Origin of the sequence: Pseudarthrobacter sp. H2 (assembly GCF_050157045.1) — a bacterium.
GTDB lineage: Bacteria > Actinomycetota > Actinomycetes > Actinomycetales > Micrococcaceae > Arthrobacter.
Genome location: NZ_CP189594.1, coordinates 3236283 through 3350589, shown reverse-complemented (window position 1 = coordinate 3350589; position 114307 = coordinate 3236283). Strand labels below are relative to the sequence as shown.

Sequence of the window (114307 nt, the reverse complement as noted above, 5' to 3'; positions counted from 1 at the left end):
TCGGAACTCGAATCTACCCGGCGGGCCTTCAAGACCTACACCGACCACAAGAACCGCCAGCGCAAGCTGCTGGGCTGAATCCCTTCAGAAGCTGAACCCCTTCAGTAACAGACCAAGGAAGTCCATTATTATGTCGACGACGACCACCACCAAGACCATCCACCACTTCATCAACGGCGCCGAGACCGCCGGCGAGGGCACCCGCACCCAGCCCGTGTACAACCCCGCCACCGGCGCCGTCTCCGCAGAGCTGCGGCTGGCCAACCGCGCGGACCTGGACGCCACCGTGGCCGCCGCCCGCGCCGCCGCCGACAGCTGGGGCGACATCTCCCTCGCCAAGCGCACCGCCGTGCTGTTCAAGTTCCGCGAACTCGTGGCCGCCCACGTGGACGAGCTTGCCGAGCTGATCACCGCCGAGCACGGCAAGGTCCTCTCCGACGCGAAGGGCGAGATCGGCCGCGGCCTTGAGGTCATCGAGTTCGCCTGCGGCATCCCGACACTGCTCAAGGGCGACTACTCCGACCAGGTCTCCACCGGGATCGACGTCTTCTCCTTCCGCGAGCCCCTCGGCGTCGTTGCCGGCATCACCCCGTTCAACTTCCCGGTCATGGTGCCGCTGTGGATGGCGCCGATGGCCATCGCCACGGGCAACGCCTTCATCCTCAAGCCCTCCGAGCGCGATCCGTCCGCCTCCATGCTGCTGGCCAGGCTGTGGAAGCAGGCCGGCCTGCCCGACGGCGTGTTCCAGGTCCTGCATGGCGACAAGGAAACCGTGGAGGGCCTCCTGACCCACCCGGACGTCGACGGCATCTCCTTCGTCGGCTCCACCCCGATCGCCAAGTACGTGCACGAGACAGCCACGGCGCACGGCAAGCGTGTCCAGGCACTGGGCGGGGCGAAGAACCACGCGATCATCATGCCCGACGCCGACCTCGACAGCGCCGCGGACCACCTGGCCGCCGCCGCCTTCGGTTCTGCCGGTGAACGCTGCATGGCCATTTCCGTTGCTGTCGCCGTCGGCGACGCCGCCGAACTGCTGGTCAAGAAGGTCGAGGAGCGTGCCCTGGCCGTCAAGGTCGGCAACGGTACCGAGCCCGACGCCGAAATGGGTCCGGTCATCACGCCGGCCTCCAAGGAGCGGATCATCCGGATCGTCACCGAAGCCGAGCAGGCCGGTGCCGCCATGGTGGTGGACGGCCGCGACCTGGTGGTCCCGGGCCATGAGGACGGCTTCTGGGTGGGCCCCACCGTCCTGGACCACGTCAAGGCGGAGATGACCGCCTACACCGAGGAAATCTTCGGGCCCGTCCTGGTGGTGGTCCGTGTGGAGGACCTGGACGCCGGCATCGCGCTGATCAACTCCAACCCCTACGGCAACGGCACCGCCATCTTCACCTCCTCCGGCGCCAACGCCCGCAAGTTCCAGCGCTCCGTCACGGTGGGCATGATCGGCATCAACGTGCCGCTGCCCGTCCCCGTGGCCTACCACTCCTTCGGCGGCTGGAAGGCATCAATGTTCGGCGACAAGCACATGTACGGCCCGGAAGGCGTCTCCTTCTACACCCGCGGCAAGGTGGTCACGTCCCGCTGGCCCGAACCCACCCACGCCTCGGGTGCCTCCTACAACTTCCCGTCGCACGCCGACGACAGCCACGCCGTGCGCCACGACGGGATCGCCGAGGGTCTCCCCGACGAGCTGGCTGGTGGAGAGGATGCGGTTCCCGGACGCGCCGATGACGACACTGAAGGACGCGGGCGGCGGGACTGAACGACCCGTACGGACCGGAAGGCGTCTCCTTCTACACCCATGGCAAGGTCGTCACCTCACGCTGCCGAACCCACCCACGCCTCCGGCGCCTCGTACAACTTCCCCTCCAACTGACCACTCGCCCCGCGAGGAACGACTCGAGAAAGACAACGCTGACATGACTGAAGTAGAGAACAAGCTGATCATCGGCACCGCGCCGGACTCCTGGGGCGTCTGGTTCGCGGATGACCCCAAGCAGACCCCGTGGGAGCGGTTCCTCGACGAGGTGGCCGAATCCGGCTACAAGTGGATCGAGCTCGGCCCCTATGGTTACCTCCCCACGGACCCTGCCCGCTTGGCCGAGGAACTGAAGCAGCGCGATCTGAGGATCACCGCCGGCACCGTGTTCACCGCGTTCCACCGTGGCGTGGACGAGTGGGAATCGGCCTGGGAGCCGGCCCGCAAGGTTGCAGAACTCACCGCGGCCATGGGCGGGGAACACATCGTGGTCATCCCGGCCATGTGGCGCGATGACGTCACCGGCGAAGCCGTCGAGAGCGGCGAACTCTCCGAGAAGGCGTGGACCGACCTGTTCGCGGGCCACAACCGCCTGGGCCAGACGCTGCTGGAGGACTTCGGCCTGAAGCAGCAGTTCCACTCCCACGCCGATTCCCATGTCGGCGCACAGGAGGACATCGAAACCCTGCTCGCGGCCACCGACCCCAAGCACCTCAACCTGTGCCTGGACACCGGCCACGCCGAGTACTGCGGGGCCTCCAGCCTTGAGCTGATCAAGAAATACCCGGACCGGATCGGCTACCTGCACCTGAAGCAGATCAACCCGGACATCCTCAGGCAAGTCAACGAGGAAAACATGACCTGGGCCGCCGCCAACCTGGCCGGCGTCATGACCGAACCGCCCAACGGCCTGCCGGACCTTCGCGCGGTCATCGAAGCCGTGGAGGCCCTGAACCGGCCCATCTTCGGCATCGTGGAGCAGGACATGTACCCCGTAGCCTTCGACGTCCCCATGCCGATCGCCAAGCGCACCCGCAACTACCTGCTCTCCTGCGGCTCCCGCACCGCCGTCAACTAGACGCAGCCAACTAACCCTCCTGAACCCAAAGGAAAGAACAATGACTGAAACCCTTCGCGTAGCTGTCATCGGCGCCGGCCGTATGGGCGCAGACCACATCCAGCGGCTCAACACCCGCATTCACGGCGCGGAAGTCGCCGCCGTCGTCGACGTCGACCTCGCCCGTGCCCAGGCAGCCATCGAAGGCATCCCGGGCGCAGTCGCCCTGGCCGATGCCGAAGAAGCCCTCAACAACGGCGACGTCAACGCCGTCCTGATCGCCACCCCCGGCTTCCTGCACGAGGACATCCTGCTCACGGCGATCGCCAAGGACATCCCGATCCTTTGTGAGAAGCCGCTGACCCCGGATGCGGAGTCCGCCTGGAAGATCGTCCAGGCAGAGGAACAGCTGGGCCACAAGCGCATCCAGGTGGGCTTCATGCGCCGCTTCGACGCCGAATACGCCGCCCTGGGAAAAATCATCCGCGACTCCGAACTCGGCGAGCTGCTCATGCTGCACCACCAGCACCGCAACCCCAGCACCCCGGCCGGCTTCACCAACGAGATGCTGATCAACGATTCCGTGGTGCATGAATTCGACGCGATCCGCTTCTTCACGGGCGAGGAAATCACCAGCGTCCAGGTCCGTCTGGGCAAGGCCACCCGGAACGCCCCGGCCGGCCAGCACGACCCGCAGCACGTCCTGATCGAGACCGAGTCCGGCGTCCTGGCCGATGTCGAGATCTACGTCAACGCCAAGTTCGGCTACGAAGTCGGCACCCAAGCCTCCTTCGAAGACGGCATCGTCAGCATCGGCGGGGACAAGGGACCCTACACCCGCAGCGCCGGCCGCTGGGGCGGCACCGTCACCCCCGGCTTCGAGGAGCGCTTCGGCGCCGCGTACGACGTCGAAATCCAGTCCTGGGTGGACGCTGCACGCCGCGGCGAAATCGGCGGCCCCACCGCCTGGGACGGCTACGCCACCGCCGCCTGCTGCGAAGCCGGCGTGGAAGCGCAGAAGAACGGCGAAAAGGTCGCCGTGAAGCTGAACGCCAAGCCCGCCCTGTACAGCTGAGGAACGACGGGAGGGGTGGACTTGGCCGCCCCTCCCGTTTGTCCGCCTGACCCACAATGGAGTGAAACACGTGAAAATTGCCCTCGATCCCACACCGTTCCACCACACCCACGGCCTGCTGGAATTCCCCAGGGTGGTGGCGGACCTTGGCTACAAGTACATGCAGCTGACCCCTCATGCGGACTTCATCCCGTTCTACAATCACCCTAAAGCCGACGATGAACTGGTGGGCCAGCTGAAGAAGGCCAGCAAAGACGCCGGGATCGAGATCGCCTCCGTGCTGCCGGTACTGCGCTGGTCGGGCCCGGACGAGGACGCCCGGGAGGCCGCCGTCCGCTACTGGAAGCGTGCCATCCAGATCACGGTGGACCTGGGCGTCGGGCAGATTAATACCGAGTTCAGCGGCCGTCCCGAGCGGGCGGAGGAATCCGAGCGGGCCTTCTACCGCTCCCTGGAGGAGCTGCTTCCGATCATCGAACGCGAGGGTCTGCATGTGGCCATAGACCCGCATCCGGACGACTTCGTCGAGCAGGGCCTGGCGGCCCTGCGCGTGATCCGTGGCGTCAATTCGCCGAACATCGGAATGGTCTACGTGGCCTCACACACCTTCCACATGCAGGACGACCCGTCGGCCATCATGCAGGCGGCGGGAGACCGGCTTCGTGTGGTCCACGTGTCAGACACGATGAACCACCACGCCTCCCACGGCCTCCGCTACATCACCAATCCGCCCGGCAATGCCGCGCGCGTCCACCAGCATTTGAAGCTCGGGGACGGTGACGTGAACTGGGACGAGTTCTTCGGCGGCCTGTCCGAAAACGGGTTCCTTGGCCGGGACGACTCGGTGATGGTCTCCAGCGTTTTTGCCGAGGACGACACCGCCCGGGAGGTATCCCGATACCAGCTGAACACCATCAAGGAATACGTCTCAAGCGTCCAATAGCGGCTGAGCTCTTCAACCACCTAAGGAACCATGACGAATTTACCCCTCCTGGAGACCGCGGCTCCAGCCCCAAAAACCGCGGCGAACCCCAAGAATTTCATGCGCCGCGTGGCGCTCTTCTCCACCTTCGGTGGCCTTCTGTTCGGCTATGACACCGGTGTCATCAATGGCGCCCTGCCGTTCATGCAACGGGATCTCGGCCTGACACCGCTCACCGAAGGCCTGGTCACCTCAACGCTCCTGTTCGGGGCAGCGTTCGGCGCCATCAGTGCCGGCAGGCTGTCCGACCGGTTCGGACGCCGCAAGACCATCATGGGCCTGGCCGTGATCTTTGCCTTTGCCACCATCGCCTGTTCATTCGCACCCAGCACGGAGTTGCTCATCGCGGCGCGTACGGTGCTGGGCCTTGCGGTGGGCGGTGCGTCCGTGATTGTCCCCGTCTACCTTGCCGAAATGTCACCGGCTGCCCAGCGCGGGCGGATCGTCACGCAGAACGAGCTCATGATTGTCGCCGGCCAGTTCCTGGCCTTTACGTTCAACGCCGTGCTGGGAAATGTCTTCCCGGAGTCGATGCACGTGTGGCGCTGGATGCTGGTCATTGCCACGCTTCCGGCCGTTATTCTCTGGTTCGGCATGCTGGTGCTGCCCGAGAGCCCGCGCTGGCTGGCCTCGGCCGGCCGGTTCGGCGAAGTCCTGGCCGTGCTAGGCAGTACCCGCGCAGCCGGCGAGGTCTCAGCCGAGTTCGACGAAGTGCGGCAGGCTGCCCGTGAGGACTACCAATCGAAACTGGGAACCTTCAAGGACCTGACCGTCCCGTGGATCCGGCGCATTTTTGTGGTTGGGCTGGGTATGGCGGTGATCAACCAGATCAGCGGCGTCAACGCCATCATGTACTACGGCACCACCATTCTGTCCTCATCCGGTTTCGGCGATCAGGGGGCGCTGCTGGCGAATGTGCTTAATGGCATCACCTCTGTGGTGGCCGTGATCGCGGGCATGTACCTGATGACCAGGGTTCCGCGTAAATCCATGCTGATCTTCGGCCTGAGCGGCACCGCGACGTCACTGCTCGCCATTGCCATCATTTCCCTTGCCGTCCCGGAAGGGCTCCTTCGCGCCTACCTGGTGCTGCTCTTTATGGTGACCTTCCTGGCTTCCATGCAGGCGTGCATCGGCACGGTGACGTGGCTGACCATGTCCGAGATCTTCCCGCTCCACGTGCGCGGCGTGGCCATGGGGATCTGCGTGTTTGTGCTGTGGATGATCAATTTCCTGATCGGGTTCTTCTTCCCTCAGATGGTTTCGTGGATCGGAATCTCCGCAACGTTCACGATCTTTGTTGTTCTCCAGGCCTGTGCCATCGTCTGGGTCAAGCGGGTGGTCCCCGAAACCAAGGGCAAGAGCCTTGAAGAGTTGGAACACCATTTCAAGGCAGCGGCCGGAGTCAAGGCCGCAGTTTAGGCGGACTCCGCCGGCACGGTAAGTGCGGGAAAGGCTCCCGGTCAGTGAACCGGGAGCCTTTTTTGATGTCCTTCGGGAATGCGCTGCTGCACTAGACGCCGGCGTGCAGCCGGGGGAGCGCGTCGACCAGCGGCGCCAGTTCCGGCACCTCCCGGGCTTCGGCCAGGGCGCGTTCCAGCGTGGCGTCGTGGATGGGGCGGACCTCTTCCAACAGCTTGATTCCGCTGGGGGTGAGCTCGGTGTAGATCCCGCGGCGGTCGTCAGCGCACAGGATCCGGGTCAGGAGGCCGCGGTCCTCGAGCCGGTTGACCAGCCGCGTGGTGGCGCTGGCGCTCAGCGCCGTGGCGCGGGCCAGCTGCTGCATCCGCATGTGCCAGCCGTCCTGGCGGCTCAGCGCATCCAGCACGGTGTACTCCACCACGGACAGCTGAGCCTCCGCCTGCAACGAGCGCTCCAGCTCCGACTCGATCAGCCCGTGCAAGGCCGCCAGCGTCCGCCAGCCTTGCGCCCGGACTTCGACGGCGTCGTCCTTGATGCCCATCAGTTCTTCCCTTCATCAGCCTGCTCCGCCGCAAAAAGCGGACACTCCACATAATAGTTGCTTGCGCGCTGTACCTGCTTGTGCAACAATAAATAACGCGTCTGCAACTAATAGCTTACGCCTCGCAGTACTTTCCGTACAGTTTTGAAGGAGCTCTTCCATGCCTATTGGCCTGATAGCACTCGCCCTCGGCGGGTTCGGGATCGGACTCACCGAGTTCGTCATCATGGGCCTGCTGCCCGAGGTGGCCTCCGACTTCCAGGTCAGCGAGGCCACGGCCGGCTGGCTGATCTCCGGCTACGCCCTCGCCGTCGTCGTGGGGGCGCTGCTCCTCACCGCGGCCGTGACGCGCTTCGAGCGCAAGCCGGTGCTGGCCGTGCTGATGGTGCTGTTCATCGCCGGCAACCTCGTCTCGGCGCTCGCGCCGGACTACTGGACGATGATGGCCGGCCGGATCATCGCGGCGCTGGCGCACGGCGCGTTCTTCGGCATCGGCGCGGTGGTGGCGGCCAGCATGGTGGCTCCCAGCAAAAAGGCCGGCGCCATCGCCATCATGTTCACGGGGCTGACGGCAGCCAACGTGCTGGGTGTCCCGTTCGGCACCATGCTGGGCCAGGCCGCGGGCTGGCGTTCGACGTTCTGGGCGATCACCGCTATCGGCGTCCTGGCATTGGCCGGCATCCTCGCCCTGGTGCCCACAACGGGCTCGGGCGACACGGGCTCCGGTGCCTCTGCCGGTGCCTCTGCCTCTGGCAGACTCCGCGGTGAGCTCCGCGCCTTCCGGTCCGGCCAGGTCTGGCTGTCCATCCTGGTCACCATTCTCGGCTATGGCGGCATGTTCGGCGCCTTCACCTACATCGCGTTCACGCTCACCGAGGTCACCGGATTCGCCGCGTCCACCGTGCCGTGGCTGCTGATCCTCTTCGGCGTCGGACTCTTCATCGGCAACACCGTCGGCGGCAAGGCCGCGGACAAGAACGTGGACCGCACCCTGCTCGTGGTTCTCGCCGCCCTCGTGGTGGTGCTCGTGGTCTTCGCGCTGACCTCCAGCAACCAGCCGATGACCGTCGCCTCCTTGGTGCTGCTGGGCGGGTCCGGGTTCGGCACCGTTCCCGGGCTGCAGATGCGCGTCATGAAGTACGCCAACAGCGCGCCCACCCTGGCCTCCGGCGCCAATATCGGTGCCTTCAATGCGGGCAACGCCCTCGGCGCCTGGATGGGCGGCGTGACCATCACCGCCGGACTCGGTTACACCTCGCCGATCTGGGCCGGTGCAGGCATCACCCTGCTGGGCCTTGGCGTGATGGCGTTCGCAGCCGCTCACGCCAAGCGGAACGACGCCGGACGCACCGAAGGTCCCCGACCCACCGACGCCGGCACGGCTGACAGCCAGCAGGACAGCACCGAACTGCAGCCGGCCTGACTGATGCGGTCGGACCGCCTCGGGACTAGGACCCCTGGCTGCCGAACGGCAGCCGGGGGTCCACGTCCTGTCCCGCCCAGCTCTGCCGGACCCAGCCGTGGTGCGGGTCATCGCTGATTAGCCAGTCGCGGACACGGCCGGGCCCGGCCATGACGTTGAGGTAGTACATGTCGTAGCCGGGTGCCGCCATCGCCGGTCCGTGCCAGCCATAGGGGACCAGGACAACGTCACCGGTGCGTACCTCGGCCGAGACATCGATGGGGCGCTCGTCGGAGGCATAGACCCGCTGGTACCCGATGGCATCCGGGTCCGGCCCGGGGCCCGCAGCCGTGTCTGCCATGGTGGTCACCCGGGTTTCGAAGTAGTAGATCTCCTCCAGGCGGGTCTCGCCGTCTTTTTCTTCGTCGTGCTTGTGCGGCGGATAGGAGGACCAGTTTCCGGCAGGAGTGAGCACTTCGCACACGATGAACCGGTCGGCCTCGAGGGCAGCCGGTGTTCCGAAGTTGTGGACCTGGCGGGAGCAGTTCCCGGCGCCGCGCAATTCAACGGGGGTCTCCGCGGCGGTGACCAGCCGCGTGGGGTACGAAACCTTGGCCGGAGCGGTGGCAATTGCCACCCTCCCGCCGTCGGACGAGCTGACGGTGACGGCCTTGCCCGTGCCGGAGTAGAGCACATCAGTGGGGCCGCTGAACACGCTGGTCCGGCCTGCGAGCGGGAACTCCTGGCCATCAACTGTCGCCGTGAAGGCTCCGCTGAGCGGGATCACTATCCGTTCCTCGCCGGTTGCGGGGAGTTCGACGGCGGCTCCGGGAGCCAGTGTCGCCACCTTCAGCCCAGTGTGTGCCCACCCTTTCACCTCGAGTATGGAGTCTGCCGTCCCTAGCGAAACGTCCCAGCAGCCTTCGGCTGCAGTTCCCAGCGGATATACCCAGTCGGCCATGGATTTACTCTCTTTCGGTCGGTATGTGCAGCGCTTTGCCGTGGCGATTAGCGCTGGACCAATGTCATTTCAAAACTGTAGGAGTCCGCGCGGTAGACGTGATGCCCGGTCTCCACCATGCGTCCTGTGTCATCCACTGCGGTGCGCTCCATGGTCACCAGCGCTGAGCCCGGCTTTGTTTCGAGCAAGGGTGCCTGGTAGTCGTTGGCCACCATGGCGCCAATGCGCTGGGAGGCCAGCCGGAAGTTGACCCCGCCGTTGCGCAGGATTCCGTAGAGGCCCTGGGATCCCAGCAGGGCTTCGTCAATGGTGGTGATGTCATCACGGACCCAGTTCTCCATCAGGGCCAACGGTTTGCCTCCCACCTTCCGTAGCCTGGTGAAGTGGTAGACCCTGGCCCCCGCCGGCAGATGCAGGGCTTCCCGGGTGGGGGCATCAGCCTCAATATGGGAAAAGCTCAGCACCTCGGTGGTGGGGTTGCTGCCATTGTTGCTGAGGTCGTCAAAAAGGCTGGAGAGTTCCAGGGGGCGGCGGACCTGGCTGGAAACCACCTGGGTGCCCACCCCGCGTTTGCGGACCAGCAGTCCCGAGCGGACCAGTTCGTCCATGGCTTTGCGCATGGTGGGCCGGGAAAGGTTGAGCTGGGCGGCAAGGTCGATTTCGTTCTCCAGCCGACTGCCGGGTGCCAGGATCCCGGCGTGGATGGCAGCTTCAATGCCCTGCACCACCTGGTGATAGAGGGGCACGGGCGAAGAGCGATCAATACTGAGATTAAGTTGATTCGCCATTGAGCTCTCCCTTGGTGCAGCGGGGCTCCTGCGTCCAGGGTGCCCGAGTAAGGCAGATGCATGTTCGCTTGATAGGACATACTGCCGTTTTACAGATAATAGCAGGGCCAGACAGTGCATCAAAGGCCCTGCCTCCGTACCTCCGGCCTCGGTCTTGAGATTTCCTCCAGCCGAATCAAGTAAAAACATCCTCATGTCAGGACAAACTATTGACAACTGTGAGCAGAGTCACGAAGATCGGTGTAGACGGAATACGGACTGATGCAATGTGGCACCAGGCGTAGGTCGGAATCAAAGGAGATTTATCGTGACCAAGTTCTCATGGCGGAAGGCGGCCCTCGTAGCCGCCGTTGTGCCCATGGTGGCCCTGAGCGCGTGTTCCAGCACCGGCGGCAAGCCCGCCGACTCAGGCAACGCAGCAGGTGGCGGCCAGGCAGTCAGCACCCCGCGGCTCAAAGTCGCACTCATCACCCACGCAGCACCGGGCGACACGTTCTGGGACATCGTCCGAAAGGGCGCCCAGGAGGCGGCCGCGAAGGACAATGTTGAGCTGCTCTACACCTCGGATCCCGAAGGCGGGCGCCAGGCGCAGCTGATCCAGCAGGCGGTGGACCAGAAGGTCGACGGCATCGCAGTCACGCTGGCGAAGCCGGACGCGCTGAAGGACGCCCTGAAGAAGGCAACCGACGCCGGAATCCCGGTTGTCAGCCTCAACGCCGGCGAGTCCGTGTCCGCACAGCTGGGCGCGTTCACGCACTTCGGATCCAATGAAAAACTGGCAGGTGCTGCTGTGGGAGAGAAGCTCGCCTCACTGGGCCTCAAGCATCCCATCTGCGTTATCCAGGAACAGGGCCACGTGGGCTTGGAAGCGCGGTGCGCCGGCGTCAAGGATAAAGTGCCTGCCACCGAAATCCTGTACGTCACCGGCACTGATATGACCCAGGTTTCGTCCACCGTGACAGCCAAACTGCAGGCAACAGCCGACGCTGATGCCATCATCGGTCTGGGCGCCCCCTACACACTGACCATCCTCAAGGCCGTCGCATCGGCCAACAGCAAGGTCAAGGTGGCCTCCTTCGATATGAACGCCGAACTGGCGCAGAAAATCGTGGACGGCGACGTCATCTTCACCGTGGACCAGCAGCCGTGGCTCCAGGGCTACAGCGCCGTTGATGCCATCTGGCAGACCAAGCGCGGCGGGTTCAAAATCGGCGGCGGGCAGCCCGTGCTGACCGGACCCACCATTGTTGACAAGGCAGCGGCAACAGATGCTCTCAAGTTCGCCCAGCAGGGCGTCCGCTAAGCAGTTTTTTCAGCCTGGCCCGGGCATGTCCCGGGCCAGGCGCTAAGGAGAATGACCATGACCCAAACACTCACCAAGCCCCTGGCCGGCGATGAACGCGTGGGAACGCGCAACCCGCTCCAGAAACTGCTGGGCCGCCCCGAAGTCGGCGCGCTCGTTGGCGCGATCGTGCTGTTCGTCTTTTTCGCCATTGTTTCGCAGACCTTCATCCAGCCGAACGCCTTCGCCACCGTGCTCTACGGCAGTTCCACCATCGGCATCATGGCGGTGGGTGTTTCGCTGCTGATGATCGGCGGCGAGTTCGACCTCTCCACCGGTGTGGCAGTGATCAGCTCGGCCCTGACAGCCTCCCTTTTCAGCTGGTACTTCACCACCAACGTCTGGGTGGGGGTGCTGCTGGCACTGGCGGTCTCGCTGACGATCGGCTTCATCAACGGCTGGATCCTGATCAAGACCAAACTGCCCAGCTTCATCGTGACGCTGGCAAGTTTCCTGATGCTGACGGGCCTGAACCTTGGCCTGACCCGCCTGATCGGCGGCTCGGTCTCCTCGCCGTCGATTTCCACCATGGACGGCTTCAAATCGGCGCAGGCCGTTTTCGCCTCCTCGGTCAACATCGGCGGCGTTGAAGTCAAAAACACCGTGTTCACCTGGATCATCCTGGTGGCCATGGCCTCGTGGGTCCTGCTCCGGACCAAGGTGGGGAACTGGATCTTCGCGGCGGGCGGCGACGCCAACGCTGCCCGGGCCGTGGGCGTTCCGGTGACCAAGACCAAGATCGGGCTGTTCATGGCCGTCGGTTTCTGCGGCTGGATCCTGGGCATGCACAACCTGTTCGCGTTCGATGCCGTGCAGTCCGGTGAAGGCGTGGGCAACGAATTCCTCTACATCATCGCCGCCGTTATCGGTGGCTGCCTGCTCACCGGCGGCTACGGCTCGGCGGTGGGAGGGGCGATCGGCGCCTTCATCTTCGGCATGGCCAACAAGGGCATCGTCTACGCCCAGTGGAACCCGGACTGGTTCAAGTTCTTCCTGGGCCTGATGCTGCTGCTGGCCACCATCGTGAACCTGATCGTCAAGCGCCGCGCAGAACTCAAGTAAGGGGCTGAACACCATGAACTCCAAACACATAGACCAGCAAACGCTGCTCAAGGATGAAAAAGACCCGCTGACCCACACACCCGTCCACCTGCTCTCCCTGGACCAGGTGGGCAAGCACTACGGCAACATCATCGCGCTGAGCGATGTGACCCTGGCGGTGGACAACGGCCGGGTGACCTGCGTCCTGGGCGACAACGGTGCCGGCAAGTCCACGCTGATCAAGATCATCGCCGGCCTGCACCAGCATGATGCAGGCGTCTTCAAGATCCTGGGCGAGGAGCGGAAACTCAACAGCCCCCGCGAGGCGCTGGATTCCGGCATTGCCACGGTTTATCAGGACCTTGCCGTCGTCCCCCTGATGCCGATCTGGCGCAATTTCTTCCTTGGCTCGGAAATCACTGTTGGCTGGGGCCCGTTCAAGCGCATGGATGTCCAGGCGATGAAGGACATCACCAAAAAGGAACTGGCCGACATGGGCATTGACCTGCGCGATGTTGAACAGCCGATCGGCCAGCTGTCCGGCGGCGAGCGCCAGTGTGTGGCCATCGCCCGTGCCGTGCACTTCGGCGCCAAGGTCCTGATTCTGGACGAACCCACCGCCGCTCTCGGAGTGAAGCAGTCCGGCGTGGTGCTCCGTTATATCCTGCAGGCCCGCGACCGCGGGCTCGGCGTCGTCTTCATCACGCACAACCCGCACCACGCCTTCCCCGTCGGTGACCGGTTCCTGCTGCTCAAGCGCGGCAAATCGATCGGCTACTACGAGAAAAAGGACATCACCATCGAAGAACTGACGGCGCAGATGGCCGGCGGCGCCGAACTGGCAGAACTCGCCCACGAGCTCGAAGAGCTCGGCGGCCATACCGACGTGGTCGAAGCAGTAAAGGCGGAAGTGGCCGGCACAAGCGGCCACCTCCCCGGTTAGTGCATGTCCCGGAAACCCCCGGCTGATGGCCAACGCCACCGGCCGGGATTTTCCATTGCGCCGGCGATTCACCGAATCCCTCCAGGCACACACCTGCCAGGTGATTGCCGCCGTCGCGTCTCGCTCGCTGAAGCGTTCGCGGGCCTTGCCGACACCGCCCCAACCCTGACGCGGGGCCGGATCTTCAACATGCCCGGCGGATTCAGCGTCCGCTTTGCGGACGGCAGGGAGATTCGCTACGACGAGCCGGCAGGGGCCGCGGTGGTGCCGCCGATTTCCAGGAACGGAGGCACCAGCACGTGTTCGGCCGCGCCGCCGTCCAGCCGGGCGGCGGCCGCGCGGACGGCAGCCGCCGCCAGCTCCGGACCATTTTGGCCGATCGAGGTCAGGTTGATGTGCTCAAGCCGTGCCAGCCGGGAGTTGTCGTAACCCACCACGGAGATGTCCCTCGGGACGCTTACCCCGGCCTTGCCGAGCACATCCAGCACGCCCAGCGCGCAGCGATCGTTGAAGACGACGACGGCGCTGGGCCGTGCGGCGCCGCCGGGCCGTCCGGCCGCGTCCAGCAGCTCGCGGGCGGCCCGGGAGCCGTCGGCCTCGGTGGTGCCGCCCGTGAAGACCGAGGCGCCCGCAGCGAGTCCGGTATCCGCCATGTGGCTGAGGTAGGACTGGCGGCGTGCGGCGGACCCGACGGCGGGACCGCCGTCGATATGGGCTATCCGGGAGTGCCCCAGCCCGCGAAGGTGGTCCATCGCGAGCCTGATTCCCGCGTCCTCGTCGCTGGAGACACTGCCGGCCGCGTCGCCGCGAACCGGGCGGAGCATGGAAATCACCGGAAGTGGCAGTTGCGCAAGCCCTTCCGCCGGCGTCGAGGGGGCGATCAGGACCAGGGCCTCGGCGCCAAGGTCCAGCAGGGATTCAACGGCCCGCTGCTCGCTGCGCCGCGGACCCGCCGCGCTCAGGGTCACGCCGTAGCCGGCCGCCTCACCGGCCTCGTAGAGTAACTCAACGAGCTCGGCATGGTAGGGCTCGGTCACGTTGAAAACCACGCCAAGCAGGCGGGAACGGGTGCTGCGCAGCAGCCTGGCCCGCGTATCCGGACGGTAGCCGAGTTCCCGGGCGGTATTGAGGACCCTCTCTCGTGTGGCCAGGCTGGCGCCGGCCGCCCCACGGATCACGATCGAAACCAGCGCCTTTGAGACCCCAGCGGCCGCCGCGACGTCCGCCATGGTGGGTCGGGGGCTCGCTGTCATGGGGTCTCCTGAGTCGTGCGGAAAGTACTTGCCCCAGTCTACTAGATCGATCTAGATTTTCCGCCGATGCTGTGCAAAACTGATGAGCAGCACATCTTCTAGATCGATCTAGATGATTTCAGCACGAGGAAAGGACGGGCCCATGGCCTACATCGAAAACCAGGCAGGGACACCCGCACGAGGCATCCGGCTGGGACTCATCGGCGCCGGCTGGATGGGGGCATTCCACGGGGAAAGCATTGTCCGGCGCATTCCCGGAGCCGTCCTTGAGGCCATCGCCGACCCAGCGCTGGACGCGGCCGTGGAGCTGGGCGGCCGGCTGGGCGTCGCGAAGGTCACGGCCGATGCGGCGGATCTGCTGGCCGACCCGGAGATCGACGGGGTCATCATCGCCAGCCCGGCCCGGTTCCACTCCGCACTGATCACCCAGGCGGCGCGCGCCGGAAAGCATGTCTTCTGTGAAAAGCCGGCCGGACTGACTCTCGCCGAACTGGACGCTGCCCTGCTCGAGGTGGACCGTGCCGGGGTGCACTTCCAGATCGGCTTCAACCGCCGTTACGCCCCTGATTTTGCTGCCGCGAAGCGTGACCTTGCCGCCGGCGTGGCCGGGCAGCCACAGCTCCTGCGCTCGCTGACCAGGGACCCTGGCACCGGCAGTATCGGCCACGCTGCCCGGATACCTGCGTGGACCATCTTCCTCGAAACGCTGATCCATGACTTCGACACCCTGAACTGGTTCAACGAGGGCGCCGAGCCGGTGGAAGTCTACGCCGTGGCCGATGCCCTGGTGGAGCCAGATTTCAAGGAACACGGATTACTGGACACCGCCGTTGTGACCATCCGCTACAGCAACGGTGCGCTGGCAGTCGCGGAGGCGAACTTCAGTGCGCTCTACGGCTACGACGTCCGAGGCGAGGTGTTCGGGTCCAAGGGCATGGTCCAGGCGGGGCAGAGCACCGCGACCTCGGCCCGCCGGTACACCGCGGACGGAGTTTCCGCCGACACGCCGCGGCTGAATGTTGAACTTTTCCGCCAGGCCTACACTGATGAACTGGCCGACTTTGCTGACAATGTCCGGGCACGGCGCGACGGCGGGACGGCGCCGCAGGCCGGGTTCACGCTGACCCCAGGTGCCGCCGACGCCCGCCGGGCCTTGGCGATGGCGCTGGCCTGCATCGAGTCGGTCAAACTTGGTGCGCCTGTGGCTCTACCCGGAGCTCTTCTGACGGCAGCGACGAAGGCCGGCAACTGATGCGGCTCGCGGTCTGCGCCGAAATGGTGTTCACGGAGCTGCCGTTCATCGAACGGGTCCGGCGCATCCACAACGCCGGATTCGACGTCGAACTCTGGGACTCGCGCACCAAGGACATCCCGTCGCTTAAGGCCACCGGTGCGGTGTTCTCCTCGATGACGGGGTACAGCGCCGGCAGCGTGGTGGACCCGGCGACGGCCGATGACGTGGTCAGGACAGCCGCACTGCTCATACCCACGGCTGTGGAACTGGGCATCAGCCGGATGGTGGTGCATTCGGCGGAACTGGTCGATGGCGCAGCCGCCCGCCCTGTCTTCCGCTCAACGGGCAGGATGTGGACCACCGGTGTGCGCACCCTGCAACGACTGGGGGACCTTGGCGAGAAGCATGGGGTGACATTCTGCCTCGAGAATCTCAACACCATTCTTGATCATCCCGGGATTCCGCTGGCGCGGGCCAAGGACACCCTTGCCCTCGTGGAGGCAGCCGGGCACCCGAACGTCAAGCTGATGCTCGACCTTTACCATGCCCAGCTGGGTGAAGGAAACCTGATCGGGCTGGTCCAGGCGGCCCTGCCACACATCGGTGAAATCCAGGTGGCAGATGTGCCGGGCCGCTGCGAACCCGGCACGGGGGAGATCAACTACAGAGCCATTGCCGGCGCACTTGCCGATGCGGGCTATGAGGGGACCGTAGGCATGGAAGCGTGGGCAAGCAACGACAGCGACGACGCCCTGGCCGCCTTCCGCGATGCGTTCACCCTTCAGCGCTGAACCTGGCGGATCACCCACCCGGGGCGGCTGGCGGATCACCCACCCGGGGCGGCTGTGCTGCCCCGGGCCTGCAGCGTAGGTGGCAGTAGTTCGTCGTGAGGAAGGGCGGAGTCCGGTTCCAGTCTTGCCATCAGCAGTTCCGCCGCACGCTGGCCGGCTGCGAAGCTGGCCGTGTCCACCGAAGTGAGACTGATCCTGCGAAGCCTGGCCAGCGGGGTGTTGTCGTAACCGGCAACGGAGAGATCCGCAGGCACCGAGAGCCCGCGTTCCTCCGCCGCCGACATGACTCCCAGGGCAGCCATGTCGTTGACGGCGAAGACGGCGGTTGGCCTGTCCGCTCCGCTCAACAATTCAAGCCCGGCGCTGTGGCCGGCTTCTTCGGTGAGATCGCCGGGGATCGTCCGGATGAATTCCGCCAGGCCGGCGGCCGTCATCTCGGCTGCGTAACCCCGCTGCCGGGCGGCCCCGACAGCGGTGTCGGGCGCTCCCACATGCGCGATGTTCCGGTGGCCCAGCAACGCCAGATGCGCCACCACGAGGCGGGCTCCGGCGTCGTCGTCGTTGGTCACGACGGTCACGTTTGCGGCGGGACCCGACGGCGCGCCCAGCACCACGGTTGGTACCTGTGCGGCCGCAACGGCAAGGCCCGGGCTGTCCGGCATGGTCCCCACCAGGACCAGTCCTTCGATGTTCATTTCGAGCAGTTTCTTGAGCAGCGACTCGCCGCTGCGGCTGTCCAGCCGGAAGTCTCCCATAACCATCTGCAGGCCGTGTTCGTTGAGCCGGCCGTTGAGTCCCTCCACCGCGCTGACAAACCAGGGATTCCGCATGTCATTAAGGACTACTCCTACGGTCCGGCTCCGGGATTCGCTGAGCGCCCGGGCGGCGGCGTTCGGTCGGTAGCGGAGCTCAACCACGGCCCGTGCCACCGCTGTCCTCTTGGCTTCGCTGACATACCCGGTGCCGCGCAGCACCAGGGAGACGACCGACTTTGACACTCCGGCTGCGGAGGCCACGTCGAGTATGGTGGCGGCGCGCTTTCGCACGGGATCTGACACGGCATCCTCCAGCTAGTGGTGCAGTTTGTTAATACAAAGTCTTGACTCGAAACGGTGACCTCCCATACTCTAGCAAGCAGATGTTGGAGCGTTCCAATATTGCCAGCTTTCCAGTTCATTGCCCGGGGTCCGGGCCCGGCATTTTTGCAAAGGAACACCATGAAGGATGTAACTCTCGGTCTGGTCGGGGTGGGGCGCATTGGCGTCATGCACGCCAACAACATCTTGGCTCTGAACGATGTGCTGAACCCGCAGGGGATCAATGTCCGGCTCAAGCTGACCGACGTTGCCGCCGATCATGCCCGGAGCGTGGCGGCCACGATCGGCGCCGAGTTCCTGGCATCGGTGGAGGAGCTGATTGCGTCCGGCGTGGACGGGCTGGTCATAGCCACCGGCACGGGCACGCATCCGGATCTGATCAGGACGGGCGTGGACGCCGGCATTCCGGTCTTCTGCGAAAAGCCTGTGGCCATGAATGTTGCGGACTCCACGCCGGTGCTGGACTATATCCGGGACCACGGCGGAACCGTGCAGATCGGCCACCAGCGCCGCTTCGACGCCGGGTACATCGAGGCTAAACGCTCCTTTGAAGCCGGGGAACTGGGCTGGATCCATTCACTGCGCGCCATCACCTGCGACATGACACCCCCGCCCGTGGAGTTCCTGGCGGGCTCCGGCGGGCTGTTCCGGGACTGCTCGGTGCACGATTTCGACATCCTGCGCTGGCTGACCGGCCGCGAAATCGTGGAGGTCTATGCCAGGGGCTCCAACAACGGCGATCCCGCCATCGGGGAAGTGGGGGACGTGGACACGGCGCTGGCCCTGGTGACGTTCGACGACGGCACGCTGGGCACCGTCAGCGCCTCGCGCTACAACGGGGCCGGTCACGACGTCCGCCTGGAGATCCAGGGTTCGGCCGGCTCGCTCCTCGTGGGGCTCGATGAGAAGTCCGCCCTTGCATCGGCCGAAGCCGGCGTTATATTCCCGTCCGGGGAGTCCCACAAGACCTTCGCGGAGCGCTTCGACCAGGCCTACCGCTCCGAGCTGGCGGCCTTCGTGGAGCTGATCCTGGGCGAGCGGGACAACCCGTGCACACCGGAGGACGCGGTGGCAGCCTCCCGGATTGCCGACGCAGCCCAGGAATCACTGGAAACCGGGCTGCCGGTCAGGGTTGCCCTGGCAGCCCGGAACCAGGGGAGCCGCAGCTAGCCCTGCTTCCTGACCCGGCACACTTCGACAAAGGCCCGGAAGGGCGCCAGCCGCTCCTCGGCGGGCAGTTCCAGAGCCTCGGGATGCCATTGGACGGACGCCACCCAGCGCTCCGGATCCTCCAGCGCCTCGATGGTGCCGTCCTCCGCCACGGCCGTGACCAACAGGTCCTCGGCCACCCGGGCCACGGCCTGGTGGTGGCCGGATGCGATCTTCACGGTGACGCCGTCGCTGTTCCCGTAGAGGGCCGCCACCTTGGTGCCGGGCTGCACCCGGACTTCATGCCATGCCCACGGGCCCGCGCCGTGGACCGGGGACGGCTCGTTGTGCACCACCGATCCAGCCGCCATGTCCTGGGTCAGGGTGCCGCCGTACAGCACATTCAGCAGCTGGTGCCCCCGGCAGATGCCGAGCACCGGCAGGCCGGCGTCGACCGAACCCCGCGCGACGGCCAGGTCCAGGACATCCTGCGCGGGGTTCACGTCGTAGCACACCGCGCTTTGTTCCTCGCCGTAAAGGCGGGGGTCCAGGTCGCCGCCGCCCGGAAGGACGACGCCGTCGAGCGCCTTGAGCTCCGCGTCCGCCGGTTCTCCGGCAGTCGGGGCCGCGGTGAGCAGCACCGGTTCGCCGCCGGCCTCGCGCACCAGTTCCACGATGTAGTCGAAGAGGTCATTGGCCTCGGCCACCCTGGGATCGGGGTCGGAGGAGCTGCTGAGGCGGACGGGAATGCCGATGCGGGGCCGGCTGCCGAGGGGATGGCGGGAAGTCTGCATGACTTATTCTGCAACAGAATCCGAGGGCTAGGATGGCCGGATGGACAACAGATATCCCGTGTCCCGCGGACGCTGTGTCCCATCCGGCTACAGATCCTTCCGGCACGCGGCCCGGCCCAGCGCCTGCAGGCCGTTCAGGTCCCCGGCAGCCAGGCCGTCCGGGGCGCCGATCTCCGGGTACATGAGCTGGCTCGGGTCGTCGACATGCTCGAGCCCCATCACGTGGCCCAGTTCGTGCAGGATCACGGCCGTGGCGTAGGCGGCCCCGTCCGGCCGGCGGAGCTCCTCGGTGATCTGCGGGGAATCGAGTTCCAGGCTGCCGGTGACGAAGCTCTTGGGGCCGTCACCGAAGCTGAAGTGGGTGCTGCCGCCGGTGCCGATCACCGGGCCTTTGAGCTGCGGAGCCTGCTCCGGGGTCGTCCACGCGATCAGCAAGGGTGCCCAGCGGTCGCCGTAGGCATCCTTCTGGTACGGGGACCGGGACTGGGCCGGCGCCTCGGCGGTGGCGCCGTCGTCGATGAACGTGATGCCGGTGGCCCGGGATACCGTCGTGATCGCGTTTTCCACGAGCCGTCCGGCGCCCGCGGGCGCCAGCCCGGCATTGACCACGTAGTGCAGCGGCCGGCAGGGGGAGTAGCCCACCGGCGAGCCGTCCTCGTTCGTCGCGAGGAACTTGTAGGAGTTGCTGACGGCGGCGGGTTTCCGCGGCGTCCCCAGCGGCTCGTCCTGTTCTTCGAGCCCGGGCGGGGGAGCATCCGTGCGGGATCCCGCCGCGGTGCCGCCGGGCACACGGCCGCCCTGCCCGGCAGATGCCTGTCCCGCCTGGCCCGACGCCGTCGGCCGGCCGTCGGGCCCGGTCCCGCGGTGGACCTCGAAGAGCCCCCCGAAACGGGGGTCCCCGTAGACGACGCCGGCCGCGAGGAAGGCGGCGCCGGCGATCAGGACCGCCGCCACCAGATTGCGGACAATGCGCAGAGCGGTGCGTGAGCGGCTGTGCCGTGGCCTCCGGTCCCGGAAGCCAGGACCTTCCACTAGCCGGCCACCGCACCAAACGCCAGGCCCAGCAGGTACGTCGCGCCGGCTGCGCCCATGCCGATCGCGAGCTGGCGGAGGCCGCGGGTGGTGGGGGATGTGCCGGAGAGGAGACCGACGACGCCGCCGGTGAACAGCAGTGCCAGGCCCACCAGCAGGGCGGAGACCGCGAGCGCCGCGACCCCGGTCATGCCGAGCAGGAACGGGATGATCGGCACGACCGCGCCGGAGGCGAAGAAACAGAAGCTGGACGCCGCCGCGCTCCAGGCGTTGCCGACGGCCTCGTGCTGGTCGGGCACCTCGGGGCGTTCCGGCCACAGCGACAGGCTTGGATCGCAGTCGCAGTCCAGCTGGCCCATCCGCTCGGCGACACGGTGTTCGGCCGCCTCCCGGGACATTCCCCGGGCCAGGTACACGAGCAGCAGCTCATTGTGTTCGATGTCCAGCGCGGGCGCCGCGGCAAGCGTGATTTGGGTAGGACGGGTCGCGGCCAGGAGTTCCCGCTGCGACCGCACCGAAATGAACTCACCGGCACCCATCGACAGCGCCCCGGCCAGCAGGCCGGCCACGCCGCTGAGGAGGACCACGTGGCTTCCCACCCCGGAGGCGGCCATGCCCATGACGAGGGAGAGGTTGCTGACCAGCCCGTCGTTCGCACCGAAGACGGCGGCCCGGAAGGTGCCGGCCAGCCGGTTGCGGCCCCGGGTGGCGAGCCCGCGGACGACTTCTTCGTGGATCTGCTCGTCGGCGGCCATGGCGGGGGTGGCGGAGGGGTCGCGGGAGTAGGGCGAGCGGCTCTCGGCACGCTGGGCCAGGGCCAGGACGAACACGGAACCGAAGTGGCGCGCCAGGAAACCCACAAACCGGCTGCGGAGCGACGCGTGGCGCGGCCGGCCGGCGTCCTCGCCGAGCAGCTGGAGCCAGTGCGCCTCGTGGCGGCCCTCGGCCTCGGCCAGCGCGAGCAGGATGTCACGCTCTTCGCCGTGCCGGTTCTGGGCCAGGTCACGGTAGACGGCGGCTTCGGCCCGTTCGTCGGCGAGGTACTGGCGCCAGCGCTTGATGTCCGCGGCGCTGGCTGCCGGAGCATGGTGATGGGGGGCGGTTTCGCGGTTCCCGGCGGTGCCGGCGCGGTCCTGGTCGGCGCGGTTCTGGTCAGATTCGGCGTGCTGAAACACGAAAGCTCCTGGGCTTGAAAGGGCATGGTGCGGCCCCATTGCGTTTCAAGACTACCCGGTAATCCGGCCGATTTCCGGCTGGTGATCCTTAGCCAAAAGTTTAGGCAGACCTGAAAGATCCTGCCGCTGCGGGGCATCCAGCCGGTGGCCCGCAGGACCCCTTGACCCTCAAGGTTCGCGGTGTTCGAATGAAATCCACGGCGGGTTCTCCGGCAGGCCCGCCGCCGAGCGTCGGGGTCCCGGCCCTGGTGAGCGGACCGCCCGGAACACTGCCGCCAGCCCGAGCGCACGGAGGTTGCACCATGGACAACACCGAGTCACAGCCAGCAGCACATCCGGTCCTGCCAGTGCGGGATACCGTCGAGTCCGATCCCGCCTACGACTTCGCCGAGGACACGCCCGTGGATGACGAGGAATGGGACGAGGTGGGCGAGCCGGACGGGCTGGTCGACGAAGACGAGCGCGTCGTGCCGCTCGCTGACGCGGACGAGTTCCGCGAGCCGGAGGACGAGGGGTAGCCGGGGCGTTGAACGGTTAACCGCCGACGGCGGTGCCTCCCCGGGAGGGGGAGGCGCCGCCGTCGGGCGTTCTGGCAGTCCGTGCCCGGCCCGTCCTAGTGCGCCAGGACGGGAGCCGGCTCGTCCTCGGCGGCCCCGCCGGCTACGCGATGGCGCCAGTTCCGTATGACCGCGGGGTCCGTGGGCGTGGTCAGCAGCGACACCGCGATGTAGACGACGGCGGAGGCAAGGAGGCCGTAGTAGATCGGCTCGTTGGCGTAGATGCCGTCCAGCGGCACCTCGGCGTTGATCTCCAGGACGATCATGGTGCCCAGGGTGATGACCGAACCCACGGCCATGGAGGCCGCGGCGGCCGCCCCGGTGCCGCGCTTCCAGAGGAGGCCGCCGAGGATGGCGACCAGGAGCCCGCCCACCAGGATGTCGTAGGCGATGGTGAGGGCCGCGACGACGTCCTTGGTGATGATGGCGATGACGATCGCCACGATCCCGAGGCCCAGGACCCACCGGCGGTTGGCCTTGACGTCGTGTTCGGGGTTGTCGGTGTCCTCCGTGTTGATGTCCTTGCCGAACCAGCCGGCGACGAACGGCAGGACGTCGGCGCGGGCCACGGTGGCGGCGGCGATCAGGGCCCCGGAGGCGGTGGACATCATGGCCGCGACGGCTGCGGCGAGCACGAGGCCGCCGATGCCGACGGGCAGGAGGTGGGTGGCGACCTCGGCGTAGACGACATCCTTGCCGAGGGCCTTGACATCGATGTTGGGCAGGGCGACACGGGCGCCGAGGCCGATCAGCGCGCCGGCGGCACCGTAGAGGATGCAGTAGATGCCGGCGGTGGCGCCGCCCCAGCGGGCGACGGTGGGGGTCTTGGCGGTGAACACGCGCTGCCAGATGTCCTGGCCGATCAGCAGGCCCAGGGTGTACACCACGAAGTAGGTGATGATGGTCTGGATTCCGATGCCGTCGATCTGGAAGAAGCTGGCCTCCACGCGGCTGCGGATCCCGTCGAGCCCGCCGGCAGCGTTGAGCGTGAGCGGCAGCATCAGCAGGAAGATGCCGACGGTCTTGATGACGAACTGGACCTGGTCGGCCAGGGTGATGGACCACATGCCGCCGATGGTGGAATACACGAGCACGATCGCGCCGCCGATCGCGATCGCGAGGGCCCGGTCCCAGCCGAAGAGGACCACGAAGATGGTGGCGTAGGCGCCGGTGGACGTGGCGCACAGCATCAGCGTGTAGGCGAGCATCACGATGCCCGAGGTCTGCGTGGCACGGCTGCCGTAGCGCAGGGTCAGCATCTGGGAGACGGTGTAGATCTTCAGCTTCTGGATGGTGCCGGCGAAGAGCAGGCTGAGCAGCAGCACGCCCGCGCCGATCGCGACCACGAGCCACATGCCGGAGACCCCGAACTTGTAGCCCAGGCCCACGCCGCCGACGGTCGAGGCGCCGCCCAGTACGACGGCGGCCATGGTGCCCGTGTAGAGGAACGGGCCGAGCCGGCGGCCCGCGACCAGGAAGTCGCTGTTGTTCTTGGTGCGGGACTTGCCCCACCATCCGAACGCCAGCATGGCGACCAGGTACACCACCACGATGGCGATGTTGACGAAACTTGCGTCCATGAAAGGCTCCTTGGAGCTGTCTGGCAGGAGGGGTGAACCGGCCGCGGGCAAACGTGCGCCCGGCGATCCCGCTGCTGCTTGGTGGTTTGTGGGGGAGGATTCCGTGCGCCCCGGCCCGGGAGCCTCCCGCGACCTTTCCCCATCTTCCCGCTGATTGCCTAATAGACAACAGTTGTTGCCAAGAGGTTAGGGTGTGACCCCGGTAACAGTCAAGACGCCTCCCGCGCCGCCGCCGGAACCCTGGCATCCGCCGTCGTGTCCGGCGTCGTAGCCGCAGCCCCTTCCGGCGTCGTATCCGGCGTCGGAGGGCCCGGTCCCGATACTATTGCTGCAATGATGGGGCCGAGCGGCCGGCCGTGAAAGGTTCCTAGATGAAGGCTTTACCAGTTGAACCGAGCAACGCTCCGGTTGCCATCGGTTCCCGGATCCGTGCCGCCCGGCAGTCGCAGCGGCTCACGATCGAGCAGGTGGCCGATGCCACCGGCCTGACCAAGGGCTTCCTCAGCCGGGTCGAGCGGGACCTCACCTCGCCGTCGGTCGCATCCCTCGTGACGCTGTGCCAGGTGCTCTCCATCTCGATCGGCGATCTCTTCGCCGCTTCCGAGACGCACCTCACCAAGAAGGACGAAGGCCCCCGGATCTCGCTCGGCGGGGAAGGGATCGTGGAGCGTCTCCTGACGGCCCGTTCCGAGCGCCGGATCCAGATCATCCAGGCCGTGATCGAGCCGCGCGGCAGGGGCGAATCCGAACTGTATGCCGTGGACTGCGACGTCGACGTGCTGCATGTGGTCAAGGGCAGCATCCGGCTGATCCTCACCAACGAGGAGTTCGAGCTCACCACCGGGGATACCGTGACGTTCCCCGGCCGGGAGCCGCACACCTGGGTCAATCCCACGGACGACGCCGTCGAGGTCCTGTGGGTGCTGGTCCCGGCAGCCAGCCGCTAGCCGCGCCCAGGCGGCCGCCATGCCCGGGCGCCGGCCCCCGGTGAGATGTACGTCACATGCCGTTAACCTCGCCGAAACGGCGATTTAATTCCCAAGCCGCCCCCGTAACGCCCGCGTAAAGGCGGAAGTGCCTTGCTGAAACATGCCCCCGGTAGCGTCAACCGCAGGGGACGTGCACAACAGCCCCGCAGTTGACATGGTCTCGCCGGTCCGGCGCCCTTGGAGCGCCGGCATTCGAGGAAGGCTCCCGCAATGAACCTGGCTGTGCTTGCAGTAGGAATGGACGTAGATCCCCAGGCGCTCGATCCTGGCGCGACAGCGTGGATGCTCGCAGCGTCCGCCCTGGTCCTCCTGATGACCCCCGGTCTCGCGTTCTTCTACGGCGGACTGGTGCGGATGAAATCGGTCCTGAACATCATGATGATGAGCTTCGGCGCCATGGGGGTCGTCGCCGTCGTCTGGGCCCTGTGGGGCTACGGCATGGCGTTCGGGCCCGATTCGCTCAATGGATTCGTCGGTGACCCCTTCGCCAACTTCGGCCTGAGCGGACTGACCGGCAGCATCGGCGGCAAGGCGGCCGGACTGCCGGACATGGTGTTCATCGGTTTCCAGGCCACCTTCGCCATCATCACCGTCGCGCTGATCAGCGGCGCCGTCGCCGAACGCGTCCGGTTCGGACCCTGGCTGCTCTTCGCCGCCCTGTGGGTGACGCTCGTCTATGCTCCCATCGCCCACTGGGTCTGGGGCGGCGGGATCTTCGGCGCCGACGGGATCATCGGCAGCAGGATTTCCGCCCTCGACTTCGCCGGCGGAACCGTCGTGCACATGAACGCCGGCATGGCGGGCCTGATGCTCGCCGTCGTCCTGGGCAAGCGGCTGGGCTTCATGAAGGACCCGAACATCCGCCCGCACAACCTGCCGTTCGTGATGCTCGGGGCCGGCCTGCTGTGGTTCGGCTGGTTCGGGTTCAACGCAGGCTCCGAACTCGCCGCCGACGCCACCGCCGGCCTGGCCTGGACCAACACGCTGCTGGCCACCAGTGCGGCGCTGCTCGGCTGGCTGCTCGTGGAACGGCTCCGCGATGGGCACGCCACCTCCCTGGGTGCGGCCTCGGGCGCGGTGGCCGGCCTCGTGGCCGTCACCCCGGCCTGCGGCTTCGTCGACCCCGTCGGGGCCATCCTGATCGGCGCGGTGGCGGGGGCGGTCTGCGCGCTCGCCGTGGCGCTGAAGTTCAAGATCGGACTCGATGACTCGCTCGACGTCGTGGCCGTGCACTTCGTCGGCGGCCTGTGGGGGACGCTGTCCCTTGGGTTCTTCGCGCTCCCGTCCGCGAAGACGGAGGGGGGACTGTTCTATGGCGGCGGCCTGGCCCAGTTCTGGCCGCAGCTGCTGACGGCGCTCATCGTCACCGTCTGGAGCGCCGTCATGACCACGCTGATCGGCTTCGCGATCCACAAGGCCATGGGCATGAGGGTGTCCGAGGCCGATGAGCTCTCCGGCATCGACGTGACGGAACACGCCGAAACCGCGTACGAACTCCTGATGGTCGGCGGCAGCTTCCATCCCGGAGATCCGCACGCCAAAGCGGCCGCCGCCGTCGCGCCCGCCGGCCTGCTTGAGGGCCAGCCGGAGGCCCCGCCTGAAAGCCAGCCGGAGGGCGAACAGGACAGCCAGCCGGAGAGCCAGCCGGACGGCCGGCCGGTCCGAGGGAAGGTGTCGAGATGAAACTCGTGACCGCCATCGTCCGGCCGGAGCGGATCGACGCCGTGAGCGCGGCCCTGGAGGAGCTGGGCGTCAACGGCCTGACCGTCAGCCAGGCCAGCGGCTACGGCCGGCAGCGCGGCCATGTGGAGGTGTACCGGGGCTCCGAGTACACCTCCGATCTCCTCACCAAGGCCAGGGTGGAGGTGCTGGTCAACGAGGACGCCGTCGACGGCGTCGTGGAGGCCATCGTGGCCGGGGCGCGCACGGGCAACTTCGGCGACGGCAAGATCTGGACCATCGATGTGAGCGACGCCGTCCGCGTCCGGACGGGGGAACGGGGCGCCTCCGCGATCGCCTGAGCAACTTTGGTAAACAACTGATGCGCATTACGAAACTTTGAGGGTATGATGGCTGTCACACCTGTCGGTCAATCCTCGAAGGAGAGGCTTTCTTTTGGAAGAGCTGCGCATCGAGGCCAATGGCAACCTTGGCCCCATCGATTCATCCCGTATTCCGCGCTACGCGGGAGCCGCCACCTATGCCCGCCTGCCGCGGCTGGACCAGGTCGCCAAGGCCGACGTCACCGTGGTGGGCGTGCCGTTCGACTCCGGCGTCTCCTACCGCCCCGGCGCGCGCTTCGGCGCCAACCACGTCCGCGAAGCCAGCCGGCTGCTCCGCCCGTACAACCCGGCGTGGGACGTCAGCCCCTTCGAAAACATCCAGGTGGCCGACGCCGGCGACATGGCTGTCAACCCCTTCAACATCCATGACGCCATCGAGACGATCCAGCAGAACGCCCTGGACCTGACCGCGTCCGGCAGCAGGCTGCTGACCCTCGGCGGGGACCACACCATCGCCCTGCCCCTGCTGCGCGCCGCCGCCGAGCGCGCCGGCGAGCCCGTGGCCATGCTCCACTTCGACGCGCACCTGGACACCTGGGACACCTACTTCGGCGCCGAATACACCCACGGCACACCCTTCCGCCGCGCCGTCGAGGAAGGCATCCTGGACACCGAGGCGATCAGCCACATCGGCACCCGGGGCCCGCTCTACGGTAAGAAGGACCTCGAGGACGACCACCGCTTCGGCTTCGGCATCGTCACCTCCGCGGACGTCTACTACCAGGGCGTGCTCGAGACCGTGGCCAAGGTCCGCGACCGGATCGGCAACCGTCCGCTCTACATCTCGGTGGACATCGACGTCCTGGATCCGGCCCACGCGCCGGGTACCGGCACGCCCGAGGCCGGCGGCATCACGAGCCGCGAGCTGCTGGAAATCATCCGCGGCTTCCGCGGCATGAACCTGGTGGGGGCCGACGTCGTCGAGGTCGCCCCCGCGTATGACCACGCCGACATCACCGGGGTGGCCGCGAGCCACGTCGCCTACGAACTGGTCACCCTGATGGCCGACCGCGCCGTCGAAGGGGACCGGACCGGCGCGCCCAACGGCTACGCCGCCCAGGCCCTCGGCCAGGAATCCCGCCGCCCGGCCGGATTCGCTGCCGGACCCAAGGAGTACTGACAATGATCGATTTCGACCCCGGCACAGCAGCCCCGACAAAGGGCACGGACGTGCGCAACGGCGGGGACCTCGTCGTCGAGACCCTCGAGGCGCTCGGTGCCAGGACCGTGTTCGGCATCCCGGGCCAGCATGCCTTGGGCCTGTTCGATGCGATGGGCCGCGGGAACCTGCACTTCGTCTCCTCGCGGGTGGAGAACAATTCCGCCTTCGCAGCTGACGGCTATGCCCGTGCCACCGGGGAGGTCGGGGTTCTGTTCCTCTCCACCGGCCCCGGCGCGCTGACCTCCCTGGCCGGGCTCCAGGAGGCGTATGCCACGGGTGTTCCCATGGTGGTGATCGCCAGCCAGATCCCGCTCGAAGGGCTCGGCGCGCGCCGGAAGGGCATGCTCCACCAGCTCGATGACCAGAAGGCCTCGGCCGCGAACGTCACCAAGAGCCAGCGGCTGATCCAGCACGCCTCCGGCATCCCCTCGGCCATCCAGGACGCCTGGACCGAGGCCATCTCCTCGCCCCAGGGTCCCGTCTGGCTGGAAATCCCGCAGAACGTGCTGCTGGACCCCATCATGGTGCCCCCGGTGGAGGATGCCCTCGCCGAGGCGGCCGACAATCCGCCCCGCGTGGAGCTGGTCCGTGAAGCCGTGAAATGGCTCTCGACGGCGGAACGTCCCGCCATCATCGCCGGCGGCGGCACCCGACGCGGCCGGGCCGAGAAATCGCTGCTCTCGATCGCGGAAAAACTGCGGGCCCCCGTCATCTGCACCCCGGGCGGCAACGGCGCGTTCCCCTGGAACCACGAGCTCTCGCTCCAGTCCTGGATCGAGGACCGGCACATGACGGAGCTGCTCGAGGACGCCGATGTCCTGATAGTGATCGGCTCCTCGCTCGGCGAGGTCACGTCCAACTACTTCACCTTCGAACCCCGCGGCCGGATCATCCAGATCGACGCCGAGCCCCGTGTGCTCGAGTCCAACCGTCCCGGCCTGGGTATCCGTGCCGACGCCGGCCAGGCGCTCGCCGCCCTCGACGAGGCCCTGAAATCGGTGGTTGGGCCTGTCGAAACCGGGCCTGTCGAAACCGAGCCTGTCGAACCCCGTGCCGACTGGCACGGCACCTCTCCGGAAGCGCTCGTCAAGGAAACCCTGGCCAAGGTCATGGCCCGCCTCGAATCCCAGGACCTCGGCAAGGAACTGAAGTTCATGGCGGACATCCGTGACGCCGTTCCCGGGGGCATGCAGACCTTCTGGGACATGACGATTTCCGCCTACTGGGCCTGGAGCTGCTGGGACGCCCGCGAGGGCCAGTTCCACTCCGCCCAGGGCGCCGGCGGGCTGGGCTTCGGCTTCCCCGCGGCCATCGGCGGCGCCGTCGGCCTCGAGACCATCGGCACCTCCGCCGGTTCGGCCCGGGTGCTGGCCGTCTCCGGCGACGGCTCGGCGATGTACTCCATCTCCGAACTCGCCACCGCCAAGCAGCACAACGTTCCGGTGACGTGGCTGATTGTGGACGACGGCGGCTACGGCATCCTGCGCGAGTACATGGTGGGCGCCTTCGGCAAGGCCACGGCCACCGAACTCGCCCGGCCCGACTTCGTCAAGCTGGCCGAAGCGTTCGGAATCCCCGCCACCCGGGTGGCCCCGGAGGACGTCGGGGACGCGTTGAAGGCGGGCTTCGCCGCCGAGGGCCCGAACGTCGTCGTGGTTGAAACCCTGCTCAGGATGTTCGGTCCGACACACCTGGAGGGTTAACCCCGTGGCTCCAACCCCGCTGCCCGCCCGCCTCCACCCCGCCCGCCCCCACCCCACCCCACCCCCAGCGCGAACGTACACGTCAGGCCCCAGATCCGCCGGATTCGGGGCCTGACGTGTACGTTCGCGCTTCTGTCGTGCGCTGCTGCGGGCGCCTCCGCCGGGCGCGCTTGACCGGGCTCAGCGCACCACCCGGAGCACCACTCCCGGCCGGAGGTTAGTTTCCCAAAGTAACCACTTTTTGATATGGTTGCCTAAGGCAAACAAAAAGAGGGGCGTCCATCATGCCAGTTCCACCGACGAGTGCAGCCAACCTCGTGTACCAGATCTTCGATCTCCAGCGCGCGGTCCGCTGCGCCGCCGCGCTGAACCTGCCCGGCGAGGACACCGGGGTGGCGCTGCAGGGCGTCCTCCGCTTTGTGGGGGAGCGCGAATCCCGCGCCACGCACCTTGCCGAGCGCCTCGGAGTCAGCGCCCCCGTCCTCAGCCGGCATATCGCCGAGCTGGAGGAGCAGGGCTACGTGGTCCGCAGGCCGGATCCGGAGGACGGGCGGGCGCAGCTGGTTGCGCTCTCCCCGCTGGGTGCGGAGAAACTCCGCGCCATCGAGGTCCATCGCACGGCCACGCTCCAGGGCCTGCTGCTGGACTGGAGCGAGGAAGACATCGAACAGACGGCGGTAACCCTCAAGAAACTAGCCGAGTCCCTGAGGACGTCAGTCCGGGCAAAGGCGGCCGGATCCACCACTATGACCACCGCTGCGCAGGAGTAGGAATATGGCAAGCCACGCCGCCGCCACCGGGCCGTCACCGGCCCCGTCGCCGTCCCCCACACAGCCTTCGCACCCCGCTCCCATGCTCGTCATGACCCACCGCCAGATCCTGGAAGCCCTCACGGGGCTGCTCGCCGCGTTTTTCACCGCGATCATCAGCAGCACCATCGTGGCCAACGCGCTGCCGACGATCATGTCCGAGCTCAAGGGCAGCCAGACGGACTTCGCCTGGGTCATCACGGCGGCGCTGCTGGCCAACGCCGCGACCACGCCCATCTGGGGCAAACTGGCGGACCTTTTCAGCAAGAAACTCCTGGTCCAGCTCAGCATCGTGATCTTCGTGGCCGGTTCCGTCATGGCGGGCCTGTCCGACTCGATCCCGTTCCTGTTGACCGCCCGCGTCATCCAGGGCATCGCCATGGGCGGCCTCACAGCCCTGGCCCAGGCCATCATGGGCTCCATCATCTCGCCCCGTGACCGCGGAAAGTACTCCGGCTACATGGGCGCCGTCATGGCCGTCGGCACCGCCGGCGGCCCGCTGCTCGGCGGCTTCATCGTCGACAGCCCGCTGGGCTGGCGCTGGACGTTCTTCGTCTGCGTCCCGCTCGCCGTCGTCGCCCTCATCCTGCTGCAGGTCACGCTGAAGCTGCCGCACGTCAGGCGCCCGGCAAAGATCGACTGGCTGGGATCCGTCCTGCTCACCTCCGGCGTCAGCCTGCTGCTGATCTGGATTTCCTTCGCCGGCAACCCGGCCTACTACGACTGGTGGTCCTGGCAGACGGCCGGGATGGTCGGCGGCGGCATCGTTCTCCTGGCCCTGTTGGTGCTCGTCGAATCACGCGTGGCCGAGCCCATCATCCCGCTGAAGATCATCTCCCAGCGCACCACCGCCCTGTCCATCCTGGCCTCGATGGCCGTCGGCGTCGGCATGTTCGGCTCCTCCGCGTTCCTTGGCCAGTACTTCCAGGTGGCCCGCGGCGCCAGCCCCACGGAGGCAGGACTGCTGACGCTGCCCATGATCGCCGGCAACCTGATCGGTTCGGTCCTCTCCGGCCAGCTGATCACCCGCACCGGCAAGTGGAAGCGCTACCTCGTCGCCGGAGCCATCCTGCTGGTCGGCGGACTGGGACTGGCCGGAACCATCGACCACACCACGGAGCTCTGGCTCACGGGCCTGTACACCTTCATCCTCGGCCTTGGCCTGGGGCTGCTCATGCAGAACCTGGTCCTGGCCGTGCAGAACACCGTCCGGGCGTCCGACATCGGCACCGCAAGTGCCTCCGTGGCCTTCTTCCGCTCGGTCGGCGGCGCCATCGGTGTCTCGGTCCTGGGCGCCGTCCTGGGCACCCGGATCAACCAGCTCGCCACCGAAGGGCTCGCTGCCGCGGGGATCCCGGCCACGGGCGGCTCCTCCGGGGGAACCATGGACCTGAAGGACATGCCGGCGCCCGTCCGCGACATCATGCGGGCAGCCTACGGTGACGCCACGGCCCAGATCTTCCTGATCTCCGCCATCATCGGCATCGTGGCCCTCGTCGCGATCCTCTTCATCAAGGAACAGCCCCTGCGCCGCACCCTGGACATCGAGCCGGCGCCCGCTGCCGGAGCCGGTCCCGCCAACGGAACCGCCGGAACCCCCGGAACCGCTTCGGCTGCCACTCACGACGGCGGCCCGGCAGCGTCCGCCGCCGGCGCGGCCGGGTCCGGACTCGTGGACCTGGACCGGGAATTCATCGAGGTGCTCAGCGGCCAGCGCGTCAATGAGTCGCGCTTCCCGGAGGCCGCCTGCCGGGACGCAGCCCGGCCGCGTGCCCGCACCCTGGTGGCGGACGCGCGCGCCGAAACCGCCGACGTCGTACCCTTGCTGCTGCGGACCCAGCAGTTGCTGGCCGAGCAGCAGGTCCAGCTGGCAGAGGCGCTGCGCGCCGTGCATGAGCAGGCGGCGGAGCAGCGTGCGATCACTTCCGAACAGGCCCGGGTCAGCGAAGAGCTCACCACCCTGCGCCGGCAGCTGGCGAAGGAACGGAAGCAGCAGCGCGCCGCGGCCGACTACATCGCAACCCACGGCCGGCACCGGAACGCGTAAACCGCGGAACGCGTAACACCCCGGCACGGGAGGGCGAGAACGCGAGGGCGGAACTGCGGATCCACATTTGTTTGGGCGGTGTCGGGTGTCCCGTGTTCCACGGGAGCGGGGGATTTCGTACAGTTGGATGGCTAATGCTGTCGGACCCCTCCGGTATTACTGTTCTAAGTAATTCCGGAATTCACCCAGCGCTCTCCCATCGGCTCTCCCATTGGCTTTCCAATGAGTGTCACTACATCAGTTTCTAAGGACTCGTGGGCATGCTTGTCACCCTCATGCGGCGCTACTCCAAGCCGTATCTGCCGTACATCGCGGCCGTCATCATCTTCCAGCTGGCCTCCACCATTGCGGCCCTGTACCTGCCCAGCCTGAACGCCCGGATCATCGACGAGGGCGTCTCCCGCGGCGACACGGACTACATCTGGCGCACCGGCGGGCTCATGCTCGGGGTGGCGCTGGTCCAGGTGGCCACCGCGATCGCCGGGGTGTACTTCGGTTCGAAGGCCGCGATGGCGTTCGGCCGCGACCTGCGCCGGGGCGTTTTCCGCAAGGTCAGCAGCTTCTCGGCCAAGGACGTCAACGTCTTCGGCGCCCCCACGCTCATCACGCGCGGCACCAACGATGTCCAGCAAGTCCAGATGCTCATGCTGATGGCGCTGAACTTCATGGTCGCCACCCCCATCATGTGCATCGGCGGCATCTTCATGGCGCTGCGCGAGGACCTCAATCTTTCCTGGCTGGTGTGGGTTTCCGTGCCCCTGCTGGTGGTGGTGGTCGGCTATCTCGTGGTCCGGCTGATGCCGCTGTTCCGCTCCATGCAGACCAAGATCGACAGGCTCAACGGGGTCCTCCGCGAGCAGATCATCGGCATCCGCGTGGCCCGTGCCTTCGTGCGCGAACCCCATGAGGCGCAGCGGTTCGGTGCGGCCAATAAGGAACTGACGGACGTCTCGCTGAAGATCGGCGCGTTGTTCGTGCTGATGTTCCCCGCCATCGGAATGATCCTGCACGTCTCCACCGCCGCCGTGCTGTGGTTCGGCGGCCAGCGCGTCGGCGCCGGCGAGATGCAGGTCGGTTCGCTGACGGCGTTCCTGCAGTACCTGCTGCAGATCCTGATGGCCGTGATGATGGGCACGTTCATGGCCATGATGATTCCCCGCGCCTCGGTCTGCGCGGACCGCATCGGCGAGGTGCTCGACGTCGAACCCTCCATCCATGAGCCGCTCACCCCGGTGCCGCCGCTTGCAAGGGCCGGCCGCGTGGAGTTCCGGAACGTCTCCTTTGCCTACCCGGGGGCCGAGGCGCCGGTCCTGAGCGACATCAGCTTCACCGCCGAGCCCGGCCAGACCGTGGCGATCATCGGCTCCACCGGTGCCGGGAAGACCAGCCTGCTGGCCCTGCTGCCGCGGCTCTACGACGCCGCCTCGGGCGAGGTGCTGCTCGACGGCGTCCCCGTCACCCACCTGGACCGGGCGGAAATCACGCAGCGCGTGGCCATGGTGCCGCAGCGGCCCTACCTGTTCTCGGGAACCATCGAACACAACCTGCGTTTCGGCAAACCGGAGGCGACGGACGAGGAACTCTGAGACGCCCTGACCGTGGCCCAGGCCGCGGACTTCGTGCGGGAAAAGCAGAACGGCCTCGGCGCCCGGATCGCCCAGGGCGGCACCAACGTCTCCGGCGGCCAGCGGCAGCGGCTGTGCATCGCCCGGGCCCTCGTCACCGAACCCAAGGTCTTCCTGTTCGACGACTCGTTCTCGGCCCTCGACGTCGCCACGGACGCCAGGCTGCGCCGCGCGCTCAAGGCGAAGACCTCCGACGCGACGGTGATCATCGTCGGCCAGCGCGTCTCCACGATCGCCGATGCGGACCAGATCCTCGTCCTGGACAAGGGCCGGATCGTGGACCGGGGCACGCATGGGGAACTGCTGGAAACGTCGCCCACCTATCAGGAAATTGTGGAATCCCAGCTGAGCGCGGAGGCAGTGGCATGAGCACCAACGAGAAGATCTCCGCAGAAAAGGCTGCCGGAGGCAAGATCGACGGCAAGGGACCGGCCGGCGCACCACCGGCGGCCGCACCCGACGACGACTTCTACGAGGAGGAATTCACTCCCGGCGAGGCCGACGGCGGCATGTTCGGCGCCATGCCGGCCAAGAAGGCGCAGCATTTCTGGCCCTCGGCGAAACGCCTCATGGGGCTGCTCAAACCCGAGCGGGCAGGCATCGTCCTGGTGCTGGGGATGGTGGCGGTCGCCGTCGTCCTGAACGTGATCGCCCCCCGGATCCTGGGCCAGGCGATGGACGTGATCTTCGGGGGAGTGGTGGGCAAGCAGCTTCCCGCCGGGGTCAGCAAGGAGCAGTTCGTCGAAGGGCTGAGGTCCAAGGGCGAAAATAACTTCGCGGACATGCTCGCCAAGATGGACCTCATCCCCGGGGTGGGCATCGATTTCCAGAAGCTCGCGTTCCTCATCAGCGTGGTGCTGGTGATGTACTTCGTCGCCAACATCTTCCTCTGGCTGCAGGGCTACGTCCTGAACATCCTCGTCATGCGGGTGGTCCGCCGGCTCCGTGACGACACCGAGAAGAAGCTGAACAAGCTCCCGCTGAACTACTTCGACACCCGCCAGCGCGGCGACATCCTGTCCCGCGTCACCAACGATGTGGACAACATCCAGCAGGCCCTGCAGCAGGCCTTCGCGCAGCTCGTGAACTCGGCCCTGACGGTGCTCGGCATCGTGATCATGATGTTCATCGTGTCCTGGCAGCTGGCCCTGATCGCGCTCGTCGCCCTGCCGCTCTCCGGCGTGGCGGCGGGCATCATCGGATCCCGCAGCCAGAAGCTCTTCGCCTCGCAGTGGAAGAACACCGGCGAGCTCAACGGCCAGATCGAGGAATCGTTTTCCGGACACGACCTCGTCCGGGTCTTCGGCCGCGACGCCGACATGCTGGCCCGCTTCGACGAACGGAACGAGGCCCTCTACAAGGCCAGCTTCGGGGCGCAGTTCGTCTCCGGCATGATCATGCCGGTCATGCAGTTCGTGTCCTACCTCAGCTACGTGGGGATCGCCGTCGTCGGCGGCCTCCGGGTCGCTTCCGGCGGGATGAGCCTGGGCGACGCCACCGCCTTCATCCAGTACTCGCGCGAGTTCACCCAGCCGCTGGGCCAGATGGCAGGCATGGCCAACATGCTGCAGTCCGGTGTGGCCTCCGCGGAGCGGGTCTTCGAGTTCCTCGACGCCGAGGAGCAGGACGCCGAGACCGCCACCGAGCACCTCCCGGCCAAGACGGACGGCCATGTCGACTTCCGGCACGTCACCTTCAGTTACACCCCGGACAAGCCGCTGATCGAGGACCTGTCGTTCACCGCGGAGCCGGGGCACACCGTGGCGATCGTCGGCCCGACGGGCGCTGGCAAGACCACCCTGGTGAACCTCGTGATGCGCTTCTACGAGCTCAACGCCGGCAGCATCACCCTGGACGGGGTCGACATCACCCAGCTGGGCCGTGCGGAACTGCGCGCCAAGGTGGGCATGGTGCTCCAGGACGCCTGGCTGTTCGGCGGGACCATCTACGAGAACATCCGCTACGGCTGTGAGGATGGTTTAACACCGTTCCGGGAGGCGGTCTGACTCGCGCTACGACTGGCTTCGTGCCTTGAGTTTGATCAGTCGACCGGCACCCGGAACGGCCCGTTCGTGCTGTCACTGGCTGTGAGGATGTGTCCCAATAGGGGCTTTCGCACCAGGCACCATCACAGTCTTGACCAGCTCTCAACCAGCGACGGCCATCGTTTCCAAGAGATAGGGCGACCATGTCTACCAGCATCGTTCAACCCGTGGCTTTGCACCCAACTTCACACGCGGCCGAGGACATCCTTATGGGTGTCGACACCCATAAGGACGTTCACGTCGCCGCAGTGATCACCATGATCGGAGGTCTCATCGACACCCGCAGTTTCCCTGCGACGACGGCTGGCTACGGGCTAATGCTGGCCTGGGCACGATCATTCGGGACCCTGCGGAGGGCTGGGGTTGAATGCACAGGATCCTACGGGGCCGGTCTCTCCCGCCACCTCCAGTCTCACGGCGTCGAGGTGGTTGAGGTCAACCAACCGGACAAGGCCTTGCGTCGACGCCACGGCAAAAGCGACATGGTCGACGCCGAAGCTGCAGCCCGGGCCGTGTTGTCGGGGCGGGCGACCTCGGCGGCCAAAACGGGCGACGGGGCGGTGGAGATGCTGCGGTTGTTCAAGATGGCGAAGAACTCAGCGATCAAGTCCCGCTCTCAAGCGATCAATCAGCTCAAAGCCGTCATTGTTACCGCGGACGGAGCCTTGCGCGAGTCGCTGGCCGGGTTGAGTAACGCCCGGCTGATCCGACACTGCGCGCGCCTGACTGAGACCAAGCATCCGGGACCAGCCGGCGCTGCCCGCCACACACTTCGCCTACTCGCCCGTAGAATCCAGAACCTCACCACGGAAATTGACGATCTGAACAAACATATCGCGGCCGCCGTCGAAGAATGTGCACCAGGGATCCTCGACGTTCAGGGAGTCGGCCCGGACAGCGCCGCCGCGCTCCTCATCGCCGGCGGCGACAACCCCGAGCGCCTCGCCAACGAAGCCTCCTACGCCGCACTGTGTGGGACCAGCCCCGTCGAGGCGTCCTCCGGCCAAACCCAGCGACGGCGCCTGAACAGAGGAGGCGACCGACAAGCGAACGCGGCCCTATACCGGATCGTCCTAAGCCGGCTGAGGTGGGACCCGCGGACAAAGGAATACATGCAGACACGTCTCAGCCAGGGGAAGACACGGCGCGAGGCCATCCGGTGCCTCAAACGCTACGTCGCCCGCGAGCTCTTCGACTTCATCCGGGTCACCAGGCCGGCAGCCACGCGCGAGGAGCAGCAAGTCACCCCTTGACATCCATAGGGGCATCAAGCTGGACGCCACCGAAGAGCAGGTCATGGAAGCGGCCAAGGCAACGTTCGTGGACCGCTTCGTCCGGGCCCTCCCGGACGGCTACAACACCATCATCGACGAGGAAGGCAACAACGTCAGCGCCGGTGAAAAGCAGCTGATCACCATTGCCCGGGCCTTCGTCGCCAATCCTTCGCTGCTGATCCTGGACGAGGCCACGAGCTCGGTGGACACCCGCACCGAAGTCCTGGTCCAGAAGGCCATGGCGGCGCTGCGCACGGAGCGGACGAGCTTCGTGATCGCGCACCGGCTCTCCACCATCCGCGACGCCGACACCATCCTCGTGATGGAAGCCGGCCGGATCGTGGAGCAGGGCCGGCACGCGGAACTGCTCGAGCTGAAGGGCGCGTACTACCGGCTGTACATGTCCCAGTTCGCCGGCGAGGACGCCGACGCGTCGTTTTCTGGCGACGGCGCAGTCAACACAGCGGAGGACACGACGGCGGTGCGCAGCTGAGCGCCGCCGTCCCGGCCGCTTCAGGCTCCCGGCGCATTGAGGTGCTCGTGCCCATGCGCTGGGGCGACATGGATGCCTACGGCCACATCAACAACGTCCAGATTGTCCGGATTCTGGAGGAGGCCCGCATCGCGGCGTTCGGGCCTCCCCGCGGGCCGGGGCTGCCCGGGATCGAGCCCCCGGTGCCCCTCTTCAGCGAGGTCCCGGAAGGCACCCTGGCCCTGATCGTGGAGCACCGGATCCGCTACGTGAAAACGCTCGAATACCGCAACGTGCCGGCGGTGGTCCAGCTCTGGATCGGCGCGGTGAAGGGCGCCAGCTTCGACATCCACTACCTCGTGCAGGATCCCGTGACCGGCGAGGACTGCGTCAGGGCCACGAGCCATTTGGCGTTCGTGGATGAGGCCACCGGACGGGTGCTGCGGCTGACGCCCGGGCAAAAGGAAACGCTGGCTCCGTTTACGGTCACCCATCCGGCCACGCGTACGGCCGGCCTTCCGGCCCCTGCTGCGAAGCCGGTCCACCCGGTCCCATAGCCTCTACCTCCGGTGTTGGATCACGCCTAAAATGAACCACCCCAGGGCAAGGGCCCCGGAGTCAAGGCTCCACGACGTAAGGAACAGGGATCATGGCGAACAGAAGCAAGAAGAGCACGCACAAGAAGAAGTCGTGGAAAGAACTCTCGCCGATGGCGCGGTTCGGAACCGTTGCAGCGGCCATCGTCCAGCTGTCACTCCTCATCGCGGCGCAGCGGGACATCTCGCGCCGGCCAGCTGAGCAGATCCGCGGCAGCAAGGCCGTGTGGCGGGCGGTCACGCTCATCAATTTCATCGGGCCGGGAAGCTATTTCGCCTTTGGACGCAAGAACCTTCCCGGTACCCGATAGAGGCCGGTCCGCCGCGCGGCGGCCGCCCCCGCTAAAGCTACTTATCAGTAGGGACGGGCAGGGCTTAATGCGGGCGTTCAGCTTAAGCCTGTAAATTGTAGGTATGACCCCACCCAAAAAGCCCGCCATGCACCGCGCCCTCGGCATCTCCAAGGAGATCGAAGACGCTGCATGGTTTGTGCTGGGCGCGGGGTTGAACGGGAAACCGTCCGCCCTGGACCGCCGCACCAAGACGTGGACCGCGGCGGCCGCCGCGGAATTGCTGGGACGCCTCGAGCGCGGCGTTCCGGACGCCAAGGCCCCCATGATGACGAACCTCCGGCAGAACCTCGAGGGCGCATCGCGCGCCGCCAAGCAGCTGGCCGTCGAGTTGCTGTTCCTGCAGTCCCTGCCGCTGGCTCATGAAGTGAAGTCACTGAAGGTCAAGCGCGCCCGGGTGGCCGAGGCCGCGTCCTGGCTGGAACCCCCGCTGGACCTCCCGGACGAGCTCTTTGCCGGCATGACGGACCACGGGGTCATCCGCGACCGCACCGCAGAATTCAACTGGACCATCTGGGACCACCTGAAATGGCTCTGCCGCTTCGTGCGGCACGTGGCCGGGCAGCCCGCCGCCGTGATCTCGGCAGCGATCACGGACCCGCTGGCCTTCCACCGGCTCGTCGCCGGCACCCCGGACGACCAGCCGGCCATCCGCCGCAGCATCGAATTCCTGGTCTGGCCCAGCTACTTCGAGCCCGTGGTGGCCGACGTCGAACGCCAGGAGATCCGCGACGCGTTCGCCTCCCTGGTGGGAGGGGCGAAGGGGGAAAGCGACGAGGAAGTCTCCGCGGATATCCACCGGATCCGGCGCCATCTCGATGAGCAGGCGGGCCAGCGGATCGACTGGTACTCCCGCCAGCTGGTCAGCCAATGGCGGAAGGTGGCCGATCCCGGCCGCCGCGCGTGGCTGCTGCGCACCCACCACGACAACGCCGATCTCCTCGCCGCCTGGCAGGACCAGGAAACGGTGACGCTCGACGTCGAACACCTCCGCCTGCTGGATCCGGGCGTCACGGCAGGGCTGGTCCAGCACGCCGTGGACGAGGACTACAAACACCTCGGCTACGTCGAGCGCGAGGACACCAAGACCGCCGTCTTCGCCTTCCTGACGGTGATGAAGCCGGGCGATCTGACCCTCTACCAGAGCTCGGGCGCCGTCCGGATGGGCGTGGTGCTCGGTGAACCGGAGCACAACGCGGACAACCGGCGGCTGCGCCGCAAGGTCCGCTGGTTCGACGAGACCCATGACATGACCGAGCTGCCCCGGCACGTGCAGCGCCAACTGGCCACCGCGGGCATCATCGTGGACATCACCCGCGTCATCCAGGCGCTCGAGGCACTCCTGCCGGCCGAAGCGGAACCGGAAGCCGAAGAAGGCGCCGAGCCGGCCGCCGTCGTCGAACCGGTGCCGGACGGATTCCGTGCCCTGACCCCGGAATTCGCCGCGTCCATGCACATGGACCTGGAGCCGCTGCAGGAAATCGCCGAGCTGCTGGAGGAGAACCGGCAGCTGGTGCTCTACGGGCCGCCGGGAACGGGCAAGACGTACCTGGCCAAGCACCTCGCGGCCCAGCTGGCCGGCGACCCCACGGACGAACGCGTCAAGCTCGTGCAGTTCCATCCCTCGTACGCCTATGAGGATTTCTTTGAGGGCTTCCGTCCGGACAAGACGGACGAGGGCCAGGTGTCCTTCAAGCTCGTCGCCGGCCCGCTGCGCCGGATCGCCGAAGAGGCGGCCAAACCCGGCAACGAGAGCAAGCCGTACTTCCTGATCATCGACGAGATGAACCGTGCGAACCTCGCCAAGGTCTTCGGCGAGCTGTACTTCCTGCTCGAATACCGTGACGACCGCATCTACCTGCAGTACAGCCCGAACGAGCCGTTCACCCTGCCGGACAACCTGTACATCATCGGGACCATGAATACGGCGGACCGGTCCATCGCGATGATGGACGCGGCCATCCGCCGCCGCTTCTCCTTCATCGAGCTGCACCCGAAGACGGAGCCGGTGAAGGGATCGCTGCTGCGGTTCCTGCAGGCGCGGGACCTGGATACGACGCCGGCCCTGCTGCTGGACGCGCTGAACGACGCGATCGACGAGTGGGACCGGGACCTCATGATCGGGCCGTCCTACTTCATGAAGAAATCGGCCCAGACTCCCAAGGGCCTGCGCCGGATCTGGAAGTACGAACTGATGCCGCTGCTCGAGGAGCACTATCACGGCCAGCTCAACCGGGCACAGCTGGAGGAGCGGTTCGGGCTGGACCAACTGCTCGCCCGCCTTGCGCGCGTCTAGCCTACAGCGGCCCGGGACGTCCCGGGGGCCCGCGACGGCGGCGGGGCCCGCCAACGGGTCCGCTCGCGGGCCCTCCACCGGGACGTCCCGGGGGCCCGCGACGGCGGTGCGCCGGATCGTGCTGGACGAGCTCTCCGGCGGCGCGGTGGAACGGCTCGACCCGGCCAGCGCCGCCTACGTCAACGCCAGCGGCCTGGCCAAGGCCTCGCCGATGGGCATGGGCCTGTACCGGATTGAGCCGGTCGGCAAGGTGGGCTCCGTGCGCACCCCGGCCGTGCAGCTTGAGGTGCGGCCCAAGGAGCGGCTCGGCCTGGGCCGGCTGTTGTTCCTGCTCGGCTACGCGGGGGACCAGGGCTTCCGGGACGATTCCGTGGCCGCCGTCGAGGAAACGGACCTGTGGAGTGCCTTGGCTGAATCCCTCGCGCACCTTGCTGACCGTGCGCTGAGCCGCGGCGTGCTGCAGGGCTACCTCAACGTCGACGAGTCACTCCGGACGGTCAAGGGCAGGATCCGGATCTCGGACCAGATCTCCCGCCGGCCCGGGATGCTAGTCCCGCTGGAGGTCTCCTACGACGAGTTCACCGAGGACATCGCGGAAAACCGGATCCTTCGTGCCGCACTTGAGCGGATGTCCCAGGTGCCGGGCGTGCGCCCGGCAGTGCTCAGCCGTCTGCGCCAGCTGAAGGGAAAGCTCGACGCCGTGACGCGGCTCCAGTCCGGCGCGCCGCTCCCGCAGTGGCGGGCCAGCCGGATGAACACCCGCTACCACGCGGCCCTCCGGCTCGCCGAGGTGATCCTGCGCAACGCCTCGGCGGAGGCCGGCGACGGCAAGCAGCTGTCGGCGTCGTTCGTGGTGGACATGTCCAAGGTCTTCGAAGACTTCGTCGGGACGGCGCTGCGGGCGGCCATGGCGGCGCACCCGGGAGAGATGCGGCTGCGCTACAACGCGCTGCTCAACGAGGCCGTCCGCGACTCCGACCGGATCGTCGTGCAGCCCGGTGCGGTCCATTTCCTGGGCGGACGGCCGGTCATGGTGTACGAGGCCAAGTACCAGGCGGCCGCCGACGTCGGCGCCTCGCTCTCGGGGGACCACTTCCGGATGCTGGCCTACTGCACGTCCCTGAGGGTGCCGACGGCGTGGCTGGTCTATCCGGGAGCTGGCGAAATCAAGCTGCGACGGATGCTCAATACGGACATCGATGTGGTCGAATTCCCGCTGGATCTGTCGCTGCCGCCGGCGGAAATCCTGGCAGCCGTAGCGGACCTCGCGCAGCAGTCGTGGGGCGAAGTGGTGCGTCAGGCCGCGATCAGCCGCTGAGCGAATGCGTCAGGAGGACACATTCAGCAGATGCTTCAAGAGGGCTTTTTCCGGCCGGCCGGGATGGTCTGCGACATGCCGGCGAAGATTCTCCCGGACCTCCGCCTCGTCGGGCCCGGTCTCAGCGAGAATCGAATCGATAATCTCGGTCACCTGCCCGCGCAGGGGACCGAGATCCTGCCCGGCCTCACGGAACTGGGGGGAGGTTCGGGAGGGGGTGTGTTCCTTGCCCCTGGGACGGCGGAATTCCAGCACCTGGGCGTCGGCTGATGGAATGGGCGGTGGAGTTGAAGAGCTCAGCTCGTTCGACTTCAGCAGGTGCGGCATCGTGCGCTCTTCCGTGTTGCAGTACTCGTGGTACTGACCGAATAGGGTCCAAATCCCCGAAATTGAATATTAGCTTAGGAAGACCACCCTGTCTCGCTTAGACGCTAAGATAACTTTGATGTCACTTTCAACTAATTCCGGGGCCGGAGCGTCCCCTTCGTTGGCGGCGGCCGACGGCGGTCCAGTCGTGTCCGGAGTCCGTGAGCGGATCCTCGCGGTCGCCTACGAATTGTTCTCCCGGCGCGGAGTCCGCGACGTCGGAGTTAACGAGCTGATCACCCGTTCAGGGGTGGCCAAGGCGAGCTTCTACCGGCATTTCGCCTCCAAGGACGAGCTCGTGCTGGCTTTCCTGGAACGCCGGGACCGGCAATGGACGGTGGATGCGATCGTTGGCGAAGCCAGGCGCAGGGCCGACACTCCGGAGCAGCAACTGCTGGCCATTTTTGACGTCTTCGCCGACTGGTTTGCCCGCGACGACTTCGAGGCCTGCTCGTTCATCAACATCCTGCTGGAGATGGGGGCCGGCCATCCCCTCGGGCAGGCCAGCATCGACTATCTGGCCAAGATCCGCGGGCACGTGCAGCAGCTTGCCGAAGAAGCAGGCCTGCGCGACACCGAGGACTTTTCCCGATCATGGCACATCCTCATGAAGGGGTCGATCGTTTCTGCCACCGAGGGGGACCTCGCCGCAGCGGGCCGTGCCCGTCAGCTGGCCGGCTGGCTCATCGACCACCACCGGGTTTAACGAGGTCTCCCGGGCCGTTCCCCGCAGGAAGGCGTCGAGCTGCCGCTCCAACGCCGAAGGGTCCTTGAGTTCGCACTCCCACACGGTGAGGACCACCCAGCCGGCACTTTCGAGCTGGCGGCGCTGCTCGGCGTCGCGGTTCCGGGTCCGGGTGCGCTTGGTTTCCCAGAACTCCGCGTTGGCCTTTGGCGCGTGCCGGCCCACGCGGCAGTCATGGAAGTGCCAGAAGCAGCCGTTGACGAAGATGACTTTGCGGCGGCTGGCGAACACGAGGTCCGGGCTGCCGGGGAGCCGTCCGCCGCGGGCGGTGCCGTGCAGCCGATACCTGTACCCCTTGGCATGGAGGAGCCTGCGAACTATGAGTTCGGGCTTGGTGTTCTTCCCCCGGATGCGGGACATGTTCCAGCTGCGCCGCTCCGGGGTCAGCTTGTCCGCCATGGATTAAGTCTAGGCGGCCTGGATCCGGGGTCAGATCTCCCGTTCGACCTGCTCGCCGAACTGGAAATGGCGGCCGGAGAGCGACGTCGGCTCGATCTCGACGTAAAAGTCCTTCAAGGTGGGAACCCAGGACTTCAGTCCCAGCGCTTCGGCGGCGGCGATCTCCGCCGACTGCTCCAGCACACGCGCGGTGCCCCGCAGCACGACTGACCAGGCTTCGTCGGACAAGATGCCGTCCGTTTCGAAGAGCACCCGGGGGTTGATCGTCAGTTCGGCCAGTTTGTTGCCTGGTGCGGTGCGGATGAACAGGGTCCGGCCGCTCAGCACGTAGTTCACCGGAAAGATGTCCGGCTCACCTGCGACTGTGACAACGAGCCTGCCGTGTGTGGTGCCCTCAATCAGTTTCCAGGACTGTTCATCGTCCAGGTTGAGGATGGGATTGCCGTCAGCATGTTCAAACATCATGGGGTTCATTGTTCTGTGCCGGGTAGGAAAACGCCAGAGGCTAACGGATAAGTCGGTGCCGGGGCACGGTGGGGCCGCGGGTGGCGCGGGGGGAGGGCGTGCAATGGCCGGAGGCACGGGGGAGGGCCGGAGGCACGGAAATTTGCTGTTGCTTTCCCGCCTGTGGATAACCGTGACGCCCAAAATGTGACGTCAGTTACCCTTAAGCATTGTTTGGACTCAGGCGTCTTGATTTCTATCGGGGGAGTAGCTGACCATGACATCTCGATCTTCCGTTTTCGGCCGTCGGCGGGCTGTCGCCGCTGTGGCTGTTGCCGCGTCGCTGTTGTTGACCACCGCCTGCAGCAACGGAGGGTCGTCCCCCGGCGCCCCGCCGGCCACTGAGTCCCCGAGTGCGTTGGTCACGTCCACTCCAACTGTCACGCCGACACCGACCCCGAGCTACAAACCAGCCGACGCCTCAGGCAAGGCTCAAAACGTCCCGGTCCCCGTGCTGCCGGAGGCCGCAAAGGTGGAGACGAAGGACGGCCTGGAAGCGTTCGCCCGTTACTGGTTTTCACAGTTGAATTTCGCCTATGAGACAGGCCGATTAGGCGGACTCAACTCGGTTACCGCCCCGGACTGCGAATTCTGTACGAATGTTACCCGGGCACTGGCCACCAATTATGAGGGCGACCGGTGGCTGGCAGGAGGGCGCATAGAGACTCCTTCAATCAGCACAACCTATACGGCCCAGGCAGACGGCGACTACCAAGTCATTGTCCAAGTACAGCAGGCAAGCATCACCTACTATCGCCCTGGCGGGACTGAGTTCCGGACATCGACGCCGCCATCCGATACAGGAAATGTCATGCTCGCTGCATTCAAGGATGGGCAGTGGCATCTTTCCGGGCTGCATCCGATCCGATGAGTGCATTTGGTTGGCGGGGAACGAGTCTGATCTTAGGATTCTTCATCGCCGCATTTGTATTGGGAGGTTCCCTCTTCTTTCCTAGTGTTGCATTCGGCGACGATGACGGTGTAGATGCTGGATTCGGAAACCAGGGAGTCGATGTCGGCAGTTGGCATCGGGATCCGGACACAGGAATATACGTGGCCCCCGGGCTGAATGACGTGTCCGCTGACCCATTCCAGTACAAGTACGAACTCCAATGTCATCTCGGCGGCGGTGACTTCGATACCCCCTGTCTTGGTCGGCGCCTGGACTGCACTAACGGCCCCGACGGAACAGACGGGTTCCCGGTTATCTGGTGGAAGGCTCCGGCGGGCGTGCAGAACCCAGTCTGGACGATCCATTCCGGACCGACCTGCTTCTACGATCCCAAGCCGGAAGATTTGCTGCCTCGGATCGCCGCCATGATCCAGACAGAGTTTCAGAAACTTCCGATCGCCGCTGGAACGGTCACGGCACAACCCAGCCCGCACACGCTCCGCGGGGCCGAGACCAACTTCTTTGCAGCGGCGGCTGAGCAGCAGTTCGACGTCACGCTCTTGGCACAAAACGTACACGTCGTCGCCAAACCCGTGCAGTACACCTGGAACTATGGCGACGGGACGTCGCGTGGGCCGCAGACTGCTGCCGGGGGCCCGCTCCCCGAGGACCGCTGGGGCGAAAGGACCCTCACGAGCCACGTCTACACCCAGACCGGAGATTTTTCCGTAGCGCTGACCACCCATTTCCAGGGCACCTATTCCGTCAATGGCGGCCCGCCGCTGCCCATCCCGGGGCAAGGCCAGTTCAGTTCGCCGCCCCAGGCGGTCAGCGTCTGGCGGTCCGTCACCCGGAACTACGCGGACGACTGCCTCCGGAACGCACAAGGCCAAGGCTGCCCCGGCGTCGCCGCCCCCGCACCATGAATCCCAGCGGGAGCGGCACGGTGCCCCACGATGGGTCCGTGAGCACCGGCGTCGGGCCCTTGAGACGCCGCCAGTCCTGGCGGGCAGTGTCAGTTTGAACATGTGTCGGCAGATCAAGGAAATTCTGCGCAGGGAGGTCGCCGAGGGAATCGCGGATCCCGAGAAGCCGATGACCGAGGCGCAGCTGCTCAGCCGATTCGACGTCAGCCGGGCGCCCATCCGCCAGGCGCTCCAGGAGCTTGCCAGCGAGGGGTTACGTCTACAGAAAGCAAGGCAAAGGGACGTTCCCGGTCATGGGCACACGGGGTACAACGACCGGCCGACGTGCGCTTGGGGGCTTTGTACCAATACCTCTCCGACAGCGGACTTTCATCCGACAGGGAAGGTCTCCGGCATAGAGCGTGTGGAGCCGCATCACGCTCGTTCGGGCCGAGCATGAAGCTTGGGCGACGGCGGCAACCGCCGACCTTGCGGCGACCTTCGGTGTGAGCAAGGGGAGCCCGTTGCTCGTCATCGAGACAATCTCTTCACGACGGGTGACCGGCCCGCGGGGTGGCGCTCCGCAGTGCACCAAGCGGAGAAGTTCAAATACCGCTTCAGTACAAACCAGTGAAGTCGGCTTAGGACCGAAAGTCCGTTGCCGCCGTCGGCTGCCGTGCAGGAAATCCACCTGCCCCGGTGGGCCGGCCCGGCGCCCACAAGGTCCACCGCGACGACGCCCACCAGTCCCGGCTCGTCCTGCCGTTCACCAGGGCCAGCTGACAGCGGCGGCGGCCCCTCAGCTTTCGTCGCAGAGCAGGTGGTACCAATTATCGGCGAGTACCTCCAGCGCGTGTTCGCGGTTTGGTTCAAACTTGCGTCGAGTCCAGAGCGTAGCCACGTAGTCGAGTGAGGTGAAGGCGAGGGTTCCGCGGATGTGGTGCGTTTCCTCCGAGAAGCGCCCGGCCAGCTGCATGCCGCGGACCAGGTCGGAGATGACCTCCTCATGCCATCCCTCGACCATCGCGCGCACCTCGCGGTCGACGGCGGCGGCCTCGTCGAGCACGTCGAGGTAGGGGCGGAAGACCGGCCATAGCACCGCCCGCGACTCCAGCCACGCCAGGATGCCCGGCAGCTCGCCTGCGCGCACCACGTCAACGAGGTCGGCCGCCGTGGAGCCGCTCTCCGGGCCGTCCGCACGGTCCAGCACGGCGTTGACGCGCGCCATGAAATCCCTCATCAGATCACTGCGTGAGGGGTAGTAGGCGTAGAAGGTAACTCGGGTGGTGCCGGCGGCCGCCGCGATCTCGTCGATGGTGGTCGCGGCGTAGCCCTTCTCGGTGAAGAGCTCAAGTGCGCGCTCCACGATCATGTCGCGGGTGAGCTTCTTCTGGGCTTCTCGGAGTGACGACATCGGTCAATCCTAACGGTGGTGTGCGGATTCAGACCCGGGCGGGCGCCGCCGGACGCAGTGCGGCCGGACCGGCGTCGGCCAGTCGACGCAGTTTCGGGATGGGGATCCGGTAGTTGATCGCCGCGGCGGTCCCGGAGCCGTCCTTGTTCTCCCAGCGCAGGAGCATCGACTCCCGGTCCTCGCCCGGCTCGCAGTAGTCGGGCGCGCCGACCACCGGCGTGAAGCCGACCGACTTGAGCGACAGACCGAAGCCCTCGGTCCAGAAGTACGGCTGGAAGTTGAACTCGGGCGCCGCGTCGCCCTTGAGCAGGCCGACGGCCGCGACCTTGGCCTGTTCGATGGCGCTCGTCCACAGGGGCACCCGTTCTACCCCGCGGAGGGTCGGGAAGAACGCCACGTCGCCGGCGGCAACGATCTCCGGCCGTAGCCGGCCGCGTGTGTCGACGCGCAGCGACCCGTCGACGAGGAGTTTCGAGCCGGACAGCCAGTCGATGTTCGGCTCGTCGCCGATGGCGGTGACGATGAGCTCTGCCTCCAGCTCGGTGCCGTCGGCCAGAGCGACCCGCGTCCCGGCATCGGAGTCGATAAGACGGGCCTTCCCGCCGCCAACGACCCGCAGTCCGCGCCGGGCGGCGGCCGAGGTGAATTTCTCGGACAGATGGTCGCCCAGCTGGCGCGAGAGGGGCTTGACGTCGGAGATGAGCGTGACCTCGCAGCCAAGGTGCAGGCAGCCCGACGCGACCTCCATGCCGAGCGGTCCGCCGCCAACCACAAGGACCGAGGGGCGCGATGCGACGCGTTGTTTAAGCGTGATCGCGTCCTCGATCGTGCGCAGGGTGAGCTCCCGGGCAGAGCCGTCGTGTCGCGGCCCCGTAGCGAGGCGCTTCGCCCGGGAACCGGAGGCGATGACGAGGCCGTCATACGGCAGTTCGCCGCCCCCGTCGAGCCGTACGACCCGGGCGTCGATGTCCAGGCCTGAGGCGCTAACGCCGAGCAGCTCGGTCGCTTCGTGGGTCGGCTCGGGCAGCTCGTGTGCTTGCAGGCCATCGTCGCCGTGCAGCAGCGCCTTCGACAGGGCGGGGCGGCTGTAGGGGTGGTGGTGCTCGGCGCCGACGACCGTCAGCTCGCCGTCGAAGCCGGCCGAGCGCAGCGAGTCGCATGCCGTGAGCCCGGCGATGCCGTTGCCGACGACGACAATCCGGCGCATCGTCATGCCGCCGCCAATCGGAGCGCGGCGACGGGGCAGACCCTTACCGCCGCCTTCGCGGCGTCGAGGTCGGCCCCGTCCACCTCCGGGACATCGATCATGAGTTCGCCGTCATCATCGAGGTGCATGAGCTTGGGCGCGGCTTCTTCGCAGAGGCCGTGTCCCTCGCAGCGCGGCCGGTCGAGTTCGATCCTCATGCGGCCACCACCTTGGCGATCTGGAGCTTCTCGTGGCTCCGGGTGATGTTGCTCGGCACCCGGACCTCGTCCGCGATCGTCAGCGTTTTCACCCGGCGGGCAAGCGCGTCGATGATCGCGTGGGCTTCAAGTTTCGCCAGGCCCTGGCCGGCGCAGCCGTGGGGTCCGTAGCCGAAGGAGAGGTGGTCGACGGGGTTGCGTGTCACGTCGAAGGCGTCGGGATTCTCGTAGTGCCGTGGGTCGCGGTTGCCGGCGCCGAAGAGGATGCCCAGCTGGGCGCCTGCGGGAACCGTCGCTCCGTCGATCTCCACGTCGCGGGTCGCCGTGCGGCCCCAGATGTGCACCGGGGCCCAGTAGCGCAGCACCTCGGCGAAGGCTGCGGGGACGAGCTCCGGGTTCTCGCGGACGAGCTCGAGCTGCTCCGGGTGGCGGCCGAACAGCGCGACGATGTTCCCGATCGAGGCGATCGTCGTGTCGACGCCGGCCCCAAGGTACTGGTGGATGATGTGCCCCGCGGCGCCTTCGGGAATGTCGCCACGCGTCTCGGCGTCGAAGATTCCGCGGCCGATCGAGCCGGGAATGAGGTCGTCGCCGGTGACCGAGGAGCACCAGCCGTAGAGCTCGCCGGCGATCGGGAAGCTCTCCTGGGTGCGGTGGTTCATCGGCCCGATGACCTGCATCGCGGCCTGCCCCCAGCGCAGCATGTTGTCCTTGACGTGTCCGCTGAAGCCGATGAGGTCGGCGACGATCTCGAGCGGGAAGGCGCGCGCCAGGGAGTCGACGGCCTCGAAGCTGCCGTCGGCGACGAGCCCGGCGACGAGCTTGTCCGCCTTCTCGTCGATATTGACCTTCAGGCCGCGCAGGGCGCGGGGCGTGAGGTTCTCTGACAGCGTCGCGCGCAGCTGGGTGTGCACTGGCGGGTCGGAGGCAAGCGAGGTGCCCTGCAGCGCCTCGTTCACCATGGGGTTGAAGCCGATACTGGTGGACGAGAAGGTTTCCGGATCACCGAGTGCGTCCCGGATGACGTCGTAGCGCGTCAGGACATACAGGTCATTCTTGGGCAGGTGGACCACTGCGGCCTGCTCGCGGAGCGAGGCATAGGTGGGGTAGGGGTCGACAAGGATGTCGTCATCCCAGATGTCGATGTCTGATTCTATGGGTGCAGTCACGGTGTTCTCCTTGCGGTGGTAGGGGTTCGGTCGGGGCCGGAGGCCGTCAGTCTTAGACGGCGACCTCGGCGTTGGCTTCGGTGGTCTCCGCGATGGCATCGGGCGTGGGCGCCGAGGAACCTGCGGAGATGAAGAGGGTGAGGATGGCGGAGATCGTCGCCGCGATGCCGGCGACGAGGTAAACCGTTTGGAAGCCCTGGCCTAGGGAGGCACCCGCCGCGCCCTGAATCTGCTGCTGCGCGGCGGTGAGGGCCTGGACCATGCCGTCGACGGCCTGGGCGGGTGCTCCGCCGGCCGCTGCCTGGCCGCTGAACTGCGCGATCACGCCATCCCAGCCGGAGAGGAATCCCAGCGGCGGCACGTGGGAGAGCCCGGCGACGGCGTTGGCGGGCAGCCCAGCACCGCCGAGGATCCCGCCGAGCGGGCCCGCGAAGATCGAGGCGCCGAAGCCGAACGCGATGGCCGAGCCGATGACCGGGCCGAGGGCGAAGCCGAGGTCGCGCAGGAGGTTCGTCGTCGCGGAGGCCATGCCGATGTGCTGGGGTGGGACGGTATTGATCGCCACCGCCGTGACGGAGCCAACGGTGAGCGCGAATCCGATGCCCAGCAGCAGCAGCGGCGGAATGAACGCCGTCCACGGGGTGCCGCCGAAGGCTTCCGGCGTGCCGAGGGAGAATGTCGAAAGCCAAAAGCCGGAGACCGCCATGAGGGCGAAGCCCGAGGTCAGCACCCAGCGCGGCGCTACGTGGTGGATGAGCCACCCCACAACCGGGATGAACGCGAACGCCGGGCCCTGGATGAAGACGAACAGCACGCCGACCTTCCAGGTCTCGGCCAGCGCGAGACCGCCCACGGCGACGCTGGTGCTGAAGCAGATCGCAAGGAAGGCGAACATGCCGGTGACCGCGACGACGCCGGTGATCGAGTAGGCGCTGTTCTTGAACAGGGAGAGGTGGATGAGCGGCTGCTTGGTGCGTATCTCGATGACGACGAAGGCGACCAAGAGGATGCCGCCGCCAATGTAGCCCGAAACGACTTCCCAGGAGCCGAAGCCCGAATCGACAGCCTGGACGGTCGCGAAAAGGATGGCGATGAGGCCGAGCGCGAGGGTGAACTGGCCGGGCAGGTCGAGTTTGCGTCCCCCGGCGGCTGCGGAGTCCTTCGCCCGCAGTGCGACGATGAGAACGACGACGGCGAGAGCGGCCGCAACGAGGTAGGCCACACGCCAGCCGCTGTACACGTTCGGCGCGCCGGGCCCGGCGCCCGGCACCGTGAACAACTGGGCGGTGAGGCCGGCGAGCACGGGTGAGATGACCGCGCCGAGCGACAGGAACCCGGCCCAGGTGGCAATGACCCGGGCCCGCGCCCGATGGTCCGGGGTGATCGCCGCGATCATGGACAGCGAGATGGGGAACAGGATGCCCGCCGCGATACCGCCGACCGCCTGCGCGAAGATCATCATCTCGGTCGTCGGCGCCAGCGCAACCAGGACGGAGCCGACGACGCTCAACGCCGCGCCGGCGTACAGCAGCTTCTTGCGTCCGAACAGGTCGCCCAGAAGCCCCCAGCTGAGCTCGAACACCACGATGCCCATCAAGAACATGCCGGCAATCCAGGTCAGGCCCGCGCCCGAGGTGTGGAATTCCGCGGCAAAGGTGCCGCTGAGGGCGCCCGGCAGGGCGTTGGTGATCTGCGCGAGCGTGACCGCGCTGTAGGCGGCCACGAAAGTGGCCCGTACCGAGCCTGCGCTCGACACCTTAATGGTCTGACTCATCGATGAAACTCCTTTGTTTCCGGTCGATTCTCCGGTGACGCGCCAGGACTGGTGCTCTACCGGGTAAGAGCCGGCATGGGCCGGAGGAAAGATGTGGCGCTCCCCACAGTGTGGTGCAAACCTTTACGCAATGTCAAGAGCATTTACGGAGCGTTGGCTTCGTAAGCGTTGTGGTGGCTGCTAGTTGTACGTTCCGACTATTTGCTTGACACGGTGTAAAGGAATATGTGATGCTGGCTACACCGCAAGGGAGCGACGGTACGGTCAGGCTCCGCGGCGCCCCTGCATTCAGTACCCAATCTCCAAGGGAGAAGCCAAGTGAGTCACACCACACACGTCGATACCGGTGACGCCTTTCATGCCCAGGCCGGGCACACCGTCAACACGGTCCTGGGGCCGGTCCCCGCTTCTGAACTGGGAGTTGTCGCGGTCCATGAGGCCTTGTTGTCAGTGCTGCCGGGCGCCCAGTACGCCCCCGACATCTCCATGGACCGGGCGGAGATCTTCGAGGCCCTGGCCGCGAAGCTCACCGACTTCCGCGAGCACGGCGGGCAGACGATCGTCGACAGCACAGGCATGTTCCACGGCCGCGACCTCAAGCTCTACGAGGCACTGTCCCGCTCCACCGGCGTCCACATCGTCGCCTCCACGGGCCTTGGCCCGGAAGAAGAACTCGGCGGATACTTCCTGACGCCGCAGACCAACCCGCCCATCCCGTGGCCCGCCGAGAAGTTCGGCGATCTCTTCGGCAAGGAGGTCACTGAGGGGATGGTGATTCCCCGGGTCGAGCGCCGCGCCGCCGCTGGCATCGTCGCCACCATCGCCGACCGCGCCGGCATGACCCCCACCGAGGAAAGCCTGTTCCGCGGCTCCGCCCGCGCCGCCAAGACCACCGGCGTCCCGGTCTCCATCCGCTTCGGCGCCGATGCCCTGCACGATCTGGACATCGTCCTGGATGAGCAGATCGGGGCCGACCGCGTGCTCGTCGGCGACCTGGACCGCAAGGACGCCGCCGGCTCCGCCCTCGAGGTGGCCGGCCGCGGAGCCTTCGTCGGCATCGACCACGTGGGCCTGAACGACCACGCGGACTACCTCACCGACCACGATCGCGCCGAACTGGTGCTCGAGCTCGTCAAGGCCGGCCATGCCGACAAGATCATCCTTTCGGGCAACTCGATCGGAGTGGCCAAGGGCCTGCCGGAGTACAACCTGCCCTACAGTCACGTCCTGAACACGTTCGTGCCTTTCCTCAAGGCCCACGGACTGAGCGAAGAAGACGCACGGCGCATCCTCGTGGACAACCCGCGCAACCTGCTGACCGTGCGCTAAGCACGCGTCGGCCCACCACAACAAGCTTTCGAACCCTGAGGTGAACGAATGACCAAGGTCAACACCGTGCTGGGAACCATCCCGGCCGAAGAACTGGAAATCGTGGCGGTCCACGAACACATCGGCTACGGCATGCCCGGATCCGAACTGGACACCAAGTGGTGGAAGACGCCGGAGCAGGCCTACGAGGAAACCGTGCCGAAGCTGCGGAAATTCCGCGAATACGGCGGCGGTACTTTCGTGGACGCCACGGGCATCTGCAACGGCCGCGACGTCGACTACTACAAGTCCCTGTCCCAGAAGACGGGCGTGCACATCGTGGCCTGCACCGGCTTCGTCGGCGGCGACACCGCCCTGCCGCACTTCTCCCGCGCGACCGTGGACTACCTCGCGAAGGTGTTCATCCACGAGATCACCGTCGGCATCGGCAACACGGGCGCCAAGGCCGGCGTCATCAAGGTCGGCGTGAGCCGCGGCGGACGAATGACGGAACTGGACAAGCGCATCTACCGGGCCGCGGCCCGAGCCGCCGTCGTCACCGGCGCGCCGATCCTGACCCACCTGGCCATCGACCCCGAACCGGCAGTGACCATCTTCAACGAAGAGGGCCTCTCGCTGGACCGCGTGCTCTTCGGCCACGCCGACGACGGCCTGAACGCTCCGATCACCCCGCACGATTGGATCTACGAGCAGGGCGGCCGCATCGGCTTCGACACCTTTGGCTACGACCTCGAGCTGCCGGATCCGCCGTTTTGGGGCCGCAAGCGCGCCGAACGCATGGAGCACTTCGTAAACCTCGTGAACAAAGGCTATGCGGACAAGCTCCTCGTCTCGGCCGACGCAAATTGCAGCCCGCTGGGCTGGCCGGGCGTGAAGGGCCACACCATCAACTACATCTTCGAGGACATGATCCCCGACATGCGCGCGGCTGGCATCGACGACGCCACCCTCAAACTCCTGCTCGAGGACAACCCGGCCGACTTCCTGTCGCTTCACGCCTGATCCACCCGACACACCACCACACACCAAGATCTTCCAGGCACGCCCTGGGTCAAGAAAGTGAAAAACAATGAAGGCTTCGGAAATCAAGAACCTCAAAATCGCCATCATCGGTGCCGGGTACGGCGGCGCTGCGGCGGCCAAGGCCCTGAGCCTGCTCGGCGCCGACGTCACGGTGTACGAACAGGCGCCCCAAATGGGGGAGGTCGGCGCCGGCATCGGCTTGCGTCCTGCCACCATTCACCGGTTCCGCCAGTGGGGGATCTTCGACGCGATCGCGCAGGTGAGCTCCCCGAGCGACTACTTCGAGATCCTCACGGCCACCGGTGAGCCGATCATGAAGGACACCTGGCCCGACTTCGGCGAGGAGACCCAGACCTACCTGATCCACCGCGGCGACTTCATCGACGCCCTGCTCGGCGTGCTCCCCGAGGGCATGGTGCGGCTCGGCCACAAGCTGGAGACCCTCGAGGACAAGGGCGAGACCTCCGTCCTGACCTTCGCCAACGGCGAGACCGCCGAGGCCGACCTGGTCATCGGTGCCGACGGCATCAGGTCCGTGGTGCGCGAGCAGCTCTTCAGCGACAAGGGCCCGGTGTTCTCCGGCGAGCACGCCTACCGCGTGGTGATCTCCGCCGCCGACGCCCACGGGATGGTCACCGACGACAACCTCCGGATGTACATGGGCAGGGGCACGAAGGTCTACCTGCTCCCGCTGCGCCACCGCAACCAGATGTCCTTCGACATCACCGCCCTGAGCCCGGACAGCACCTGGGTGCCCAAGATCACCAAGGAAGACCTCGTGGCGACCGTGGACGGCTTCGACGAGCGCATCGTGAACATCGCCCGCGGCCTGGACATGGACACCGTCAACATCCGCGCCGTCTACGACATCGACCCGGTCGACACGTGGCACACGGACTCCGTCGTGCTCATGGGCGACGCGGCCCACTCGATGCTGCACCACCAGGGCCAGGGCGCGAACTCGGCCATCGAGGACGCCGGCGCCCTCGCCGACGCCCTCACGCAGGCCGACTCCGTCAAGGAGGCCCTGGCCCTGTTCCAGGCAACCCGCAAACCGGTCACGGACGAACTGCAGCGCATCTCCCGCCAGGGCTGGACCGAGGACGAGGTCAACGACGTCTTCCCCGGTCAGAAGCCCACGTCCCAGAAGCCCGCCGCCGCGTCGCAGGCCTGACACAATGACTATCCATCCCGAAATCGCCAAGATCCTGGCCACCCTGCCCGCGCCCGACGGTTCACCGCTTAACCCGGAGGCCCTGCGCGCCGGCGAGGCCGCGCAGGTCCCCCCGCTCGAGGACCGCCTGCCGCTCCATTCCGTCGAGGACATGACCGCGCAGACGCCGTCGGGCGAGGTGCCCGTGCGGATCTACACGCCGATCGACGCCGACGCGTACGGACTGCTGGTGTACTTCCACGGCGGTGCGTTCTTCCTGGGCAGCCTGGACACCCACGACCACGTCGCGCGGTCCCTGGCCAAGGAGACCGGCCACAAGGTCATCTCTGTCGGCTATCGCCTGGCCCCCGAGGCCGCCTTCCCTGCCGGCCTCGACGACTGCTACGGGGTTCTCCGTTGGGCCGCCGAGCAGGGTGAAAGCCTGGGCTGGGACGGGAAGAACCTCGCCATCGCGGGCGACAGCTCGGGCGGCAACTTCGTGGCCGCCGTCGCCGCGAAGGCGCACGATGACGGGTTCTTTGGGCTCACGCACCAGGTCCTCTTCTACCCGTCGCTGGACCTGGACTTCGACGTCGACCGCTACGCCTCGCTGCGCGAGAACGCGACGGGGTACGGACTGGAGACGGCGGGACTGTTGCCCTTCAACTCCTTCTACCTCGACAGCGGGGCGGATCCCGCGGATCCCCTGGTCTCGCCCATCAAGCGCGAGGACCTCGCCGGCCTGCCAGCCGCCCTGGTCATCACAGCCGAGCACGACCCCCTGCGCGACGAGGGCGAACTCTACGGCCAGCGCCTGAACGAGGCGGGCGTTCACGCGACGGTCCGCCGCTACGCCGGCGCCGGCCACGGCTTCGTCCAGCACTTCTCCTGGATCCCGGAGTACTACCGGGCCTTCCAGGAGACCGGAGACTTCCTGAACCGCAGCCGGAGGAGAGAACGATGACGCAAGAAGTGAAAGTCCATCCGCTGGTGTCGCCCTGGGGTCGTTTCGGCCTCTACAGCTTCTTCATCGACGCTCCCGAGCCGGCCATTGTCGACACCGGGATCGCCTCGTCGCCCGCCGAGGGCATGGTCCCCGCGCTCGAGAAGCTCGGCCGGCGCATCGAGGACGTGCGCTGGATCCTGCTGACCCACGGCCACATCGACCATCTCGGCGGTGCGCACGCCCTGTGGGAGCTCACGGGCCGGCGCGCCAAAGTCGTGATCCATGAGGCCGACGCGCCCCTGCTGCGTTCCCGGCGCGCCCACGTTGACCAGTACGTGGACGTGCGCCAGCAGTACCTCAATAACCCGGACGGCGTTCAGGAGCAGCTGAAGGCAGCGAACCATGTCATCTCCGGCGAGATGGAGCCGACCATGCTGGTGATGGGCGGCGAGACCCTCTCCCTGGGCGGGGACGTCTCCGTCTCCGTGCACCACATCCCGGGCCACACGGCCGGATCCGTGGCCTACGTCGTGGACGGGCAGCAGTCGGTCTTCGTCGGCGACGCCGTGCAGATCCATGGTGCCGCCAACGGCTTCCCCGGCTACGAGGATCCGGCCGCCTACCGCTCGAGCCTGCAGTACCTGCGCGACGAGGTCCGCCCGCAGCACCTGTACCTGGGCCACCCGTACCGGGGTGCGGACGGCGTGCCGTTCGGCGTCGAGCTGGACCGCGAGGCGGCCCGGAATGCCCTGCAGGGGAGCCTTGACCTCGAGGCAAGGATCGACGACGCCGCCAGCCGGTACCTGCTCGACGGCCTGCAGGAGACGGACTCGCCATACTCGCCCTTCGCCCGCGTTGCCGAGGAACTCGGCTACGCGGGGGACCCCAGCCTGGAGCCTTCCCCGTTCTTCACGACGCTCCACGGCTACCGCACGACCTTTGACCACCTGACCAAGGATGAGGAGCTACGCACCCATGGATGACTTTAAGATGTTGAATGCCGGTGGGGAGAAGATTGCCGTCCGCAAGGACCTCCGGGTCCCGATGCGGGACGGCGTCGAGCTCGCCGCGGACGCCTATCACGGAACCGAGGACAAGCCGCGGCCGGCGCTGGTGGCCCTGAGCCCGTATGGCAAGGAGCTGCAGGCCCTGGCCCTGACCACGCCGCCGCAGCGGCGTCCCAGCCCGATGTGGGACGGCTGCATCGAGGCCGGCGACATCGCCCGGATCGTCAAGGAGGACTACGCACACGTCATCGGCGACCTGCGCGGCTCCGGCCACTCCGGCGGCGAGCACATCGGCAACTACAACGCCGGCGGCGTCTCGCTCGGCCAGGATGCGTACGACTTCATCGAGTGGGTCGCCGAGCAGCCATGGTGCGACGGCAACGTCGGCATGGTCGGCATCTCCTACTTCGGCTCCATGCAGGTGCTGGCAGCGGCCGAGCGCCCGCCGCACCTGAAGGCGATCTTCGTCAGTGGCGGCCACTACGACTTCTACGAGACCACCTACCACGGCGGTGTCATGTGGTTCATGCCGCGTGCCGCGCGCGAGGGCCGCGGCGGCGACTCCGGCTGGGCGTTCACCGACAACGTCAAGTCCCGCATGATCGAGAAGTACTCGCCCGAGGAGCTGAAGAAGCTCGTCGCTGAGCGTCTGCAGGATCCGGACTTCGCCGCGTGGCCTAACCTGGTGCACGTGCTGAACTACCCCAAGAACCACGAGGCCTGGTTCGACATCGTGATGAACGAGCTGGACGGGGACTGGTACGAGGAGCGCAACCCGATCACGCTGGCCCCGAACATCGACATCCCTGTCTACCTGCAGCTCGACCAGGGCCGCGGCTGGACCCTGGACGGCACGATCGAGCTGTTCAATGAGCTCCAGGGCCCCAAGAAGCTGGACATCGGCCCCTACCCGCCGATGCAGTCACGCCCCTTCATCGAGGAGCACGACAAGATGTTCCGGTGGTACGACTACTGGATCAAGGGCATCGAGAACGGCGTGATGGACGAGCCGGCCGTGAGCGTCTTCGTGGAGGGTTCCCGTGAGCACGTGACAGCCGAGCAATGGCCGCCGAAGGACATCGAGTACAAGTCGCTGTACCTGCGCCCGCGCGGCAGGCTGTCCCCGGAGTCCGAGCCGATGGGCGTCGAATTCGCCGCCCCGGACGGCTTCTACCAGGCACCGCTGACGGTGACCGACAAGGTGGAGATCATCAGCTGGTCCACCCCTCCCTTCGAGGAGGACACGGAGCTGATCGGCACCGGTGCTGCGCACATCTTCGCGGAAATCGACCAGGTCGACACCAACTTCATCATGCGCCTCTGGGACACCGCCCCCAACGGCAAGCGCCAGCTCATCACCACCGGCTACCTCAAGGCCTCGCACCGCGAGCTCGACGAGCGCACGAGCGAGGGCAACCCGTACCATCCGCACACCCGTTCCGTGCCGGTGGAGCCGGGGCAGATCGAGGAGTACGTGCTGCGCCTCTACCCGTTCGCGAACACGTTCAAGCCGGGTCACGTCCTGACGGTGGAACTGTCCAACGGCGAGCCATTGGCCGACGAGCACAACGCGCTGCTCCCGCCGGACGCCTTCCACCTACCGGTGGGCCGGCCCGTCACCCATAAGATCTACCGCGACGCCGCCCACCAGTCCCGGCTCGTCCTGCCGTTCACCACGCGCAAGGCGGCGGAAGACCAGGCGGACTGACCCCATCGAGACGCCCGTTTCGCAACTGGCACGTCTCGAAGCTGGGTGACTGTCGAAAACCTCAGGCCGTGACGTTCAGGCTGACACTGGACGTCACGGCCTGAGGTGTTTAAGGCGTCCTGATGGCGTGGGGCACCTAGTGATCCGAGTCTCAGATGGAATAGTTGCAGGCGCCGCGCAGTTGTTGCCAGAGAACCCATTCCCTGGTGAAAGGAACTGCGCATGCTGTTTTCCCCGATGACACTCGGCGAGCTGGAACTGCCCAACCGGCTCGTGATGGCGCCGCTTACCCGAGTCCGCTCCGGCAAGGAAGGGATACCGGGACCGCTGGTTGTCGAGCACTACCGCCAGCGGGCCTCGCTCGGCTTGATTGTCAGTGAAGGCACCTACCCCAGCCATGCAGGCCAGGGTTTCCCGGGCCAGCCGGGCCTGGTGACCGACCAGCAGCTCAAGGGCTGGGCCGACGTCACCTCCGCCGTCCACGCCGAGGGCGGCCGCATTTTCGCCCAGGTCATGCACGCCGGACGCGTCACCCATGAGGCGAGCAACGGTGGCTACGAAGTGGTCGCGCCGAGCGCTATCGCGATCGACGGCGAGACCCGCACCTACGAGGGAAAGAAGCCGTTCCCCGTCCCGCACGCCCTGACCACCGAGGACCTGCCGGGCATCGTCCAGGAGTTCGTCACGGCGTCCCGTAACGCGATCGGTGCAGGGTTCGACGGCGTCGAGCTGCACTCCGCCAACGGCTACCTGCTGCACGAATTCCTTGCTCCGTCCGCCAACCAGCGCGACGACATATACGGTGGCTCGGCGGAGAACCGTGCACGCTTCGTCATTGAAGTGACCCGGGCCGTAGTGGATGCGATTGGCGCAGACCGCGTCGGCATTCGCATCTCGCCGGAGCACAATGTGCAGGGCACAACCGAACTTGACGCGTCGGACGTCCGGGAAACCTACAGCGTCCTGGTGGATGCCCTGGCGCCCCTGAAGCTCGCCTACCTGAGCGTCCTGCACAAGGAACCCACCAGCGAGCTGGTGCAGGATCTGCGCACCCGCTTCGGCGGAACGTTCCTGCTGAACACCGGTTTCGGTGTCGTCACCACCCGCGAGGAAGCCACGGCGCTGGTCGACGACGGCCACGCCGACGCCGTCGTCGTCGGACGCCCAGCCATTGCCAACCCGGACCTGGTCCGCCGCTGGCGCGAAGGGCTGCCGGTCAACGAGCCGGACCAGTCCACGTTCTACAGCGATGGCGCCAAGGGCTACACCGACTACCCGGCGTACCAGAACTAGTACACGCACCAACGTACGCACCGCTGGACATGTCCAGCCGCAGCCACGAACAGTGGGCAGAACACCATTCTGCCCACTGTCCGCATTTAAGAATGGGCATGTCCCACGGTCTCAGCCGGAGGCTGATCAGTCCTATAGGATCTGAACATGCAACTAGCTTCTCCCGGCAGTCGCCCTGAGGGCCGCTCCGCAGGCCGTACCGTCAGCCGCCAGGTCCTCGCTGACCACGTTTATGAAGAACTCCTGGCCTCACTCATGGACGGCCGGCTGGAACCCGGGACCGCGGTCAGCATCGATGGCACCGCCAGGGAGCTCGACGTTTCGCCGACGCCGGTCCGCGAGGCGCTCGCGCGGCTGGAGCACACCGGAATGGTGCGCCGCGTCGCGCTCAAGGGGTACCGGGTTGCGCCGGTCTACACCCGGGAGGACTTTGCCGAGCTCATGGAAGCACGGCTGGCAATCGAGCCCGTCAATGCCCGCCTCGCGTGCGCCCGGCTGACGCCGGAGCACCTTGCCGAACTGGCGAAGGCCGTCGAGGATCTCAAGAAGGCTCCGAGAGGACCCTCGTTTGCCGAATACCGGGACTACCTGGAAGCGGACGAGAGGTTCCACAGGCTGATCGCGGAACGGACCGGGAATCAGTTCATGGTTGCGGCCTATGGCGCCCTCGGCGGGCAAGTCCAGCGCTTCCGCCTCTTCGGGGGAGTGGGCATCACCGATGCAGAGTTTGCGATCGCCGAGCATCAGTCGGTCCTCGACGCCCTCGCGTCGGGGGATCCGGAAAAGTCAGCGCAGGCCATGGCCGAACACGTGCAGCAAGTACGTGGCCGTGCCATCGCGGACGCCCCCGCCGGCTGAATCCAACCCTTCGGCGTCACGCTCTTAACATGAGAGAGCACGCTCTATAGGATCTTTGATTGTTGCCAACAATCCCGGATGTGATCTTGACAACCTTCCATGGATAGTAAATCCTATAGGAAACAGGATTCCACGAAGGAGTGAACCCATGGCTTATACAGCCGAGAACTGGCCCATCACCGCAGCGCTGCTGCAGTTCCCGGGTGTCGACGGCACCGGGCAGCAGATGACCGATGCCCCTGCTCCCGCCTGGGCCGCAGTCCTGCAGGAAGTGAAGGATGCGGGCTTCGCCGATGCGGACCTCACGGACAGCTGGGTCCGTCCCGGCGACCTGAGCTCCGCCCGCCTTGCCGAGTTCAAGCAGACCGCCGAAAACGTGGGCATCGGCATTCCCGTCATCTCAGCCATCCGCCGCAGCGTCATCGAGGCCAGGAACTGGGAAGCGAACCTGGCTTACAGCCACCGCACCCTCGACGCCGCGGCCGAACTTGGCTGCGAGGTCGTCTCCTTCGGACTCCACCAGGCGCTCACGGCCGAGCAGCAGAAGCAGCTGTGGTTCTGGACCGTCGAAGGACACAAGGACCCCGTGGGGGACAAGGAAACCTGGGGCAACGCCGTCAGCCGGCTCCGCGAACTCGGCCGGCACGCCGCGGAGCTGGGCATCCTGCTCTCGCTCGAAATGTACGAGGACACCTACCTCGGCACCGCGGATTCTTCCGTCCGGCTGGTCCAGGACATCGGACTGGATAACGTCGGCCTGAACCCGGACCTCGGCAACCTCATCCGGGTGCACCGCCCGATCGAGGACTGGCGCGAAATGGTCACCAAGACCCTCCCGTACTCCAACTACTGGCACATGAAGAACTACATCCGCGATGAGGACGTGGCCCGTGACAGCTACGTCGCCATGCCCGCACCGATGGAAAGCGGCTTGATCAACTACCGCGAGGCCTTCAGAATTGCCCTTTCGGTCGGTTTCCAGGGCATCCTCTGCACCGAGCACTACGGCGGTGACGGGCTCAGCGTCACGGCCAGCAACCAGGACTACCTTCGCCGCCAGATCCTGCCGAAGGCCGACGGCTACGCCCTCGGCAAGAGCCAGGTGGCGCAAGGGCGGCAGCAGCCGGCAGCCCCGGAACTCGCCAGCGTCTGATTCAGCTGGCGGCTGGACCGGCCCGACGGCTGGTCCAGCCACTTCTCCATCAGGATTCAACTCCAACACGGATTCAATGAGGAACCATGACCCAGATCTTCGACAACCCCGCTGACTTTGCGGATGAGGCGTTGGACGGCTTTGTGGCAGCCAACCGCGGCTACGTCGCACGTGTGGATGGCGGTGTCGTCCGCTCCGCGGAGGTCCCTGCCGGCCAGGTGGCCCTCGTGGTCGGCGGCGGCTCCGGGCACTATCCCGCCTTCGCCGGCCTGGTGGGGCAAGGCCTGGCCGCCGCCTCGGCCTGCGGCAACATGTTCGCTTCCCCCGCGGCGGGGCAGGTCTACCGGGTGGCCAAGGCCGCCAACGCCGGGGGAGGCGTGCTGCTGAGCTACGGCAACTACGCCGGGGACGTCCTGCACTTCGGCCAGGCCCAGCTCCGCCTTAACGCGGAGGGCATCGAAACCCGCACCGTACTCGTCACGGACGACATCGCCAGCGCCCCGCTGGACCAGATCGAGAAGCGCCGCGGGATCGCCGGAGACCTGACGGTCTTCAAGATCGCCGGCGCCGCAGCCGAAGCCGGATTGAGGCTGGACGACGTCGAACGGCTGGCCATCAGGACCAACTACCGCACCCGTTCCCTGGGCGTCGCCTTCGACGGGTGCACCCTCCCTGGCGCCAACGAACCCCTCTTCCATGTCCCTGCCGGGCAGATGTCCCTGGGCCTGGGCATCCACGGTGAACCGGGGATCTCCGAGCACCCGATGCCGACCGCCTCCGAACTCGCCGAACTGCTCGTCTCCAGGCTGCTCGCTGACAGGCCTGACGACGCCGGCAACCGCGTGGTGGCAATCGTCAACGGGCTCGGCACGGTCAAGTACGACGAGCTGTTCCTGCTCTTCGGCAAGATCGAAAAGCTCCTGCTCGCGGCCGGTCTCACCGTGGTGGAACCGGAATGCGGCGAGCTGGTCACGAGCCTGGACATGTCCGGACTCTCCCTGACCCTGCTCTGGCTGGACGATGAACTCGAGAAGTACTGGGCAGCCCCGGCGGACACGCCGGCGTTCCGCAAGGGCAACCTGGCACCCCGCACCCGGCGCGAGCTGGCCGGTCCGGACGCCGAAGCGGCCGTCGACGTCGAACGTCCCACCGCCGCCGCGGCGGGCCTCGGGCGGCAGGCAGTTGAGGTGCTGGCCCGGGTGCGGGACGTCGTCGTCGAGCATGAAGAGGAATTCGGCCGCCTGGACGCCATTGCCGGGGACGGGGACCACGGCATCGGGATGCGCCGCGGCGTGGACGCTGCGGTCGCCGCAGCCCGGCGGGCGGCAGCGAACGACGGCGGTGCCTCGGCGGCGCGGGTCCTGACCGCCGCGGGGGAAGCCTGGAGCGAACGCGCGGGCGGCACTTCCGGGGCGCTCTGGGGTTCCGCGATCATCGCCGCCGGACTGGCCCTGGGAAACCGGGACAGCTACAGCGGCGAGGACGCGGCCGCCGTGGTCACCGCCTTCGTGGACGCCATCACCGAACTCGGCAAGGCAGATCCGGGGGACAAAACCATGGTGGACGCGCTGCTGCCGTTCCGGGACACTTTCCTGACCGCGTTCGACGGCGGCGCCCCGGTGGGTGCCTCGCTCGCCGCAGCCGCGGCGGCCGCCCGGACTGCGGCCGAGGATACCGCGGCCCTCCGGCCGCTCAAGGGCCGTGCCCGTCCGCTGGCAGAAAAGAGCCTCGGGCACCGCGACCCCGGCGCGGTTTCCTTCGCCCTTATCGCTGCACGGATTTCAGCCCACCTCGACACAGCCCACATCGACTTCCCGTCCGCTGACCCCGGACTGGCAAAGCAAGGAGCACAGGCATGAGCACAGCAACAGGCTGGCGCGTCGTCATCGGCAACGACGAGGCCGGCGTCGAATTCAAGAACGCGCTGAAGGCGCTGCTCGAAGCGGATCCCCGGGTGGCTTCCGTGCACGATGTGGGAGTCGGCGCCGACGACTCCACGGCCTACCCGCACGTGGCCGTTGAGGCCGCCCGGAAAGTCGCCGACGGCGAAGCCGACCGGGCCCTGCTGATCTGCGGCACGGGCCTGGGCGTGGCCATCGCGGCCAACAAGGTCCCCGGAATCCGTGCCGTCACCGCCCACGACAGCTACTCCGTGGAACGGTCCGTCCTCAGCAACAACGCACAGGTGCTTGCCCTCGGGCAGCGCGTCATCGGACTGGAACTCGCCAAGAAACTTGTGGGTGAATGGCTGGGCCACCGCTTCGATGAAACCTCCTCCTCCGCCGCCAAGGTGGACGCCATCTGCTCCTACGAGCCCGAATACACGAAGGCAGTCTGACCATGACCGAAAACGTAAGCAGCGCGGCTGCAAGCTCAATCGACGCCGCCGGCGCCATCAACGCCGCCCGCAAGATCGCCGTCGTCGGCTCAGGCTATATGGGCGGCGGGATCGCACAGGTCCTGGCGCTCGGCGGGGCACGGGTGGCACTGGCCGATGTGTCCGCCGAAGTGGCGCAGAAGAACTATGAGCGGCTGCTGGCCGAATCGGACGAATTCGTAGCCGCGGGGCTCTTCCCGGAAGGCTCCACCGCCATCCTGAAGGAGAACCTCTGGGCCGCCAAGGACATCGAGGAGGCCGTGGCAGACGCGGACTTCATCGAGGAAGCCGTCCCCGAAGTCATCGCCATCAAGCACCAGACGCTGGCCCGCATCAGCGCCGCGGCCCGCCCGGACGCCATCATCGGCTCCAACACCTCCACGATCTCCATCGCGGAGCTATCCGAGCCCGTCGCCCACCCGGAGCGGTTCCTGGGCGTGCACTTCTCCAACCCGTCCCCGTTTATCCCCGGCGTCGAAGTCATTCCCCACGCCGGCACCTCGGCGGCCACCGTCGGCGCGGTCCGCGAACTGGTCCACGCCGCCGGCAAGCAGACCGCCGTCGTCAAGGACGTCACCGGCTTTGTGCTCAACCGCCTGCAGTACGCGCTGTTCCACGAGGCCGCCCAGCTGGTGGAGCAGGGGATCGCGACGGCGGAGGATGTCGACACGCTGGTCCGCACCACGTTCGGCTTCCGGCTCCCGTTCTTCGGACCGTTCGCCATCGCCGACATGGCCGGACTGGACGTCTACAACTTCTGCTACAAGTCCCTCCAGACCGAGTTCCCGGAACGGTTCGCCACGCCGAAGATCCTGAGCGACCTGGTCGACGCCGGGAAGTTGGGCACCAAGACCGGAGCCGGTTTCCTCAACGTCCCGGCCGAGCGAACGCCCGAGCTGATCGCCTACCGGAACAAGGCGTACGTGGCCATGCAGAAGCTCATCGAAGACCTCGGCCCCGCACCCATCAACTGAACTCCAACGTTCACTTCCACACTTCAGGAGCACACCCATGAGTAATTTCCCCGCAGAACGCACCGCAATCGTCACCGGAGCCGTCTCCGAGCGCGGCATCGGCCGCGCCACCGCCAGCTACCTGGCGGCACAGGGCTGGAACATCGGCATCATCGATCTCGATGACGCCCGGTGCAAAGCCGCGGCCAAGGAACTCGCCGCCGAGCACGGCGTCAAAGCCTACGGCGCCGGGGCCAACGTCGCCGACGAAGCCTCGGTCCGCGCAGCCATCGACGCCATCGAGGCCGAACTGCCGCAGATCGTCGCCCTCGCCAACGTGGCCGGTGTCAGCTCCCCGGTTCCGTACCTGGAGCTTGACGCCGCCGAATGGGACCGGGTGCTCGGCATCAACCTCAACGGCGTCCACTACGCCACCCGCCGGGTTGCCGAGTCCATGGCCAAGAACCGGATCGGGCGGATCGTGAACATCTCCTCCGTCTCCGCCCAGCGCGGCGGCGGCACGTACTCCAAGACGCCGTACTCCGTGGCCAAGGCGGGCGTGATCGGCCTGACCCGCGCCACCGCCCGCGAACTGGGCGAGTACGACATCACCGTCAACGCCGTCTCCCCGGGCCCGATCGACACCGACATCATGGGCGGCACGCTGAGCCAGGAACGCAAGGACGAACTCACCAAGGACCTCGTCGTGAACCGCGTGGGCTCCACCCGGGACATCGCCGCCGCCATCGCCTTCCTCATCAGCGAGGACGCCGGCTACATCTCCGGCCAGACGCTGAACGTGGATGGCGGACTTTACATGCACTAAGGAAGAAGCATCGTGGCACAAACCAGCAAAACCGCCCCCGCCTCCGGATTCGCGTCCTGGAGCAAAGGCCGGAAGGCCTATCTCGCCGTCGGGATCCTGGCTTGCCTGGCCGGAATCATGATCATCGCATTTTCACGCTAGGGAAATCCAGTTTCCTGTTCTACCCACCTGATCTACTCAACTGATTCACTCAATGAGGAGTTTTGATGTCCGTAGCAACAACGTCCACCAAGGATCTCCTGGATACGCCGGTACTGAAATCGGCCATCTCCAAGGCCTCCCGCCGGCTCATGCCCATGCTGGTCATCCTCTATGTGGTGGCTTTCCTGGACCGCACCAATGTGGGCTTCGCCGAAGCCGCGCTGGGCGTGGACAAGGGCATCACGGCCGGCGCCTATGCACTGGGCGCCGGGATCTTCTTCATCGGCTACGCCCTGTTCGAAATCCCGAGCAACCTGCTGCTGACCAAGTTCGGCGCCAAGGTCTGGCTGGCCCGCATCGCCATCACCTGGGGCATCGTGTCCGCGTGCTTCGCGTTCGTCCAGGGCGAGACGTCCTTCATCATCCTGCGCTTCCTGCTCGGTGTCACCGAGGCAGGCCTGTTCCCGGGCGTCATCATGTTCCTCGCCGCGTGGTTCCCCAACAAGGTCCGCGTCAAGATGTTCGCGATCTTCTACCTGGCGCAGCCGTTCTCGCAGATGATGGGCGCTCCGCTGTCCGGCTGGCTGATCAACATCGGCGACCAGGTTCCCGGTGTCCAGGGCTGGCAGGTCATGTTCTTTGTCGAAGGCATGCTGGCCGTCCTCGCCGGCGTTGCCGCGTTCTTCTTCCTGATCAACAGCCCGCAGGACGCCAAATTCCTGAACAAGGACGAGAAGAGCGCACTCCTGCAGGTCATGGCGTTGGAGGACACCGTCAAGGAAGAGTCCGGCCCGCGCGGCGTGCTCGCCGCCATGAAGAACGGCAAGGTCTGGTACTTCACCGTCATCTACTTCTGCCTCCAGATCGCCGTCTACGGTGTCACGTTCTACCTGCCACAGCAGGTGGCCCAGCTGACCGGCCAGAAGGTGGGCCTCGCCGTCGGCCTGATGGCAGCCATCCCGTGGTTCTTCGGCATCTTCGCCTGCTACTTCATCGGCAGGGCAGCCAACACCGTGGTCCGCCGCCGGGTCTGGGGCACCGGGCTTTTCATCTCCACCGGGCTGTGCATCTTCGGCTCCGCCTGGGCCGGTGCGAACCACATTCCGGCCCTCGGCATCATCTTCATCAGCCTGGCCGTCTGCAGCTTCCTGTCCATCGGCCCCATCGCCTGGTCCTACCCGACGGCGTTCCTCACCGGCACGGCCGCCGCAGCGGGCATTGGCCTGATCAACTCCCTGGGCAACCTGGGCGGTTTCGTCGCTCCCATCATGCGGACCTCCGTCAACCAGATCACGGCGTCCGACACCGGAACCATGGGCGTCTACGCCCTGGGTGTACTCCCGTTCCTGGCCGCGGCGATGATGTTCGCCACGAAGCGGTTCAAGAACAAGGCCGACGAGCTCCTGGAGCAGTAACCGCCCAACAGATCACAGCTCCTCGATCCAGCAGAAAGCACCAGCAATGCAGCACGGTCACACCAGCCAGACCACCGGCGCCCCTATCTGGGTCGGTGTCAGCAGCAAGATGTACCTGGGCTACCAGGACAGCCTGGACTGGCTGGAGCAGCTGCGCCATGAAGTGGACACCCGTCCGGCCCTCGCGGCCGGGCGGGTTGTCCCGTTTGTCATTCCCTCGTTTCCCGTGCTGCCCCGGGCAGCCGGGATTCTGGCAGGCTCGCCGCTGCTGCTTGGTGCACAGGACTGCGGCTGGGCCGACGGCCCGTGGACCGGGGAGGTGGCCCCGTCCATGCTCGCGGAACTCGGGGTGCGCCTCGTGGAAATCGGCCACGCCGAACGCCGGAGGCACTTCGGCGAAGACGATGCCATGGTTGCCCTCAAGGTCCGGGCGGCCGACAACGCCGGGCTGAGGCCCCTGCTCTGCGTGGGGGAGCCCGACGGCGGCCAGGCGGCTGCCGCTGCGGAGTTCGTCTACCGCCAGATCGAGGCGGCCGTCGACGGAGACTGGGATCTGGCCGCCGGGCTGACCGTTGCCTATGAACCCGTCTGGGCCATCGGCGCGGCTGAGCCCGCCGCCGCGGCGTATGTGTCCGACGTCGTCCGGCAGCTTCGGGGGCACCTCGCCGCAGCCGGTCTCCACGAGCTGCCGGTCATCTACGGCGGTTCGGCAAAGCCCGGGCTGCTGCCAGCGCTCGTCGGCGTCTCCGGTTTGTTCCTTGGCCGTTTTGCGCACGACCCGGCGAACTTCGGCAGGGTCCTGGACGAGGCGCTCCTGCTTGCCGGCGGGTCCCCGGCGGAGTATTCCGCGGAGTCCGCGGCAGCCAAGGGTTACGCGGGCTACTCCGCCGAGTAGCACCGGGGCCAGCCGCCAAGGCCGTCATGGCTGGAGCCGTCACCGCTGGACATGTCCAGCCGCAGCCACGAACAGTGGGCAGAACACGATTCTGCCCACTGTCCGCGTTTAAGAATGGGCATGTCCCGCGGCCGGTCCATCAAAGAATGGGCATGTCCCCATGAGGCGGCACAGAAGCCTCAGGAAGCCACGGACCGCTCGCACAGGCCGATGAAGCCGCCGAGCCGCTCCAGGCCTTCCGGATGCGTGGGCAGGTAGTTGGTCAATTCGGGCGCACGGACCACCACCGCCCGCCACTGCCCGCGGGAGACCGCCACGTTGATCCGGTTGCGCGAGAGTAGGAACTCCATGCCCCGCGGGGCCTCGGACACCGCCGAACAGGCCATCGACACGATCACCACGGCCGCTTCCTGGCCCTGGAACTTGTCCACAGTCCCGACCCGGACCCGGGCCAGGCCGGCACCGTCCAGAACCTCGCGGATCAGGTTGACCTGGGCGTTGTAGGCCGCCACCACCAGGATGTCGGCGGCCTCCAGCGGGCGGCTGCCGTCGGCGTCGTGCCACTGGAGCCCCAGATGCCGCCGCACCTGCCGGAGTACTTCGGCTGCCTCCTCCGGGGACGAGGTGATGTTGCCGCTGTGCCCGACCAGAACGGTTTCGATTCCGGCCGGGACGCCGTCCAGGCGTCGGAGATCCGCGGCCGGGGCGGAGTGCAGCCGGCCCTCATAGGAAAACCCGGACACGGCACGGCACAAGGCCGAGGTCATCCGCCACGAGTCCGCCAGGAAGTACCCGAGCTCCGGGGGAAGCGTGGCGTGACCGGCGGAAATCCAGCCCAGCGCGGACTCATCGACAGGCTCGGGATGGGTGCCCTGGCTGACCTGCGGCAGCTGCTGGGGGTCCCCGAGCAGCAGCAGGCGGCTGCTGGCCTGCGCCACGGCCAGGGTGTTGGCCAGGGAGAACTGTCCGGCCTCGTCAATCACCAGCAGGTCCAGCGAGCCGGCGGGCACCGTGGCGCCGGTCATGGTCCAGGCGGTGCCGCCCACCAGGGCGCCGCCCGGCGAGCTGAGCAGCCGCGCGACGTCCCTCGCCGAACGAAGTTTCCAGGGGAGCGCTTCCTGGTGCTTCACCTCCTTGGCCACACGGGCCGGATCGACGCCGGCCTTGCCGATGGCGGTCTTCAGCAGGTTTTCCACCACGGCATGGGACTGCCCGACGACGCCGATCTTCCACCCGCGGGCCACCAGCCGGGCGATGACGTGCGAGCCCACGTACGTCTTGCCCGTCCCCGGGGGACCCTGGACGGCCAGGTAGGAGTGGTCCAGGGCCGCTACGGCCTCGGTGATGGCATCAACGAAACGGTCCGGTCCGTCGCCGGGGGCCGGCAGGGCCCCGCCGGTTGATAGCCGCGGCGGAACGCGCCGCAGCAGGTCCACGGCGGGATGGCGCGGAAACGCGTGCCCGCCGGCGCGCAAGCCTGCGGCGACGTCGTCGGCCAGGACGGCCAGCGCTTCCTCGAGGTTCCTGGTCTGGAGGGGCTGGTCTTCGGTCAGCGCGACCGGCAGCTGGGCATAGGGCTCCGTGTTGCGGCGCAGCTTGTCCCGTATGACGACGGTGTCCTTCCCGTCGTCGTGCCCGAGTTCCAGGATCTCGGTCCCGAACCAGCCGTTGCGGCCGGTGCCGCCGATGCCTGTGCCCTGGAGCCCGGCCGGAAGGGGCGGCTCGTACACGCGGAACCAGGTGCTGCCCTCCCGGAGGTCCGAGCCGGGGGTCACCGTGCCGGTCAGCCTGACCCGGCGTTCGGGAAGCTTGGCGCCGTCCTTCCACCAGTCCTCGAGGACCTCGGCATCCTCGACCAAAAAGACGTTCCGGTCCCGCTGATGCGTGTCGGGGCCGTTTTCGCAGCGGTCAAAGTGGGCCCACCAGAAGGCTTTGCGCTCGCGGCGGTGGTAGCTCACGGCCGCCGCCAGCATTGCGACCGCCTTCCGGTCCTCCTCGGACAGGCCGACGCCGGGTCCGGCCAAGTCTGCCAGTTCCAGTTCCGCAAGGCTCACGGCGGCATCCGCTGCGCCGCCGTCGTCCACTTCGGAAGCCGTGTCCTCGTCCGCGCTGGGAGCTGCGCCCTGGCCCCGGGCGGCGGCGGCCGCGAGGGTGCCGGGCCTGATCCCGCGCTCGCGGGCCAGGCCGATCAGCCAGTTCCGGAGCTCCAGCGTCGAGAGGCAATCGTATTCGTTGTAGTCCGAGATGCCGGCGAGGATTTCTGCGGCCTCCGCATCCCGGCCGGCGTCGCGCGCCTCGCAGAACTGGGCATAGGCAACCACGGAAGCGCCGGCGTCCTTCACGTCCCCGGAGCGCAGCTTCGTCCCCATGTAGAGGGGTTCGAGTTTCTTGAGGCTGTAGGAGTTCTCCGAGATGAGGATGCTGTGCCGGACGGTCTGGTAGAGGTCCACCAGGAGACCGTCGCGCAGCCACTGGTCCACGGTGTCCTCGCCGGCAACGTGCATGGCGGAGAGCTTCCGGAGAGCAGTTTTCTCGTAGGCAGCGTAGTGGTAGACGTGCATGTCCGGATACCTGGCCCGGCGCTTCCCGACATAGTCCAGGAAGGCCAGGAAGGCCTGCTTCTCCGCCTCCCTGCTGTGGGCCCAGAACGGTTTGAACACGCCGTGCCGGCCGGGCCCGGCGGGCGCCTCGACCACGCCGAACAGGTACTCAAGCCCCCAGGCGCCGGTGGCGCTGTCCTGCCACAAGGGGTCGCCCTCGAAGTCGAAGAAAATGTCGCCGTCGCTGGGCGGTGGCAGCTCCGCCAGCGTGTTTTCCGGGAGCACCCGGTAGCGGATGATGTGTTCTTCGCCCTCCGTCCGATGCCGCGCGCCGCCATCGGATCCGCCGAGCCCGCTCTGCATTCTGGCCTGCTCCTGCAGCCGCCGGAGTGACGCGTTCGCGCGGGGAAGGCCGGCTTCGGCCAGGTCCCGGACGGTGAAGACGCCCTCTTCCCGGAGTTTCTTCCGCTGCGCCGAGTTCATCCGGGCCACCAGCAGCAGATCGTCCGTGGCCCGGACCCGCTCCTGGCAGTAGCCGCAGCGGCCGCAGGCGGTGATGCCGGGAGCGCCCCAGGCCACCGTCCCGGGCTGGCCCCGGTGCGCCGCGACCAGTGCCAGGAACCGTTCGCGCCGCTCGCGGAAGACGGGCAGGATCTCGAAAAGTCTGTGGTTGCTGCGGACGTAGTCGAAGCCGCCGCCGGCGAGAGGCACCGTGGTGCCGAGGACCAGGGTCACCGCCGGATCCGGGCGGATCTCCGCCTTCAGCAGCTGGTCCCCGTAGGCCGCCAGCTGGAGGAGGGCGGTCACCTTCGCATGGCGCGCCAGTTTGGTGTCGAACACGGCGTAGCTGCCGTCCGGGCGCCGCACCAGGAAATCGGACCGCCCGTGGAACTGGCCGTCAAAGAAGGCAGCCTGGAACACGACGTCGGCGCCCGAGCGGAGAGCCCCCATCGATTCGTGATGCTTCGCCCGGAGGGTGGCGCGGTCCATGGTTTCGGCGGGAACGACGTCGTACACGCCGCGGCCCGTGGCCGGATCCCACACCCCGAACTCCTCGAGGAAGGTGGCCAGGACCTTGTGTTCGTGGACGTCGCCCAGCGTGGCGGTACGTTCGAGCATGTCGTCGACGCCGGACTCAGGGGCGGGGGAGCGGCCCAGCTTCTCGTCGAGCTTCCGCAGCAGCTGGTATTCGCAGCTGGCCGCCACCACGAGATCGCTCGCCGAAAAGACCAGATCCTGTTCAGCTCCCGGAACTTCCGGTTCAAGAAAAAACACTGTGCCCCCGGTCCGTTGTGGTTGGGCTGTGGTTGGGTTGTGGCTGCGTTGTGGTTGCCGTTGATCTCTTCCTGCCAAGCTATCAAAGCCCCCTGACAAATTGAGCGCGCGCCCGAACGTAGGGGCCCGCCGGCCCATGGCCATGCGCCGCTGCCCGGCGCATGTGGTGGCAAAATGGGCTGGGTGAGCCAACTTCCGCAGCGCCCTTCCCCCTCCGCCCAGACCCCGCCCGCCCAGACCCCGCCCAGCCAGGAGTCCGGCATCGCCGCCCAGATCGCCGACGAGCTCGGCGTCAAGGCCTGGCAGGTGAAGGCGGCCGTTGACCTGCTCGACGCCGGTTCCACCGTGCCCTTCGTCGCCCGGTACCGCAAGGAAGCCACCGGCACGCTGGACGACACGCAGCTGCGCGAGCTGGAGGAAAGGCTGCGCTACCTGCGCGAACTTGAGGACCGCCGTCGTACCATCCTGGAAGCGATTGCCGCGCAAGGTGCGCTGACCCCGGAGCTGCAGGCCGCCGTCGTCGGCGCGGACACCAAGTCGCGGCTGGAGGACATCTACCTGCCGTTCAAGACCAAGCGGCGGACCAAGGCGCAGATCGCACGCGAGGCCGGCCTGGAGCCGCTCGCCGAGGCGCTATTGAAGCGGCCGGACCTGGATCCGGAGCGCGAAGCGGCCAAGTACCTCAACCCGGAGCACTCCATCGGCGACACGGCCGCGGCGCTCGCCGGTGCGCGGGCGATCCTGGTGGAACGGGTGGCCCAGGACGCCGATCTGGCCGAATCGCTGCGCGAGCGGCTGTGGACACAGGGGCGGATGGTGTCCCGCGTGAAGAAGGGCAAGGACGCCGAGGGGCAGAAGTTCAAGGACTATTTCGAGTTCTCCCAGGCGCCGTCCGGGATGCCCTCGCACCGGGTCCTGGCGCTGCTGCGCGGTGAGAAGGACGGAGTGCTGGAGCTGGACCTCACCGAGGCTGAGCCGTCCGACGACGCCGCCCTGGCCGCCGCCCGCGGCCGCTACGAATCCGCTGTGGCCAGGTTCCTCGGGGTCGCCGACCGTGGCCGTCCCGCCGACGCCTGGTTGCTGCAGACAGCCCAGCTCGCGTGGCGCTCGCGGGTGCTGGCCCGGCTGACGGGCGATCTGCGCAGCCGGATGTTCGCCGCCGCCGAGGACGAGGCCGTCCGCGTGTTCGCCGCCAACCTCCGGGACGTGCTGCTGGCCGCGCCCGCCGGTAACCGTGCCACCCTCGGCCTGGATCCGGGTCTGCGCACGGGGGTGAAGGTCGCGGTCGTGGACGGCACCGGCAAGGTCGTGGCCACGGACACGGTCTATCCCCACGCGCCGGCACGGAAATGGGATGAGGCGCTGCGGACGCTCGTGGGGCTGGCGCGGAAGCACGCCGTCGAACTCGTCGCCATTGGCAACGGCACCGCTTCGCGGGAGACGGACAAGCTCGCCGCCGAGCTGATCAAGCAGCTCGGCGCGGACGCTGACAGCAAGCCGCAGAAGCTCGTGGTCTCCGAGGCGGGCGCCTCGGTGTATTCGGCGTCCGCCCTCGCCGCGGCGGAGCTGCCCGGCATGGACGTGTCCCTGCGCGGGGCCGTGTCCATCGCGCGGCGGCTGCAGGACCCGCTCGCGGAGCTGGTGAAGATCGAGCCGAAGTCGATCGGCGTCGGGCAGTACCAGCACGACGTCACCGCCGCGAAGCTGGACCGGAGTCTCGACGCCGTGGTGGAGGACTGCGTCAACGCGGTGGGCGTGGACGTCAACACCGCCTCGCCGGCGCTGCTGAGCCGGGTGGCCGGCGTCGGGCCGCTGCTGAGCGAGAACATCGTGGCGTACCGGAACGAGCACGGCCCGTTCGCCAAGCGCGCCGAGCTGAAGAAGGTGCCGCGGCTCGGCGCCAAGGCGTTCGAACAGTGCGCCGGCTTCCTGCGCATCACCGGGGGACCGGAGCCGCTGGATGCGTCCAGTGTGCACCCCGAGGCCTATCCGGTGGCGCGGAAGATCATGAAGGCAGGCGGAGGCGGAGGCGGAAGCTACGCGACGCTGAACGCGCAGGACTTTGTCGACGGCTCCTTCGGCCTGCCGACGGTGCGGGACATCATCGCGGAGCTGGAGAAACCCGGCAGGGACCCGCGGCCGGCGTTTGCCGCGGCAACGTTCGCGGAGGGGATCGAGAAGATCGCCGACCTCGCGCCCGGGATGGTGCTGGAAGGAACGGTGACCAATGTGGCGGCGTTCGGCGCGTTCGTCGACATCGGCGTGCACCAGGACGGGCTGGTGCACGTCTCGGCGCTGGCCAACCGCTTCGTCTCCGATCCCCGCGAGGTGGTGAAGTCAGGGCAGGTGGTCCGGGTCAAGGTCCTGGAGGCGGATCCGGAGCGGAAACGCATCTCCCTGACCTTGAGGCTCGACGACGAACCGGCGGCTTCCGTCGGACGCAGTGGTTCCCGGCCCGAGCGTGCGCGGCAGGCGCCGTCGAAGCCAACGCCTTCGACGCAGGGTCCAGGCCCGGCGGGGCCAGCGCCGGCCCGGGAGGCTTCGGCTGGTCAGGCCCGTGGCGGGCAGGCAGGCGTTGGTCAGCCATCCACGGCTCAGACACGCGTTGGTCAGGCGGCCTCACGGAAGGCTCCTTCACGGCAAACTTCCGCCGGGCAGCCGCAGGCGCAGGTGCAACGCCAGGCCCCGCCCGCCAATACTGCGATGGCCGAAGCGCTCCGGAAGGCGGGGCTCGGAAAGTGAAGGCCGAGCTGAGCGGCGCCCACGGGAGCGACGCGGGGCGTTAGGCGGCCAACGGGAGAGCCGTGAGGCGTCAGTCGGCCAAGGAGGCTGCGAACCGTCAGGTCATGATCTCGTTGAGCGCGATCACGTTGCCTTCGGTGTCTTTCAGGAACGCTGACTTGACCGGCCCGAAATCCATCACATCGCCGACGGGTTTTCCTTCCACACCGGCAAAACTGGACCCGGCGAGGGCCTGGAAATTGACGCCCCGGACCTTGAGGGCCTCGACGAGGTCCTCGATGCCCGTAACCATGAAGCTCACCACCGGATATGGGGGCGGAATCCGGTCGGGCATTTCGCTCAGGACGATGCTCGAGCCGGAGGCCGCACCGAATGCCATGGGGTCCTCTGTGGGGCCCGACAAAAGGTCGAGGCCGAGGACGTCACGGTAAAAGATCCGTGCGCGGTTTCCGTCCTGCGCGGGCAGAATCGGGTTGACGTAGAAGCGGTTCAGCATGCTGTGCCTCCCTTGGTTCGGGGCGGGTCGGAAGTTCACGGTGGATCGGCGGCTACACCAATCGTTGCAGCAACCGTGGCGATGCGAAGGCGTATTTTGGTACAGCTTTCTCCGGCGTGGTGCAGCGTTCTCCGGCCAGCGCCGGTGGCGCGGGCGAGGGCGGCTTTCATGACCTGAAGTAGCGGTTTCTTCGTGGCATCTGGCGCGGGTCGATGTGCGGCGGGGGGATGAACCAGGGGATGCCGGTGCGGAGCTGGATGGTCCACAGTTCCTTGTGGATCAGGTGGTGGTGGTGGGTGCAGAGCATCGTGCCGTTGTCTGTGCTGGTGGCCCCGCCGCGGGACCAGTAGCTGATGTGGTGGGCTTCGCACCAGGGTGCGGGGATGGTGCAGCCGGGGAAGGCGCAGCCCTGGTCCCGGGCGGTGAGGGCCTTGCGGATGTGGGGCGGGAAGATCCGTGAGGTCCGGCCGATGTCCAGGATCCTGCCCTCGGTCCCGAGCAGTACCGGGATGATGTCCGCGTCGCAGGCGATTTTCCGGACGGTGCCGGCGGTGACGGGGCCGGTGAACAGCAGGGTTCCGGTGTTCCCTGTTCCGGTGTTCGGGGTTCCGGTGTGCGACGCCGTCCGGGCCGCGCCGGTGTCCGCGAGCCTTCCGAGCAGGTCCCGGTAGTCGATGGTGACCATGACCTGGGGGCGGAGTCCTCCCGCGGCGGGCAGCCCGCCCGTAGCCAGCGCGGCCTTGCAGGCGCCGACGAGGCCGTCCAGGAGTTTCTGCGGCCGGGAGCGGAGGTCCAGCCCGGCCGCGCCGGGATCACCGGCCGTCTCACCGGCTGCCTCGCCGGCCGTCTCGTTCCCGCTCCCGGCGGCCGGGCAGGCGGCCGGGCCCCCGCCGGGCTCCCCTGAGGGGTCCGTGGCGCCGGCGGGACGCTCGGGTCCCCCCGTGCCGGTGGTGCGGGGGTTGGTGGCGGTGTTCATGACGGTGAGGAGCTGTTCGAACTGGTCGGCGGTCGCGAAGATTTCCAGGTGGTGCAGGCCGTGGCGGGTGCGGCGGATGAAGGCGCCCTGGAGCTGGCGCAGGAGTTCTTCGGAGGGTTCGGCGCCGTCCTGGTCCAGGGCGTCGGTCCAGCGCCGGGCGATCCGTGCCAGGAAGTCGGGGTCGTTCTCGGCGGCGGTGCGCGTCAGGGCGTGCTCCATCGCCGCCGCGGCCGCGGCGTCGCAGCTGTGCCGGACGCCGTCCAGGGCCAGGGCGATGAGGCTCGCGGACCGGGAGGCGACCTCCCCGGCGGCGAGGGCTTCTGCGAGTTCCGCGCGGAGGGCAGGCAACGGCTGCCGGCCGGCGAGTACCGGGCGGGGCAGGACGCTGTCGGCAAGGGAGAGCCGGCGGCGGGCCTCCGCGGCGCTGATCCGCAGCCGCGCCCGCAGGAACTCCGTGGTGTTCCGGCAACCATCATCCAGCGGCACGGCCCCGGCCCGGGCGGCCACGGAGGCCGTCAGGGAAGCGTCAGCCCCGCCGGCTGCGCCGGCGTGGCTGACGCGGGAGCTGTTACTGGAGCTGTCGCTGGGGCTGTCCCGCCACCCGGTGGCCCACGATGTGGTGCCCGTGAAGGCTGTGGCCGCCGCCAGTTTCCTGCTCCGGTCCACTGCCCCGGCCGCGACGAGCTGCAGATACTCCACGGTCCGGGACAGTTCCTCCACCTCGCCGGCGAAGTCCGCCGCCTCGGCGAATCCGAAGCCCGCGGCATCATCCACGGCTGTTGCGGCCAGCGTCCGGAGCAAGCCCAGGGCACGGCCCAGGACAGCGCGGTCCACACCAGGATCTCCGGCCCGGGGTGTCCCCGCTGCCGTGTCCTGAAAACGAACGAACTCCCTCGTGGCGTCCATGAATCAACTCTAAAGTGCGGGTGCGACAATATTATCGCCAGCCACATCCCCGGTGTCAGGGCTTCCGGTCAGGGATGCTCCAGTACTCGCGGCCTGCCGAACTGCGTGCGCACGCCTGGCGAAAACAGCACGGACTCGGGCGGCCCCAGAACGGTAATCCCCGCCGCGCCCACCAGCTCATCATCGAGCAGGATCAGTTCTGCGCGGTACAGCGGCCAGGTGCCATGCGTGTTGGGGACGTACAGCGTGCGGCCGCGGAAGCGGGTGTGCAGACCGAACCGGGCGGTGAGGTGGACGGACAACGGATCTGTGGCTCCGGCGTCGGGCTCCGGGGACACAGCGAAATCACTCCTTGCACCGCACCGGAACCGGCGCACCGAATACCCGATGGACCGGTCCGCCGGGTCCGCCGGGGCCGGCAAGTCAGGCGGCCGGACGCTCGTGCGGGACCACACATACGGGATCCCGGCGGCCCGCGCGGCCAGAACCGCCGCCAGCCTGGACGCGTCCAGGGTCAAGAAGACAACGCCGCGTGTGCCGTCCGGCTCCCGGGAATAGAGGCGGACATTGATCTCGTTGAAATCGCCGAAATACGGGACGGGCGGGCCGTTGCCCAGCCCGGCGGCCCGCAGCCGGAACCCGATGAGGCCCACCCAGGCGGATCCGTCGAAGAGGTCCGGAATCACGCCCGGGGGCAGGAACGGCGCCGCGACGGCCTCGGGAATGCGCCAGTGCAGGAAGACGGCGTCGAGCCACCGCTGGTGCATGATGACGGGCAGGGGAAGCTCCGGCGGTTCCGGCCAGGGACCTGGGGCATGCGGTGGTTCAGCCATGGGCCGAGCCTAGCTTCGGCGACAGCCAGGCGGAAAGGAGTTCAGCCGGCGGAGGCGGGCGCGGTGGAACCCGCCGGTTGCTTCTGCCACGGCCAACGACCGGTGATTTCCAGCTCCAGCGAGAAGCTCAGGAACGTCCGGATGAGCACAATGATGGCCAGCACGCCCACGCTTTCGAAGGTGGGCGTGACGGCGACGGTCCGGATGATGTCGGCCGCCACCAGCAGCTCCAGACCCAGCAGGATGGAGCGGCCCAGCAGTTGCCGGTAGGAGCGGTAGACTGACAGCGGCTCGGACCCTGCCGGCCGGCGCTGGGGCTGGAATCCGCGCAGGGCCATCGGGATGGAGACGAGGGCGCCGACCACCATGACGGCCACCCCGGCGAAGTCCATAAACCGGCCGACGGTCTCAATAATGTGCTGAAAATCCATGGTTCCCCTCGAGAAAAGGCGGGTCGGCGCTGATATCCGAAGCAGCTGGCATGCGGAGCAGGGGCGCCTCTAAGGGTGCCGCACGCCGGCGCCGGCGAGGATGGCCCGGTAGCCTTCGCGGAAGCTCGGATAGGCGAACTCGAAGCCGGTGCCGCGCAACAGCGCGTTGCTGCAGCGCTTATTGCCGCCCCGCGACGGCTCGCTCCCCCCGGCCCCGGCGGCCGACGGCGGACGGGGGAGTCCCAGCTCGGCGGCCAGGAAGCGCAGCACCTCGCCGAGCTCGGCCGGTTCGTTGTCCACGCCCAGGTACACCGGTCCGGGCGTATCGGACATGCTGCACAGCCGGACGATCGCCGCCGCGGCGTCGTCCCGGTGGATGCGGTTGGTGAAGCGCGACCCGGCAGGCGCCACCGCGGTCCCGCCGCGCACCTGGTCGATCAGCCGGGTCCGGCCCGGCCCGTAGATTCCGCCCAGCCGCAGCACCACGGGCGTGATCCCGGTGCCGCGCAGCCGGCTGTGGAGCAGTTCCTCCGCTTCGCGGAGGATGCGGCCCGAGAATCCGCCGGGCGCCGCCGTCGTGCCTTCATCAATCCAGCCGCCGCCGGCGTCCCCGTAGACCGCGGTCGACGAGACAAACAGCACCCGGAGGGGAATACCACCGCCGACGCCCTTGGCGCCGTCGTCCGGTCCGCGGTCGCTGCCCCGTGAAGCCAGCACGGCGTCCAGCACATTCGCCAGGCCGTCGACATACGCTGCCCGGTAGGCCTCCTCGGTAGGGGCATCGGCCGCCACGGCGACGACGACGGCGGTGGTGTCCGCCGGGAGGGGCGGCAGGCCGCCGGAGCTCAGGTCAGCCGCGACGCCGTCGATGGCAGCCGGAAGTTTCTCCGGCGAACGCCGCCAGCCCACCACCCGGTGGCCGGCCGCTGCGAAGCGCAGCCCTGCCTCGGTGCCCAGATCGCCGCAACCGGCCAGAAGTACAGTCATGCTGGCCAGTCTGCCAGCTTTCACGCGTTAGCCGGCACCAGACGGCTGATATGTGGGAAGGTTTGTCAAGGGGCAGTGGTGAGCGGCTCCCAACTTCTTTGGTGGGGGCCGCTGGTTGGGGTGCCGTCCGGGTGTGGCGGTCGTGCTGGCGAGTCTTGTATTCGACTGCAGTGTCAGGCTGATATGCGCGGGTTGGGTTACCGCATGACGATTGTTCGGCTGGGACGTATCGCTGTCTAAAATCGAGCGTCAACGGCGTGGGCCGTGTGCTCATAGTCGCGTCTCGAGTTGGCCCCAAAGTGCTGCCACGTCACGCCCGCCACGCATCCGGAGGGCACGTTCTTTACGCCGCGTTCATGCGGCCCCCCTGCCCGTGTTCGCCTTGCTGGAGGGGCGCGGCCAGGGACCAGCACCAGCCGGCGAGTTCCCTGGCGATCGCGGTGTTGGCCGTGACGGACCTTTTCTTGCGGGCTTCGAATACTTCCCATTTGTGGTGGAGCCGGTGGTTGCCTTCCAGGGCGCGGATCCGGGTGGCCGGGGCGACGAGGTCCAGCTGGCGCAGCAGCCGTTCCCCGGGCCGGGAGTAGGGGCGCCGGTGCTGCCAGGCTGCCTCGATGAGGAGTTTGCGGGCGTATTTGCTGCCGGCTTTCGTGATCGGTCCCTGGTGCCGGGATTGGCCCGAGGACTGCTGACTGGGCACCAGCCCCAGGTAGGAGCCGATCGACGAGCCGGTGAACCGGGTCCAGTCGCCGATTTCCACGGCGAGTCCGAACCCGGTCGTGACCTGGATGCCGCGCAGGCACATCAACGCGTCGATCACCGGGGTGTACCGGCAGTCCTTGGCGACCGCCGCGACGCGCTGGTCGATGCGTTTCAGGTGCGCTGCCAGCAGTTCGGCCTGCTCCACGTCGGCTTCGTAGGTGAATTGGAGTACCGGGGAGTCGAAGTGCTGCCGGTGTAGCCAGGCCCCGTGCTCCTTCGTCCATTTGGTCTTCTCCGGGTACCTGATTCCGTGGCGGAGCAGGATCGCGTTGACATGCTGGCGGGCATGGGCGAGGTCCTTCGCGGCCGTGGCCCGCAGCCGGGACAAATCCCGCAGGTCCTCCTGCTCCCGCGTCGGGACCTGCACTTGCGTGACTTGGCCCAGGGCGAGCATTTCCGCCAAAAGCCGGGCGTCCCGCTTGTCCGTTTTAATCCTGTCTCCCGGTGCCCGCAGCAGCTTTGAGGACGCCGCCACCACACAGTCAACGCCGGCCTCCCGCAGGAACCGGGCCAGGACATACCCGGTCGGGCCCGACTCGTACACGGCCTTCACCGGCGGCTCGAAGCGGCGGACCCAATCCAAAACGACCGCCGGGTCCGAATCCATCTGCATCCGGACCAGTTCCCCGGTATCCGGGACCAGCGCGCAGCCGACAACAGACGCCGCGTGAACATCCAACCCAATAAACGTATGCTGAAACATAACCGGGACCTCCCAAAACTCACATGTGGCACTACCAATGCAACTCTCCGAGGGCCTCCGGGGCCAGGAGGTTGTTCACTGGCAATCCACGGACGCTGTGAAACAGAAGGTCCCGGCCCCTCGCCAACGGTGACCGCAGCCCCTGCCCGTCCGGATACAAGGCCATCCCCGCCGGGCCATAGGCCCCGCGGCGCCACCTCCGGGACGACGGAAACCCGCCAGCATCAAGCCGGCGCCGCGGGACCGCCCGGCGACAATGGCCGCCCCGGACGGGGCAGGAAACCCAACCACCCCCACCTCATATCGTCTAACGAGCGGGCAGTGTCTGGGACACTGTCGGAGATGGGCGGGGCGTTGACGGGGCTGCAGGCCGATAAGAGGACGCGAAGTTCATCAGCATTGATGCACCGACGATCAGCAGGGTCAACTGCAGCAGCAGTTCCAGCCAACTTGGCCCCCTGGATTTCCCCCGACGTTTTCGCCGTGGCGAACCCGTACTGAGTCCGAGTCGACGTTTGCGCAGCCGCGTATCCTTGCTGGGTCCCGGCTGGGGCTGGCCCAGCGGCGAGCCCATGCTGGGTCCCGGCTGGGGCTGGCCCAGCGGCGTATCCTGGCTGGCTCCCGCCTGGGCCCGGTTCCGCCACTGCTGCAAGGAGGCTGCCGGAGCATCTGCGCTCGCGAACTGCGCTGTGGTGAGCTGCGCCGTGGTGAGGAGCCGAGGACTCGACGGCCCCGCAAGCTGTTCGTTCAGGTAGGCATGGATGACTTGGACCTCGGCTCCGTCCAGAACAGGCGGCAGGCCGGCCACCGCCGGGCAGAGCCTGTCCAATCCCAGTATTCTGACGGCGCTCCCGGCGATCTCATCGACGTTCGGCTGCGCCACCAGGCAGATCCAGCCGCGGACAAAGAGACGGTGGTGCGGCTCCAGGAGCGCCGCCACGGCAGCGCCTTGTTCTGAGGCCGCGAGTACTTCCCTATCTTTCCGGTAGCCGTTCTGGCGCAGCCTTCCGCCGCCAGCCTGTACGTTGCCGCTCCAGTTCTTGGCATCGACGACGACGATTCCGCCGGGTCCGATCAGGATGTGGTCAAGGTTTGCCTTGGGCCTCCCCGGCCAATGGACGTCGTGGAGAGCCGACCAGCCGCTGGCGGCCAACTCACCCGTTTTCGTCGCAACCATCGCCTCGCCGGTCGCGCCCACAGACCAGGACTGTACGTTCCGTTCGGCTTGTTCCAGCTCCCGTCGGAGACGGGCCACGCGTTCCGTGGCGCGCCTTGACTGCTCGGCAGCCCCATCTCCAGCAGCCATGTCGTCCCCCAATATCGATGGCGTGCACGGCTGCCCCGGGTGGATGCAAACGTGTGGCTGCCACCTTATTCCAGACGATGGTGATTTTCCCAATCAAACGCCTGCCTTACAAGGGCAGCACCAAGCTGCCCTTAGGGTGCGGGGACCGGGAAGAACATCCGCGGATCCTGCAGGAGCGCCGGGTAATCGAAGGCCGAGCGGTCCAGGATCTCGTCCACCTTGAAATTGCGGGCGAAGCGGCCGTCCACCGTGATGGGCCGGCCCAGGACCTTGCCCACGGCGAAGGACGCGCCGCCCGCGAACGGGATCGCCACCACGGAGTTGCCGGGCAGCGTGGTGAAGGCTTCTTCCTGCTGCTGGCGTTTCCGGGTGGGCTTCTTGACGAGCTGCTTGGGGGGAAGCTTGCGCTGCTTGGCCGGGCGCCGGGCACCCGAATCGGCGTAGACGAACTGGTACTCATCGTCCGCGGCGGCGGCCTTCGCGCGTCCCGCCGGCGGCAGGCTGATGGTGTCCAGCTGCTCGGGCTCGATGTCCCCGACCGGCAGGCGGAGCACCCACAGGCGGTCCCCGGAAGGATCCTGCGGCAACAGCAGGTGCTTGGGCTCGGGCCAGACGTACTCCAGGTCCGGTTCCGTGCCCGGGAACAGCGGCGAGTAGAACCGCGGATCCTTGGCGATCAGCCTGGAGCGGTGGCTGAGGTGCAGTTCGGGGTTCCCCAGCCACGGGGGCATGGGAATCTTGGCGGCATAGGCAGGGTGTGCCGCCTGGGGCGCGAATTCCATGATCTTGTCACGGGTGCTGTCCTCGCCGCCGCGGGCCGTCCATTCGTCCACCATGGACAGGCCATAGAGGGTCAGTGCAGGCACGTGGCCCATCCACATCTGGACGGCAGGGTGGGACTGCCAGCCATACTCGGGGATCACCAGCGCACGCAGGATCTGCAGCGCTTCAACGCGCTGCTTGCCGAGCCGGACGCGGTCCAGAACCGCGGCGCTCTGCCGGAAATCGGGGAAGGGGAGGAAAGTCTGCATCTCTCCAGTTTGACGCCCCGCGCCTAATGCGCCAATTGCCGACGGATCGGGGTGAGCGCCTTCACATTTCGAAGCACAGGCAGGCGGCGCCTTGCGGTGGCGGGTAGAATAGCAGTAACCACCCCCTGCGCTGCGGAAGACACACCATGACACTTACACGTGAGGCGCCATTTGCGCCCAAGTACGGACAGATGCTCGGCCCGGAAGCAAATGGCATTCTGGTGCTGGAAGAGTTCACCATTGATCCCGCGGCGGCGCGTAAGGAACAGCACGGCTTCCGGGCCGCACTGGCCTCCGTAGCTCTGACCATGCGGCGCCTCCGGGCGTTCCGGATTTTCATCGCCATCGTGGCGATCGCCAATCTCCCCCTGTTCCTGCTCACCAGCGGCTGGCAGATCTACGTTGTGTCGCTGGCCCTCGTGGTGGCAGTCCACGCCGCCGTGTCCTGGCTGAACCACCACGAACCGAGGCTGCGGCAGCGGCAGATGCTGGAACTGCACCTCCACCGGGAGCGCAGCGCCAACTACCGCAAGGTCCGCGACGGCGTGAAGTACGTCATCGACGCCCCCGTCCGGATGAACGAAAAGCTCTACCTCGAACTGCTCGCCGCCAAGCGCGTGGCCCTGAATCTGGCCATGGGCACCGTGGCCCTGCTCGACACGAGCGACGACGCCGCCTGGAAAGTACGGATCGTCCGCGAACTGCCCCGGACCGCCTGAAAATCCAAACCGCCTGAAGTCCGGCTGCCTACCGTCCGGTAGAACGCGCCAAGCAACGACGCAGGAGCCCTCCCCGTGGGGGGCTCCTGCGTCGTTTTTTGTGCGTGGCGCTACGAAGGGAGCTGCAGCACCTGGCCCGGGAACACCAGCTGAGGATTGCTGATGGTCGCGGTGTTGGCGTCGGCGAGAAGTTGCCAGCCTCCGGCGATGTTGAGCTTCTCGGCGATGTTGCCCAAGGTGTCGCCGCTCTGGATCGTGTAGGTTTTGCCACTCAGGGGGACAGCCGCAGCGTGGCGCGGCTCCGGGACGGCGGCCTTGGGGGCGGCGTTCCGGGCGGGTGCCTGGGCAGCCGGGGCAGGAACCGCTGCGGGCGCTGCCCGCACAGGTGCGCTCTGCGGCGTTACGGCGCCGCCGGTCAAGCCAAGCTTCGCGGCGCAGGCCGGCCAGGCACCCCAGCCTTGGCTGGCATGGACCCTCTCGGCCACGGCGATCTGCTGCTCGCGGCTGGCGCTGCCCGCAGACCCGGTCCCGCCATGGGCCGCCCATGTGCTGGGGCTGAACTGCAGCCCGCCCGCGTAGCCGTTACCTGTATTGATGCCCCAATTGCCGCTGCTTTCGCACTGGGCCAGGGAATCCCAGGTGGAAGTAGGTGCGGCGGTTGGGACAGCGGCATTGGCGGCTGGGGCGGAGAGTGCGACGCCGGCGATCGAGACGGCCGCAAGCGTGAGGCCGCGGCGCGCGGCAGTACGGATTGTTGACGTTTTCATGGTGACAGATGCTCCTGAGGGCCACCGGCGCTCGGTCCGTCCCCGGACGTTGACGCGCTACTGCCCGCCCCTGACAATAGAGGTCATTTACGGTGTCTACCGGTCGGGCAGTATCTGGTGGTGGCAGCACCGGGCATGCATGCCCGGTTTCGGGCATGCATCCTAGGTTAAGGCAGGCCCGGACCGTTATCAAGACGTTATTTTTCTCGTCTTTTCGTGGCGGGCACCAGCCTGGAGCGCCGCCGGGAGATACGCGCCGCGAGATACGGCGCCGTCCGGCTCTTCGCGGAACGGGCGACGACGGCGGGCGTCCCGGTGGCCACGATCTTGCCGCCGGCGTCGCCACCGGCAGGCCCCAGATCGATCACCCAGTCGGCGGCGGCCACCACATCCATCTCGTGTTCCACCACAACCACCGTGTTCCCGGCGTCCACGAGCCGGTGCAACTGTGCCATCAGGAGTTCGACGTCGGCCGGGTGCAAGCCGGTGGTGGGCTCGTCCAGCAGATACAGGGTGTGGCCGCGCTGGGCGCGCTGCAGTTCGGTGGCGAGCTTGATGCGCTGGGCCTCGCCACCGGAGAGTTCGGTGGCGGGCTGGCCCAGCCGCAGGTAGCCCAGGCCCACCTCGCGCAGGGTCTCCAGGCTGCGCGCAGCGGCGGGGACGCCGGCGAGGAACCCTGCGGCCGCGTCCACCGTCAGGCCCAGCACCTCGGCGACGTTCCTGCCCCGGTACGTGACCTCCAGCGTTTCGGGGTTGTAGCGCGACCCCTGGCATTCCGGGCAGGGGCCGTAGCTGCCGGGCAGGAACAGCAGTTCGACGGCGACGAAGCCCTCGCCCTGGCACGTCTCGCAGCGGCCGCCGGCCACGTTGAAGGAGAAACGTCCGGCGCCGAAACCGCGGGCGCGGGACTCGTCCGTGGCCGCGAATTCCTTGCGGACTGCGTCGAACAGCCCCGTGTAGGTGGCGAGGTTGGAGCGCGGGGTCCGGCCGATCGGCTTCTGGTCCACCGTCACGAGCCGGTCCAGCTGCTCCAGCCCGGAGACTGGTCCGACGGTCAGCGGCCCTCCCACCTCACCGGTGCCGGCGTCTGGATTATCCAGGGACGTCCGGTCCGCCGTTTGAGCGTCCGGTCCGGCGTCGGGATGCAGTTGTCCGCCGACCACCTCGGCCAGGACGTGGCTGACCAGCGTCGATTTACCGGACCCGGACACACCGGTGACTGCGGTCAGGACCCCCAGCGGGAAGTCGGCGTCGAGCCCGCGCAGGTTGTGCCGGCTGATGTCCCGCAGTTCCAGCCAGCCCGCCGGCTCCCGGCGGACGCCGCCGCCGGTGCGGGAACCAACGCCGGGGCGGGAACGGCCGCCGGCCGGATCGCCGTCGTCGCCAGCTTTCCCCGCAACACCGTCAGGGAACAGGAACGGCCTGGTCACGGACGCATCCACCGCGGCGAGTCCGGCCACGGGGCCGCTGTAGAGCACCTCGCCGCCGCCCTCGCCGGCGCGCGGACCCACATCCACGAGCCAGTCGGCGCGGCGGACCACATCCATGTTGTGCTCCACGACGAACACGGAGTTGCCGGAGGATTTGAGCTGGTCCAGGACGGCGAGCAGGGGCTCGGCGTCGGCGGGGTGCAGTCCGGCCGAGGGCTCGTCGAGCACGTAGATCACGCCGAACAGGCCGGAACGGAGCTGGGTGGCGATCCGGAGGCGCTGCATCTCGCCGGGGGAGAGCGTGGGGGTGGAGCGGCCCAGGGCGAGGTAGCCCAGCCCCAGGTCCAGGAGCACCGTGACCCGTTGCAGCAGGTCCCGGGTGATGGCGACTGCCACCTCGTTGCCTTCGCCGGAGGACTGCTTGCGGGAGGCGGTCCCGGCCGCCGTGAGCTCCGTGGTGGGGCGGATGATCTCCGCGAGTTCGGCCATCGGCACGGCGTTGAGTTCGGCGATGGTCTTCCCGGCGAAGGTCACGGCGAGGGCGGCGGGGGTCAGGCCGCTCCCGCCGCAGCGCGGGCACGGTCCGGTTTCCATGAAGCGCAGCACCTTCTCCCGCATCGTGGCGCTCTTGGAATCGGCGAGGGTGTGCAGGACATAGCTCCGGGCGCTCCAGAACCGGCCCTTATACGGCTTGGCGACCCGGTCGCGCTGGGGCGTCACCTCCACCACGGGCTGCTCGTCGGTGAAGAGGATCCAGTCGCGGTGCTTCCTGGGCAGCTTCCGCCACGGGATGTCGACGTCGTAACCCAGGTGCGTGAGGATGTCGCGCAGGTTCTTGCCCTGCCAGGCGCCGGGCCAGGCCGCGATGGCGCCGTCGCGGATGCTCAGCGAGGGGTCCGGGACCAGGGAGGCTTCGCTGACGGTGTGCGCGACGCCCAGGCCATGGCATTCCGGGCAGGCGCCTGCCGCGGTGTTCGGGGAGAAGGCGTCCGAGTCCAGCTGGCCGGCGCCGTCCGGGTAGCTGCCGGCCCGCGAGAAGAGCATCCGCAGCGAGTTGGACAGCGTGGTCACCGTGCCGACGGTGGACCGCGAACTCGGGGTGCCGCGGCGCTGCTGGAGTGCGACGGCGGGCGGCAGCCCGGTGATCTGCTCCACCTTGGGATTGTGGCCCTGCTGGATGAGCCGGCGGGCGTACGGCGCCACGGATTCGAAGTAGCGGCGCTGGGCCTCGGCATAGATGGTGCCGAAAGCCAGGGACGACTTGCCCGAGCCGGAGACTCCGGTGAACGCCACGATGGCGTCGCGGGGCACGTCCACATCCACATTGCGCAGGTTGTTTTCCCGGGCGCCGCGCACCCGGACAAAACCGTCCGTGGGGTGGCCGGGAGCCAGTGTTGGCAGGGCCATGGCGGCGGAACCGGAAGCATGCTGTTCACTTTGCATTGCTCCGACTCTATCGGCGCCGGCGCTCCCGGGCATTATCCTTGCCGGATGGAACCTTACGACGGCGGCGCTGGCGCCGGCACCAGCGATCCCGGCAGCTCCGGCTCCGAAAGCGCCGGCCCGGGCACCGGCACCGGCTCCGAAAGCGCCGGCCCGGGCACCCCGGACCACGCAATCGAGCTGGAGGCGGACGTCCCGGCAGCCGTCAAGGGCGCGCTGCCGGTGGCCGAGCTGCACCTGCACATCGAGGGAACGCTGGAGCCGGAACTGATCTTTGCGCTCGCGGAACGCAACGGGATCCGGCTGCCGTACGCGGACCTGGACGAGCTCCGCGGCCGGTATGAGTTCACGGACCTGCAGTCCTTCCTGGACCTGTACTACGCCAACATGGCGGTGCTGCGGACCGAGCAGGACTTCGCCGACATGACCCGCGCCTATCTTTCCCGGGCTGCGCTCGCCGGGGTGCGGCATGCCGAGATCATGCTGGACCCGCAGGCGCACCTGTCCCGCGGGGTTTCCCTGGCGACCTGCGTGAACGGGGTGGCGTCGGTTCTGGCGACGTCCCGCGAGGAGTTCGGCATCTCCACGTTGCTGATCGCGGCGTTCCTGCGGGACCTGTCCGAGGAGTCCGCGCTGGACGTGCTGGAGCAGTTGCTGGCGATGGACGCGCCGATCGCCGGGATCGGCCTCGATTCGGCGGAGGTCGGCAACCCTCCGGCGAAGTTCGAGCGGCTGTTTGCACGGGCCAGGGAGGCCGGCCTGCGGCGCATCGCCCACGCCGGCGAGGAAGGCCCGCCGTCGTACATCATCGAGGCGCTGGACGTACTGGGTGCCGAGCGGATCGACCACGGCATCCGGTGCCTGGAGGACCCGGAGCTCGTGGAACGGCTCGTCGAGGACCTCACGCCCCTCACCGTCTGCCCCCTTTCCAACGTCAGGCTCCGGGCCGTGGACACCCTGGCCGACCACCCGCTGCCGGCGATGCTCGCGGCGGGGCTGAACGTCAGCGTGAACTCGGATGATCCGGCGTATTTCGGCGGCTACGTGGATGACAACTTCGCCCAGCTGAAGGCGGTGATCGGCCTGTCCGAGTTCGACTGCGTGCGGATGGCGGCCAACTCGATCCGCTCCTCCTTCGCGAGCGAGGAACGCAAGACGGAGCTGCTGGCCGAGCTGGCGGAGTCGGGGCACTGACAGCCAGTCCAAGCACGGGCAACGCGGGGTCACTTAGCGCCCATTCCGGCGCCTGGGATGGGCCGGATCTGACCCCGCGTTGTTTTTTCAGCGTATGCGGCCGACGCCGTGGCCAGGCCTTGTTTTCCGTGCGGCCGGGCGCCATAGTTCTGCTATATGTGCCGGCCCGATGACCGGCCCTCCAGAGCCAGGCCCTGGTTCGACTGCCCCATTCCAGGAGGAGCGCGAGAAATGTCGGGTTGGAACGCCGACAATGCCGCCGGCCCTCTTGGCGCCGGCGCCGTCACCATCCTTGACGGTTCCTCGTTCTGCATCATGGCGCCCAACGGCGACATGGTTCCCGGGAGTCCCCACGGCGCATTTTTTCACGACACCCGGTACATAACCGGATGGAACCTCAGCGTCGACGACGCCCCGCTCGAGGCGCTTGCCGCGACAGCCCTGGAACCTTTTCGGGCGTTGTTTATCGGCAGGGTCAGCGGCCGAGCCGGCGGCGCCGACACGCCGCTGCTGATAGAGAGGAAAAGGACTATTGGTGCCGGACTCACCGAAACCATCACAGTCGAGAACCACTCGGGCGCGCCCAACACCTGCAGGCTCGCCTTGACCGTAACTGCTGATTTCGCCGATCTCTTCGAGGTCAAGGACGGCAGGCCTGCCGGCCGAGGGAAGCAGAAGGTCCGCCTGGAGGGCGGTTGCCTCCTCATCGAATCCGAGTCGGGAAGCCGGCGCTATGGGCTGGCCGTCCGCGCGGCAGGCGCTGCTTTCGAGGCGCACCGGCTTGTCTTTAATCCGACAATTCCTGCCCACGGGAAATGGACCCAGACCGTCACGGCCACCCCGTACCTGAACGGTGAGGCGGTGATATCTGCGGCGGCATATGGGACTACGGGAGTTTCCTCCGAGGCGCAACGCCTCCTCTCCTGGCAGATGTCCATGCCCATCCCGAATGTTGGCGACGCCGCCGTCCAAGACACGATCCTGCGCAGCCAGGAGGATCTCGGCTCGCTCCGGATCTTCGACCCGGACCACCCGGAACGCACAGTCGCCGCCGCCGGCGCCCCGTGGTTCATGGCCCTGTTCGGGCGTGACAGCCTGCTCTCATCCCTTATGTCCCTGCTGCTGGACCCGTCCCTGGCACTTGGGACCCTCCAGACGCTGGCCGACCATCAGGGGAAGGCAGTGAACCCGGCGACGGAAGAGGAACCGGGCCGTATCCTCCACGAAGTGCGCCTGGGTGCCAGCACCGAGTCCGTCCTGGGTGGCCGCAGCATCTACTACGGAACCGCTGACGCCACCCCGTTGTTCGTCGCCGTCCTCAGCGAACTGGGACGGTGGGGCCTGGAAACGGACGCGGTACACGCACTGCTGCCAGCCGCGGACCGCGCGCTTGCCTGGATTGAGAACTACGGCGACCGCGACGGCGACGGATTCGTCGAATACCAGCGGCAGACCGAACACGGGCTCATAAACCAGGGCTGGAAGGATTCCTGGGACGGCATCAACTTCGCCGATGGCAGCATCGCCCAGAGCCCGATAGCCCTGTGCGAAGTCCAGGCGTACACGTACGGGGCGTATGTGGGGCGCGCCCTGATGGCGCTGGGCGACGGCGACACAGAAACAGCCGATCGCTGGGCTGCCAAGGCCGCCCGGCTGAAGGAAGCTTTCAACGAACGCTTCTGGCTCCCGGACCGCGGCTACTTCGCCATCGCCTTGGACGGGGACAAAAAACCCGTTGATGCCCTCGCCTCCAACATGGGCCACTGCCTCTGGATGGGCATCGTGGACACAGACAAGGCAGCGCAGGTGGCCGAACGCCTGATGTCCCCGGAAATGTTCACCGGCTGGGGGATCCGCACTCTCGCGAGCAGCATGGGCGCCTACAACCCTCTCAGCTACCACAACGGGTCTGTCTGGCCGCACGACAGCGCGTTGGCAGCCCACGGGCTGATGAAGTATGGATTCATCGACGAGGCCCAGAGAATTGCCTACGGTCTCTTCGAGGCAGCGGACCACTTTGGAGGCCGGCTCCCGGAACTGTTCTCCGGACTGGACCGTGCCAGATATCCCAAGCCCGTGCCGTATCCTGCGGCATGCTCCCCCCAGGCCTGGGCGGCAGCTGCCCCGATCCACCTGATCCGCACGCTGATGCGGTTCGACCCGGCCCTTCCGTGGAATGAGCTCTGGCTGGCGCCGGAACTCCCCGAAGGCTTCGGACAGTTCCGCGTGGACAACGTCCCGTTTGCCGGCAAAAGGCTCTCCATCAACATCACCCAGGACTCGGTGACTGTGGACGGGCTGCCGGAGTCCGTCCAGCTCCGGCTGGAAGCCCGACCCGCCCTGCTGGAACTGTTGAACCTGACCCGGACGAAATGACCGTCCCGGACGCCGACGGAGGCTCCGCAGGCAAAGTATGCGCAAAGCTACTGGCGGGTACCCGAGATTGGTCCCTCACTTCGCCCGTTCAGGCTGTCATAGTGGGACACGACACACGCAGTTAGCCGTTTCCGTTCGCGGAAAGGCCACATCCTTGGCAAAATGCTTGTGGATCAATTGCTTCTAAAGGAGACCCATGGGCGCGAACACCGCGGAAAACACGACCCTTCGACTGAAAGCCGTGCTGGAAGTTCTGGCAGAGGGGGTTTGGTCGGCTGAGAAGCTGAACGCCGGGGCGGTCCTGGGTGAGGCAATCGAGCGCGTGCCGCTCAATGAGTATGAGCGTGAACTGCTCAGCGGGGGCATTCCGCGCGGACACAAGACGCTGACCACGGCCACCGCCAGGCTGGTCAAGGCCGGCTGGCTCGTCAAGGGCCGTTCCGGCTGGTCCATCACCGACGACGGCCAGCGTGCCACCGTCGCGTTCGCCGAGCCTGCGGCTTTCGTTGCAGCGCTCGACGCCGGCACCCCGGTCCCGGCCGGCACCCCGCTGCCTGCGGCACCGGCGCAGAAGCCGGCCGCCAAGGCTGTCCGCAAGGCCGCGGCCCCGGCCGCGTCCGCCGAGGATAAGAAAGCTCCGTCGAAAGCCACCAAGGCTGTCGGCAAGGCCGCCAAACTGATCGACGACGCTGTGGCACCGGTCGCGAAGGCCGTCCGCAAGCGCAAGACGGCCGCCGCGGCGCAGACCGAGCCAGTGGCCGAAGCGGCGGCAGGATCGGCACCGTCCGGCTCCGCCGTCAGCACCGAAACGGTCGAGCAGCCGGCGGCCGTCGCTGTCGCCGGCGATTTCAACATCGCGCTGGGTGCCCCCGCCAACTGGGCCCCCCAGTACGAGGAGTCCCAGATGGAACTGGACCTCGTGGACCAGCTCTGGAAGCTCGCGGCCGACGTCCCGGCCGGCTTCTATACCTTCAAGATCGCGCTCAACCGCTCCTGGGATGAGAACTACGGCGCGTTCGGCGTGTTCGACGGTCCCAACCACGAGGTGCACCACGGCGGCGGCCCGCTGGTCATCCACTACGACCACCGGACGCGCGACATCGTCCTGGGCTAAAGGTCCTGGCCGGAAGGTTCCGCGCTAAAGCGCGCCGGCGCCGTTCCGGCGGCAAAGGCTCGCACCCTGGGTGGCGGCGTCCGGTGGCCCTAGAATCGGGCCATGGACGCCGTCCAGGTCGCCGGTCTCCGCATCGCGATCCTCCGCGGGACTTCTCCGGAAGAGACCTTGGTGCTGCCCTGGCCGGATTCCTGCGGGAAGCCGTGCCCGGCAGGCCCCATGTCCTGGGCTTGTCCATGGGTTCCGGGATCGCGCTGCTGAATGCGATCGGCCACGCCGACTACCGGGAGGTCCTGCCGGCCGTCGCTGTGCCCACGCTCCTGCTGTACGGCGCGGAGGACACCAGGGCGCCGTTGAGCGTTGCCCTGGAGCTGCACCAGCGGATCCCGGGATCCACGCTCGCGGTGATTCCCGACGTCGGGCATCTCGCCGCCGCCGAAGCGCCGGAGGCGTTCAACGCCGAGGTCCGGCGGTTCCTGCACAGCGTGGCCGGCGGTTGAGCCAGGCCTTGGTGCCGAGCTGGACTACCGAAGCCCGGCCATCACTTGAAACGGGCCGTCATTGGAACCGGGTCGGATCCGGCCGGGGTGCGGGGCCGGGATCGGGAATCGGCAAGGGGCCAGGTGCAGGGCCGGGGGCCGGCCCGGGCACAGGACTCGGACCCGGCGGCGGGACCGGGCCGGGCTCCGGGGGAAAGGGATCGCCCGGTTCCGGCTGCGGGGTGGTGGGGCCGGGCTCCGGGGGAAACGGATCAGGTTCCCGGGTGGGTGGAATAGTCATGCCGCGCTCCCTCTGTTTGTCGGTCTGATTATCGACCAGTTCCGGCAGGCTGGGAAGGCCCGGCCGCCGCGGCCCCCGCCGCGGCCGCCGCGACGAAGCACGCAACGAGGCCCGCCGCGCCCCACCAGGGACGCGGTCGGGGAGGCTCCCGTGCCTATTGGGCATTTTCGTTAGTTCGTCGGGGGTCAGGCGGCCAGTTCGTGGTCGTGTTTGTTCAGGCGGTGCAAGTAGTCGTTGAGGTCGGCGCGGGTGTATTTCCAATCGAACGGTTCCGCGGTCGCGTTGTAGCGGTTCTGGAAGGCGAGCACGCGCTTGGCGAGCTGGTCGAGGTCTTTGAAATCGCCTCCGGTGATGGCCTTGCGCTGCAGGATGGAGAAGTAGATCTCGACCTGGTTCAACCATGAGGCATGCACGGGCAGGTGGACCAGCGTGGCGGTAGGCCACGCGGCGTCCATCCGCTCGATGGAGCGGGCCCCGTTATGCGAGGATCCGTTATCGACCACCCAGAACACCCGCTTGGCCGAGGCGTAGGGCTCGGTGGTCATGACCTTCTCCACCAGTTCGGCGAAGGGTGCGATCCCGGTCTTTTCGGCGATCGTGCCGATCACTTCCGCGCGGTGGACGTCGTAGGCGGCAAAGTAGGCCAGGGTGCCGCCGCGGCGGTATTCGAACTCGATCCTGCGGGTCCGCCCCGGGCCCGGGGCCAGGCCTGGATGGCGCCGGCAGGGCCTGCAGCTGGGATTTCTCGTCGGCGCTGATCACGTACTCGTCCGGCCCGAGCGGTTCGCCGTCCCGGATGCGGGCGTAGAGATCCAGCACCCGCGCCGCCTTGGTCTCGAAGGCCGGGTCGCGGGGGAAGATCCAGGACCGGTGCTGCCACGGTTTGATCGCGTCCTTGGCCAGCCAGCGGGCGACAGTGGCCTGGCTGATCGATGCGACCAGCCCCTCGGCGACAGCCTCGTGCGCCAGTTCCGCACCGGACCAGCGTCCCAGCGGCACGTCCTTCTCCGCCGGCGGGGTGCAGGCCAGGGCCTTGATCCCGGCGACCTGCACCGGGGTGAACGTGTGCGGCCGCCCGGTCCGGGCCAGGTCCTTGAGCCCGTCCAGCCCGCCGGCGGCGTAGCGTTTACGCCACTTGCGCACGGTATCGACATGGATCCGCAGGCCCGTGGCGATGACCGCGTTGGGTTCTCCCCGCGCGGCGGCGAGCACGATCCGCGCCCGCAGGACATCACGGTACGGGGCCCGTGCGGAACCGGCGCGTGCGGCCAGCACGGCCTCGGCGGCAGTGGACAGGTTGATCGTGAACGGGGAAGAGATCACCATGGGATCCATTTATCCTCCGCCGGCCGCGCCCCGCCGCGGTGCCACGCCGCACGGCCACCCCGCCGCGGCAGGTAGGGCAGAATGAAGGCCATGGCCAGGATTCCCGAATCGACGAAGACCTCCCTGCACCAGCGCCTGACCGCCCGCGCCAGGGAACGCTGGCCGCAGATCGAAAGGATCAACACCCGCTTCCGGGCCGGTTTCGCCTACGTCGACGCCGTCCTTCCCGGCGGGGAAGTACAGCAGCTGTGCCGGCTGCGCTATGCCGGCTACGCCAACCAGTGGGGCTTCGCGATCTACCGCGCCAGCCACGACGACTACGAGGACAACTACCTGCCCACCGGGCTGGCCGGCGGCACTGCCGAAGACGCCCTCGACACCGCCTGCGGCCTCTACCTCGCCGACCCCACCGCCTGGACCTAGACCCCCGACGAACTAACGAAAATGACCACTAGTTCCGGGCGGCGATTGTCCTGTCCCGGTCCTCGAACACATCCTCGCCGGGGCCGGAGAAGGCGCGGGAACGCTGTACAGCCTCGATGGAACCGGTGAACAACTGGGAATCGTGCGGGTCGGCCGGGTGGTGCCGGGGGTGCTCATCCGCGGCGGATACCTTGCCGGGGCGGCCGTTTCCGGACTCCGCCCGGGACCGGGCCGGAGCCATCGTCTCGAGGCGCACGTGCGGGAGCGCCGCCGGGTGGTCCTGCTGCAGGAACAGCACGAGTTCTTCACGGATCAGGCAGCGCAGGTCAAACAGCGAGGCGCTGTCCGCCGCGCTGACCAGGATGCGGACCCGGACAAAGCCGGCCGTCGCATCGGTGATCTGCAGGATGCCCACGCGCTTGTCCCACAGCGCCGTTTCGGCCAGCACCGTCTTAAGCTCCGCACGCATCGCTTCGACAGGAGCACGCCAGTCGAGGTCGAACTCCACTGTGCCCATGACCTCGGACTGGCGCCGGGTCCAGTTCTCGAACGGCGTGGTGGTGAAGTAGGTGGACGGCAGGATCAGCCGGCGGTCGTCCCAGATGTGGACCACCACATAGGTCAGGGTGATCTCCTCGATCCGGCCCCATTCCTTCTGGACCACGACGACGTCGTCCACCCGGATCGCGTCCGTGAACGCGAGCTGGACGCCGGCGAACACGTTGACCAGGGAGGTCTGCGCGGCGAGGCCGGCCACGATCGACAGCACGCCGGCGGAGGCCAGCAGTCCGGCGCCGAGGGCCTGGATCGCCGGGAAGGTCAGCATCGCGCTGCCCAGCCCCACCACCACGATCAGGGCGACGCCGATCCGGCGCGCCAGGATCACCTGGGTGCGGAGTCGGCGGGCCCGGCGGTTGTCCGCCACATCGACCCGGTAGCGCATGAGCACCATGGTCTCGATGATCAGCAGCATGGCCACGGCCAGCCACGCCACCGATGCGATGAGGCCGATCAGGAGCAGATGGTCCACGCCGTGGCGCCATTCGATGTCCCCGGCGGACACCGCGAGGGCGATCCGGACACCGATCAGGCACAGCACGAAACGTAAGGGGAGCCGGGCCATCCGCGACGTCTCGCGCAGTTCGGTTTGTTTGCGGTTGAGGCGGAGCACAATCCGGCGCAGCAGCCAGGACAGGACGAGTCCGGCGGCCACGGCGAGGGCCATGGCGAGGAAGGGCATTGCTTGAGTTAAGAAATCTTGCATCACTTAAAGGTCTAGCAAGCTTTCGCGGGCCCCTGAAATCAGGCGCGTGTCAACGTGGGACCGGTCACGCCGGGCCCCGTGGACGGAAAGCGCCCGGTGGACGGCCGGTCCGCCGGCGGGTTTGGCAGCGGCCGCGGGACCTTTGGCCCTAGCATTCAGGCCCGGACTGCCCGCACCATCGAAGAAGTTTCTATCCTCGGGGGAGGGTAAATGCGTCAATTCGGAATGCGTCGACTTAAAGTAGGCCGATTCCTGGTAGCGGGTTGGGCGGTGTCCGCATGGGTTTGCGCCGCTGCGTTGCTGGCGGGTTGCGGGTCGAGCGGGTCCAGCGGGTCCACCGCCCCGCCGTCAGCGTCGCCGACGAGTAGCCCCAGCACGGCCCCGACCCCGGCCACGCCGGCCCCGGGAACACCAACTGCCGGCACATCGGCGTCGGGCTGGAAGAGCTTCACGACGTCGGACGGCACGTTGACGTTCGACCTGCCCGCGGCGTGGACCATCAAGGATCCGGCCGGGGAAGTTGCCGAGGGCGGCGGAGCGTTTGTGGAGGTGTCCAATCCGGCGGGGAAGCCGATGGCCACGCTCCGAACGAACATGGCCACAGGATCCACCTGCACCGAGCGGTACCCCTATGCGGTCCTGGACACTCAGCCGCTGCCGGCTCTGGCGCAGGCGGGAAGCACCCCCCGCTTTATCTTCGAGTCTCGGACCGACACGACCGCCAAGGATCCACAGCTCATAAATATCTTCGCGTACGGGATTGTAACGGGCCCCGAGCCCACGGGGGATAAGGGGTGCCCCATCTTCCACTTCTTCACATGGCCGCCCAACGCGGCGATGTTCGCGGGCGCCTACAACCCCTTCGACACCACACCCGGGAATGAGCCGCACGTGGACACCCCCGAGGCCTACAAGGAGACGGCCGAGTACAAGGACATCCGGAAAATGATCACATCGCTGCGGCCGGCGGGGCAGTAGCCGACGGTTGCCGGACCGGAAGCGAGGGCTTCGCATGGGCCTGAGGGGACGGGCGGAGTCGGTGTCCACCGCGATTCTCCTTGCCTCGCTGCTGGTCGCGTGCGGCCCGCCGGCACCGCCGCCCGCCACCACGGGTGCTCCGGTGAGCCAGCCGCCCGGCAGCACCGGAGCTCCGGCGACCCCCGCGCCGTCCGGCAACTCGACGGCGCCAGGCTCAGCGGCGCAGGCACCGGCGGGTCCCACGACGGCGGGTCCCACGACGGCGGGTCCCACGACGGCGGGCCCCACGACGGCCGCGCCGGGTGGCACCACGCCGGGTGGCACGACGCCGGCGGCTCACCGGCAGGGTCACAGACTGGCCCACCCACGCAGGCTGTGCCGCCGCCGTCGGGCTGGCGTACCTTCACGACGTCGGACGGGCAGCTGAGTTTCGACTATCCGTCGGCCTGGACCGTCAAGGATCCGGCAGGCGAGGCGCCGCTGGGCGGGGAATTCGTGGACGTCGTGAACGCCGCCGGCAAACAGATGGCCGGCTTGCGCACGAACGTGGTCACCGGAGCGGAATGCACCCAGCAGTACCCGTACGAGGTCTTCGATTCCGAGCCGATGCAGGCGCTCACCGAATCCGGTGCCGCCGACCACAACGTGCCCCGCTACGTCTTCGAAACCCGGGGAGACACCACGGCGCCGGAGCCGTCGCCGCCCACCCTCGCCGGGTACGGGATCACGATGATGCCGGAGGAGACCGGCCCGACGGCGTGCCCGATGTTCCACCTGTTCCTCTGGCCGCCCAGCGGTGCGCTGTTCGGCCAGGCGTACGACCCGGCGAACAACACGACGCCGGGGGACCCGTCGCTGCCGTACCTGGCGAAGGCGAAGCTCTACGCCGCAACCCCGGAGTACCAGGACATCCGGAAAATGATCACCTCGCTCCGGCCGGCCGGCAGGTAGCCGGGCGTACGCTGGGGCTTGATCAGCGCTTGTCCGCACGGAAAGGCCCGCCATGGGGATTATTGCCCGCCGCCGCAACGCTGTCCCGACGGATCCGGCTCCGGGCCGCCGGCGGAGGTCCCGGCGGCTGCTGCGCATTTTTGCGCTGCTGGCTCTTATCGTTGTGGGGCTGGGACTGGTCTCGACGGCGGGCAACTGGTTCCTTGAGCGGCAGGAGCGGGCCAGCATCACCCCCTATGGCGAAAGAATGGAGATCGCCGGCGGAACGGTCAATGTGTACCGGAACGGTCACCCCGGCCAGCCGATCGTGCTCCTCAGCGGCCTGGGGACGGCTGCGCCCGCGCTGGACTTCGCCCCGCTGATCCGGGAGCTGGGCGACTACGACGTCATCGTGGTGGAGGGATTCGGGTACGGCTACAGCGACATGAGCGCCAGCGAGCGCACCAACAAGAACATCAGCACAGAAGTCCATGAGGTGCTCGGGAAGCTCGACCTCGGCCGGCCGTATGTCCTGGCGGGGCACTCGATCGCCGGTTTCTACATGCTCGACTACGCCAACCGGTACCCGAACGAGGTAGCGGCCGTGATCGGGATCGACCCCACCGTGCCGGCGGCGACGAGCGGGCCGGTTGAGCTGCCGCTGCAAGGGTCGGGCGTGGAACGGATGCTGTCCATCACGGGAGTGGCCCGGGCGGTCCTCGCGGTCGCACCGGCGCTGGGGGAGCCGGACGGCACCGCGTATACACCGGATGAACGCGAGCGCATCCGCCTCATGACGAGCTGGAACCTGGGCAACCAGGCCGTCGCCGACGAGACCGCCCGGATCGGCAACAACGCGGCGGACCTCAGGGGAGTCAGCTATCCCGACGAACTGCCCGTGCTCACGTTTATCTCGGAGGCAGGGTCCCCGGCGGCGTCCGCCAAGGCCGAGGCGCTGGAGAACATCCTGAAAAACGTCAAACACCACGAAACCGTGCCTCTCGACGGCGGCCACTATCTGCACTGGACCCAGGCCAGGACCATGGCCGAATCGATCCGGACCTTCCTCGGCAGCCGGTAGCAGGGCGCCGGGCCCCTCAGCCTGACGGGATCCGGCCCGAACTCAGCCGGCCGGCGTCGTCGGCGCCGCGTCGGAGGCGGGCCGCCGCGAACCGCCCCGGAGCGCCGTGCGGATGCTGACCTTCGAGGTGTAGGAGATGGAACCGTACTGGAAGAGCCGCACGGCCAGGCGGAGCATGACGGCGGCGCCGCCGAAGAGGATGGCGATCACGATGCCGGCCTCGAGCAGGTTCAGCGAGCCGAAGCCGTTCCGCAGCAGCGCGGTGACCGGGGCGGAGAACGGGAAGTAGGTGAAGATCTGCACGATCGCGGCGTGCGGATCCGAGACCACCAGGGCCACGGCGTAGAACGGCACGAAGATCAGCGCCATCATGACGCCCATGAAGTTGCCGGCTTCCTTGGCCGTCGGCATCACCGCCCCGATCGCCACGAGCGTGGTGGTGAACAGCGCGAACCCGCCGACGAGGATCAGGAAGCCGACGGTCATCCGGACCGGGTCGAAGATCAGCGGGGGCAGGTCCACGGCGGAGAGGCTCAGCTCGCCGGGGAAGAACAGGGCGCCGATGACGATCGGGGAGGTGAACACGATCATCTGTAACAGCCCGATCGCGAACAGCGCGATCACCTTGCCCGCGATGAGCGTGGTGGGCTTCAGGGTGGTCAGGATCATCTCCGTGACGCGGTTTTCCTTCTCCTCGAGGGTGGAATTGAGCATCTGCCCGGCCAGCAGCACGATCAGGCCGTAGAAGATGACCAGGAAGATCAGCGGCGGTACCACGGTGCCCAGGCCGCCGGATTCCCGGGAGCCCTCGTAGGTGACGGTGTCGATCTGCGCCTTGCCGGCGGCGAGCGTGGACAGCTGCGGTGAAGCGATTTTCTGTTCGACGGCGCGGGCCAGCATGGCCTGCGCGACGGCGCCGTACTTGCCGTTTTCGAAGATCCCCTTGTCCGTTCCGTAGACGCGGACCGCGGTGGATTCCGGGTGGGCGGGGAAATCGAAGTACGCGTCCACTGCCCCGGACTGCACGGCCCTGATTCCGGCGTCCGGGGAGCCGACCGGCCGTGCGCGGAAGAGCGCGGCGTCCCCGGCGGTGACCAGGCCGGAGGCGTCCGTGTAGGAAATCCTGAACTGGGCGCTCTTCTGGGCTTCCGCGGCGGTGTCCGTCGTGGTGTTGCTTAGGAAGATCAGCCCGAACACGATCGCCATGATGACGGGCACGGCCAGGGTGCCGATCCAGAACCGCCGCTTGGTCACGGTGCGGACGAACTCGAAGCCGATCACGGTGCCGAGATTGTGCCGGGCCATGGCTACGCGCCGTCCCGGCTGAATCCGCCGTCCCCGCTGAGTCCGCCGTCCGGCGTGCGGCGGGCACCGTCGGGCGGCCCGACGTCGGGTTGGTTCTGGTCGCCGTAGACGCGCAGGAAGATGTCCTCAAGGGAAACCTTGGTGGTGGTGAAGCTGCGGACGGTCACGCCGTCGTCGATCAGGTCCTTGAGGATGGCGGCCTCATCGGTGGCGTCGGTGATGGTCAGTTCCGCGTAGTTGGTTTCCTGGAGCAGCACCGCGTAGTGGGGCGACGGCGGAATGGTCCCGCTGTATTTGATCCGGATGATGCGGCCGCCGTACCTGTTCTGCACCTCGTCGATGGTCCCGTAGGCCTCCGCGGTGCCGTCCTTGAGCAGGATGACGCGGTCGCAGAGGCGTTCCACTTCCTCCATCTGGTGGGTCACCATGACGACGGTGGCACCGGCCCGTTTCTGTCCGGCAATGATGTCCATCAGCAGGCGCCGGTTGACCGGGTCGAAGCCCTTGGTTGGCTCGTCGAGGATCAGCAGTTCGGGGTTGTTCATGATGGTGACGCCGAGCTGGACCTTTTGCTGCTGGCCGCTCGAGAGCTTGTCCAGCAGGGAGTAGGCCTTGTCCGCCAGCGCCACCCGGTCCAGGTACTCGAGCGAGAATTGCCGGGCGGCGCGGCGTTCCATCCCCTTGAGCCGGCCGAAGTAGGTCATGATGTCGATGACCTTTTCCTTCTTGTACAGCCCGCGCTCCTCCGGGAGGTAGCCGAGCCGGTCCCCGTGCTCGGGCTTGAAGTCCCGGCCGTTGATGTGCAGAATCCCGGCGGTCGGTTCGTAGATGCCCAGGAGGGCGCGGATCGTCGTCGTCTTCCCGGAGCCGTTGCTGCCCAGGAAGCCGAAGGTCTCCCCGGCCTGCACGTCGAAGGACAGGTCGCGGATCACGGTGGTGGAGCCGAAATCCATGCGGAAGCCGCTGATGTGGACCCGTGCCTCGTCCATTGCTGCCCCCGACTTTGTCGGACAGCACTACACCGCGGGGGAGTGCCGGTGCCTTCGATTGGCCGGCGTCGGGATGCCTTTCCTGGTCCGGCCCGTCCCGCCCCACGCGTTCGCGCGGGCCTCCGTGATCAGGCCTGTGCCGGCGCACTCGCGGACTGCCCTGATGCCGTCAGCGGCGGATTGTTTGTCCTCGAAGGCCATGGAAGTGGCCAGTACTGTACCGTCTGCTCCCAGGAGCCGGAACCTGACGTTCGACTCCGCGTCCATGAAGATTTCAAATTGTCCTGCCATCGTCGTGTCCTTTCTGGCAGTAGCGCCGCCGCGGGCGGTCAGGGCACGTCCCTGTGCTGATGCCGTCTGCTCCACAAGATCCCGCAACGCTGAAAGACCAGCCTCTCCCGGGCGAAACGGTCGCGGAAGGGGCCAAAGTCCCCTTGTGTCTGGTGCCTGATAGTGTGCCCGGCGCTACATTGGGAGCATGGCTGAGTTTCCAGAGGCGGAGTCCGGGGAGTTCGTCCGGCTGAAGGCACGGGTGGACGGCGTGGTGCAGGGCGTCGGGTTCCGGTACTGGACGGTGCGCAAGGCCGAGGAGCTCGCGCTGACCGGCACGGTCAGGAACAACGACGACGGCTCGGTCGCCGTCGTCGCCGAGGGGCCGCAGGCTGTGGTCCTGGAGTTCCGGCGCTGGCTGCGCTCGCCGGAGGCGCCCGGACGGGTGGAAAACGTGGACGAAGCCCTCACGGCCGCGACAGGGGAGTTCAGCGGATTCCAGGTGGGGTACTAGTTCCAACGGCGGCTACGAACGCGTCCTGGCCTCCGACATGCGGTACCACTTCGTCATCGACACCTCGACGCTGGGCTAACCGCCCCATGTAGCTCGCAGTTGTTGCCGTTTTGGACGCTCAAAACGGCAACAACTGCGAGTCAGTTGGGCAAATGAGACGAGGACGACGGCGGGAATCACCGCCGTCGTCCTCTTGGCTTTGCTTGAAGGGGTAAATCAGCCGATCGGCTCAGCCATCTTCTCCACGACGTACTGGGCGTCCACGGAGGCGCCGGTCACGGGATCCTTCATTTCCACTTTCCAGCTGCGGGCAAACTGGTCAACCCCGCTGGTCATGGCCACGGTGCCGGAGATGAGGACAGTTCCGGGTTGGTTCAGGCCGCGTTCGGTGAGTACGTCCAGCCAGTAGTCGGGCGTCAACAGGGCTCCCAGCGAGCTGTCCTGGATCAGGGTATCCGGGGTGTCGTCAGTCCCTACCCATCCCTTCAGGGTGATCTGGTCCAGGTGGTCCCGTACGTCATCCAGACGCCAGGCCTTGCGGCCCAGGACGTCCGGGCTGGCGTTCTTGCTCCAGGCCACCCCGTGGACCTCGAGTTCGCGGTCGGTGTGGTCGCACGCAACAGTGAGGAGCACGCCGTCGTCGGTGATGACCAGCGCCCACTCAGCCTCCCCGGAGGTCCTGCCATGCTGCACGCGGACTTCCGATACCTGCTGCGCCAGGTAGGGGGACACTGGATAGAGGGCCGGAGTCGTGGTGGGGCCCGGAACGCCGAGTTCGGCCAGCTCGGCGATGTGGGCCTGCACTTCCTCCTGCTCCCGCCCTGCGTAGCCCGCATTCAAGAGGTGCTTTACCTGGACGTCCTGGGTGCGACCGTCGGGGAGTTCGAAGCTCAGAATCGTCGTCATGTTGGAGCCCATCCTTTGGTTGTGCTGGAGAAATTTACAAACCGGAAACCGGAAACGGTCGCCAATGTACATCCAGTATGCGTAATGTATACATTTAACGCCAGCGTGACAGGCGTCACCGTAAAAATCTCGTGGAGGACAACACCATGGCCAACGTCCCAGTTCCGGCTTCCGGCGCAGCGCCGCGCCCGGACAAGCCGATTCACCCCAAGGGTCTCTACAAGGCCTTTGCCGCCAGCCTCACCGGCACCGCGCTCGAGTGGTACGACTTCGCCGTCTACTCGGCGGCAGCCGCCGTCGTATTTCCCATCGTCTTCTTCCCCTCGTCCGACCCCCTGACCGGGACCATCCTGGCCTTTTCCACCTACGCCGTGGGCTATGTGTCCCGCCCGGTAGGCGGCATCATCTTTGGCCGGCTTGGCGACCGGATCGGCCGCAAGAAGGTCCTGGTCACAACCCTGATGATCATCGGCGTGGCCACAGTGCTGATCGGTGTGCTGCCCGGCTACGGCAGCATCGGCATCGCCGCGCCCATCATCCTGGTCCTGCTGCGGTTCGCCCAGGGCGTTGGCGTGGGCGGGGAATGGGGTGGCGCCGTCCTGCTCTCCAGCGAATACGGCGACCCCCACCGGCGCGGCTTCTGGGCCTCAGCAGCCCAGGTGGGCCCGCCCGCCGGCAACCTCCTGGCCAACGGCGCCCTCGCTGTCCTCACCCTGGCGCTGACCGAGGAACAGTTCATCGGCTTCGGCTGGCGCATCGCCTTCCTGGTGTCCGCCCTGCTGGTCGGCTTCGGCCTCTGGATCAGGCTGAAGCTTGAAGACACCCCTGTCTTCAAGGCGATCGAGGCCCACGGCGAACAGCCCAGCGCCCCCGTCCGTGAGGTCTTCAGCAAAGAACTCCGCCCGCTGATCGCCGCCATTTTGTGCCGTGTGGGACCCGATGTGCTGTACGCCCTGTTTACCGTCTTCACCCTCACCTACGGCATCCAGGTCCTCGGCTACGAGCGCAACCAGGTGCTCACCGCCGTCCTGATCGGCTCGGCGTTCCAGCTGTTCATGATCCCGCTGGCCGGCGCCGTCTCCGACCGGTTCAACCGCCGCCTGGTCTATGGCACCGGCGCGGTGGTGGGTGCGGTATGGACGTTCGTCTTCTTCGGAGTCCTGGGCGGCAACAACCAGCCGATGCTCATCGTGGGCATCGTGCTGGGCCTGATGGCGCACTCCTTCATGTATGGCCCGCAGGCCGCCTTCATCGTGGAGCAGTTCTCACCGCGTCTCCGCTCCACTGGAAGTTCGCTCGCGTACACGTTCGCCGGCGTGATCGGCGGAGCCATAGCGCCGCTGATGTTCACGCTGCTGCTCTCCCAGTTCGGCACCTGGATTCCGGTGGCCATTTACGTCGCCGTTGCCGGCGCCGTCACCGTGGTGGGACTGGCCCTCGGCCGGGATTCCAACACTGTGGAGGACGAGGACTACCGCCTGCTCCTGGAAGGATCCGCAGCAGCGCGCCAGCAGGCCGGCGTCGGGGATCCCGCTGAGCAACTGAACTAGGTGCGGAGCAGAAGATCCCGGGTGACAGCCAGGTGATGGTCAATGGCTTCCTGGGCCTTCGCGGCGTCGCCGGATACCAGGGCATCGAGGATGTCCTGGTGTTCGGCGCACACCTGCTCACGCCGGCCGCCAACACGGAAGAGCGCGGATACCCCCACCAGGATCTGCCGGACGTGCAGCTTGCTGTAGGTGCGGGAGATGAGTTCGTTGCCCGCGGCGTCGATGAGCTGCTGGTGGAAAAGGGTATCCAGGCGGATAAATTCCCGCGCGGCTTCTGGACTGAGGTTGTCCGGAAGCTTGGCCTGCTGGTCCAGAGTGTCCTGCATCGTCTTGGCAGGCACCCTGCGTTGTTCGATGACCAATCGGGCTGCATGGCTTTCGAGCACGCCTCGCAGTTCCATCAGCTCGGAGATTTCGCGGCCCGTCACCAAGGGGACATAGGCGCCTCGCTGCGGAATCAGTTCCACGAGCCCGTCGGATACCAGGAGCAGCAGTGCTTCACGGACGGGCGTGCGCGAGACCCCGATTTCGGCGGCAAGCTCCTGCTCGTTGAGAAACCGGCCCTGCATTTCAGGATCGATCAGAACATTCTCACGCAGATACGCGTACGCCTTCTCGCGGCCGGACGCCGCTGTCCCCGAACTTTTTCGCATACATTATGTATACAACAGACTGGAGTAATTTCATGCGTTTAGCAGTGGCCCAAATCATCACCGGAGCCGATCTGGCTGCCAACCTGGAGCTGATTCGAGAATACGCCACGGGCGCCAAAGCCGCCGGAGCCGAGCTTGTGGTGTTCCCGGAAGCCGCGATGCGCGCCTTCGGCAACAGCCTCGCGGACATCGCCGAGCCGCTGGACGGCCCGTGGGCCGCGGCCGTCCGCGACATAGCCAGGGATCTGGAGATCACCGTCGTGGCAGGCATGTTCACCCCGGGAGACGATGGCCGGGTGCGCAACACCCTGCTCGTGACCGGCCCGGGGATCGACACCTCCTACGACAAGATCCACCTTTTTGATGCCTTCGGCTTCGCCGAGTCCGATTCGGTGGACGCCGGCACGTCACCCGTGACCTTCGAAGTCAACGGCACGGTGATAGGCCTCGCCACCTGCTACGACGTGCGCTTCCCTGCGCTTTTTACGGCCAACGCACGGGCGGGCGCCCAAGTCAACATTGTCTGCGCGTCGTGGGGTGCCGGTGAAGGAAAGGCGGAGCAGTGGGACCTGCTGGTCCGGGCCCGCGCCGTGGACAGCACCACGTTCGTGGTGGCCTGCGGCCAGGGCGATCCCGCCAGCATCGGCCGGCCGGCTGCCGGCGCCGCCCCCACCGGGATCGGCCACAGCGCCGTGGTATCGCCACTTGGCTCTCCCCTCGTTGCCCTGGGTCGCGAACCCGAACTGGTGGTCGTGGACATTGACCCGTCCGTCGTCACAGAGGTCCGCGGAAAGCTGCCGGTCCTGGCGAACGCCAGGAGTTTCTAGGCCGAGCACACGGAAAAAGGAAGCGGACGACGGCGCGGCCTCCCGCCGTCGTCCCTTCTATCGGTGCCCCATCACCAGGGGTCAGCACCAGCAGCGCCCAACTGGACGCACGCCTTGAAATCGGGCCACTGGGCGCCGTTCCCTGCGCAACATTTCCGCGGCGTCGTTGACAGGCTGTGTGACAGATGCCATAGTTTTCATATGGACCTGTTGGACAGCTGGACAGCTAGACAAGACCGAGTGGTACGCGTTGGCGCGGCTGAAGCGGTTTTCGCATCGCTCCGGGGCGCCATTGAAGGCGGCAAGATTCCGGTTGGTACCCGCCTCGACTCGGAGGCAGCGCTTGCCAAGCAGTACGGTGTGAGCCGCACGATGGTCAGGGAGGCGTTGCGCTCGTGCACCGCACTGGGACTGACCGCCACCCACACGGGCAAGGGCACCTTTGTCATCGCTGATAAAGTCGCCCAGGACCTCAAACTCGGCAAATACTCGGCCAGCGCCCTCGTGGAAGCCCGTCCCCACGTAGAAGTTCCTGCCGCCGGCCTTGCGGCCCAACGCCGCAGTCCCGAAGACCTGGAGGCTCTGCGCGAAATCCTTGAGGAGATGGCCGAGGAGGACGATCTCCAGCAGTGGGTGCTGTTGAACACTGAGTTCCACGTGACCATCGCCCGGTGCAGCGGCAACGGCGTCTTCGAAACATTCCTGTCAGATATCTGCGACGCCATGGCCAACCAATCGAATACCCTCAACCTCGTGGCGGACCGGCGCAAGGAATCGGGTGAAGAGCACGCCCGGATTTTCGCTGCCATCGAGAATGGATCAGCCGACGACGCATCCCGGGCCATGAGAATGCATTTGCACGGCGTCGAATGCGCCCTGAGCACCGTTGTCCCCGGAGGCGGGAACTCCCGATCCGGCCATACGCACTAAGTCCTAAGCCCCGAATGTCGCTCAGCGTCCCCTGACCTGCCGCATCGCCGCAAGCCCCGCGCGGCCTCCTTGCCGTGGCACAACCATGCCCATAGTGCCGGCTGCGGCATCACTCAGACCTGCCTCTGGCCCAAGATTTCCTTGTCCAAACCCGTCAACGAAGCCCTGCGAGGACCCCACCATCAGCACCGCCACGGACACCCGTTCCGAACACGACCTGCTCGGGGACCGCGACGTGCCCGCCGGCGCCTACTGGGGTGTCCACACGCTCCGCGCCGTGGAGAACTTCCCCATCACCGGCCAGCCGCTGTCCTCCAACATGCACCTGGTCCGCGGGCTGGCCGCCGTGAAGATGGCGGCCGCCCGCACCAACCGCGAACTCGGCCTCCTGGACGCCGAACGGGCCCGGGCGATCGAGGACGCCTGCATGGATGTGCTGAGCGGCAAGTTCAGCGAGCAGTTCGTGGTGGACGTCATCCAGGGCGGCGCCGGGACGTCGTCGAACATGAACGCGAACGAGGTGATTGCCAACCGGGCCCTGGAAATCCTGGGCCGCCCCAAGGGCGACTACGCCCGGCTGCACCCGAACGACCACGTAAACCTCAGCCAGTCCACGAACGACGTCTACCCCACGGCCGTGAAGCTGGGCACCATCTTCGCCGCCCGGGAACTGCTGGCAGCACTCGAGGAACTGGAGGAGGCCTTCGCCGCCAAGGCCCTCGAGTTCCGCACGGTGGTCAAGATGGGGCGCACCCAGCTGCAGGACGCGGTCCCCATGACCCTGGGCCAGGAATTCGGCAGCTACGCCGTGACCATCGGCGAAGACAGGCTGCGGCTGGCCGAGGCTGACCTGCTGATCCACGAGATCAACCTGGGTGCCACGGCGATCGGTACCGGGCTGAACGCCCCCGCAGGCTACGCCGGGGCGGCCTGCCGGCACCTGGCCGAGATCACCGGCCTGCCCCTGGTCACCGCGGTGGACCTCATCGAGGCCACGCAGGACGTGGGCGCGTTCGTGCACCTCTCCGGGGTGCTCAAGCGCGTCGCCGTGAAGCTGTCCAAGATCTGCAACGACCTGCGGCTGCTCTCCTCCGGCCCGCGGGCCGGCTTCGGCGAAATCAACCTGCCCGCCGTGCAGTCCGGTTCCTCCATCATGCCCGGCAAGATCAACCCGGTCATCCCGGAGGTCGTCAGCCAGGTGGCCTACGAGGTCGTGGGGAACGACGTCACCATCACCATGGCCGCCGAGGCCGGGCAGCTTCAGCTCAACGCCTTCGAACCGATCATCGTCCACAGCCTCCACAAGAGCATCTCCCACCTGGAAGCGGCCTGCCGCACCCTCACGGCACGCTGCGTCCGGGGCATCACCGCCAACACCGAACGCCTCCGGCTGACGGTGGAACAGTCAATCGGCCTGGTCACGGCGCTGAACCCCCACCTCGGCTACTCCACCGCAACCGCCATCGCCCAGGAAGCCCTCGCCACCGGCAAGGGCGTCGCTGAACTGGTGCTCGAACACGGGCTGCTCACCGCCGAGCAGCTCGACGAGCTCCTCAGCCCCCAACGCCTGGCCAACCTGAGCAAATAGTCCCCAACCGCTCCCTAACCTCGCAAGCTCAGTTAGGGAACCCTGCGGTCGTGGGCCCACCCAACCGCTCCCTAACCTCGCAAGCTCAGTTAGGGAACCCTGCGGTCGTGGGCCCACCCAACCGCTCCCTAACCTCGCAAGCTCAGTTAGGGAACCCTGCGGTCGTGGGCCCACCCAACCGCTCCCTAACCTCGCAAGCTCAGTTAGGGAACCCTGCGGTCGTGGGCCCACCCAACCGCTCCCTAACCTCGCAAGCTCAGTTAGGGAACCCTGCGGTCGTGGGCCCACCCAACCGCTCCCTAACCTCGCAAGCTCAGTTAGGGAACCCTGCGGTCGTGGGCCCACCCAACCGCTCCCTAACCTCGCAAGCTCAGTTAGGGAACCCTGCGGTCGTGGGCCCACCCAACCGCTCCCTAACCTCGCAAGCTCAGTTAGGGAACCCTGCGGTCGTGGGCCCACCCAACCGCTCCCTAACCTCGCAAGCTCAGTTAGGGAACCCTGCGGTCGTGGGCCCACCGCCGCTGGTTGAGCCTGTCGAAACCAGGTCTCGACAAGCTCGACCAGCGACCACCCCGTCCGACCAGGGAGCCGGGGGCGCACCGTCGCGCCCAAAATCCCTACTGACTACAGAGAAAACGGAACTCGAGGACGAGGACCGTTCCAACACCGGGCCACCATCCCGGCCTCTAGACAAGGACTAACTTGAAAAACAAATCAACCATGTGGATTCTGGCAGCGCTCGTGTTCGGAATCCTCAGCGGGCTGCTCTTCCACTGGCTGCTGCCGGTGGACACGCGCGGTTCCGTCGTGGCCGTCCTCGACACCGTGACGCACATGTTCCTGAACCTCATCAAAATGATCATTGCCCCGCTGATCTTCGCCACCCTGGTGTCCGGCATCGCAGGAGCGGCCAAATCCGCCGGGGTGGGCAAGCTGTTTGGCCGCTCCATGATCTGGTTCCTGTCCGCCTCCGTCCTGGTAGGCGCCTTCGGATTTATCACGGCCCATATACTCAACGTCGGTGACGGGCTCAACCTGATGCCGGGAGGTGACGCGGGAATGGAAACGAAGCCCCTCGATTACCAGGCGTTTGTTACCCACATCATCCCCACGAGCGTCTTCGCCGCACTGACGGAAAACAACCCCCTTCAGATCCTCGTATTCGGCGCTCTCTTCGGCATCGCCCTGCTGAACCTCCGGAAGAAGGGCCGCTCCTCCATAGCGGATGCCATCGACGAACTGATGGGCATCATGCTGAAGGTCACCGGATACGTGATGAAGGCGGCCCCGGTGGGCGTATTCGCCGGCATCGCGGCAGCCTTCACCTCCAAGGGCGTGGACGCTTTCGCAACCTACGCGTCGTTCATCGGCGGCTTCTACATCTCCCTCTCCGCACTCTGGGCGATCATGATCGCCGTCGCCGTCGCCTTCCTCGGACGGGCGGCCTTCCGGCTGGTCCGGATAGTGCGCGAACCCATGGTCATCGCATTCGCCACCTCCAGCAGCGAAGCCGCGCTGCCCAAGCTCATTGAAGGCCTGACCAAGTTCGGCATCGAGAAGCGCACCACCGGTTTTGTGCTGCCCCTGGGTTACTCGTTCAACGTGGACGGGTCCATGATGTACATGACCTTCGCATCGGTCTTCCTCATCAACGCCTACGGCATCGACATGGACCTTGGCCAGCAGATCGCGATGACCGCAATGCTCCTGCTCAGCAGCAAAGGCATGGCCGGCGTGCCGCGCGGGTCACTCGTCGTCGTAGCGGCCGTGGTCCCTGCCTTCGGTATCCCCGCCGCCGGAATAGGTGTCCTGCTGGTGATCGACCAGCTCCTGGACATGGGACGCACGGCCACCAACATCCTGGGCAATGCCATCGCCACCGCGGTCATCGGCCGAAACCACGACAAGGCTGCTTCCCTCCTCGAGGGATCACCTGCGGAAGCTGCTTACGACGCTGACGACGCGTACGACACTGAAGACAGCAGGGATCCTGGGCGCGTTTCGATGCACTGACCGGATCTCGCTCCGCCCACCAACCCTCAGCCAGCGAATCTACCCCCCACACCGGATGAAAGGCCATGGCAATGACCACTGATTTTGAGATCCAGAGGTCGATGGATATGCATCACATTGAGCGCCCGGAAAGAGCACCAAGCAGACCGATCAGATCACAGATCGTCGAGTATCTGGCAAGCAACGGCGCCAGCAAAGTAGCCGACATCAGCAACGGCATCGCCTCCTCGCGGGGCTCAGTCAGATACCATCTGGCAGCGCTGGAGACCGCTTCGATCGTCCGTTCCAACATTTCCCCCGGAGCGAGATGCCGGTTCACACCCTTCTACGCGCTTGCCCCTGAAAAACCGGAGTCGGGCTCCTAGCCAGACGGCGCCGGCTACCAAGTAGGCGGACGACGGCGGGACCCCCCGCCGTCGTCCGCTGTTCGCATTGGTCCCGGGACCTAAAAGCCGCCATGGAATTTAGGTCAGCTTCCATATTCTCCGGCATTTGCTCTGGATAGCATTGGGTGACCGGACAGAGCCGTCCGGCCCGGTGTCGATGTCAGAAGGAAGCTCATGGCCGCAGCTACAGTGGACGACATCCTGTCGGATCTCCCTCTGGGTTTCGCCAGCCTCATCCTCCGGCCGTCCCGCGCTGATTCTCCGATCGAACGCTTCCTGATCGTCGACGCCGACGACGAGACTTCCGACGGCGGGGCGGCATTCGTCCTGCTGATCGGGGTTCGCGGACGCTCCGCCTTGCCGGCGTTGCGGCGCCTCCTGAAGAATCCTCCCCTGGTGCTGGCCGTCAAAGGCGGTCCCGGGGAGCTCGGGGAAGCCGAGGAGCTGCTCCGGGCTGCCGGTACGGGCCTCCTTCTGGTGGAGCCGGACGCGGACTGGGACCGGCTCCTGTCCATTGCCAAGGACCGGATCCAGCCGCCCAGCTACCAGAGCGAAGTGCTGACGCTGTTGGAAGAGGACCTGTTCGCCATAGCGCAGACGACGGCCCGCCTGACGTCCAGCCACGTGGTCATCGAGGACGCCGCCAACAAGGTCCTGGCGTACTCCACGGTGACCAACGACATCGACGAACTGCGGAAGGCATCGATTCTGGCCCGGCGCGGTCCGCGCAAATACGAACTCCTCCTCAAGGATCTGGGTGCCTACCGCGAACTGCACCGGACCCGCCTGCCTGTCCGGGTTCCGGCGAGGCCCCAGGACGGCCTGCGGGAGCGCGTCGCCATCACGCTGTTCGCCGGCGAACGCATCATGGGGTACATCTGGCTGCAGGAAACCGGGGACGGCTTCGGCGCTGATGTTGACTATGTGCTGACCGGATCAGCCGCGCGGGTGTCAGCCGAACTGATCCGCTACCGCAACCAGCAGTCGGTGCACATGCGCGAGGACCGGATTGCGCGGATCCTTTCGGGTCCGGCAGAAGCCGCGGCGAGCGCCCACAGCGAGAAGATCCCTGCGGACCGCCCCACGGCACTGATCCTGCTGGGAATGTCGGCCGCCGGGGCGCAGGAAGACGATGCAGCGCTCAAACATGGGGAGCTCGCCAGCCTGGCGTCGATCCATGCGGCGGCCTACAAACCGTCGGCCATCGTAGGACAGTTCAACGGCGACACCGCCGTGATCATCCCGGCACTCCAGTCCGCCAATGCCGAAGCCGGGCTTCGGAGCCTTGCCGAGGCCATCGTCAGGGACGCCGGGAAGCACCTTGGCATCACTCCGTTCGCGGCGGTGGGACCAATCGCACCGGATCTGCTGTCGATTCATTCGGTGACCGCCAAGACGGAGGCCCTGCTCGGCTGCATGCGGAGGTCAGGGACCGCTTCCGTGGCCACGGTGGACGATTTCGAAACGGACATCCTGTTCTACGAAGCAGTTGAGAACTTCACCGCCTCGGCCTTCCGTCATCGCAGCCTCTGGGCCCTCCTCCGTGACGATACCGAGCTGGCCGAAACCCTCCGGGCGTATTTCGACGCGTCGCTGGACGTGGCCGAATGCGCCCAGCGGATGAAACTGCACAAGAACACCGTCTACTACAGGATCAGCAAGGTCAGCCGTGTCACCGGCCTGAACTTCAGCAATCCCCACCATTCATTGGTCGCCCTCCTTCACATCCAGGAGTGGGCCGGCACGCATAAGGAGCATCTGGGCAAGAAATGATGACAGCACTCGATTCGCCGCCCCTTGGCCTGGTCCTGGATGACATTGTCCGCAGCCACCGGCCCCGGAGTGAAACAGGGTGGGTTCCCGCCAGCATCCCCCACCTGTCATCGCCGCCGTTCGACCGTTTCGGAATTGCGGTGGCCACGACGTCCGGGGACGTGTTCAGCTCCGGTGACGCCGATCTTCCCTTCTCCATCCAGAGCATCTCGAAGGTCTTCACGCTGGCCATGGCGCTCAGCGCCGATGACCCCGATGCGCTCTGGTCCCGGGTGCTGCGCGAACCGTCAGGAACGTCCTTCAACTCACTGGTGCAGCTTGAAGTGGAGCACGGCATCCCGCGGAACCCGTTCATCAACTCGGGCGCCCTGGTGGTCACGGACCATCTGATGGAAAGATTTCCCGACGCCG

The 114307-nt window shown here is 67.1% G+C and carries 100 protein-coding genes and 6 pseudogenes (2 of these 106 only partly in view); 69 read left to right on the top strand and 37 right to left on the bottom strand.

The genetic code is table 11. The features are described 5' to 3' along the window. The 6 genes and pseudogenes from iolD to ACQCSZ_RS15620 form a co-directional block, all read left to right on the top strand. A protein-coding gene (gene iolD, locus ACQCSZ_RS15645; protein ID WP_427008363.1) for a 3D-(3,5/4)-trihydroxycyclohexane-1,2-dione acylhydrolase (decyclizing) crosses the window boundary here: on the top strand, nt 1–78 show its end. The gene continues 1851 nt to the left of window position 1, outside the view; the window shows 78 of its 1929 coding nt (coding positions 1852–1929); its start codon lies beyond the left edge, outside the window; its stop codon occupies nt 76–78. A gap of 52 nt (nt 79–130) precedes the next feature. Then, a pseudogene (locus ACQCSZ_RS15640) lies at nt 131–1639 on the top strand (CoA-acylating methylmalonate-semialdehyde dehydrogenase); the annotation flags it as partial. A gap of 286 nt (nt 1640–1925) precedes the next feature. Next, nucleotides 1926–2843 (top strand): sugar phosphate isomerase/epimerase family protein, encoded by a 918-nt coding sequence (locus ACQCSZ_RS15635; protein ID WP_427004646.1) that lies wholly within the window; start codon nt 1926–1928, stop codon nt 2841–2843. 40 nt (nt 2844–2883) lie between these two features. Beyond that, nucleotides 2884–3897 (top strand): Gfo/Idh/MocA family protein, encoded by a 1014-nt coding sequence (locus tag ACQCSZ_RS15630; RefSeq protein ID WP_427004645.1) that lies wholly within the window; start codon nt 2884–2886, stop codon nt 3895–3897. Between the two features lie 70 nt (nt 3898–3967). Further along, nucleotides 3968–4840, top strand: coding sequence for a sugar phosphate isomerase/epimerase family protein (locus tag ACQCSZ_RS15625; protein WP_427004644.1), 873 nt, complete (start codon nt 3968–3970; stop codon nt 4838–4840). A 30-nt stretch (nt 4841–4870) separates the two neighbouring features. After that, nucleotides 4871–6301 (top strand): sugar porter family MFS transporter, encoded by a 1431-nt coding sequence (locus ACQCSZ_RS15620; protein WP_427004643.1) that lies wholly within the window; start codon nt 4871–4873, stop codon nt 6299–6301. Between the two features lie 91 nt (nt 6302–6392). On the opposite strand, the gene ACQCSZ_RS15615 is transcribed toward ACQCSZ_RS15620, so the two are convergent. Further along, the gene (locus ACQCSZ_RS15615; RefSeq protein ID WP_427004642.1) at nt 6393–6842 is read right to left on the bottom strand and encodes a MarR family winged helix-turn-helix transcriptional regulator; all 450 of its coding nucleotides are present in this window, start codon (nt 6840–6842) and stop codon (nt 6393–6395) included. A 160-nt stretch (nt 6843–7002) separates the two neighbouring features. Between ACQCSZ_RS15615 and ACQCSZ_RS15610 the strand changes: the two genes are divergently transcribed. Further along, nucleotides 7003–8265, top strand: coding sequence for an MFS transporter (locus tag ACQCSZ_RS15610; RefSeq protein WP_427004641.1), 1263 nt, complete (start codon nt 7003–7005; stop codon nt 8263–8265). A 25-nt stretch (nt 8266–8290) separates the two neighbouring features. On the opposite strand, the gene iolB is transcribed toward ACQCSZ_RS15610, so the two are convergent. After that, nucleotides 8291–9205 carry a 5-deoxy-glucuronate isomerase gene (gene iolB / locus ACQCSZ_RS15605; protein ID WP_427004640.1) on the bottom strand — a complete coding sequence of 305 codons (915 nt, stop codon included), beginning with the start codon at nt 9203–9205 and terminating at the stop codon, nt 8291–8293. Nucleotides 9206–9252: 47 nt separating this feature from the next. After that, a complete protein-coding gene (locus tag ACQCSZ_RS15600; protein WP_427004639.1) occupies nt 9253–9993 on the bottom strand; it encodes a GntR family transcriptional regulator in 741 nt (246 codons plus the stop codon). 307 nt (nt 9994–10300) lie between these two features. On the opposite strand from ACQCSZ_RS15600, the gene ACQCSZ_RS15595 reads away from it, so the two are divergent. Genes ACQCSZ_RS15595 through ACQCSZ_RS15585 form a run of 3 tightly spaced genes read left to right on the top strand, consistent with a single transcriptional unit; the run spans nt 10301 to nt 13319 of the window. Next, entirely contained in the window at nt 10301–11296 is a 996-nt protein-coding gene (locus ACQCSZ_RS15595; RefSeq protein WP_427004638.1) for a substrate-binding domain-containing protein, read from the top strand. A 51-nt stretch (nt 11297–11347) separates the two neighbouring features. Then, on the top strand, nt 11348–12397 hold the full coding sequence (locus ACQCSZ_RS15590; protein ID WP_427004637.1) for an ABC transporter permease: 1050 nt from the start codon (nt 11348–11350) through the stop codon (nt 12395–12397). A gap of 13 nt (nt 12398–12410) precedes the next feature. Further along, complete coding sequence (locus tag ACQCSZ_RS15585; RefSeq protein ID WP_427004636.1) at nt 12411–13319, top strand: ATP-binding cassette domain-containing protein; 909 nt, start codon at nt 12411–12413, stop codon at nt 13317–13319. Nucleotides 13320–13555: 236 nt separating this feature from the next. Here ACQCSZ_RS15585 and ACQCSZ_RS15580 read toward each other — a convergent pair whose 3' ends face one another. Next, complete coding sequence (locus ACQCSZ_RS15580) at nt 13556–14572, bottom strand: LacI family DNA-binding transcriptional regulator (RefSeq protein WP_427004635.1); 1017 nt, start codon at nt 14570–14572, stop codon at nt 13556–13558. A gap of 142 nt (nt 14573–14714) precedes the next feature. Here ACQCSZ_RS15580 and ACQCSZ_RS15575 point away from each other — a divergent pair, with 142 nt between their 5' ends. Together ACQCSZ_RS15575 and ACQCSZ_RS15570 are read left to right on the top strand one after the other, a co-directional pair. After that, on the top strand, nt 14715–15824 hold the full coding sequence (locus ACQCSZ_RS15575; protein ID WP_427004634.1) for a Gfo/Idh/MocA family oxidoreductase: 1110 nt from the start codon (nt 14715–14717) through the stop codon (nt 15822–15824). Beyond that, complete coding sequence (locus tag ACQCSZ_RS15570) at nt 15824–16597, top strand: TIM barrel protein (protein WP_427004633.1); 774 nt, start codon at nt 15824–15826, stop codon at nt 16595–16597. The genes ACQCSZ_RS15575 and ACQCSZ_RS15570 overlap by 1 nt, the downstream gene beginning before the upstream one ends. Nucleotides 16598–16632: 35 nt before the next feature. Here the strand turns inward: ACQCSZ_RS15570 and ACQCSZ_RS15565 are convergent, their stop codons facing one another. Beyond that, nucleotides 16633–17655 carry a LacI family DNA-binding transcriptional regulator gene (locus tag ACQCSZ_RS15565; protein ID WP_427004632.1) on the bottom strand — a complete coding sequence of 341 codons (1023 nt, stop codon included), beginning with the start codon at nt 17653–17655 and terminating at the stop codon, nt 16633–16635. A gap of 159 nt (nt 17656–17814) precedes the next feature. Between ACQCSZ_RS15565 and ACQCSZ_RS15560 the strand changes: the two genes are divergently transcribed. Beyond that, a complete protein-coding gene (locus tag ACQCSZ_RS15560; protein ID WP_427004631.1) occupies nt 17815–18864 on the top strand; it encodes a Gfo/Idh/MocA family protein in 1050 nt (349 codons plus the stop codon). Here the strand turns inward: ACQCSZ_RS15560 and ACQCSZ_RS15555 are convergent. The 3 genes from ACQCSZ_RS15555 to ACQCSZ_RS15545 all read right to left on the bottom strand — a co-directional run bounded on the left by ACQCSZ_RS15555 (nt 18861) and on the right by ACQCSZ_RS15545 (nt 21844). Continuing rightward, nucleotides 18861–19637 carry a gamma-glutamyl-gamma-aminobutyrate hydrolase family protein gene (locus tag ACQCSZ_RS15555; RefSeq protein ID WP_427004630.1) on the bottom strand — a complete coding sequence of 259 codons (777 nt, stop codon included), beginning with the start codon at nt 19635–19637 and terminating at the stop codon, nt 18861–18863. The genes ACQCSZ_RS15560 and ACQCSZ_RS15555 overlap by 4 nt on opposite strands. A gap of 87 nt (nt 19638–19724) precedes the next feature. Continuing rightward, nucleotides 19725–20591 carry a matrixin family metalloprotease gene (locus ACQCSZ_RS15550; RefSeq protein WP_427004629.1) on the bottom strand — a complete coding sequence of 289 codons (867 nt, stop codon included), beginning with the start codon at nt 20589–20591 and terminating at the stop codon, nt 19725–19727. Between the two features lie 77 nt (nt 20592–20668). Continuing rightward, nucleotides 20669–21844 carry a VIT1/CCC1 transporter family protein gene (locus tag ACQCSZ_RS15545; protein ID WP_427004628.1) on the bottom strand — a complete coding sequence of 392 codons (1176 nt, stop codon included), beginning with the start codon at nt 21842–21844 and terminating at the stop codon, nt 20669–20671. Between the two features lie 302 nt (nt 21845–22146). Between ACQCSZ_RS15545 and ACQCSZ_RS15540 the strand changes: the two genes are divergently transcribed. Then, on the top strand, nt 22147–22362 hold the full coding sequence (locus ACQCSZ_RS15540; protein ID WP_427004627.1) for a hypothetical protein: 216 nt from the start codon (nt 22147–22149) through the stop codon (nt 22360–22362). Nucleotides 22363–22457: 95 nt separating this feature from the next. On the opposite strand, the gene ACQCSZ_RS15535 is transcribed toward ACQCSZ_RS15540, so the two are convergent. Then, nucleotides 22458–23981 carry a sodium:solute symporter gene (locus ACQCSZ_RS15535; protein ID WP_427004626.1) on the bottom strand — a complete coding sequence of 508 codons (1524 nt, stop codon included), beginning with the start codon at nt 23979–23981 and terminating at the stop codon, nt 22458–22460. A gap of 371 nt (nt 23982–24352) precedes the next feature. Here ACQCSZ_RS15535 and ACQCSZ_RS15530 point away from each other — a divergent pair, with 371 nt between their 5' ends. The 15 genes and pseudogenes from ACQCSZ_RS15530 to ACQCSZ_RS15460 all read left to right on the top strand — a co-directional run bounded on the left by ACQCSZ_RS15530 (nt 24353) and on the right by ACQCSZ_RS15460 (nt 42730). Beyond that, entirely contained in the window at nt 24353–24928 is a 576-nt protein-coding gene (locus ACQCSZ_RS15530; protein ID WP_427004625.1) for a helix-turn-helix domain-containing protein, read from the top strand. Between the two features lie 252 nt (nt 24929–25180). Next, a complete protein-coding gene (locus tag ACQCSZ_RS15525) occupies nt 25181–26653 on the top strand; it encodes an ammonium transporter (RefSeq protein WP_427004624.1) in 1473 nt (490 codons plus the stop codon). Further along, nucleotides 26650–26991 (top strand): P-II family nitrogen regulator, encoded by a 342-nt coding sequence (locus ACQCSZ_RS15520; RefSeq protein WP_427004623.1) that lies wholly within the window; start codon nt 26650–26652, stop codon nt 26989–26991. The genes ACQCSZ_RS15525 and ACQCSZ_RS15520 overlap by 4 nt, the downstream gene beginning before the upstream one ends. A gap of 94 nt (nt 26992–27085) precedes the next feature. Further along, a complete protein-coding gene (gene speB, locus ACQCSZ_RS15515) occupies nt 27086–28153 on the top strand; it encodes an agmatinase (RefSeq protein WP_427004622.1) in 1068 nt (355 codons plus the stop codon). A 2-nt stretch (nt 28154–28155) separates the two neighbouring features. Next, nucleotides 28156–29898, top strand: a complete 1743-nt coding sequence (locus ACQCSZ_RS15510) for a thiamine pyrophosphate-binding protein (RefSeq protein ID WP_427004621.1) — start codon at nt 28156–28158, stop codon at nt 29896–29898. Between the two features lie 284 nt (nt 29899–30182). Next, nucleotides 30183–30668, top strand: coding sequence for a MarR family winged helix-turn-helix transcriptional regulator (locus ACQCSZ_RS15505; protein ID WP_427004620.1), 486 nt, complete (start codon nt 30183–30185; stop codon nt 30666–30668). 4 nt (nt 30669–30672) lie between these two features. Then, nucleotides 30673–32754 carry an MFS transporter gene (locus tag ACQCSZ_RS15500; RefSeq protein ID WP_427004619.1) on the top strand — a complete coding sequence of 694 codons (2082 nt, stop codon included), beginning with the start codon at nt 30673–30675 and terminating at the stop codon, nt 32752–32754. Between the two features lie 260 nt (nt 32755–33014). Continuing rightward, a pseudogene (locus ACQCSZ_RS15495) lies at nt 33015–34748 on the top strand (ABC transporter ATP-binding protein). Continuing rightward, a pseudogene (locus ACQCSZ_RS15490) lies at nt 34745–36346 on the top strand (ABC transporter ATP-binding protein); the annotation flags it as partial. The pseudogenes ACQCSZ_RS15495 and ACQCSZ_RS15490, both read left to right, overlap by 4 nt. Nucleotides 36347–36633: 287 nt before the next feature. Further along, nucleotides 36634–37677: an IS110 family transposase gene (locus ACQCSZ_RS15485; RefSeq protein WP_427008242.1), complete on the top strand. Its 1044-nt coding sequence runs from the start codon at nt 36634–36636 to the stop codon at nt 37675–37677. A 19-nt stretch (nt 37678–37696) separates the two neighbouring features. After that, nucleotides 37697–38191: pseudogene (locus ACQCSZ_RS15480) on the top strand (ATP-binding cassette domain-containing protein); the annotation flags it as partial. A 53-nt stretch (nt 38192–38244) separates the two neighbouring features. Then, nucleotides 38245–38727: an acyl-CoA thioesterase gene (locus tag ACQCSZ_RS15475; protein WP_427004618.1), complete on the top strand. Its 483-nt coding sequence runs from the start codon at nt 38245–38247 to the stop codon at nt 38725–38727. A 92-nt stretch (nt 38728–38819) separates the two neighbouring features. Beyond that, nucleotides 38820–39077, top strand: coding sequence for a PLDc N-terminal domain-containing protein (locus ACQCSZ_RS15470; protein WP_427004617.1), 258 nt, complete (start codon nt 38820–38822; stop codon nt 39075–39077). A gap of 103 nt (nt 39078–39180) precedes the next feature. Beyond that, nucleotides 39181–41412 (top strand): McrB family protein, encoded by a 2232-nt coding sequence (locus ACQCSZ_RS15465; RefSeq protein ID WP_427004616.1) that lies wholly within the window; start codon nt 39181–39183, stop codon nt 41410–41412. 121 nt (nt 41413–41533) lie between these two features. Further along, the gene (locus ACQCSZ_RS15460) at nt 41534–42730 is read left to right on the top strand and encodes a 5-methylcytosine restriction system specificity protein McrC (protein ID WP_427008362.1); all 1197 of its coding nucleotides are present in this window, start codon (nt 41534–41536) and stop codon (nt 42728–42730) included. A 9-nt stretch (nt 42731–42739) separates the two neighbouring features. Here the strand turns inward: ACQCSZ_RS15460 and ACQCSZ_RS15455 are convergent, their stop codons facing one another. After that, nucleotides 42740–43057, bottom strand: a complete 318-nt coding sequence (locus tag ACQCSZ_RS15455) for a hypothetical protein (protein WP_427004615.1) — start codon at nt 43055–43057, stop codon at nt 42740–42742. Between the two features lie 118 nt (nt 43058–43175). On the opposite strand from ACQCSZ_RS15455, the gene ACQCSZ_RS15450 reads away from it, so the two are divergent. Beyond that, entirely contained in the window at nt 43176–43802 is a 627-nt protein-coding gene (locus tag ACQCSZ_RS15450; protein ID WP_427004614.1) for a TetR/AcrR family transcriptional regulator, read from the top strand. Nucleotides 43803–43820: 18 nt separating this feature from the next. Here ACQCSZ_RS15450 and ACQCSZ_RS15445 read toward each other — a convergent pair. Together ACQCSZ_RS15445 and ACQCSZ_RS15440 are read right to left on the bottom strand one after the other, a co-directional pair. Then, nucleotides 43821–44240 (bottom strand): annotated as a pseudogene (locus ACQCSZ_RS15445) (very short patch repair endonuclease); the annotation flags it as partial. Between the two features lie 30 nt (nt 44241–44270). Further along, on the bottom strand, nt 44271–44705 hold the full coding sequence (locus ACQCSZ_RS15440) for a pyridoxamine 5'-phosphate oxidase family protein (RefSeq protein ID WP_427004613.1): 435 nt from the start codon (nt 44703–44705) through the stop codon (nt 44271–44273). Nucleotides 44706–44961: 256 nt separating this feature from the next. Here ACQCSZ_RS15440 and ACQCSZ_RS15435 point away from each other — a divergent pair, with 256 nt between their 5' ends. The 4 genes from ACQCSZ_RS15435 (at nt 44962) to ACQCSZ_RS15420 (ending at nt 47446) form a co-directional block, all read left to right on the top strand. After that, a complete protein-coding gene (locus tag ACQCSZ_RS15435; protein ID WP_427004612.1) occupies nt 44962–45615 on the top strand; it encodes a DUF6318 family protein in 654 nt (217 codons plus the stop codon). Next, nucleotides 45582–46562 (top strand): PKD domain-containing protein, encoded by a 981-nt coding sequence (locus ACQCSZ_RS15430; protein ID WP_427004611.1) that lies wholly within the window; start codon nt 45582–45584, stop codon nt 46560–46562. Before ACQCSZ_RS15435 ends, ACQCSZ_RS15430 begins: the two co-directional genes overlap by 34 nt. Before the next feature lie 100 nt (nt 46563–46662). Further along, nucleotides 46663–47001: a GntR family transcriptional regulator gene (locus ACQCSZ_RS15425; RefSeq protein WP_427004610.1), complete on the top strand. Its 339-nt coding sequence runs from the start codon at nt 46663–46665 to the stop codon at nt 46999–47001. Beyond that, a complete protein-coding gene (locus ACQCSZ_RS15420) occupies nt 46964–47446 on the top strand; it encodes a UTRA domain-containing protein (protein ID WP_427004609.1) in 483 nt (160 codons plus the stop codon). Before ACQCSZ_RS15425 ends, ACQCSZ_RS15420 begins: the two co-directional genes overlap by 38 nt. Here ACQCSZ_RS15420 and ACQCSZ_RS15415 read toward each other — a convergent pair. From ACQCSZ_RS15415 to ACQCSZ_RS15395, 5 genes are read right to left on the bottom strand one after another with little or no spacing between them, the layout of a single operon-like run. After that, complete coding sequence (locus ACQCSZ_RS15415) at nt 47341–47955, bottom strand: TetR/AcrR family transcriptional regulator (RefSeq protein ID WP_427004608.1); 615 nt, start codon at nt 47953–47955, stop codon at nt 47341–47343. The two genes, ACQCSZ_RS15420 and ACQCSZ_RS15415, sit on opposite strands and share 106 nt — an antisense overlap. Nucleotides 47956–47983: 28 nt before the next feature. Next, nucleotides 47984–49168, bottom strand: coding sequence for an NAD(P)/FAD-dependent oxidoreductase (locus ACQCSZ_RS15410; RefSeq protein WP_427004607.1), 1185 nt, complete (start codon nt 49166–49168; stop codon nt 47984–47986). Next, nucleotides 49165–49359, bottom strand: coding sequence for a ferredoxin (locus ACQCSZ_RS15405; RefSeq protein WP_427004606.1), 195 nt, complete (start codon nt 49357–49359; stop codon nt 49165–49167). Before ACQCSZ_RS15405 ends, ACQCSZ_RS15410 begins: the two co-directional genes overlap by 4 nt. Next, nucleotides 49356–50528: a cytochrome P450 gene (locus tag ACQCSZ_RS15400; protein ID WP_427004605.1), complete on the bottom strand. Its 1173-nt coding sequence runs from the start codon at nt 50526–50528 to the stop codon at nt 49356–49358. The genes ACQCSZ_RS15405 and ACQCSZ_RS15400 overlap by 4 nt, the downstream gene beginning before the upstream one ends. A 52-nt stretch (nt 50529–50580) precedes the next feature. Beyond that, a complete protein-coding gene (locus ACQCSZ_RS15395) occupies nt 50581–52302 on the bottom strand; it encodes an MFS transporter (protein ID WP_427004604.1) in 1722 nt (573 codons plus the stop codon). Between the two features lie 318 nt (nt 52303–52620). On the opposite strand from ACQCSZ_RS15395, the gene ACQCSZ_RS15390 reads away from it, so the two are divergent. From ACQCSZ_RS15390 to ACQCSZ_RS15315, 16 genes are all read left to right on the top strand, one after another. Then, the gene (locus ACQCSZ_RS15390; protein ID WP_427004603.1) at nt 52621–53631 is read left to right on the top strand and encodes a phosphotriesterase; all 1011 of its coding nucleotides are present in this window, start codon (nt 52621–52623) and stop codon (nt 53629–53631) included. 48 nt (nt 53632–53679) lie between these two features. Next, nucleotides 53680–54633: a phosphotriesterase gene (locus tag ACQCSZ_RS15385; protein ID WP_427004602.1), complete on the top strand. Its 954-nt coding sequence runs from the start codon at nt 53680–53682 to the stop codon at nt 54631–54633. Between the two features lie 67 nt (nt 54634–54700). Further along, on the top strand, nt 54701–55828 hold the full coding sequence (locus tag ACQCSZ_RS15380) for an FAD-dependent oxidoreductase (RefSeq protein WP_427004601.1): 1128 nt from the start codon (nt 54701–54703) through the stop codon (nt 55826–55828). Nucleotides 55829–55832: 4 nt separating this feature from the next. Further along, on the top strand, nt 55833–56771 hold the full coding sequence (locus tag ACQCSZ_RS15375) for an alpha/beta hydrolase (RefSeq protein ID WP_427004600.1): 939 nt from the start codon (nt 55833–55835) through the stop codon (nt 56769–56771). Next, complete coding sequence (locus tag ACQCSZ_RS15370) at nt 56768–57736, top strand: MBL fold metallo-hydrolase (RefSeq protein ID WP_427004599.1); 969 nt, start codon at nt 56768–56770, stop codon at nt 57734–57736. The genes ACQCSZ_RS15375 and ACQCSZ_RS15370 overlap by 4 nt, the downstream gene beginning before the upstream one ends. Then, nucleotides 57729–59468 carry a CocE/NonD family hydrolase gene (locus ACQCSZ_RS15365; RefSeq protein WP_427004598.1) on the top strand — a complete coding sequence of 580 codons (1740 nt, stop codon included), beginning with the start codon at nt 57729–57731 and terminating at the stop codon, nt 59466–59468. The genes ACQCSZ_RS15370 and ACQCSZ_RS15365 overlap by 8 nt, the downstream gene beginning before the upstream one ends. 222 nt (nt 59469–59690) lie before the next feature. Continuing rightward, nucleotides 59691–60761, top strand: a complete 1071-nt coding sequence (locus ACQCSZ_RS15360) for an alkene reductase (protein WP_427004597.1) — start codon at nt 59691–59693, stop codon at nt 60759–60761. A gap of 147 nt (nt 60762–60908) precedes the next feature. Then, the gene (locus ACQCSZ_RS15355) at nt 60909–61619 is read left to right on the top strand and encodes a GntR family transcriptional regulator (RefSeq protein ID WP_427004596.1); all 711 of its coding nucleotides are present in this window, start codon (nt 60909–60911) and stop codon (nt 61617–61619) included. Nucleotides 61620–61767: 148 nt separating this feature from the next. Then, on the top strand, nt 61768–62772 hold the full coding sequence (locus ACQCSZ_RS15350; protein WP_427004595.1) for a sugar phosphate isomerase/epimerase family protein: 1005 nt from the start codon (nt 61768–61770) through the stop codon (nt 62770–62772). Nucleotides 62773–62858: 86 nt separating this feature from the next. Continuing rightward, nucleotides 62859–64631 carry a dihydroxyacetone kinase family protein gene (locus ACQCSZ_RS15345; RefSeq protein WP_427004594.1) on the top strand — a complete coding sequence of 591 codons (1773 nt, stop codon included), beginning with the start codon at nt 62859–62861 and terminating at the stop codon, nt 64629–64631. Continuing rightward, nucleotides 64628–65110 (top strand): ribose-5-phosphate isomerase, encoded by a 483-nt coding sequence (locus ACQCSZ_RS15340; protein ID WP_427004593.1) that lies wholly within the window; start codon nt 64628–64630, stop codon nt 65108–65110. Before ACQCSZ_RS15345 ends, ACQCSZ_RS15340 begins: the two co-directional genes overlap by 4 nt. Nucleotides 65111–65112: 2 nt before the next feature. Then, on the top strand, nt 65113–66123 hold the full coding sequence (locus ACQCSZ_RS15335) for a 3-hydroxyacyl-CoA dehydrogenase family protein (protein WP_427004592.1): 1011 nt from the start codon (nt 65113–65115) through the stop codon (nt 66121–66123). 37 nt (nt 66124–66160) lie between these two features. Beyond that, nucleotides 66161–66928, top strand: coding sequence for an SDR family NAD(P)-dependent oxidoreductase (locus tag ACQCSZ_RS15330; RefSeq protein WP_427004591.1), 768 nt, complete (start codon nt 66161–66163; stop codon nt 66926–66928). A gap of 12 nt (nt 66929–66940) precedes the next feature. After that, nucleotides 66941–67069, top strand: a complete 129-nt coding sequence (locus ACQCSZ_RS15325) for a hypothetical protein (protein ID WP_427004590.1) — start codon at nt 66941–66943, stop codon at nt 67067–67069. Nucleotides 67070–67134: 65 nt separating this feature from the next. Then, nucleotides 67135–68484 (top strand): MFS transporter, encoded by a 1350-nt coding sequence (locus ACQCSZ_RS15320; protein WP_427004589.1) that lies wholly within the window; start codon nt 67135–67137, stop codon nt 68482–68484. Nucleotides 68485–68530: 46 nt separating this feature from the next. Next, nucleotides 68531–69379 (top strand): triose-phosphate isomerase family protein, encoded by an 849-nt coding sequence (locus ACQCSZ_RS15315; protein ID WP_427004588.1) that lies wholly within the window; start codon nt 68531–68533, stop codon nt 69377–69379. A 179-nt stretch (nt 69380–69558) separates the two neighbouring features. Here ACQCSZ_RS15315 and ACQCSZ_RS15310 read toward each other — a convergent pair whose 3' ends face one another. Beyond that, the gene (locus ACQCSZ_RS15310; RefSeq protein WP_427004587.1) at nt 69559–73194 is read right to left on the bottom strand and encodes a TM0106 family RecB-like putative nuclease; all 3636 of its coding nucleotides are present in this window, start codon (nt 73192–73194) and stop codon (nt 69559–69561) included. A 174-nt stretch (nt 73195–73368) separates the two neighbouring features. Here ACQCSZ_RS15310 and ACQCSZ_RS15305 point away from each other — a divergent pair, with 174 nt between their 5' ends. Then, nucleotides 73369–75936, top strand: a complete 2568-nt coding sequence (locus ACQCSZ_RS15305; protein ID WP_427004586.1) for a Tex-like N-terminal domain-containing protein — start codon at nt 73369–73371, stop codon at nt 75934–75936. A gap of 97 nt (nt 75937–76033) precedes the next feature. Here ACQCSZ_RS15305 and ACQCSZ_RS15300 read toward each other — a convergent pair whose 3' ends face one another. The 8 genes from ACQCSZ_RS15300 to ACQCSZ_RS15265 all read right to left on the bottom strand — a co-directional run bounded on the left by ACQCSZ_RS15300 (nt 76034) and on the right by ACQCSZ_RS15265 (nt 84367). Continuing rightward, nucleotides 76034–76432 (bottom strand): VOC family protein, encoded by a 399-nt coding sequence (locus tag ACQCSZ_RS15300; RefSeq protein ID WP_427004585.1) that lies wholly within the window; start codon nt 76430–76432, stop codon nt 76034–76036. Between the two features lie 166 nt (nt 76433–76598). After that, nucleotides 76599–78314, bottom strand: coding sequence for a DUF222 domain-containing protein (locus tag ACQCSZ_RS15295; protein ID WP_427004584.1), 1716 nt, complete (start codon nt 78312–78314; stop codon nt 76599–76601). 68 nt (nt 78315–78382) lie between these two features. After that, complete coding sequence (locus ACQCSZ_RS15290) at nt 78383–79147, bottom strand: YqjF family protein (protein WP_427004583.1); 765 nt, start codon at nt 79145–79147, stop codon at nt 78383–78385. Between the two features lie 41 nt (nt 79148–79188). Continuing rightward, entirely contained in the window at nt 79189–79578 is a 390-nt protein-coding gene (locus tag ACQCSZ_RS15285; protein WP_427004582.1) for a DUF1622 domain-containing protein, read from the bottom strand. 69 nt (nt 79579–79647) lie between these two features. Next, on the bottom strand, nt 79648–80565 hold the full coding sequence (locus ACQCSZ_RS15280; protein ID WP_427004581.1) for an NAD-dependent epimerase/dehydratase family protein: 918 nt from the start codon (nt 80563–80565) through the stop codon (nt 79648–79650). Between the two features lie 343 nt (nt 80566–80908). After that, nucleotides 80909–82030 (bottom strand): IS110 family transposase, encoded by a 1122-nt coding sequence (locus tag ACQCSZ_RS15275; protein ID WP_427004580.1) that lies wholly within the window; start codon nt 82028–82030, stop codon nt 80909–80911. Between the two features lie 307 nt (nt 82031–82337). Continuing rightward, complete coding sequence (locus ACQCSZ_RS15270; protein ID WP_427004579.1) at nt 82338–83336, bottom strand: nuclease-related domain-containing protein; 999 nt, start codon at nt 83334–83336, stop codon at nt 82338–82340. A gap of 131 nt (nt 83337–83467) precedes the next feature. Then, nucleotides 83468–84367, bottom strand: a complete 900-nt coding sequence (locus ACQCSZ_RS15265) for an MSMEG_6728 family protein (RefSeq protein ID WP_427004578.1) — start codon at nt 84365–84367, stop codon at nt 83468–83470. A gap of 146 nt (nt 84368–84513) precedes the next feature. On the opposite strand from ACQCSZ_RS15265, the gene ACQCSZ_RS15260 reads away from it, so the two are divergent. Next, on the top strand, nt 84514–85086 hold the full coding sequence (locus ACQCSZ_RS15260; RefSeq protein WP_427004577.1) for a hypothetical protein: 573 nt from the start codon (nt 84514–84516) through the stop codon (nt 85084–85086). A 110-nt stretch (nt 85087–85196) separates the two neighbouring features. Here ACQCSZ_RS15260 and ACQCSZ_RS15255 read toward each other — a convergent pair whose 3' ends face one another. Both ACQCSZ_RS15255 and ACQCSZ_RS15250 read right to left on the bottom strand, forming a co-directional pair. Further along, a complete protein-coding gene (locus ACQCSZ_RS15255) occupies nt 85197–85853 on the bottom strand; it encodes a transglycosylase family protein (protein WP_427004576.1) in 657 nt (218 codons plus the stop codon). 197 nt (nt 85854–86050) lie between these two features. Next, the gene (locus ACQCSZ_RS15250; RefSeq protein ID WP_427008361.1) at nt 86051–88690 is read right to left on the bottom strand and encodes an ABC transporter; all 2640 of its coding nucleotides are present in this window, start codon (nt 88688–88690) and stop codon (nt 86051–86053) included. An 84-nt stretch (nt 88691–88774) separates the two neighbouring features. On the opposite strand from ACQCSZ_RS15250, the gene ACQCSZ_RS15245 reads away from it, so the two are divergent. From ACQCSZ_RS15245 to ACQCSZ_RS15230, 4 genes are all read left to right on the top strand, one after another. Further along, entirely contained in the window at nt 88775–89920 is a 1146-nt protein-coding gene (locus ACQCSZ_RS15245) for an adenosine deaminase (RefSeq protein WP_427004575.1), read from the top strand. A 231-nt stretch (nt 89921–90151) separates the two neighbouring features. Continuing rightward, on the top strand, nt 90152–92296 hold the full coding sequence (locus ACQCSZ_RS15240) for a glycogen debranching N-terminal domain-containing protein (protein ID WP_427004574.1): 2145 nt from the start codon (nt 90152–90154) through the stop codon (nt 92294–92296). Nucleotides 92297–92492: 196 nt separating this feature from the next. Next, on the top strand, nt 92493–93410 hold the full coding sequence (locus ACQCSZ_RS15235) for a glycosidase (RefSeq protein WP_427004573.1): 918 nt from the start codon (nt 92493–92495) through the stop codon (nt 93408–93410). 203 nt (nt 93411–93613) lie between these two features. Next, nucleotides 93614–93910, top strand: coding sequence for an alpha/beta fold hydrolase (locus ACQCSZ_RS15230; protein WP_427004572.1), 297 nt, complete (start codon nt 93614–93616; stop codon nt 93908–93910). Nucleotides 93911–94375: 465 nt separating this feature from the next. On the opposite strand, the gene ACQCSZ_RS15225 is transcribed toward ACQCSZ_RS15230, so the two are convergent. Together ACQCSZ_RS15225 and ACQCSZ_RS15220 are read right to left on the bottom strand one after the other, a co-directional pair. Then, entirely contained in the window at nt 94376–94837 is a 462-nt protein-coding gene (locus ACQCSZ_RS15225) for a transposase (RefSeq protein WP_427008360.1), read from the bottom strand. Between the two features lie 265 nt (nt 94838–95102). Continuing rightward, nucleotides 95103–95516 (bottom strand): annotated as a pseudogene (locus tag ACQCSZ_RS15220) (helix-turn-helix domain-containing protein); the annotation flags it as partial. Nucleotides 95517–95606: 90 nt separating this feature from the next. On the opposite strand from ACQCSZ_RS15220, the gene ACQCSZ_RS15215 reads away from it, so the two are divergent. Further along, on the top strand, nt 95607–95939 hold the full coding sequence (locus tag ACQCSZ_RS15215) for a hypothetical protein (protein ID WP_427004571.1): 333 nt from the start codon (nt 95607–95609) through the stop codon (nt 95937–95939). A 28-nt stretch (nt 95940–95967) separates the two neighbouring features. Here ACQCSZ_RS15215 and ACQCSZ_RS15210 read toward each other — a convergent pair whose 3' ends face one another. Then, nucleotides 95968–97179, bottom strand: coding sequence for a mechanosensitive ion channel family protein (locus tag ACQCSZ_RS15210; protein ID WP_427004570.1), 1212 nt, complete (start codon nt 97177–97179; stop codon nt 95968–95970). Between the two features lie 239 nt (nt 97180–97418). Continuing rightward, nucleotides 97419–97670, bottom strand: a complete 252-nt coding sequence (locus ACQCSZ_RS15205; protein ID WP_427004569.1) for a hypothetical protein — start codon at nt 97668–97670, stop codon at nt 97419–97421. Between the two features lies 1 nt (nt 97671). Between ACQCSZ_RS15205 and ACQCSZ_RS15200 the strand changes: the two genes are divergently transcribed. The 3 genes from ACQCSZ_RS15200 (at nt 97672) to ACQCSZ_RS15190 (ending at nt 100192) form a co-directional block, all read left to right on the top strand. Next, entirely contained in the window at nt 97672–98181 is a 510-nt protein-coding gene (locus ACQCSZ_RS15200) for a hypothetical protein (RefSeq protein ID WP_427004568.1), read from the top strand. 99 nt (nt 98182–98280) lie between these two features. After that, complete coding sequence (locus ACQCSZ_RS15195) at nt 98281–99132, top strand: hypothetical protein (protein ID WP_427004567.1); 852 nt, start codon at nt 98281–98283, stop codon at nt 99130–99132. Between the two features lie 52 nt (nt 99133–99184). Next, nucleotides 99185–100192 (top strand): alpha/beta fold hydrolase, encoded by a 1008-nt coding sequence (locus tag ACQCSZ_RS15190; RefSeq protein WP_427004566.1) that lies wholly within the window; start codon nt 99185–99187, stop codon nt 100190–100192. Between the two features lie 42 nt (nt 100193–100234). Here the strand turns inward: ACQCSZ_RS15190 and ACQCSZ_RS15185 are convergent, their stop codons facing one another. From ACQCSZ_RS15185 to ACQCSZ_RS15175, 3 genes are read right to left on the bottom strand one after another with little or no spacing between them, the layout of a single operon-like run. Continuing rightward, nucleotides 100235–101497: an ABC transporter permease gene (locus tag ACQCSZ_RS15185; protein ID WP_427004565.1), complete on the bottom strand. Its 1263-nt coding sequence runs from the start codon at nt 101495–101497 to the stop codon at nt 100235–100237. Nucleotides 101498–101499: 2 nt separating this feature from the next. Next, nucleotides 101500–102486, bottom strand: coding sequence for an ABC transporter ATP-binding protein (locus tag ACQCSZ_RS15180; RefSeq protein ID WP_427004564.1), 987 nt, complete (start codon nt 102484–102486; stop codon nt 101500–101502). Between the two features lie 27 nt (nt 102487–102513). Next, entirely contained in the window at nt 102514–102777 is a 264-nt protein-coding gene (locus ACQCSZ_RS15175; protein WP_427004563.1) for a YegP family protein, read from the bottom strand. 187 nt (nt 102778–102964) lie between these two features. Here ACQCSZ_RS15175 and ACQCSZ_RS15170 point away from each other — a divergent pair, with 187 nt between their 5' ends. Further along, entirely contained in the window at nt 102965–103270 is a 306-nt protein-coding gene (locus tag ACQCSZ_RS15170; protein WP_427004562.1) for an acylphosphatase, read from the top strand. Between the two features lie 216 nt (nt 103271–103486). On the opposite strand, the gene ACQCSZ_RS15165 is transcribed toward ACQCSZ_RS15170, so the two are convergent. Beyond that, entirely contained in the window at nt 103487–104176 is a 690-nt protein-coding gene (locus tag ACQCSZ_RS15165; protein WP_427004561.1) for a DUF2848 domain-containing protein, read from the bottom strand. Between the two features lie 146 nt (nt 104177–104322). Between ACQCSZ_RS15165 and ACQCSZ_RS15160 the strand changes: the two genes are divergently transcribed. After that, a complete protein-coding gene (locus ACQCSZ_RS15160; RefSeq protein WP_427004560.1) occupies nt 104323–105726 on the top strand; it encodes an MFS transporter in 1404 nt (467 codons plus the stop codon). Here the strand turns inward: ACQCSZ_RS15160 and ACQCSZ_RS15155 are convergent. Then, a complete protein-coding gene (locus ACQCSZ_RS15155) occupies nt 105723–106379 on the bottom strand; it encodes a GntR family transcriptional regulator (protein ID WP_427004559.1) in 657 nt (218 codons plus the stop codon). The two genes, ACQCSZ_RS15160 and ACQCSZ_RS15155, sit on opposite strands and share 4 nt — an antisense overlap. Before the next feature lie 32 nt (nt 106380–106411). Between ACQCSZ_RS15155 and ACQCSZ_RS15150 the strand changes: the two genes are divergently transcribed. The 7 genes from ACQCSZ_RS15150 to ACQCSZ_RS15120 all read left to right on the top strand — a co-directional run. After that, nucleotides 106412–107206, top strand: a complete 795-nt coding sequence (locus ACQCSZ_RS15150) for a carbon-nitrogen hydrolase family protein (protein WP_427004558.1) — start codon at nt 106412–106414, stop codon at nt 107204–107206. A 201-nt stretch (nt 107207–107407) separates the two neighbouring features. Continuing rightward, on the top strand, nt 107408–108136 hold the full coding sequence (locus ACQCSZ_RS15145) for a FadR/GntR family transcriptional regulator (protein ID WP_427004557.1): 729 nt from the start codon (nt 107408–107410) through the stop codon (nt 108134–108136). A gap of 85 nt (nt 108137–108221) precedes the next feature. After that, nucleotides 108222–109724, top strand: a complete 1503-nt coding sequence (locus tag ACQCSZ_RS15140) for an aspartate ammonia-lyase (RefSeq protein ID WP_427004556.1) — start codon at nt 108222–108224, stop codon at nt 109722–109724. 702 nt (nt 109725–110426) lie between these two features. Continuing rightward, a complete protein-coding gene (locus ACQCSZ_RS15135) occupies nt 110427–111737 on the top strand; it encodes a dicarboxylate/amino acid:cation symporter (protein ID WP_211877044.1) in 1311 nt (436 codons plus the stop codon). A gap of 71 nt (nt 111738–111808) precedes the next feature. Then, nucleotides 111809–112102 carry a winged helix-turn-helix domain-containing protein gene (locus ACQCSZ_RS15130; RefSeq protein WP_427004555.1) on the top strand — a complete coding sequence of 98 codons (294 nt, stop codon included), beginning with the start codon at nt 111809–111811 and terminating at the stop codon, nt 112100–112102. 195 nt (nt 112103–112297) lie between these two features. Next, on the top strand, nt 112298–113896 hold the full coding sequence (locus ACQCSZ_RS15125; protein ID WP_427004554.1) for a PucR family transcriptional regulator: 1599 nt from the start codon (nt 112298–112300) through the stop codon (nt 113894–113896). Then, nucleotides 113893–114307 carry the beginning of a glutaminase gene (locus ACQCSZ_RS15120; RefSeq protein WP_427004553.1) on the top strand. It continues 530 nt past the right edge of the window, so the window shows 415 of its 945 coding nt (coding positions 1–415); it begins with the start codon at nt 113893–113895; the stop codon falls past the right edge of the window. Before ACQCSZ_RS15125 ends, ACQCSZ_RS15120 begins: the two co-directional genes overlap by 4 nt.

Coding starts and splice junctions, on each gene's coding strand:
- ACQCSZ_RS15405 (WP_427004606.1), bottom strand. CDS start 49,359: ATGAGGATCGAACTCGACCGGCCGCGCTGCGAGGGACACGGCCTCTGC.
- ACQCSZ_RS15580 (WP_427004635.1), bottom strand. CDS start 14,572: ATGACAGCGAGCCCCCGACCCACCATGGCGGACGTCGCGGCGGCCGCT.
- ACQCSZ_RS15395 (WP_427004604.1), bottom strand. CDS start 52,302: ATGAGTCAGACCATTAAGGTGTCGAGCGCAGGCTCGGTACGGGCCACT.
- ACQCSZ_RS15525 (WP_427004624.1), top strand. CDS start 25,181: ATGAACCTGGCTGTGCTTGCAGTAGGAATGGACGTAGATCCCCAGGCG.
- ACQCSZ_RS15455 (WP_427004615.1), bottom strand. CDS start 43,057: ATGCCGCACCTGCTGAAGTCGAACGAGCTGAGCTCTTCAACTCCACCG.
- ACQCSZ_RS15175 (WP_427004563.1), bottom strand. CDS start 102,777: ATGGCAGGACAATTTGAAATCTTCATGGACGCGGAGTCGAACGTCAGG.
- ACQCSZ_RS15475 (WP_427004618.1), top strand. CDS start 38,245: ATGCGCTGGGGCGACATGGATGCCTACGGCCACATCAACAACGTCCAG.
- ACQCSZ_RS15630 (WP_427004645.1), top strand. CDS start 2,884: ATGACTGAAACCCTTCGCGTAGCTGTCATCGGCGCCGGCCGTATGGGC.
- ACQCSZ_RS15415 (WP_427004608.1), bottom strand. CDS start 47,955: ATGTCGTCACTCCGAGAAGCCCAGAAGAAGCTCACCCGCGACATGATC.
- ACQCSZ_RS15465 (WP_427004616.1), top strand. CDS start 39,181: ATGACCCCACCCAAAAAGCCCGCCATGCACCGCGCCCTCGGCATCTCC.
- ACQCSZ_RS15270 (WP_427004579.1), bottom strand. CDS start 83,336: ATGGCTGCTGGAGATGGGGCTGCCGAGCAGTCAAGGCGCGCCACGGAA.
- ACQCSZ_RS15275 (WP_427004580.1), bottom strand. CDS start 82,030: ATGTTTCAGCATACGTTTATTGGGTTGGATGTTCACGCGGCGTCTGTT.
- iolB (WP_427004640.1), bottom strand. CDS start 9,205: ATGGCCGACTGGGTATATCCGCTGGGAACTGCAGCCGAAGGCTGCTGG.
- ACQCSZ_RS15450 (WP_427004614.1), top strand. CDS start 43,176: ATGTCACTTTCAACTAATTCCGGGGCCGGAGCGTCCCCTTCGTTGGCG.
- ACQCSZ_RS15305 (WP_427004586.1), top strand. CDS start 73,369: ATGGGCTGGGTGAGCCAACTTCCGCAGCGCCCTTCCCCCTCCGCCCAG.
- ACQCSZ_RS15535 (WP_427004626.1), bottom strand. CDS start 23,981: ATGGACGCAAGTTTCGTCAACATCGCCATCGTGGTGGTGTACCTGGTC.
- ACQCSZ_RS15540 (WP_427004627.1), top strand. CDS start 22,147: ATGGACAACACCGAGTCACAGCCAGCAGCACATCCGGTCCTGCCAGTG.
- ACQCSZ_RS15555 (WP_427004630.1), bottom strand. CDS start 19,637: ATGCAGACTTCCCGCCATCCCCTCGGCAGCCGGCCCCGCATCGGCATT.
- ACQCSZ_RS15245 (WP_427004575.1), top strand. CDS start 88,775: ATGGAACCTTACGACGGCGGCGCTGGCGCCGGCACCAGCGATCCCGGC.
- ACQCSZ_RS15410 (WP_427004607.1), bottom strand. CDS start 49,168: ATGACGATGCGCCGGATTGTCGTCGTCGGCAACGGCATCGCCGGGCTC.
- ACQCSZ_RS15570 (WP_427004633.1), top strand. CDS start 15,824: ATGCGGCTCGCGGTCTGCGCCGAAATGGTGTTCACGGAGCTGCCGTTC.
- ACQCSZ_RS15190 (WP_427004566.1), top strand. CDS start 99,185: ATGGGGATTATTGCCCGCCGCCGCAACGCTGTCCCGACGGATCCGGCT.
- ACQCSZ_RS15365 (WP_427004598.1), top strand. CDS start 57,729: ATGGATGACTTTAAGATGTTGAATGCCGGTGGGGAGAAGATTGCCGTC.
- ACQCSZ_RS15600 (WP_427004639.1), bottom strand. CDS start 9,993: ATGGCGAATCAACTTAATCTCAGTATTGATCGCTCTTCGCCCGTGCCC.
- ACQCSZ_RS15280 (WP_427004581.1), bottom strand. CDS start 80,565: ATGACTGTACTTCTGGCCGGTTGCGGCGATCTGGGCACCGAGGCAGGG.
- ACQCSZ_RS15295 (WP_427004584.1), bottom strand. CDS start 78,314: ATGGACGCCACGAGGGAGTTCGTTCGTTTTCAGGACACGGCAGCGGGG.
- ACQCSZ_RS15335 (WP_427004592.1), top strand. CDS start 65,113: ATGACCGAAAACGTAAGCAGCGCGGCTGCAAGCTCAATCGACGCCGCC.
- ACQCSZ_RS15210 (WP_427004570.1), bottom strand. CDS start 97,179: ATGCCCTTCCTCGCCATGGCCCTCGCCGTGGCCGCCGGACTCGTCCTG.
- ACQCSZ_RS15315 (WP_427004588.1), top strand. CDS start 68,531: ATGCAGCACGGTCACACCAGCCAGACCACCGGCGCCCCTATCTGGGTC.
- ACQCSZ_RS15340 (WP_427004593.1), top strand. CDS start 64,628: ATGAGCACAGCAACAGGCTGGCGCGTCGTCATCGGCAACGACGAGGCC.
- ACQCSZ_RS15510 (WP_427004621.1), top strand. CDS start 28,156: ATGATCGATTTCGACCCCGGCACAGCAGCCCCGACAAAGGGCACGGAC.
- ACQCSZ_RS15385 (WP_427004602.1), top strand. CDS start 53,680: ATGACCAAGGTCAACACCGTGCTGGGAACCATCCCGGCCGAAGAACTG.
- ACQCSZ_RS15355 (WP_427004596.1), top strand. CDS start 60,909: ATGCAACTAGCTTCTCCCGGCAGTCGCCCTGAGGGCCGCTCCGCAGGC.
- ACQCSZ_RS15125 (WP_427004554.1), top strand. CDS start 112,298: ATGGCCGCAGCTACAGTGGACGACATCCTGTCGGATCTCCCTCTGGGT.
- ACQCSZ_RS15260 (WP_427004577.1), top strand. CDS start 84,514: ATGACACTTACACGTGAGGCGCCATTTGCGCCCAAGTACGGACAGATG.
- ACQCSZ_RS15560 (WP_427004631.1), top strand. CDS start 17,815: ATGAAGGATGTAACTCTCGGTCTGGTCGGGGTGGGGCGCATTGGCGTC.
- ACQCSZ_RS15160 (WP_427004560.1), top strand. CDS start 104,323: ATGGCCAACGTCCCAGTTCCGGCTTCCGGCGCAGCGCCGCGCCCGGAC.
- ACQCSZ_RS15265 (WP_427004578.1), bottom strand. CDS start 84,367: ATGCAGACTTTCCTCCCCTTCCCCGATTTCCGGCAGAGCGCCGCGGTT.
- ACQCSZ_RS15635 (WP_427004646.1), top strand. CDS start 1,926: ATGACTGAAGTAGAGAACAAGCTGATCATCGGCACCGCGCCGGACTCC.
- ACQCSZ_RS15615 (WP_427004642.1), bottom strand. CDS start 6,842: ATGGGCATCAAGGACGACGCCGTCGAAGTCCGGGCGCAAGGCTGGCGG.
- ACQCSZ_RS15505 (WP_427004620.1), top strand. CDS start 30,183: ATGCCAGTTCCACCGACGAGTGCAGCCAACCTCGTGTACCAGATCTTC.
- ACQCSZ_RS15360 (WP_427004597.1), top strand. CDS start 59,691: ATGCTGTTTTCCCCGATGACACTCGGCGAGCTGGAACTGCCCAACCGG.
- ACQCSZ_RS15530 (WP_427004625.1), top strand. CDS start 24,353: ATGAAGGCTTTACCAGTTGAACCGAGCAACGCTCCGGTTGCCATCGGT.
- ACQCSZ_RS15435 (WP_427004612.1), top strand. CDS start 44,962: ATGACATCTCGATCTTCCGTTTTCGGCCGTCGGCGGGCTGTCGCCGCT.
- ACQCSZ_RS15215 (WP_427004571.1), top strand. CDS start 95,607: ATGGCCAGGATTCCCGAATCGACGAAGACCTCCCTGCACCAGCGCCTG.
- ACQCSZ_RS15485 (WP_427008242.1), top strand. CDS start 36,634: ATGGGTGTCGACACCCATAAGGACGTTCACGTCGCCGCAGTGATCACC.
- ACQCSZ_RS15620 (WP_427004643.1), top strand. CDS start 4,871: ATGACGAATTTACCCCTCCTGGAGACCGCGGCTCCAGCCCCAAAAACC.
- ACQCSZ_RS15290 (WP_427004583.1), bottom strand. CDS start 79,147: ATGGCTGAACCACCGCATGCCCCAGGTCCCTGGCCGGAACCGCCGGAG.
- ACQCSZ_RS15255 (WP_427004576.1), bottom strand. CDS start 85,853: ATGAAAACGTCAACAATCCGTACTGCCGCGCGCCGCGGCCTCACGCTT.
- ACQCSZ_RS15240 (WP_427004574.1), top strand. CDS start 90,152: ATGTCGGGTTGGAACGCCGACAATGCCGCCGGCCCTCTTGGCGCCGGC.
- ACQCSZ_RS15150 (WP_427004558.1), top strand. CDS start 106,412: ATGCGTTTAGCAGTGGCCCAAATCATCACCGGAGCCGATCTGGCTGCC.
- ACQCSZ_RS15585 (WP_427004636.1), top strand. CDS start 12,411: ATGAACTCCAAACACATAGACCAGCAAACGCTGCTCAAGGATGAAAAA.
- ACQCSZ_RS15520 (WP_427004623.1), top strand. CDS start 26,650: ATGAAACTCGTGACCGCCATCGTCCGGCCGGAGCGGATCGACGCCGTG.
- ACQCSZ_RS15375 (WP_427004600.1), top strand. CDS start 55,833: ATGACTATCCATCCCGAAATCGCCAAGATCCTGGCCACCCTGCCCGCG.
- ACQCSZ_RS15345 (WP_427004594.1), top strand. CDS start 62,859: ATGACCCAGATCTTCGACAACCCCGCTGACTTTGCGGATGAGGCGTTG.
- ACQCSZ_RS15130 (WP_427004555.1), top strand. CDS start 111,809: ATGACCACTGATTTTGAGATCCAGAGGTCGATGGATATGCATCACATT.
- ACQCSZ_RS15250 (WP_427008361.1), bottom strand. CDS start 88,690: ATGGCCCTGCCAACACTGGCTCCCGGCCACCCCACGGACGGTTTTGTC.
- ACQCSZ_RS15575 (WP_427004634.1), top strand. CDS start 14,715: ATGGCCTACATCGAAAACCAGGCAGGGACACCCGCACGAGGCATCCGG.
- ACQCSZ_RS15155 (WP_427004559.1), bottom strand. CDS start 106,379: ATGCGAAAAAGTTCGGGGACAGCGGCGTCCGGCCGCGAGAAGGCGTAC.
- ACQCSZ_RS15380 (WP_427004601.1), top strand. CDS start 54,701: ATGAAGGCTTCGGAAATCAAGAACCTCAAAATCGCCATCATCGGTGCC.
- ACQCSZ_RS15370 (WP_427004599.1), top strand. CDS start 56,768: ATGACGCAAGAAGTGAAAGTCCATCCGCTGGTGTCGCCCTGGGGTCGT.
- ACQCSZ_RS15140 (WP_427004556.1), top strand. CDS start 108,222: ATGCCCATAGTGCCGGCTGCGGCATCACTCAGACCTGCCTCTGGCCCA.
- ACQCSZ_RS15320 (WP_427004589.1), top strand. CDS start 67,135: ATGTCCGTAGCAACAACGTCCACCAAGGATCTCCTGGATACGCCGGTA.
- ACQCSZ_RS15330 (WP_427004591.1), top strand. CDS start 66,161: ATGAGTAATTTCCCCGCAGAACGCACCGCAATCGTCACCGGAGCCGTC.
- ACQCSZ_RS15300 (WP_427004585.1), bottom strand. CDS start 76,432: ATGCTGAACCGCTTCTACGTCAACCCGATTCTGCCCGCGCAGGACGGA.
- ACQCSZ_RS15610 (WP_427004641.1), top strand. CDS start 7,003: ATGCCTATTGGCCTGATAGCACTCGCCCTCGGCGGGTTCGGGATCGGA.
- ACQCSZ_RS15145 (WP_427004557.1), top strand. CDS start 107,408: ATGGACCTGTTGGACAGCTGGACAGCTAGACAAGACCGAGTGGTACGC.
- ACQCSZ_RS15170 (WP_427004562.1), top strand. CDS start 102,965: ATGGCTGAGTTTCCAGAGGCGGAGTCCGGGGAGTTCGTCCGGCTGAAG.
- ACQCSZ_RS15165 (WP_427004561.1), bottom strand. CDS start 104,176: ATGACGACGATTCTGAGCTTCGAACTCCCCGACGGTCGCACCCAGGAC.
- ACQCSZ_RS15350 (WP_427004595.1), top strand. CDS start 61,768: ATGGCTTATACAGCCGAGAACTGGCCCATCACCGCAGCGCTGCTGCAG.
- ACQCSZ_RS15500 (WP_427004619.1), top strand. CDS start 30,673: ATGGCAAGCCACGCCGCCGCCACCGGGCCGTCACCGGCCCCGTCGCCG.
- ACQCSZ_RS15180 (WP_427004564.1), bottom strand. CDS start 102,486: ATGGACGAGGCACGGGTCCACATCAGCGGCTTCCGCATGGATTTCGGC.
- ACQCSZ_RS15285 (WP_427004582.1), bottom strand. CDS start 79,578: ATGGATTTTCAGCACATTATTGAGACCGTCGGCCGGTTTATGGACTTC.
- ACQCSZ_RS15440 (WP_427004613.1), bottom strand. CDS start 44,705: ATGATGTTTGAACATGCTGACGGCAATCCCATCCTCAACCTGGACGAT.
- ACQCSZ_RS15470 (WP_427004617.1), top strand. CDS start 38,820: ATGGCGAACAGAAGCAAGAAGAGCACGCACAAGAAGAAGTCGTGGAAA.
- ACQCSZ_RS15235 (WP_427004573.1), top strand. CDS start 92,493: ATGGGCGCGAACACCGCGGAAAACACGACCCTTCGACTGAAAGCCGTG.
- ACQCSZ_RS15425 (WP_427004610.1), top strand. CDS start 46,663: ATGTGTCGGCAGATCAAGGAAATTCTGCGCAGGGAGGTCGCCGAGGGA.
- ACQCSZ_RS15590 (WP_427004637.1), top strand. CDS start 11,348: ATGACCATGACCCAAACACTCACCAAGCCCCTGGCCGGCGATGAACGC.
- ACQCSZ_RS15185 (WP_427004565.1), bottom strand. CDS start 101,497: ATGGCCCGGCACAATCTCGGCACCGTGATCGGCTTCGAGTTCGTCCGC.